Below are 112,821 nucleotides of genomic sequence, written 5' to 3' on the forward strand. Positions count from 1 at the left end.
ATCCGGCCGTAGTGATTCCAGCCGACCGCCATCAGCCGTTCGCCGACATTGGCGCCGGCAGACACGCCCATGCGCAGGCCCTGCGCCGGGTCCTGATGCACAAAGCCCCAGTCGGTGCGGAACAGGAAGCGCCGCTCCGCTTCGCCGAGCTCGGCGAGATCGCGCAGCACGCCGTCGCGCATCCGGTAGGACACCCGCCCCGCGCTCGGCGCGAGCTGCGCGGAGAGCAGTTGCAGCAGCGTCGACTTGCCCGAACCGGACTCGCCGACGATCGCCAGCACCTCACCGGGATAGAGCGCGAACGAGACATCGCGGCAGGCCGGCAGCCGGCCGTAATTCTTGGCAAGCCCCTCGGCCACCAGCAGCGGCTGATCGTTGTCGAGGCTCGAAAGCTCAGACATGCGCCTTCTCCTTGTGCGGCGCCGCGCTCTCGGTGCCGTGATGGCCGGCGGCCTGGCGCTGCTCGCAGAAGTCGGTGTCGGAGCAGACGAACATCCGCCCGCCCTTGTCGTCGGTGACGATCTCGTCGAGATAGGAATTATCGGCGCCGCACAGCGCGCAGGGCGCATCAAAGCGGTAGCGCGTGAACGGATGATCCTCGAAATCCAGCGACACCACCGTGGTGTAGGGCGGGATCGCGTAGATGCGCTTCTCGCGGCCGGCGCCGAACAGCTGCAGCGCCGCGCAATTGTCCATCTTCGGATTGTCGAATTTCGGCGTCGGCGATGGGTCCATCACGTAGCGCGCATTCACCTTCACCGGATAGGCGTAGGCGGTCGCGATGTGGCCGAAGCGTGCGATGTCCTCGTAGAGCTTGACGTGCATCAGCCCGTATTCGGCGAGCGCGTGCATCCGCCGCGTCTCGGTCTCTCGCGGCTCGAGGAAGCGCAGCGGCTCGGGGATCGGCACCTGATAGACCAGCACCTGCCCGGCGTGCAGCGACGCCTCGGGAATGCGGTGCCGGGTCTGGATCACGGTCGCGTCGGTCGTCGACGTCGTGGTCGCGACACCCGCGGTCTTGCCGAAGAACTTGCGGATCGAGATCGCGTTGGTGGTGTCGTCCGAGCCCTGGTCGATCACCTTCAGCACGTCGTCGGGACCGAGGATCGCCGCTGTCACCTGTACGCCGCCGGTGCCCCAGCCGTACGGCATCGGCATCTCGCGGCTGGCGAACGGCACCTGATAGCCGGGGATCGCGATCGCCTTCAGGATCGCGCGGCGGATCATCCGCTTGGTCTGCTCGTCGAGATAGGCGAAATTGTATGTCGGCGCGTTCATTCCGCGGCCTCCTGCATTTCAACCGCCTCGTTGGCCTCCGCGAACTCCTGCCGCAGCTTGCGCAGCAGGCCGAGCTCGGACTGGAAGTCGACGTAGTGCGGCAGCTTGAGATGCTCGACGAAGCCGGTCGACTGGACATTGTCGGAGTGCGACATCACGAACTCCTCGTCCTGCGCCGGCACTCCCGCCTCCTCGCCGAGCTCGCGTGCGCGCAGCGCGCGATCGACCAGCGCCATCGACATGGTCTTGCGCTCGCTCTGCCCGAAGGCGAGGCCATAGCCACGGGTGAAGCACGGCGCCTCGGTCGTCGAGCCCTTGAACTGGTTGACCATCTGGCACTCGGTGAGCTCGATCGAGCCGAGCGGCACCGCGAAGCCGACGTCCTCGGTCGAGAATTCGACCTCGACCTCGCCGAAGCGTATCTCGCCGGCGAAGGGATGGTTGCGGCCGTAGCCGCGCTGCGTCGAATAGCCGAGCGCGAGCAGGAAGCCTTCGTCGCCGCGCGCCAGGTTCTGCAGCCGCAGATCGCGATCGGCCGGGAAGCTCAGCGGCTCGCGCGTGAGGTCGCCGACCGCCGCGTCGCTATCTGCCTGCGGCGACGATTCGATCAGGCCGTCGCGACCGAGAATGTCGGTGACCCGTGGAGTTGCCGCCTGCGAGGCTTCCGCGGTCGCCGGCTGCTCCGGCACAAAGCCTTCCGCGAGTTGCGGATCGAGCAGACGATGCGTGTAGTCGAAGGTCGGCCCCAGGATCTGACCGCCCGGAACGTCCTTGAAGGTCGAGGAGATGCGCCGCCGCACCTGCATCTCGCCGGTGTTGACCGGCTCGGTGGCGCCGAAGCGCGGCAGCGTGGCGCGGAAGGCGCGAACCAGGAAGATCGCCTCGATCATGTCGCCGCGCGCCTGCTTGATCGCGAGCGCCGCGAGCTCGCGGTCGTAGAGCGAGCCTTCGGTCATCACGCGATCGACGCCGAGCGCGAGCTGCCCGGAGATCTGCGCCAGCGTCACCTCGGGCACATCGCGATCGCCGCGCCGCTCATGCGCGAGCAGCCGATGAGCGTTCTCGATGGCGCGCTCGCCTCCCTTGACGGCTACATACATCGCTCACACTCCGCTTGCGATCAGCCGCGTGGTGCGCGGGATCGCGACAATGTTTTCGTCATGGACCAGCACGACATCGATGCCGCGCGGGAACAGAACCTCATTGATCGACAGCCGCTGGAACAGGTCGCGCGGCTTGATCATCGCCTGCAACAGTGCGCTGCCGTCGATGCCGGGACCCTTCAGCTCGAAGGCCGGTCCTTGCGTCAGGCTGTCGACCTGCAGGATCAGCGTGGTCGACCGGTCAGGATATTCGCTGCTGCCGAACGCGAAACGCTCCAGCGCCGGCAGGTTCGCGGCATCGCCGATCAGCGCAAAGCTTGCGATCGAGGAATCCGTAACCACCGGCGCGCTGGCGTGAAACTTCAGCCAGCGGGCGACGTCCGGTGTCGCCGACATCGCGGCATCGAGCCAGATCGGCGTGTCGTGATCGAACAGCGTCAGCGCGATCGCGGCCGCGCCGCGCATCATGCCGGCGGGCGTTCCGACATCAGCGGCGACGCGCTGCACGCTGCCCGGGCGCGCCATCGCATCCATCACGGAGCGGAACGTTGACTGCGCCGACAGCACCTTGTCGGCGAACCCTGCGGGCATTTCGGCAATCGTCGTCATTGCATCATCCCTCACCGCGCACCATCGTGTAGAAATCGACCCGCGTCGCCGCGGTCTCGGCGGCCTTGCGGGCGCGTTCGGCATTCATGGCGACACGCAGCGGCGCAATCACCTTGGCCTCCACCTCGCCGGACAACTCCGGCGACTGCACCATGGCGTCGCATAGCGCGATCATCTGCGCTTTCCGCGCATCGCGGCCGAGCGTGTAGCCGAAGCCGACCTCGCCGGACGCGAGCCGCACCGCCGCGCGCGACACCGTCGCCTCGCCGAGATTGAATGGCGCACCGTCGCCGCCGATCCGCCCGCGCATCATCACGAGGCCGTTCTCCGGCTCGCGCAGATTCTCATGCGCGGGCAATGCGATCGCAGTCAGCCGGCCTGCGATGTCGGCCGCGGCGGAGTGCGCCAGCACGGTCATCGCGGCCTTGCGCTGGGCCTGTTTGCTGTCTGGTCCGGTCGAACTCATGAGCAACCTTGCCTGCATCAAGTTGTCTATGATAATAGACAACTTGATAGCCGAGCGCCATGACTGTTTCGTGACAAACCGAAGATTTCTGGTATCACCGCGCCATGAGCATGCAGGAAAGTTCCGGCGTCGCCTTGTGGCGGCAGGTCGCTGACGGCATCGAGCGCGGCATCGCCGATGGCCGCTTCGCCGCGGGCGAAAAGCTGCCGGGCGAGATGGAGATCGCCGAGACTTACCGGGTCAACCGCCACACCGTGCGGCGGGCGCTCGCCGCATTGGCGGAGCGCGGCCTGGTGCGGGCCGAGCGCGGCAGCGGCACCTATGTCGAAGCCCAGCGTCTTGCCTACCCGTTGCGCTCACGCACAAGGTTTTCCGAGATCGTCGGCGCCGGCGGCCACGAGCCGCGCGGCCAGCTGATCGATGCAGGCAGCGATGTTGCCAATCGCGAGATCGCGCGCGAGCTCAGCCTGAAGATCGGCGCGCCGCTGATCCGGATCGAAGCGGTGCGACTCGCCGACCGGACGCCGATCTGCGTTTCGACCACCTGGCTGTCGGCCGAGCGGTTTCCCGATGCCGGCAGTGTGTTCGCCGACGTTCGCTCGATGACGAAGCTGCTCGGGCATTACGGCGTCAGGGATTACCGCCGCGCGTCGACCCGGATCACCGCGGCGATCGCCGATGCGACCGACGCCGCACGGCTCGATCTGCCGCTGGGCCGGCCGGTGCTTGTGGTCGACGCAACCGACGTCGATATGCTGGACCGCCCGCTGGTGACCAAGCGCTCGCGCTTCGCCGCCGAGCGCGTCGAGTTCCTGGTCGAGAATAGCTGAGCGTGCCGCCACACTGACAGTGCACCTCTCCCCTTGTGGGAGAGGTCGGATCGCATCGCCAGATGCGATCCGGGTGAGGGGTATCTCACCGCGAGTCCAACTCTGTCATTTGAACTCGTGGAGAGAGACCCCTCATCCGGCGCTTCGCGCCACCTTCTCCCACAAGGGGAGAAGGATTAGCGCGCGGCGAGCTAAACCACCGCCCTTTGGCCGATAATTGCAAAGCGCAGCTTGGTCGAGATGAAATCGATCGCGGCGACCGCGATCAGGATCATCAGGATCAGGAACGACACCTTCTGCCACTCCAGCACGCGGATCTGCTCGGCGAGCTGGAGGCCGATGCCGCCGGCGCCGACGATGCCGATGATGGTGGCCGAACGGGTGTTCGACTCGATGAAGTAGAGCACCTGGCCTGCGATCACCGGCAGCACCTGCGGCAGCAGGCCGAAGCGGATCTCATGCAGCGCGTTGCCGCCGGAGGCGCGGATGCCCTCGACCTGCTTGCGATCCGCCGCCTCGATCGCCTCCGAGAACAGCTTTCCGAACGCGCCGAAGTCGGAGACCATGATCGCCAGCACGCCGGCGAACGGGCCGAGGCCGACGACGTTGATCCAGACCAGCGCCCAGATCAGCGTATCGACGCCGCGGATCGAATCCAGGAAGCGGCGCACCGGAAAGCGGATCAGGTTCGAGGGGATGATGTTACGCGCCGCCAGCAGGCTGACGGGCAGCGCCAGCACCGCCGCGAGCGTGGTGCCGAGCAGCGCGATCGACAGCGTCTCGCCGAGCGCCTGCATGTAGAGCGGGAACGACGAGCCGGGATTCGGCGGGATCATCATCATGGTGATCCAGCCGAGCTGGCTCATCCCCGAGATCAGCCTGGACGGCGAGAAGTCTAGATCGACCAGGCCGTATGCAAAGATCGCGAGCGCCGCCACGATCACGACCGGCGTCGCCAGCCGCGCCGACGCCGGACGTTCGAACAGGCCGGGGTACTTTGCACGCAATTCCGCGGGGTCCGGCCTCGGCATCTGGCTCATCGGCGGCTCTCCTTGCCGAACAGCCGGGCGCGCAGCCAGCCGGTCGAGATGTCGATGATGAAGACGGTGACGATGATGGTGACGAGGATCGCGCTGACGTCGGAATAGTAGAACTTGCGGATCGCGACCACGAGTTCCTGCCCGATGCCGCCGGCGCCGACGAAGCCCATCACCGACGCCTCGCGGACATTGATCTCGAAGCGCAGCAGCGCATAGCTGGCATAGCCCGCCGAGACCTGCGGCAGGATGGCAAAGCGCATGCAGGACAGCCAGCTCGCGCCGGTTGAGCGGATGCCCTCGACCGGCTTCATGTCGGCATTCTCGACGATCTCGGCAAACAGCTTGCCGAGCGCTCCGGTGGTGTGGATCGCGATCGCCAGCACGCCGGCCATCGGGCCGAGGCCAAACGCGATCACGAAGATCAGCGCGAACACGATGCCCGGCACCGTGCGGGCGAATTCGAGCAGGCGACGGACGATGAAGCGCACCCACGGTCCCGGCGAGGTGTTCTGGGCGGCGAAGAAATTCAGCGCAAAGGCGAACACGGCGCCGGTCAGTGTGCCGACATAGCTGATCAGGAGGGTCTCACCGAGCAGCCGCAGCCACTTCTTCAGGCCCCAGAACCATTCGACCGGATCGGTCCAGACCCGCGCACCGGAATCCAGCGTCAGAATACGGTCGAAATAGCTGACGAAGTTGCCGAAATAGGTGAAGAACGTGTGCAGGTTCACATCGGCGCCGAGCGCCGCGATAAACAGCGCCGCACAGAATACCGCGGCCGCCACCGTCGCCTTCAGCCGCTTGCGGGCGACCGCCTTGCGATAGGCATCGTTCAGCGTCGCCAGTTGCTGCGCTGGAAGGATGGAAATGGCGGTCGCCATCGATGCGGGCCAGTCTGCTCGAGAGATGAACGAAAAGGGCCGGGTTGTCGAAACCCGGCCCTTTTCAGCGGCGATATGCGATCAGGACGCCTTCTTGCGCAGGGCGTCGACGAACTTGATCAGTTCGATGGTCTTGTCGTAGTCGGCGTTGGTGACCGGCTGCCACGGCAGGTTCTTGCCGTCGGACAGCTTCTTGAAGGCTTCCGGATCCTTCTTCGGCATGTCGAGGAAGGCCTGCTTGATCTTCGCCTTCATGTCGTCGGGAAGGCTCTCGAGATAGGCGTAGGGCGAGTTGATGATCAGGTCGGACTTCACGATGATGCGGAAGTCTTCCTTCTTCAGCGGCGTGCCGTCGCTCGACTTCACCATGTTCTTGGCGAGCATACGGGTCAGGTTGGAATCGTCGTCGGCGTTCCACCAGTTGGCGGCGACATCGACGGTGCCCTGCGCGAGCGCCAGCACGGCGTTCTCGTGGCTGCCGGTGAAGACCACCTTGGAGAAATAAGTCTCCGGATCGATCCCCATCTGGTTCAGCTTGAAGCGCGGCATGTTGTTGCCGGAGGTCGAGTTGGGATCGACCAGGCCGATATTCTTGCCCTTGAGGTCTTCGACCTTCTGGTACGGGCTCTTGGCGAGCACGTAGAACACCGAATAATAGCCCTTCGAACCGTCGGCATTGACGTCGATCACGAACGCGTCGGTCTTGACGCCGGTGAGACGGGCGCGGGCGAACGACGCCGGGCCGTAGTAGCCGATCTGGATGTTGCCGGCGCGCTGGCCCTCGATGACGGCGGCATAGTCGTTGGCGACGCGCAGGTTCACCTTGATGCCGAGTTCCTTCGACAGATATTCGGTGAGCGGGCCGTAGCGTTCGGTGACGCCGGAGCCGTTTTCGGCGGGGATCACCGCGAAGGTGATCTCCGGATACTTGGCCTTCCAGTCCTCGGCCGAGGCCGAGCCAGCGAATGCCAGCGCGGCGGCGCCGGCCAGAATGATGCGACGAGTGATCATGTTACCCCTCTTTGGTAGTTACGCCTGTTGGCCGGACGAAATGCCCGGTTGCCCTGTTTTTCGAAAATGCGCCGCTCAGGCCGCGGCAGCGGTGCCGAGCGCCGGAGCAGTTGCGCCATCGGGCGCGGGCATCGGCGCCGCGCCCATGACGTCATTGGCCTCGAGGTCGTAGAGCTCGCGGGCAATATGGTCGGTCAGCGCAGCCGGGGCGCCGTCGAACACCACGCGCCCCGCCGCCATGCCGATCAGGCGGTCGCAATAGCTTCGCGCCAGGTCGAGCGAGTGCAGGTTGCAGAGCACCGTGATGCCGAAATGCTTGTTGATGCGCAGCAGCGCATCCATCACGATCTTGGTGTTGCGCGGATCAAGCGAGGCGATCGGCTCGTCGGCAAGAATGATGTCGGGCTCCTGCACCAGCGCGCGGGCAATCGCGACGCGCTGCTGCTGGCCGCCGGAGAGCTGGTCGGCGCGCTGCGCCGCGAGCTGGGCGATGTCGAACTGCTCCAGCGCCGACAGCGCGAGCGCCCTGTCCTGCTCCGGCCAGACCTGCGCCAGCGAGCGCCATGACGGGATCTGGGCGAGCCGGCCCATCAGCACATTGGTCAGCACGTCGAGACGGCCGACCAGATTGAATTGCTGGAAGATCATCGCCGAACGCGCCCGCCACTGCCGCAGCGCCTTGCCGCGCAGCGCGGTCACATCGGTGCCTTCAAACAGGATACGGCCGGAGGTCGGATCGGCGAGACGGTTGATCATCCGCAGCAAGGTCGACTTGCCGGCACCGGAGCGGCCGATCACGCCGACAAAACTGCCCGGCGCGATCGAAAAGGAAGCGTTGTCGACTGCGGCTTTTGTGCCGAACCGGCACGTCAAACCTTCCACCACCAGCATGTAATGCTCCAACCGCGTCGCGTTGAGCCATCGCTATCCCCGGTGTTTAACAGTTATGTGACGTGACGTTGCAGTGCGGCGATCGTCCACACTGTCCCTTGCCGTTCCCTTGCCGTCATCGCAGCGTCATGATGTTGTCATCAAGCGTCCCGATGACGAGCGCGCATCCCCCGGAAGCCAAAGATTTGCGGAGGCCCTGATGGCCGGAAAAACACTCTCGGTTGTGCCGACGATCGACCCGACTGCGTCGGTGCGCGAGAGCAGGCTCGGCAAATATACCGAGGTCGGCGCGCGTACGATCCTGCTTGAAGTCAGCATGGATGATTATTCCTACGTCGTGAACGACAGCCAGATCACCTACACCTCGATCGGCAAGTTCTGCTCGATCGCGGCGATGACCCGGATCAATCCCGGCAACCACCCGATGCATCGCGCGACGCAGGCGCATTTCACCTACCGCGCCAGCGCCTATTTTCCCGGCGAGAGCGACGACACCGACTTCTTCAACTGGCGACGTGCGCATCACGTGCATATCGGCCATGACGTCTGGATCGGCCATGGCGCGATCCTGCTGCCGGGCCGGAACATCGGAACCGGCGCCGTCGTCGCCGCCCGCGCGATCGTGACCAAGGATGTGCCCGCCTATACCATCGTTGCCGGAAATCCGGCGCGGCCGGTCAAGCGCCGTTTCTCCGAGACAGCAGCGGATCGCCTTGCCGCGCTCGCGTGGTGGGACTGGGATCACGAAACACTTCGTCGTGTCCTGCCCGACTTCCGTAAGCTCGCGGTCGAGGAATTCCTCGACAAGTATGAGGCCGAGGCCGTATCCCAATCACAGAACAAGCAACGGAGCGCGGCATCGTGACGGACATTTTCATCGAGGGCGGACGCGCACTGGTTGACGGTGCCCTGGTCGAGACCTCGCTGCGGACCTCAGGCCGCGACATCGGTGCAGTCGACGCCGAACAGGGCCGCGCCGCGCTCCACATCGATGCCGGCGGCCTGCTGGTGCTGCCCGGCATCATCGATCTGCACGGCGATGCGTTCGAGCGGCAGATGATGCCGCGCCCCGGCGTCGACTTCCCGACCGACGTGGCGCTGATCGACAGCGACCGGCAGGCGATCGCCAACGGCATCACCACCGTGTTCCATGGCACGACCTGGTCGTGGGAGCCCGGTCTGCGCAGCGCGGAGAATGCTCGCAAGCTGCTCGATGCGATCGAGGCGCTGCGGCCGCAGCTCGCCGCCGATACGCGCTTCCATCTGCGCCACGAGACCCACAATATCGAGGCCGAGGCCGAGATCATTCAATGGCTCACTGAAGGCCGCATCGACCTGTTCGCCTTCAACGACCACAGCAACGTCAAGCCGAAGAAGCGCAACCAGCTGGCCGAACGCACCGGGCTCTCCATCGAGGCCGTCAACGACATGCTCGATCGGGTCGTGGCGCGCCGTCCCGAGGTGCCCGCCTCGATCGCGCGACTGGCGGCCGCCGCGCGCGCGGCGAACATTCGGATGCTCTCGCATGACGACAACAGCCCGGCGATGCGCCAGGAGTTTCGTGGGCTCGGCGCCACGATTGCCGAATTCCCCGTGAATGAGGAGACCGCGCGCGATGCCGCCGCCGCCGGTGACTTCATCGTGTTCGGCGCGCCCAATGTGGTGCGCGGCGGCAGCCACACCGGCTGGACCAAGGCATCCGACATGATCGCACAGGGCCTCTGCTCGGTGCTGGCGTCGGACTACTATTATCCGGCGCAACTGCTCGCCGCGTTCCGCCTTGCCGCCGACGGGATCCTGCCACTCACCAAGGCCTGGGATCTGATCTCGTCGGCGCCGGCACGCGCGGCGGGGCTTGCCGATCGCGGCGTGCTCGCCGCGGGCCGCCGCGCCGACATCATCGTCGTCGACGACAAGGTGCCGCTGCGGCCGCGCATCGTCGCCGTGATATCGGCCGGACGGCTGGTGCATCTGGCGGATGCAAGCTGCCTCGTTCATTCGCTCGCACCGCGCAAGACGGTTGCGGCAGCATAGTCAGGACCTGTTCTGCTGCCATGGCCAACACTCCGCGCTACGCGATCTATTATGCGCCGTCACCCGACAGCGTCCTGCACCGCTTCGGTTCGACACTGCTCGGCTACGACGCCGTGTCGGGCGACGACCTGCCGTTTCCCGATGGCGTTGCGCCCGACTGGCGCGAGGTGACGGAGGACCCGCGCAAATACGGTTTTCACGCCACGCTGAAGGCACCGACGGCGCTCGCCGATGGCCGGAAAGAGTCCGATCTCCTCGACGCCTGTGCTGCCTTCGCCGGCCACGCCCGGCGCATTCCCGTGATCGAACCGGTTGTCGATGCCATCAGCGGCTTCATCGCCGTGATCCCGGCGCGCCGCTCGGATGATCTGCAACAGCTTGCCGCCGATTGCGTCACCGCGTTCGACACGTTCCGTGCGCCGCTCACGCCGCAAGATCGCGCGCGGCGCAAGCCCGAACGGCTCACCGAGCGGCAGCGCGACTATCTCGACCGCTGGGGCTATCCCTACGTCATGGACGAATTCCGCTTCCACATGACGCTGACCGGACGGCTGAGCGAGGAGCGGCGGGGCCCGATCATGGCGCGGCTGCGCGAGCGGTTCGCGGCGATCGAGCTGACGACGCTCGCGATCGACCGCATCGCGCTGTTCAAGCAGACCGACAGCGCATCCCGCTTCCGCATCATCGGCAGCTGGCCGTTGCGAGCGTAACGGCGGCGCTACTCGTCGACCCGGGTGCGGGCGATGATCCCGGCGGCGCCCTTCGCGAGCAGCTCCATGCCGACGGCGCGGCCGAGTTCGCGTGGCCGGTCCGCCGGTCCGCGCCGCGTCACCTCGATGAAGCCGGCCCCGGCCTCATCGAGCACCGAGGCGCGCAGCGTCATCTCGTTGCCAGCGAGCGTGGCATGGCCCGCGATCGGCGAGTTGCAATGGCCGTTGAGCACCCACAGCACCTCGCGCTCGGCCTCGGCGGCAAGCCGCGACTGCGTGTTGTCGATTCCGGCGAGGCGCGCCCGCGTCGACCAGTCGGTCTCGACGCATTCGACCGCGACGATGCCCTGGCCGACCGCCGGCAGCATCTCGTCGACGGAGAAATCATGCGCGACGCGCGCGGTCATGCCGATACGCTCGAGGCCGGAACGCGCCATCACCAGGGCATCCGCCGGCCCCACCTCGCCGCCATCGGGCAGCCGCTGCTTGGCGCCGCGATCGAGTTTTGCCACCCGCGTGTCCGCGGCGCCGCGATAATGGATCACGGTCGCTTCCGGAAACAGCCGGCGCAGATAGGCGGCACGGCGCACGGCATTGGTGCCGATCATGAAGCCCTTGCCGCGCGCGCCTCGAAGGGTCTCCAGCGACAAGCCCGGCCGCAACACAAGGCTGTCATTGGCGGCATCGCGCGCCAGCATCGCCGCGAGGACGAGACCCGGCGTCTCCTCATTGCCCGGCACGTCCTTCAGCGAATGCATCGCGGCCTGCAGCGCGCCCGATCGCATGGCTTCGCGGATCTCGGCGACGAAGGCGCCGCCCTTGCCGCCGTGACGCAACAGCTTGCTGGTCTGGTCCTGGTCGCCGCGGGTCTCGAACTTGACGATTTCGACGGCAAGGTCGCCCGCCGAGGCGCGCAGCAGCCGCGCGACCTCGTCCGTCTGCGCGAGCGCCATCGCGCTCTTGCGCGTCCCTATCCGCAAAACCTGTCCCGACACGAAAGCTCCACTGCGCGTGATCATCAACGGCTGGGGATTAGAACAAAAGGCCAGTTAAAACAATGGTTTTTGCCTCTGCCTGGCCGCGCTCAGGGGATCTGCTCGACGAGCGCGACGCCGGCCTCGCGCATCGCCACGGTGGCGGCAGCAAGCGAGCCGCCGAGATCGATGGCGCGGCAGCCCGGCAGCGCGACCGCGGTCTCGAAGCCGAGCCGCCGCGCATCGAGCGCCGAATATTGCACGCAGAAATCCGTCGCGAGCCCGGCCATCACGACACGCTTGAGGCCGCGCTCGCGCAGATAGCCGGCGAGCCCGGTCGGGGTTGTCCGGTCGTTCTCGAAGAACGCCGAATAGGAATCGATCGCGGCCCGGAAGCCCTTGCGGATCACGAGCTCGGCTCGGTCGGTTGCGAGGTCGGGGTGAAATTCGGCGCCGGCTGTGCCCTGGATGCAATGATCCGGCCACAGCGTCTGCGGTCCATAGGGCATGGTGACCGAGGAGAACGGTGCCGCGCCCGGATGCGAGGTCGCAAACGAGCTGTGGCCGGCCGGATGCCAGTCCTGGGTCAGCACGACATGATCGAAGCGCCCGGCGAGCCGGTTTATCACCGGCACGACGGCATCGCCGTCGGCCACCGCCAGCGCGCCGCCGGGACAGAAATCGTTCTGCAAGTCGATGATCAGCAAGAGGTCGTCGGGGTGGATGTGCATCACGTCCCGATCCGCAACGACGCGCGCAGCTTGCGCAGGCAGGCGATCACCGACAGCGCCGTGATGCGGCCGGTCTTCGGGTTCTCCGAGGGGATGTTCTCGATCATCATCGAGAACCGTGCCGAATCGGAATCGACCTCGATGCGGTGGGTGTTGCGCGTCACCGTCGGGTCGGCCCAGATCTCGACCCTTGTGCGATCGGGGCCGATGCCGGCGAGCGACAGCGCCACCGCGACGTTGAGATTGGCCGGAAAGCCCTTTGCAGCGGCGCGCGCGCTGCCCTCGAAGATGCGCAGCGGCTCGGTGATGCCCTCGATCCGGATGTTGTTCTCGACCAGATGCGGCGCGCCGACGAGGCCGGCAATCGGTTTCCGCGACACCAGCCTTGCCGAATGGATGGTACCGACCGCGGCCGCGGTCACCGCATCGAGCCCGATCAGCGCGCCGGTCGGCACGATGATCTGGCCGCCATGCGCCTTGGCGAGGTCGATCAGGTCCTCGTTCTGCAACAGCGCCCCGACGCTGAGCACGACCGCGGTCTTGCCGCGCTCGACCACCGGCGCCACGATCGAGCGCACCAGCTTGCTCGGCGCGCACTCGACCACGATATCGGCGACCTCCGCCAGCTCATCGATCGGCACCAGCTTCGGCGCAGACTTGAGACCTTCGACCCAGCCGCGGTGCTTGTCCGGGCTGTTCGCCGACACCGCGACCAGCGTCAGGCCCTCGATGCCCTGATCGAGCGCCTTGACGACGTCGGTGCCGATCGCGCCGAGGCCTGCGACCGCAACACGGGTCTTCGTCTTGCTGTCAGCCATCATTTCCCGCCGGCGAGCATCTTGACCAGGCGATAGAGGTATTCCTCGCCCTCATAGAACGACTTGACGAGCACGCGCTCGTCCTTGCCGTGAGCCCGGTTGTCATCGACATCGGATCCCAGTCCGGAATGGCCGTAGGTCGGAATCCCGGCATTGCGCAGATAGCTGCCGTCGGTGGCGCCGGTGCTCATGACCGGGACGATTTCCGCATTCGGCCAGAACTCCTTCGACAGCTTCTCGACCGATCCCATGATCTCCTCGTTCAGCGGCGATGGCGGGCTCAGCACGGCCTTGCCGGTCGGAGCAACCTCGATCTGCTTGTCGGCGAGCACGCGCTCGATCGTCGCCTGAACGCCTTCGACCGGCTCGCCGGGCAGGATCCGGCAATTCACCTTGGCGGTTGCCAGCTGCGGCAGCGCATTGATGGCGTGGCCGCCTTCCAGCATGGTCGCGACACAGGTGGTGCGGAGCTGCGCGTTGTAGCCGGGGTTCTCCGACAAGCGCGCCAGCGCCGCCGGGTCAGGCTGCGGCGCCAGGATCGCCTTGATGTCGTCGGCATGCGACTTGTCGACCTCGGCGGTCTTGGTGAAATAGATCCGCGTGGTTTCGTTGAGATTCATCGGGAAGTCGTATTTGGAGAGCCGCACCAGACCTTCGGCGAGCCGATAGATCGCATTGTCCTTGCGAGGCAGCGAGCTATGCCCGCCGCGATCCTTCACGGTGAGCTGGTAGCCGATCGAGACCTTCTCGCTGGTCTGCACGCTGTTGCGGATCGCCTTGCCGTTCTTCAGGCCGACGCCGCCGCCTTCGTTGAGCGCGAACTCGGCGTCGATCAGGTCGCGGTGATTCTTGATCAGCCATTGCATGCCGAGGGCGTTGGCATCGAGGATCTCCTCGTCGGTCTCGAGCGCGACGATGATGTCGCGGTCCGGCTTGTAGCCCTCTTTCTTGTAGCGGATCAGATTGGTGATGAAGGCGGACGCCATGTACTTGTCGTCGCTCGAGCCGCGGCCGTAGAAATAGCCGTCCTGCTCGGTGAGCTTGAACGGATCGACCGTCCAGTCCTCGCGGTTGGCGGGGACAACATCGATATGCGCGACCAAGAGGATCGGCTTGCGCGCGCCGGAGCCGTGCAGCCGCGCCACCAGATTGCCCTTGTGCGGTGCGGGCGAGAACACATGGACGTCGCCCTCGGGGAAGCCCGCGGCGCGCAGCCGCGCACCCATCGCCTCCGCGGCCTTCTGCGTATCGCCGGTCGCGGTGGTCGTGTTGATCTCGACCAGTTCCTGGTAGATGCCGCGGGCAAATTGCTGCTGCTCGGTCAGTCCTTGTGCGCCGGCGCCGGACGCGAGCAGGACCGGTGCGAACGCTGCCGCGAGTTGCAGCGATCGAACCATGTTTCGGGCCTTGTGCGACATCGTGCTCTCCCAGAATTCCACCACCTGTTTGGGGATGAATTCAGACAGGCGGCACGCGCTTTGGCAAGACGGCGAGCCCTTCAATTTCCGCGCGCATGCTCCGCGCTTTCGCGCCCGCTATTTGGAGCCCTTATTTGGCGTCCTTGACCGCAATCACCTCGATCTCGACCAGGAAGCCGGGATTGGCGAGTGCAGCGACGCCGACCACCGAGCGCGCCGGCAGGTTCGGCTGGCTGCCGCCGAAGAACTGGGTGTAGCCCTCCATGAAGGCTTTGAAGTCCATCGGCGCAGCCGTGTTGTGGACCAGGAACACCTGCATCTTGACGACGTCGCCCATGCCGAGCCCCTGGCCTTCCAGAATGGCCTTGATGCGGCCCAGCACGCCGACGGTCTGGGTCTTGGTGTCGCCATAGGCCTGCGGACTCGATGGATCGGCATCCTTGCTGACGACCGGCGGCACCTGGCCGCTGACATAGACCGTCGTGGTGTTGCCGGTGACGGTCACAGCCTGCGCGATCGGGAAGGTCGAGTTGGGAATCGGATGCCTGACCACGTCAGCCGAGGCAGCGGTCGCCATCGCCGACAGCGCGGCGGCCAGTGCGATACCGATGAACTTCATCAAACTCTCTCCAAAATGGTTAGCGGCGGGCGTCCTGGACGTCCTTGGCCGTCACCGCGTCCTGATAGGTGTTGCCGAAGTGCGTCCGCAGATAATTCACAACGGCGGCGACCTGACCATCGGTCATCATGTCGCCGAACGCCGGCATGCCGCGGCGGCCGTTGACGACGAGGTAGACCGGATAGCTGCCGGTTTCGAGGGTCTTGTTGCCGGCGAGCGAGGGATAAGTGCCGGCGCCGCTCGCGCCTGTCGCATCCGGCATGTGGCAGCCCTGGCAGACATTGCCGAACAGCTCTTCGCCGGTCATTTCCACGAAACGGTAGCCCGAAGAGAAAGTGCGCTTGGTCACCCCGCTGTCCTGGCCAACGGCCGCAGTCGCCGACAGCAGCGCCAGCGCAGCGATAACCGATGTTCCTGTCCGCACCATCATGTCTTCACCACGCGTTCGTGCAATCGGGTAATGGCATCGAGCGCGGACAGGATGGCGCCCTCCTGCCAGGCCGGCAGCTGCGAAGCGTGCTCGCCCGCCAGCGCGATGCGGCCGTCGATCTGGCAGAGATTGCGGTAATGCTGCGCCCGCCCGGCTTCGGTCCATTCGCCAGCGCAGCCGAGCGTGAACGGCACGCGATGCCACGCCACCGCGACACCGTTCTCGAACTCGCTCTTGTACTGCGGATGGATCTTGGCGCCGAACTCGACCGCGCTGGCGACCCGCTCGGCCGGCGTCATCGCCGTGAACTCGAAGGAATTGGCGCCCTCATACAAATAGGCGCCGAGCAGGACGCCGCGGCCGCCGCGGTTGAAGCCATAGTTCGGATAGCCGATATTCCGGATCGGCAGGTCGGTGTAGCTGATGCCGCCATAGATCGCCTCATCCTCCTCCCAGAACCGACGCTTGAACTGCAGCCCGACCTTCACCGAGGCGGCGTAAGGCAAGGAATCGATCGCATTCTTCATCGGCCCGCCGACGTCGACCGGCAGCTGGCTCAGGATCGGCAGCGGGATGGTGCAGATGCACCAATCGGCGGTCGCCTGCTGCACCGCGGACGGACTGGCGATGTCGACATAACTCACGGTGACGCCGGAGCCGTTCTGCTGGATCTGCGTCACCTTGGCATTGTAGCGGATGAGATCGCCGACCTCGCGCGCGAACGCCTTGCCGATCATGTCCATGCCGCCGACCGGCTGGAACATCGTGGTCTGGAAATCGTAGTGCGCGAAGCTCTGGACGTAGCGCCACATCCGCGACCGCAGCAATTCCTGCAGCGAGATCGGATCGCTGGGCAGCGGATCGCCCATCAAGCCGCCGCCGGGATCGCGCGCGTAACCGCGGACGTCGGCGGAGCGGAGATTGGCATTGTACTTGTAGTCGCGATCCAGTGCGCCCCAGTCCCGCAGCGCCTGCAGCAGTATCTCCTGGTCTTCCTTGCTGACGAACTCGTCGAGCCGGCCCTGCTGGCTGACTTTCGCGAGCAGCTCCGACACACCGCCCTGGAAATCCGCCTTGATGCTGCGAAAGCGTTGCGGCTTGCCATCGAACGCACGCGTCGCGTGCAGATAGGCATTGTGGTTGAGCTGGATGAAGGGTTCCAGCGTCACGTTGAGCCGGCGGCAATAATCGAGCAGCGCGCGATGATGATAGGGAATCCGCCACGGGCCAGGATTGAGATAGAGCCCCTGCTCGAACTGGCAGGTCTGCTTGAAGCCGCCGAGCTCGGTAAAACTGTCACCGCCGCGGATCGACCAATTGCGACCGCCGGCGCGGTTGTTGAATTCGAGGATCTGGACCTTGTAGCCGGCCTTGCGCAGTTCCAGCGCCGCCGTCATGCCGGCAAGCCCGGCGCCGAGAATCAGCACCGAAGCGCCCTTCACGTCGCCCGTGAGCTTGAGCGGCCCCTTGTAGGCGGACTCGGACGCGAAGCCGAGGCTCGTCATCGCCTGATACATCGCCGAACTGCCGGCGATGGTCCCGATCAGAGCCAGCAAATCCCGCCGCCTGATCACAGATTGGTTCTGCACCCGCGTTCACCCAGCCGCTGATTTCGATGGCGGAGGGAAACGGTTGACGCGACCCGTGTCAAGAAAGGGCACACGCTTCCACATGCACTCACACGCGCTTTTGATGCGTCACGCGACCGAACCATCACGCTACGCGCTCGAGTTGCACACGCCGGCAATCCATTTCATAGTCGAGTCCAACCACCGGCGGCCGGTCGAAATGCCAGGTCAGACCGTTGCGAAGCACGCCACGGCGGCCGAGTTCGCTTTCGAGCACCGGATAGGCGTCATGCACGGTGTAGAGTTGCACCGCGGTGGTGTCGCGCCAGGAGGCGCCGAACGCGCTCATCCGGCGTTCCATCTCGCCAAGCACGAATTTCGCCTTGGCCAGGATGCCGGCCGGGCTGGTGTCGCCAAGCGCGACAGTATGATCGCGATAATTGGCCTTGCCCTCGACCGACTCGCCGCTGCCGGCCACGACGAAGCTCGCCGGTGCATCCTTCGCCGCCGGCACCGTGTAGCAGAAGGCGTGGAACGACGGCTCGGCGGGCGGATCGAGCTTCGGGCAGACGTTGCTGCGCGCCACCGGATTGACGCCGTCGCGCATCACGCCCCAGGCGATCAACGTCTTGATGTAGATTTCGTTGAAGGCCTTGAACCCGTCCTCGGTAAACGGCGCCGGCGAGCGCAGCTCGCATGCAGCGAACGCGGTCAACGGACGGCCCGCGTCCCTGATGATTGCCGCAATCCGTTCAAAACCCGCGCTCAACGGTACCGGTTCAGAGAACCTGACGCGCTCGATGGCATAACCGGGCAGCGCACCGACGCCGCAGGAATACTGACTGACGCCTGGCATGAAGCGGTAGCCGCCGTCGGGAGCCTCGATGGTGTGGGTCATGGTGCCTCTTGATGTGGATACGGTGGTGCGGCCGTCGCGAGATTCGCGATGGAGGGTATGCGCGAACCGCTCGATTTCATCACAGCCGTCGTCCTGGCGAAAGCCAGGACCCATAGCCACCGAATGTGATTGTGAGAGGGATTGGGTCCGCAGCGTCGCGCAGCAATGACCATTGGGGGTAATGGGTCCTGGCTTTCGCCAGGACGACGATGAGGATGGTTCTCGCGCGATATTGCGCACCTCATCTCGGTGTCATCGCCCGGCTTGACCGGGCGATCCAGTATTCCAGAGACGCCGGTGCTTGAATCGAGAAGCCGCAGCGTACTGGATCGCCCGGTCAAGCCCGGGCATCAGCGCTGCCCCAACAATGCGTGCCCGAACGCCTGCTCCGGCCTCGACCGCCTCGCGCCCTTAATGCGCCTTGGCGAGGTAGGGGCAGCCGCCTTCATCGAGCGGACGGAAGGCCTGGTCGCCCGGCACCGTCGCGAGATATTCGTAGAGATCCCACTTGCTCTTGGACTCCTCCGGCTTCTTGATGCGCATCAGATACATGTCGTGCACCATGCGGCCGTCCTCGCGCACCACGCCATTCTGGGCAAAGAAATCATTCACCGGGGTCTTGCGCATCTGCGCGATCACGGTCTCCGAATCCACCGAGTTGGTGGCGGCGACCGCCTTGAAATAGTGCCGCAGCGCCGAGTTGACGCCGGCCTGGTAGGCCGTCGGCATCGCGCCATGCCGCTTGAAGAACTCCTGGGCGAAGACGCGGGTCTCAGGCGTGCGGTCCCAGTAAAAGGAATCGGTGAACAGCAGATCATGCGCATGCGCGAGGCCGAGCGCGGGCACGTCGGTGAGCGTCACCTGCAGCGCGACGAGCTGCATGCTGGCGCGAATGTTGAACTCGTCGGCCTGCGACACCGCGTTGCGGAAGTCGGAGCCGGCATTGGCGAGCGCCAGGATTTTTGCGCCGGACGACTGAGCCTGCAGCAGGAAGGACGAGAAATCGGCGGTGTCGAAGGGATGACGGACCGCGCCGAGCACCTTGCCGCCGGCCGATGTCACGGCCTTGCTCGCATCGCGCTCCAGCGCCTGGCCGAACGCGTAATCCGCCGTGAGGAAGAACCAGGGCGTGCCGCCGCGCGCGACCACGGCCTTCGCCGTTGCGTTCGAGGAGGCATAGGTGTCGTAGGTCCACTGCACGCTGGTGGGCGAGCATTGCTTGCCGGTGAGATCGGATGAGCCGGAGCCCGAGATCAGGAACAGCTTCTTGCGTTCGCGGGTCACCGTCTGGATCGCGAGCGCCACCGCGGAATTGACGCCTTCGGCGATCACGTCGACACCCTTGTTGTCGATCCAGTTGCGCACGATGCCGGTTGCGACGTCAGGCTTGTTCTGGTGATCGGCCGAGATGATCTCGATCTTGCGTCCCGCGACCGTGCCGCCGATTTCCTCCGCGGCCATCTGCGCCGCGATCACCGATCCCGGGCCATTGCCGTCGGAATATTGCCCGCTCATGTCGGTGATGATGCCGACCCGCAGGACACCATCCTCCGCGCGAGCAGCGCCGGCTGCAAAGCAGAGACACGCGGCGGCAATTGCGACCAGGACACGCGAGCGTTTTGTGATGGACATTTCGTTCCCAGGGGTTCGGATGGTTCGGACGAACTCCTGAAGCAATCAGGGATCGCCGACAACCCCATCGCTGGCATGGCGCTCTGCGATTCCGCGCAAGAATTCCGGGAGGAGGAACATGGCCGAAGTGCCGACACGCGCGCGTCCCCGATCATGCGAACGCCGCGACGAGATTTCGCCGCGGCGTGCCCTAAGCATGATGAGACTAGGTTGATCTGGCACGGCGGTGGAAGTTCACCTCTCCCTTGGGAGAGGTCGGCGCGCAGCGCCGGGTGAGGGGTTACGCTCTCTCGTTGGAGCCGCGGCCCCTCACCCGATTTGCTGCGCAAATCTGAGCAACCGGCAACATGGGTAACAGTTCAGACCGACGACATGGGTAACACAATTCTCGTTTCGTTCAGGTCTGTTGTTGTTGAGGCTGTGGACCCTGAGGGCAACGCGCAGCGTTGTCCTCAAGTCCACAGCCTCTTGCTTTGCGTCTCGGCCTGCGGAGTTGGTCACCGCGGCGAGCGATCGTGCCGAGCACGATCGGGCCATAGCTGACGGTCCAGCCGTCTTGGTCCTCGGCCAGGCCGACGGGCTCACCGATCAGCGCTTCGCTGATGTAGATCGTGTTGCCCAGCCACTTGATCTCTCCGTTCTGCCGGACCGAGCGGACCTCCTGATCGTCAGCGTATTCCGGCTCGCGCAAGACACCGTGGAAGCGGCGCGAGGAGGCTTGGTAACGGTCGGCTGGCGTGGCGTTGTCGAGCGATTGGTGCGGACGTTCTTGGTTGTAGAGATGCTGGAAGCTGTGCAAGCGCTTGAGCTGCTCGCGCATGGTGGGAGCCGGCGGACTGGCAACGTCTTGCAGCAGGGTCAGATGCATGCGTTCATGGCGGCCGTTCTGCTGAGGTTTGCCCGGTGCAATGCGCTCTGGCGTCACGCCGGCTTTGATCAGCTTGACCGACAGCCGCGACAATCCTCCGGCGCCGCGCGAGGCAAACGGCGAGCCGTTGTCCGAGCGCATGTAATGCGGCAACCCAAACTCGCGGAACGCCGCGTCCAGCACCGGCCAGACATGATCCGTGTCGGTGCGCGCCAGAACCTGGCAGCGCAGCAGGTAGCGGCTGTAGGCATCGGTGATCGTCAGCGGCTCGCAGCGCATGCCGTCCCCGGTCAGGAACCAGCCCTTGAAGTCGATGCACCAGGTATCGTTGGCTGCATCGCAACCGGCAAAGGGCGCGCTCGAGGGCGGGCTACGCCGGCGCAGCTTGCGCTTCACCGTCAGGCCCTCACGATCGAACAGCTCGCCGATCGTGCTTGCCGCAGGCCATGCCGTCCGAGGTGACTTCCGTTCAAGAAAGGCCAGCACCTTGATCGGCCCCCAGGTCGGATGCGCCCGACGCACCTCAAGGCAGCGCTCGGCGATCTCCTCCGCAACGCTTTGCGGACGATGCAGAGGAGCTCGCGGACGATCGAACAGTCCGGCCGCGCCTTCTTCCTCGAACCGTGCAAGCCATTTGTAGCCCACCCGACGGCTCACTCCGAACCGCCGACACACCGCCGCAAATGACTCCTCGTGCTTTTGCGCCGCAACCACAAACCGCATCCGCTCATCCACAGCACAGGTCTCCATCCACCCCATCGGCAAGCTCCTCCTTGCCGATCAGTTGACCTGTTACCCATGTCGCCGGTCTATTCTGTTACCTATGTAGCCGGTTAGGACCAAATCGACCTCTCCCCGTTGGGGAGAGGTAAACCCGGTCCGCGGATCCGCTTCAACCAAACTCATCCTGCTTTAGATCATGGGAATGGCGTCGCGTTCCCCTCAGCGCCGCTACCACAATTGTCTTGCCAGAACACCGACCTTGCGCTCGATCGCCTCGGCCGCATCGAGACACATGTCCTCGCGATAGCGCGAGCCGACGATCTGGACGCCGACCGGCAAGCCCTCATGCAGGCCGACCGGCACCACGGCCGCCGGCAGCCCCAGCACGTTCATCGACGAAATGAAGCGCAGGTCGTTCCAGAACAACTCCTTGACGCGCTGGTCGCCGCCGAGATCGGCATTGACCTCCGGCGTCTTGCGCACCGAGGTCGGCATCAGCACCAGCGGATACTGCTCGAGGAACGTCATCCAGTTCCTGATGTGACGCGAACGCTCCGCGATCGCCTTCATGTAGCCGGCCTGATCCAGCTGATTGGCCAGCGCCATGAAGCCGTGGAATGTCTTCTGGAAGTCGGCGCTGGAGGTCGCCAGCATCTGGTCCTGCTGAAGGATGCGGGTCTCGGTCATGATCAGGTCGCACCAGAGCTGCCAGACCTTGTTGAGATCGGGGACCTCGACCTCGCTGACCGCGTAGCCCGCATCGGCCAGATGATCGGCCGCCTTGCGCTGAAGCGCGATCACGCCGCGATCGGTCACCATGTCTTCAGGGATCTTGGCGAGCGCGACCTTGACCGGTGCGGCAGGCTTCGGCCCCGTCAGCGGCGCCGGCACGTACCAGGGATCGCGCGGGTCGCGCTGCGCCATCACTTCCAAGCCGAGGCGCACGTCGGCGACGTGGCGCGCCAGCGGTCCTTGCGACGACATGAACTGCGCCATCAGCGGCCGTTCTGCCGTGGCGCTGGGATTGAACGCCGGAATCCGGCCCTGGGTCGGCTTGATGGTGGCGATGCCGTTGCAATGGGCCGGCCAGCGCAAGGAGCCGCCGATGTCGTTGCCGTGCGCGATGGTGCCGATGCCGGCCGCGATCGACGCACCGGCGCCGCCGGAGGATCCACCGCAGGTCACGTCCGCATTCCAGGGATTGCGCGTCAGGCCGTGCAGCGGGTTGTCGGTGAAGCCGCGCAGCGAGAATTCCGGCGTATTGGTCAGGCCGATGATGATTGCGCCGGCCTTCTTGAGATTGGCCGTCACCGGCGAGTCGCCCGGCGCGATATTGTCCTTGAACGCGACCACGCCGTTCGAATTGGCCTGGCCTTCGACGTCGATGTTGATCTTGATCGTGACCGGCACGCCGTGCAGCGGTCCGACGGCGCCGCCCTTCCCCTTGCTCGCCGCCAGCGCTTCGTCGGCGGCCTTCGCGGCCTGCATCGCCGATGCGCCGAGGTCGACGACGACGGCGTTGAGCGCCGGGTTGGCCTCCTGCATGCGGTCGAGATGGGCGCGAACCACCTGCTCCGAGGTCACTTCGTTTTTCTTGATCGCCGCCGCCGTCTCCACGGCCGACCATTGCCAGATCGGTGCATTCGTCATGTTGTGCTCTCCCATGATGCTCAGTGCTTGTTGTTGATTTCGAAAACCGCGTGCCTTCAGTCGCGGGGGTCGATCGGCGTCAGCGTCGACGCACGCGCCTCGATCACCTCGGCGACCGCGAGACAGACATCTTCGCGGAAACGGCCGGCGATCACTTGCACGCCGACCGGCACGCCGCCGGCGGTCCCCGTCGGCACCACGACCGACGGAAAGCCGAGCGCGGGGACGGCGAGCAGCGGCCGCTGCGCATCGAGCAGCGCACGCACGACCGTTGCGTCCTCCTGATCCTGATCGAAACGGAACGGCAGTTGCGCCGAGACCGGCAGGATGATGACCGGGCAGCGCTCCTGGAACAGCTGCCAGGCCCGCACGATCGAAAGCCGCTGCTCGAAGCAGGCCAGCACCTGATCGCCGTCGAGCTCTGGCGCATATGCAATATGGCAGTCGAGATTGTAGCGGCTCCGATCGTCGCCGAACTTGCGGATCATCGGCGCCAGCACGCGCCGCTCCTCATTGATGACGAGGCGATGCCAGAGATCGGCGGCCTCCGCGAGCCGCGGCGGCGAGGTCTCTTCCACCGCAAAGCCGGCCTCCGCGAGCCAGCGTCCGGCGGCGCGCACCGCTGCGCTGACCTCCGGCGCCTCGTCGCCGAACGGCGCCGCCGCGATCGCAACGCCGACCGGACGCTTGAGCGGAGCTCCTTGCAGCGGCACCGGCATCCACGCGCCGTCGCGCGCGTCCGGCTGCGCCATCGCAGCGAGGCCGGTGCGGAGATCGGCGACCGAGCGCGCCAGCGGCCCCTGCACCGACATCATCTGCGCCGTGATCGGACGATCTGAAGTCGCCGACGGATTGAACGAGGGAATTCGTCCCGGCGTCGGACGCAAGCCGGCGACACCGCAGGCATAGGCGGGATAGCGGATCGAGCCGCCGAAATCATTGCCATGCGCGATCGCGCCCATCCCGGCGGCCACGGCCGACGCGGCGCCGCCGCTGGAGCCGCCCGGCGTCAGGTGCCGGCTCCACGGATTATAGGTCGCGCCGTGCAGATCGTTGTTGGTGAACCAGCGGTGGGAGAAGGCCGGCGTGTTGGTGCGGCCGACAATGACGGCGCCCGCCTTGCGAAAATTCGCGACCACCGGGCTGTCCTCGGTCGCGATCACGTCGCGGAAGGCGACGACCCCGTTGGTGGTGGCGTGGCCGCGCTGATCGACATTGACCTTGATCGTGACCGGCACGCCATGCAGCACGCCGAGCTCCGCGCCGGATTTCACAGCGGCGTCCGCCGCATCCGCCGCGGCCAACGCTTCATCGGCCAGCACCTCGACAATGGCGTTCAATGCCGGATTGACCTGCGCAATACGATAGAGGCTGGACTGCACGGCTTCCCGGCTCGAGATCGCGCGCGTCGCGATCGCGCGCGCCAGATCGACAGCCGGCCAGCTCCACAACTCATTCTCGCGCCGCTTGACCATTGTTGTTTCCTCCAACGCGTGATGCAGCAGTCAGCCGATGCGGTTCAGTCGAGCCGCAACGGCTGGTGAAAGACGGGCAGGTCCATGCGCCGGTCTTCCGCAGGAACCACCACCGCTTCGGCGCTCAGCACATGGTCGAGCATCACGCGCCGGGCGCGCGCCGCATTGCCGGAGCGGAACGCGGCCATCAGGCGCTTGTGAAACTCGATGTTCTCGCAGGTGAAGCTGGATGCGAATTCCTGCACGCCGAGCTTGCCGATCAGATGCCGGATCGCCTCGTTGACGAAGCGGGCGACCAGGCCGAGCAGCGGATTGGGGCAGGCCTCGATCAGGATGTCGTGGAAATCGATCTCGGCGTGGCGGTGATGCTCCCAGTCCGTGTCGCCGCCGGGGTGATGCTCCTGAACCGCGATCGCCTTGTCGAGCGCAGCGAAATGCGCCGCCGAGAGGTGGCCGACCACGCTGAAGGCGAGCTCCGGCTCGATCAGGCGGCGGATCTGGTAGATCTGCGCGGTGCTGATCGACTGGAAATAGAAGTAGTTGCTGAGCAAGCCGACGATCCGGTTGATCGACACCGGCGCCACCCGCGCGCCGCCGCCGGGACCGGTGCTGTTTTGCACCAGCCCCTGCACCTCGAGCGACTTGAGCGCCTCGCGGATGGTCGAGCGGCTGCATCCGAACATCTCGATCAGCTCAACTTCCTGCGGCAGCCGGTCGTTCGGCTGCAAGCCGGCCTGGAAGATGTGACTGCGGATCAGGTCGGCGACCGCGTCCGAGCGCTTGCGCTTGATCGAAGCGCGCCGCGACGGGTCCAGGGAGGGTAAAGCCGATTTATCCATTTTATGATCATAAATAGACCGGGACGGCTCTGCAAGCCCTCGGTGGCCTCGACCGAGGCGATCCTGCTCTCAAAGCGGGCTATTGGTTCACCTGCGGGCTATTGGTTCACCGTAAGGCGCATCTGGTGACAGAATTCTTCAATGAGGTGTGCAAGCGCCTCGAAATTGACGAGCAGTCTTTCGGCCTGCTCGCGATCGACCGATCCGGGGGCAAACGATTCCGTCAGACACCGTTGACGATCTGCCCAAGCTCGGCATGTCGCGGCCTTGTCTTCGGCAAACTCGAGTTGCTCGCTCCGGCGGCTGCGCCTGTTTTCTTCCTCAAGCGACCGCTTGTTGGGGATTGATCTCATATTGGTTGGAACGTCCCGGCGCTGGAACAGGTCCAGGTAGTGATCAACGTTTGCGCGCGCGATGGACTCGTTCATGTACGTGCCTCCCGCCAGTCGCAGTCCTGGTCGGCGCGGCTTGGCTTCAGGACTCAAGAACTGCTCGATCTCTGCCAGAAGGTCACGAAGCTCATCAGTCGAAAACCCCTGCAGGGCATCGTCGACCTGGCTTCGGGTGCTCTCCGGATAGACGGCGTTGTCTTCGGCCATTGGGGTGCAGCAAAATCGAAATAGCCTGTCAGGCAGGCACCATGCATTGCTATCAAAAAGGTAACAGCAGCCGTTGCGCGGCGCTCAGTCCAAATCGGGCGATGTCCACGCGGATAATGATTTTTGTCATCGCGCGCGTTCGCGAATCGAATGGCACTTAAAATAGGCTAGGGACGGAACAGCGCCTAGTGCACTCTGTGCCAGCCGCGCTCGGCGCCGACCATCGGCCAAATCTTGGTTGCCGCATCCTTAAGGCCAGAACGGGCCGTTGCAAAAATCAAAGCAGGACGCTGCGGATGCGGCTGGCATCGGAGACGCAGCATGTGCGCGAAGCAAGCGACGGCGAGTCAAGATCGCTCAGTTCGTTCCGCGCTGCGCCTCGAGGCTGCGGCTGTAGCGCGACATCGCAAAGCAGAACACGAAATAGATCACGCCGACGAACACATAGACCTCGACGCTGAACGACTGCCAGGCCGGATCGACGATCGCGGTTTTCGCGGTCGTCAGCAGATCGAAGATGCCGATGATCAGGACCAGGCTGGTGTCCTTGAAGAAGGCGATGAAGGTGTTGACCAGCGGCGGGATCACGTGGCGGATCGCCTGCGGCAGCACGATCAGCGCGTTCTTCTCCCAGTACGACAGCCCGAGCGCATCGGCGGCCTCATACTGTCCGCGCGGCACCGCCTGCAGGCCGCCGCGCACCACTTCCGCAAGATAGGCGCCGGCATAGAGGATGAAGGCGATCTGCGCGCGCAGCAGTTTGTCGATGTTGACGCCGTCGGGCATGAACAGCGGGAACATCACGCTCGCCATGAACAGCAAGCTGATCAACGGCACGCCGCGGATCAATTCGACATAGAGCACGCAGAGCGAGCGGATCGCCGGCAATTTCGAGCGGCGGCCGAGCGCAACCAGGATGCCGAGCGGGAAACCGAATGCCAGCCCGAAGGTCGCCAGGATCAAGGTCACCGGCAGCCCGCCCCAGCGGTCCTGCGTCACAAAGGAGAGGCCCAGGAAGCCGCCCCACATCAGGCAGCCGATCACGATCAGGGCCGCGGCCCACAGCAGGAACAGCTCCTTGCGCCAGAAGCTGCGGCGGCTCGAAACCACGAACAGCGCGATGAAGATCAGGACCGCGAGCGCCGGCCGCCACTGCTCGTCGAACGGATAGGTGCCGAACAGGATGAAGCGGTACTTCTCGGGGACCACCGCCCAGCAGGCGCCGGCGCCGCGCAACGCGCGGCAGGCGCTGGTGTCATTGCCGGAGACGGTCCAGATCGCGTTGGCAATGCCCCATTGCCAGAGAGCGATACAGGCCTTGCCGAGCACGAACAGCAGCAAGAGCGTCATGATGCTGGACGGGATCGACGCGAACAGATTGGCGCGCAGCCACGCGGTGAACTGACCGCCGAGCGCCCGTGGTGCGGGCCGCGGGCCGATCGGCAGCGGATCCTGCGGAAGGTGTGCGACCGAGCTCATGTCAGCGCTCCACCAGCGCGATCCGCGCATTGTACCAGTTCATGAACAGGCTGATGCCGAGGCTGATCGTGAGGAACACCATCATGATCAGCGCAATCGACTCGATCGCCTGCCCGGTCTGGTTCAGCGTGGTGTTGGCGATCGAGACGATGTCCTGGTAGCCGACCGCGACCGCGAGCGAGGAATTCTTGGTCAGGTTCAGGTACTGGCTGGTCATCGGCGGGATGATGACGCGCAGCGCCTGCGGCAGCACGATGTGCTGCAAGACGAAGCCGCGCTTCAGGCCGAGCGCCTTGGCGGCCTCCGACTGGCCGCGCGGCACCGCCTGGATGCCGCTGCGCACGATCTCGGCAATGAAGGCCGAGGTATAGGTGACGAGCGCGATCAGCAGCGCAAAATATTCCGGCGCCAAGGTCAGGCCGCCGACGAAGTTGAAGCCGCGCAGCTCCGGCAGCATGATGCTCCAGCTCGCGCCTGAGAGCCATGACACCAGCGCGGGCAGCGCGATGACGAGGCCGAACGCGTAGGGCCAGGCCGGCCGCGCCTTGCCGTCGAGCATTTGCTGCGCGATCAGGCGGCGCCTGACGAAGGTGAAGGCGATTACGCCAGCGACCAGCGCCAGGATCGTCCACCAATTCGCCTCATGCAACGGAACCGACGGCAATATGAGCCCGCGGTTGGAGAGGAACACGCCCTCGACCGGCTTCCACGCCTGGCGCGCCGCCGGCAGGCCCTGCATCAGCACGTACCAGAACAACAGCTGCAGCAGCAGCGGCAGGTCGCGCAGCACCTCGACATAGACGGCGGCGAGCCGCGCCAAGAGCCAGTTCGACGACAGCCGCGCGATGCCGACCAGCGTGCCGATCGCGGTCGCCAGCACGATGCCAATCACGGCGACGCGCAGCGTGTTGACAATGCCGACGATGAAGGCGCGCAAATAAGTGTTCTTCGGCGAGTAGTCGATCCAGGAATCCGCGATCGGCATGCCGGCTTCGCGGCCGAGGAAGGCGAACCCGGTCGAGATGCGCCGCACCGAGAGATTATGGACCGCGTTCGACCACAGCCATGCGACGATGGCGACCGCGATGGCGACCACCAGGACCTGCCAGAACAGGCCGGCGACGCGGGGATCGCTGAGCGAAAGCCGCCAGGGCCGGGCGGGAGGGCGTTTCGGCGTCGATGTCGTCACAGCACAGGATCCCAGTGAGAAGCGATCTTCTGCCATGCGCAAGCTGCGCACTTCATATGTTGCACCAATTTGATATTCGTGCAACATATGTTTCATGGCCCAGGCTCAGCCGAAACCATCGCCCCTGAACGAATTGTGCAGCGCATTGCCGTCGCTGCCGATGCGTTTGCAGGAGGTCGGGCGTTTTGTCGCGGCCAATGATTACGACGCCACCACCCGCTCGATGCGCGAGCTCGCCTCGGTCGCCGGCGCCGATCCTGCATCATTCACCCGTCTTGCCAAGGCGCTCGGCTATTCCGGCTGGGACGAATTGCGCGCCGCACTCACCGAGGCGCGACGGCCGGCGCAGGGCTCGCCGTTCTCCGGCCGCGCCAAGGGCCGCCGCGCCGGGCCGAACGCCGATGTCAAACTGGTGCACGACAAGCTCGAGGCGGAAGCCGCGGGGCTGGCGCGGATTTCCGCGAGCACGATCGCCGACGCCGCGCGTGCGCTGCATTCCGCAAACCGGATCTGGATCACCGGCTTTCGCAGCTGCCGCAGCGTTGCGGAACTCCTGACCTATCAGCTTCGCCTGTTCCGGCCCGACGCCGTGCAGCTGGTCGGCGGTTCCGGCCCGTTCGATCTCGACCATGGCGCCTTCCGCTCGGGCGACGCCGTGGTCGTGATCGGCTTTGCGCCCTACACGCTGGTCAGCGTCGAGACCGCGCGTGCGGCGCATCAGGCCCGCGCCACGCTGATCGCGATCGCCGACACGATCAGCGCGCCGATGGCCGAGGGCGCCGATCATCTCCTGCTGTTCGAGGCCGCCTCCTCGCCCGGCTTCTTCCCGAGCCTCACTGGCGCGATCGCAGTGGCCCAGTCGCTGGCCGCCGTCGCCTTCACGCTGGGCGGGGCGAGCGCCAAGCGCAAGCTGGAGGAGACCGAGGGCCGGCTTGCCGAGATGTCGCAATATTTTGTCGAGAAAGGATGAGTATCATGGCAGCCAACAAGAGCCGCGTGATGCATCGCAGCCTGCGCGAAACCCCGCCGAAGGCAATCGGCGGTGACGGCGTCTGGTTGATCGCGGAGGATGGCCACCGCATTCTCGATTCCTCCGGCGGCGCCGCCGTCTCCTGCCTCGGCCATCAGCATCCGCGCATCCTGGCCGCGATCGCCAGGCAGGCTTCAAAGATTGCCTATGCGCATACCGGCTTCTTCTCCTCGGAGCCTGCGGAAGAGCTCGCCGAGCGGCTGGTCGGCCACGAGCCCGGCGGCCTCGGCTATGTCTATTTCGTCAGCGGCGGATCGGAGGCGATCGAGGCCTCGATCAAGCTGGCGCGGCAATATTTCATCGAGCGTGGTGAGCCGAAGCGCGCCCGCTTCATCGCGCGCCGCCAGAGCTATCACGGCAACACGCTCGGCGCGCTGTCGGCCGGCGGCAATGCCTGGCGCCGCGAGCCCTACGCGCCGCTGCTGTCGCCCTCGTTCAGCCACGTCACGCCGGCCTTCGCCTATCACGAGATGCGCGACGATGAATCGGAGGCCACGTTCGTCGCGCGGCTCGCCGGCGAGCTCGAGGCGGAATTCCAGCGGCTCGGCCCCGAGAACGTTGCCGCCTTCATCGCCGAGCCCGTGGTCGGCGCCACCGCCGGCTGCGTGCCGGCGCCGGAGGGCTACTTCAAGGCGGTGCGCGAGATCTGCAACCGTCACGGCGCGCTCCTGATCCTCGACGAGGTGATGTGCGGCATGGGCCGCACCGGCACGCTGCATGCGTGGGAGCAGGAAGGCATCTCGCCCGACATCCAGGCGGTCGCCAAGGGCCTCGGCGGCGGCTACCAGCCGATCGGCGCGATGCTTGCGAGCGGTGCCATCGTCGACACCGTGCGCAACGGCTCCGGCGCGTTCCAGCACGGCCACACTTATCTCGCGCATCCGCTCGCCTGCGCCGCTGCGCTCGAAGTGCAGAAGGTGATCAGCGAGGAGAAGCTGCTCGACCAGGTCAAGGCGCGCGGCCGCCAGCTCGAGCAGCGGCTCACTGAGCGCTTCGGCAATCACCGCCATGTCGGCGACATCCGGGGCCGCGGCCTGTTCTGGGGCATCGAGCTGGTCGCCGACCGCGGCACGCGGCAGCCGTTCGATCCCAAGCTGAAGCTGCATCAGCGGATCAAGTCCACAGCCTTCGCCGGCGGCCTCGGCTGCTATCCCTCGGGCGGCACCGCCGACGGCCAGCGCGGCGACCATGTGTTGCTCGCTCCGCCCTATATCGCAACTTCCGGCGACATCGACATGATCGTCGAAAGACTAGGCGCTGCGGTAGACAGCGCGCTCAAGGATGTTGGTCACTGAGCATGATCCGGAAAAGTGGGCACCGGTTTTCCGAGAAGATCATGCTCAAACTCTAGGAGGTGTAGAATGTACAGGGGATTGATCACGACAGCTGTTCTCGTCGCAGGCATCGCGGGCGCAAGCGCGGCGACGCTCGACACGATCAAGCAGCGCGGCACACTGGTGTGCGGCGTCTCGACCGGGTTTGCCGGCTTCTCGGCGCCGGACTCGCAAGGCAATTTCAAGGGCCTCGATGTCGACTACTGCCGCGCGCTTGCCGCCGGCGTGCTCGGCGATGCCAATAAAGTGCGCTACGTCGCGCTGACCGCGCAGAACCGCTTCACCGCGCTGCAGTCCGGCGAGATCGACGTGCTCTACCGCAACTCGACGCAGACGTACTTGCGCGGCACCACGCTCGGCCTGCGCCAGGGCCCGGTCAATTTCTACGACGGCCAGGGCTTTGTGGTGAAGAAGGACCTCGGCGTGAAGGAGCTGAAGGATCTCAAGGGCGCCACCGTCTGCGTCGCGCAGGGCACCACGCATGAGGTGACGCTCGGCGACTACGGCCGCGCCAACGGCATCGATTGGAAGCCGCTGGTGTTCGATCGCCCCGACACCATGTACCAGACCTTCTTCGGCGGCCGCTGCGATGCCATGACCCAGGACGCCTCCGCGCTCGCCGGCGCGGTCGCGACTGCGGCGCCGAAGGCCGACGACTACGTCGTGCTGCCGCAGACCATCAGCAAGGAGCCGCTCGGCCCGTTCACCCGCAACGGCGACGAGGTCTGGAGCGACATCATCACCTGGCTGCATTACGGCCTGGTCGAAGCCGAAGAGCTCGGCGTCACGCAGGCCAATGTCGACGAGATGACGAAGTCGCAGGTCCCGGCGATCCAGCGCCTGCTGGGCGCGTCCGGCGATCTCGGCTCGCGGCTCGGCCTCGACAACAAATGGCTGGTCGCGGCGATCAAGGCCGGCGGCAATTACGGCGAGATCTTCGAGCGCAACGTCGGCAAGGCCAGCCCACTGAAGCTCGAGCGCGGCCTCAACGGCACCTGGAGCAAGGGTGGCTTGATGTACGCGATCCCGTTCAAGTAACGCTTCTTGCCTCGCCCCGCTCGCGGGGAGAGAGCCCCTCACCCCAACCCTCTCCCCGCGAAGAGCGGGGCGAGGGAGAACAAGAAACATCGATGCGCATCACCCTCATTCATGCCCTGAAGCACTCGATCGTCCCGATCGAGGCGTCATTCGCGCGCCATTGGCCGGAGGCGCGGCTGATGAACCTGCTCGACGACAGCCTGTCGGCCGATCTTGCGCGCGACGGCAAGCTCTCCGACCGCATGACCGAGCGCTTCCTCACCATGGGCCGCTATGCTGTCAGCACCGGTGCCGACGGCATTCTCTTCACCTGCTCGGCGTTCGGGCCCTGCATCGAGGCCGTGGCGCGCGCGCACGCACCGATGCCGGTGCTGAAGCCGAACGAGGCGATGATCGAGCAGGCCGTCGCGAAGGGAAAGCGCATCGGCCTGCTCTCGACCTTCCCGCCGACGCTGGTGTCGATGCCCCCGGAATTTCCCTCGCAGGTCTCGCTGGTGCCAAAACTCGCCGAGGGCGCGCTGGCGGCGCTGGACCGCGGCGACCGCGCCGAGCACGATCGCATCGTGGTCGAGGCGGCGAAGGATTTGCGCGACTGCGATCTGATCGCGCTCGCGCAATACAGCCTGGCGCCGGCCGCCGAGCGCGTCGCCGAGGTCACCGGCCGCGAGGTGCTGACGACGCCCGACAGCGCGGTCAAGAAGCTGAAGGCGATGCTGGGGATCAAGTAGGCGCGCCCATCATCACCGGGTTCCGGCGGTAGTGGCTTTCGGCCCGTAGCCGACAAACAATTCTATCGATAGTGTGCCGCGCGGCCTTGGCGGAGGCTCGTGATGTCACCTTCTGCCGTCACACAAACTTTCTAGGCTGAGGCAGCCAACTTCCGGCCGAGATGAGGGCAAACTCCCGATGCGAAATACCTCTTTGCTTGTGATTGCAGCCGTCGTTGCGCTTCTCGAACCGGCCGCCGCACAACAGGCGCCGCCCGCGCCATCGGCGAGCGCCTCCTCCGCGCAATTGACGCAAAAGGTGAACGCCTATGTCGGGTGCATCAACCGTCTCTCGGCGCGATCCTACGAATCCCGCGAACGCTACTTTTCCTGGGCCGCCAAGAGCGGTCCCACCGGCAAGGAGCGAATCATCTATGGCACCTACACCATCTACGACACGTCCGACTGCAAGACGAACGTCGCGACCGCCAATGCAATGGATCCGCACGATGCCGGGCTCGAAGCCGCTGCGAATGCATATGTTGCGGCCGTCACCACGCTCGAGCCGCTGTTGAAGGAGGCGGACGACTACTACACCCAGGAGAATTACAAGGACGACAAGATGGCCAAGGGCAAGGCGCTGCATCCGCGCCTGGTCGCGGCATGGGATGCGTTTGCCAGCGCCGACAAGGCGCTGCGTGCCGGCGTCGAGGCGATCAATGACAATCGCGCAGCCGAGCAGCTGGCCGCGATCGAGGCGAGCGAAGGCCGCAAGTCGCACTACTATGTCGCGGCCCTGATGATCCAGGCCAAACGCGTGCTCCGCGCGCAGCAGGCCGACAAACCCGACCTCGACGCGATAACCCAGGCGCTCAACGAATATGAGGCCACGGTGAAGGCAACCGAGGAGGCCTCGGGCAAGGACGGCGACGTCAAGCTCGGCTCGATGTTCATCGGCAGCGCCAAATCATTCCTCACCACGGCGAAGCAGCTCATGCGCCGCGTTCGCGACAAGGTGCCTTACAGCTCCGGCGAGAAGACGATGCTGAGCAACGCCGGCGCCGGCTGGATGGTGGAAGGATCGCCGGCCCGGCTGATGCGCGACTACAATCAGCTCGTCGACGGCTACAACCGCGGCGCCCGCATCTGAGTGGCGGCACCCGATGTTGCGGGCTGGGATGGCCGGCGATGCTCCTGGGGTGATCATCCCTGTCGTTGCGAGCGCAGCGAAGCAAGCCATCGCGCCGCATATGCGGATCAATGGATTGCTTCGTCGCTATCGCTCCTCGCAATGACGGATCCAGCTGGCAGTCCGCGCTGGAGTGCTCACGCCCCCGCGTCGTTCACGTTGAGATCGACGCCCTGCGGATCCTTGATCGTCGACACCGTGATCAGCGAGATCAGCGACAGCACCGCGATGTAGACGCCGACGCGCCAGGACTGCCCGTAGGTGCCGATGATCCATTGCGCGATCATCGGCGCGAAGGCGCCGCCGAGGATGGCGCCGAGCGCGTAGCCGATCGAGACGCCGGAATAGCGCACCTTGGCCGGAAACAGCTCGGCATAGAGCGCCGCCTGCGGGCCATAGGACAAACCAAGCGCGACCGTGAGGCCGACGGCGCTGACGAAGAACAGCAGCAGGTTCTTGCTGTCGATCAAGAACCACATCGGCACCGCCCACAGCACCATCAGGGTGTAGCCGATCTGGAAGCAGCGCACGCGGCCGATCTTGTCGCCGAGGATGCCGCCGAGCAGCGTGAAGATGAACCAGCTCACCGCCGCCAGCGTGCCGATCAGCAGCAGCTGCTCGGACGGCATCTTCAGCGTGTTGGTGCCGTAGCTGATGATGAACGCGATCAGGATGTAACCGGCCGCGTTGTTGGCCATGAAGATCAACGCGGTGCGCAGGATCTCCTTGTTGTGATTGCGCATCAATTCGCGCAGTGGCGCGGAGGATTCCTTGTGCCGCCGCTGCATCGCCAGGAACACCGGAGACTCTTCGACCGTGCGCCGGATCATGATGCCGACGGCGATCAGGACGATCGAGAGCAGGAACGGAATCCGCCAGCCCCATTCGATCATCGCCTGCTTGCCGAGCGTCGCGGTCAGCCCCCACAACACGCCGGTTGCCAGGATCATGCCGAGCGGCGTGCCGATCTGCGGGAACGAGCCGAAGAAGCTGCGCTTGTCGCGAGGCGCCGATTCCACCGACATCAGCGCCGCGCCGCCCCATTCGCCGCCGGCCGAGAAGCCCTGCAGGATGCGCAGGAGAATAAGGAGTGCCGGCGCCCAGGCGCCGATCTGCGCGTAGGTCGGCAGCAGGCCGACCAGCGCGGTCGCAGCGCCCATCAAGAGCAGCGTGACGACCAGCATGTTCTTGCGCCCGAAGCGGTCGCCGAGATGGCCGCAGACGATGGCCCCGAGCGGACGGAACAGGAAAGAGAGACCGAGCGTCGCAAACGAGATGATCTGCGCCAGCAGCGGATTGTTGGCGTTCATCGGCGCGAAGAACAGCGCGCCGAACACCAGGCCGGCCGCCTGGGCATAAACGAAGAAGTCGTACCACTCGATCGTGGTGCCGACGAGCGTTGCGGTGAGGACCTTGCGCTCCTCATCCGACAGCGTAGCGCCGCGCGAGCGCGCGGAGATCTCGATGGACATGTGGCCTCCCCAAAACCAATTTTTTGGCCGTGCGGGCGTGATCGGCCGCGATGCGCCTGCCCCGCACGGATGCTGGTACCGGGATAGCAGAGCTTCCCGCGCGGGACGAGCATAATAGTTGCAGAAGCAACGACATGGCACCAGCCGACGGCCTCGCGGCCGGTTCCATGACCCGGCTACCTCACCCTCCGCCGACGGTCTCCCATCCCGAAACGCCGATTGTGCAATGCAACAAGACCGCTATGCTGGGAGTCTCGAAGAGGTATTAAGTGTCTGACATCAATGCCGATGCCTGGGTGTCCTCAGGCCACCGCCCGATGGGCTTTCCGGAATTCGTCGTCGTCATCGCCTCCATCATGGCGCTGAACCCGCTGGCGATGGACATGATGCTGCCGGCGCTGCCGAACATCCGTTCCGCGTTCCAGATCGCCGACGCCAACCGTCCGCAGATGGTGCTGTCGATCTTCCTGGTCGGCTTCGGCGTCGGCCAGTTCGTGATGGGCCCGCTGTCGGACCGCTTCGGCCGCCGCCCGGTGCTGCTCGGCGGCATGACCGTCTACACCATCGCCGGCCTGCTCGCGATCATGGCGCCCTCGTTCGAGACGCTGCTGCTGGCGCGCGCGCTGCAAGGGCTCGGGACCGCGGCAACCCGCGTGATCGCGACCTCGATCGTACGCGACTGCTACGCCGGACGGCGGATGGCGAGCGTGATGTCGCTGGCGATGATGGTGTTCATCGCGGTGCCCGTGATCGCGCCGTCATTCGGCCAGGCGGTGATGCTGCTGACGCACTGGCGCGGCATCTTCGTGCTCTTGATGATCTACGGCGTGATCGCGCTCGCCTGGAGCGCGATGCGGATGCCGGAGACGCTGCCGCTCGAACTGCGCAAGTCGCTGGCGATCCCGGAGGTGCTCTCCGCGTTCCGCCAGACCGTCACCAACCGCCAGACGCTCGGCTACGCGCTCGCCGCCGGCGGCGTGCAGGGCTCGCTGTTTGCCTTCGTGTTCTCCTCGCAGCAGATCTTCACCGAGATCTTCAAGCTTGGACATTACTTCCCGGTCGCCTTTGCGGCGTGCGCGGTCGGCGTCGCGATCGCCGGCTTCCTCAATTCGCGCATCGTCGGCCGCATCGGCATGCGGGTGATCTCGCACGCCGCGCTGACCGGCTTTGCCGTCGTCGCAGGCGCGCTGTTCCTCGCGGTGAAGACCGACATGCTGTCGCTGCCGCTGTTCATGGTGCTGGCGGGCCTGATGATGTTCGCGTTCGGGCTGATGATGGCGAACTTCACGGCGCTCGCGATGGAGCCGCAGGGCAAGATCGCCGGCACCGCCTCCTCGCTCTACGGCACCATCACCACCCTGCTCGGGATCGGCGTCGGCACCACGATCGGCCAGGACTACGACGGCACCCTGCTGCCGTTCGCGACCGGATTCTTCCTCTGCACGCTGGCCGCGCTCGCCGTGGTGCTGGTGACGGAGAAGGGCCGCATGTTCCGGCCGCATCATCATCCGATTTGATGATCCGTAGCCCGGATGCAGCGAAGCGCAATCCGGGACAGTTTTGCCTGCGGCACGAACCCCGGATTACGCTTCGCTCCATCCGGGCTACGAAACTGCACGCTGGCCGCGCTCGCCGTGGTGCTGGTGACGGAGAAGGGCCGCATGTTCCGGCCCCATCATCATCCGATTTGATGATCCGTAGCCCGGATGCAGCGGAGCGCAATCCGGGGGGCGTCGTGCGGGCACAACTGCCCCGGATTACGCTTCGCTTCATCCAGGCTACACTTCCGTAGTTGGTTTCAGGCTTCGCGAGCTCGCCCGGCATTGCTCCGCGCCCGCACCGGCGCGGCCGCACGCCGCGTCGCCGCGAACCCCTCCATGCCCAGCTGCCATTGCAAGCCGACGATCGCGCCCTTGGTCGGCTGCAGCAGCCCGAGCGCGCTGAACAGCGTGAACGGCAGCCAGATCGCCAGCTGCAGCCAAGCCGGCGGCGCGTAGGTCATTTCCATCCAGAGCAGCGCCGGCACCACGACGTGTCCGACCACCACGATCACGAGATAGGCCGGGAAATCGTCCGCGCGCTGCGGCGTGAAATCCTCGCCGCACACCTCGCAATGATCCGCAACTTTAAGGAAGCGGCCGAACAAATGGCCGCGGCCGCAGTTCGGGCACTTCATGGTGAAGCCGCGCCACATCGCCTTTGGCAGGGAAACCGTCTCGGTCATTGTCGTTATCCTTGACCTGATCTGATGATCCATACAATATGAATTACGAAGCATACAATCAAAGACAAAGCGCCAGATTGCATGGATTGGATCCCTACAGTTTCGGAATGGCACGGCCCGATGTTCCTGCGCATCGTCGACGCGCTCGCCGCCGACATCGCAAGCGGCCGGCTGGTCCGCGGCCAGCGCCTGCCGACCCATCGCGCGCTGGCATCGGCGCTCGACATCGATCTCACCACGGTGACGCGCGCCTATGGCGAGGCGCGGCGCCGCGGGCTGCTCGACGCCCGCGTCGGCCAGGGCACCTTCGTCTCGGAGACCACCGCGCGCGCGGCGTCCGACCTGCCGGCACCGGTCAACATCGATCTGTCGATGAACCTGCCGCCGCAACCGGTGGAGGCCAATCTCGACCTGCGCATCGCGCAGGGGTTGGCGACCATTCGCTCCGAGGCCGGATTTTCCGCCTATCTCGGCTATACGCGTCCCGGCGGCACCGCTGACGAGCGCGACGCCGGCGCCGCGTGGCTCGCGCCGCGCGTGCCGCAGGCATCGGCCGACCGGATCGTGATCTATCCGGGATCGCAGGCGATCATCTTCAACGCGCTGCTGGCGCTGACCTCGCCGGGCGATGTCGTGCTGACCGAGGCATTGACGTTTCCCGGCATCAAGGCCGCGGCGGCGCGGCTCGATGTCCGCCTGGTCGGCGTTGCGATGGACGCGGAGGGCGCCCGTCCCGACGCGCTCGACGAGGCCTGCCGCAAGCACAAGCCGAAGGCGGTCTATCTGGTGCCGACGCAGCAGAATCCGACCACGGCGACGATGAGCGCGATCAGACGCAAGGCGATCGCCGATATCATCAGGAAGCGCGGCTGCGTCCTGATCGAGGACGACGTCTACGGCCCGCTCGAACCGCAGGTGGCGCCGATCGCCGCGCTGATTCCCGAACGCACCTACCTTGCCGCGAGCATCGCCAAATGCATCGCGCCGGCCTTGCGCGTCGCCTATCTGCTGGCGCCCGATGCGGCCGCCGAGCAGCGGATGCGCGCCGGCATGCAGGCCACCATGCAGATGCCGCCATCGCTGATGGTCGCGCTGGTCACGCAATGGCTGCGCTCCGGCGTCGCCGCCGACATCATCCGCGCGATTCGCAACGAGGCCGCCGCGCGCCAGCAGCTCGCGGCCCGCTTCCTCAAGGGCGCCAGCTACGCGGCGCGGCCGGCGAGCCACCATCTCTGGATGCCGCTGCCAAAACATTTCGACGGCACCGACCTGCTGTCGCATCTGATGCGCAACGGCCTTGCCGTCGTCGGTGAAGACGCCTTTGCGGTCGGAGATGCCGCGCCGCGCGGCCTGCGCGTTTCGCTCGGCGCGGCGCGCAATCGTGCCGAACTGAGCCAGGCGCTGCACGTGCTGTCGAATGCCGTGCGCACGCCGGTCGGCGCCACGCAGATTGTATGAATTTCAACCATCGCCAGGGAATAAACTCGCCCGAAAATGATTATGGTGCGGGGACGCTTGCGCTAAAACTGCGGCGTTCAGGGCATCAGGCAGGGGCGGCTTTCAATGTCATGCGGATACGGTCGAGCATTCCACACTGCCGTGCGGACGCTCCGTGAGGTAGTGACCGCGATCGTGTGTCTTGCACTTGTCACATCAAGTGCGGCACGCGCCACCGACGTCCCTGCCCCGTCGCCGGACAAGCTCGAACGCATCACCGCGTTCTTCGACAACGAGGTAACGACAGGAAAAATTCCAGGCGCCGTGATCCTGATCCAGCAGCACGGCAAGCCGGTCTATCTGAAAACCTTCGGCTATCGCGACGTCGCGACCAGGTCGCCGATGCGGCCGGAAACGATGTTCGCGCTGCATTCGATGACCAAGCCGATCACCAACACCGCCGCGATGATGCTGGTCGACGAAGGGAAGCTGTCGCCGCAGGACCCGCTGTCGAAATACATTCCGGCCTTCGCCGACGTGAAGGTCGCCATCGAACCGGACGGTGGCAACGATCCGGCCAAGGTTGAGCTGGTGCCGCCGATCCGGCCGGTGACCATTGAAGATATCATGCGGCACACTTCGGGCATCACCTACGAATATATCGGCGCCGACTGGATCCAGAAGATTTACCGCGCAGGACATCTGTTCGACGGCAAGTTCGACAACAAGGAATTCGCCGCGCGGCTGGCCAAGCTGCCGTTGTCACGCCAGCCCGGCACGCTGTGGCGCTACGGTCATTCCACCGACGTGCTCGGCCGGGTGATCGAGATTGTCTCCGGCAAGTCGCTCTATCAGTTCGAGAAGGAGCGCATCTTCGATCCGATGAAGATGAACGACACAAGATATGTGCTCGATGCCGAGACCGAGCGGACGCGGCTCGCCGAACCGCTGCCCTCCGACACGATCCTGATCGCGGGGGAGAACGACCGGCGCGCGCATCCGGAGTGGGAATCCGGCGGCGGCGGCCTGGTGTCGACCATCCTCGATTATGCGCGCTTCGCGCAGATGCTGCTCAACGGCGGCGAGCTCGACGGCAAGCGCTACCTCAGCCCCTTTGCCTTCAAGACCATGACGACGGACCATATCGGGCCGGGCTCCGGCGTCGGTCGCGACTACTGGTACTTCCCCGGCGACGGCTTCGGTTACGGCTACGGCATCGCCGTGCGCACCGATCCCGGCATTGCCAAGCCACCGCCGCCCGGCTCGATCGGCGAATTGAAATGGGACAGCGGCAGCGGCACCTATTTCGGCGTCGATCCGAAGCTCGACATGATCTACATCATGCTCGAGCAGACCCAGAACGAGCGCCAGCGCATCACGCCAGCGTTCCGGAAGCTGGTGTACGACGCGTTCAGCCCGGATTGAGATCACTCGCTGATTCCGTCATTGCGAGGACCGAAGCGACGAAGCAATCCCAGGCCTATGATGCGCACATCCGCGCCTGGGTGGCGAAGGTCAACCATCTGAAGTTATGATCTCCTGTGAGTTCGGGAACGCAAAGCCCGTCACACGCACTCCACTGTCGTCCCTGCGAAAGCAGGGACCCATACTCCGCAGCGGATGTTGTGAACGGGACTCGTCGTTCCAGCAACGCAAGATAATCAGCAACAGTGGTTATGGGTCCCTGCTTTCGCAGGGACGACCCAGAGATTGTTGCATCTATCCACGCATTCGCGGGCAGATGGATTGCTTCGTGCTCCTCGCAATGACGGGATTGAGAGCCCCCGCCCTACGACTTCCGCCGAACCGTCTCCTGCCTGCGCCGTGCTGCTGCCGCGATCAGGCTCGCGGTGCATTCGTTACAGACGAACGCACACGCATCCGTAAACAGGGCGATCCGCACATCGAAGCCGATCGCACCATCGTCGGCGAGCCCCTCGATGACACCACCGCAGCACACGCATTGGTGGCGTGACGCCAATTCCCGCTCCATGACGCGCTCTCCCGCGCTCGCGGCTTCCCTCTCGCTATATACTACCGTATATATCGAGACGACAAGGCAGGCGGGTGAGCAATCCGGTCGGGAACCCTGCAGACAACAACCATCGACCGGAGACGATCGCCAAAAAAATCCTGCCTGGTCCAACCAGGCTCATTGAGGAAACGCGATCATGATAAAGAAGAATGGCGACGCGGGACGTCCGCGCGCAACGGGAGACCTGCTCAAGATCCGCCGCGCATCGCTCGCAAGCGCTGCGGCCATCGTCCTCGCACTCGGCACGGCCGGCGTAGCCCGCGCCGAAACGGCTCCGGTCGGGGTTCCCGACAAGAGTTTCCCGGAGAGCGTGACCTCGACCTCCGACGGCACGCTTTACGTCGGCAGCTTCAACCATGGCGGCGTGACCAGGATCTCCGGCGGCAAGGCCGAGCAACTGGTCAAGCCGGGTGCTGCCGACAGCCGCTCGACGCTCGGCGTGCTCGCCGACGAGAAGAGCGGCACGCTCTATGTCTGCTCAAACGACATCAGCGCCATGGGCGTCGCGGGTCCGAGCGACGTCAAGGGCGCCTGGCTGAAGACCTTCGATCTGAAGAGCGGCGCGCCGAAGGGCAGCTTCGCCCTGAGCGATCCGAAATCGTTCTGCAACGACATCGTGGTCGGCGCCGACGGCACCGCCTATGTCAGCGATTCCTTCGCGCCGTTCGTCTACAGCTTGAAGCCCGGCGGCACGGCACTGGCGACGTTCGCGACCGATCCGCAGCTCGCGCCTGCCAAGGATGGCGTCGGGCTCGACGGCATCGCGATCGGCGCCGACGGCAACCTCTATGTCACGACCTTCATTCCGGCAAAGTTGTTCAAGATCGAGATGAAGGACGGCAAGGCCGGCGCCGTGACCGAGCTGAAGCCGTCGCGGCCGCTCGACCACGCCGATGCGCTGCGCGCCCATGGCGGCGGCTTCCTGCTGATCGAGGGCAACGGCAAGCTCGACAAGGTCACGGTGAAGGGCAACGAGGCCACGATCGACACCATCAAGGATGGGCTCGCCGAGCCGGTGTCGGTGACGCAGGTCGGCGACGTCGGCTGGGTCGCCGAAGGCAAGCTGTCCTACGTGATCGGCGACAACAAGGGCAAGGACCCCGGCCCGTTCAAGCTGACGCCGGTGGCGCTGCCGAAGTGAAGACCGAGAGTATCGCGATCTCGGTCCACTGACTCGCTCGACCTCTCCCGCTTGCGGGGGAGGTCGACGAACGACGCAAAGCGTCGTTCAGCGTGGCCGTTTATCCTCGTCCACCGCCGTCATCGCCCGGCCTGTGCGCAATTGCACACATGGACCGGGCGATCCAGTACGCCGCGGCCTCTCGGCTCAAGCACTGCCGTCTCTGGAATACTGGATCACCCGCATGCGCGGGTGATGACACTGCGCAAGCTGAGGGGCGTCTGCACGATTTCTGAATAATAGAACAATACCGCTGAGTTGCCCGACGAGTCAAGTTGCCGTGCGGCAGCCACCGGCTACTTTGCATGGGGTTGTTTTCGATATTTTGGCGGCGTGCCCAGCAACTCGGCACCGATGCGGTCGCACCGCCGTCACCATGTCATCCGCTAGATCACATAAAACCCATGCGTGCCGTCGCGGCGCAGCTGGTCGACCAGGCCGTACTCCCAATCGAGATAGGCCTGCATCGCCGGCTCCGCGACGCCGGTGCCTTCATAGGGGCGGCGGTAGCGGTGCGCGGGATCGGGTCGCGGCACAACGCGCGGCGCCCCCACTTCCAGCGGACCGTCATAGCCGCCCTCGAGCACATAGACCTCCCAGCCCATCTGCGCGAGCCAGGACGCCGTCATGTCGGCGCGGATGCTCCTGTCGTCGGTCAGCACGATGCGGGCGCCGCGCACCGGCGCGGCCATGTCGATTTCCTGCACCAGCTGGCCGCCGGCATAGTGGCGGAAGCCGGCCAGATGACCGGCGGCATATTCCTCGGCGTCGCGCACGTCGAAGCGGTACAGCGTGCGGTGCGCGTCCTTTTCCAGCGCGGCGAGTTCAGCCGCGCCGATGTGGCGGACGCCGGCGCGATAGGCGACGTCGCGCGCATTGTCGGCAGCGCCATCGAACGGCCCGACGCCGCCGCGCTTGCCGGCGCCATGCTCAAGCTCGTGTTTCGCAAGCGTCCAGCCGATCGTGCCGTTGCGCAGCGCCCGCACCTTGTTCGGCAGCCCGGCATTGATCAGCGACTGCGTGCCGATGATCGAGCGGGTGCGGCCGGCGCAATTGACGATGATGGTGGTGTCGGGATCGGGCGCCGCGTGTCCGGCGCGCAGCACCAGCTCGGCGCCGGGCACGCTGACCGAGCCCGGGATGTTCATGGTGGCATATTCGTCGAAGCGGCGAACATCGAGGATCGCGATGTTGGCCTTGTCCGATATCAGCGCGGCGACCTCGTCGGCGCTCAGCGACGGCGTGTGCCGGCGCGACTCGACCAGCTCGCCGAACGCCTTGGCGTAGGAATTGACGTCCTCGAACACCTCGTATCCGGCCGCCTTCCAGCCCTGCAAGCCACCGGCAAGCGCAGCGACGTTGCCATAGCCCAACGCCCGCAACTGGTCGGCCGCGGCAGCGACCAGTCCCTCGCCATTGTCATAGAGAACGATCGGCACGTCCTTGCGCGGCAATCGCAGCTCGGCTTCCAGCGCGATCCGGCCAGCCGCCATGTTGGCGGCAAACAGCGGATGGCCGGTGGCGAACTCCGCCTCATGCCTGACGTCGAGCAGCGCGATCTCCTGGCGCAGCAGCAGCGTTGCACGAATGTTCTGGGGCGTGACGGAAGAAGCTGTCATGGGATGCTGGCCTTGGGCGGGACATGCGCAGGCCTGCTCTAGGCCGAAATCGCGCGCCGTCAATAGCCTTAACCAACCCGCAACCCCGATCTTCACGAGCCGGGGTTGCGGGAACGAAAGTCGGTCATCCCGCTTTGCTGAACCGGGGCGCGCTTGCTACGTTCCAATCGGCCCCGTTGGCGCCCGATCAGGCCTTCCGGACAAGAGAAGGTAGCGGGGCCAGCCTGAAGTTTCTGGGAGGATGACCATGAGACCAGTCGGAAATGAACCCTTGTCGCGTCACGCCCTTGCCTATGTGCTGGCCGGCGGACGCGGCAGCAGACTTCAGGAGCTCACCGACAGGCGCGCCAAGCCGGCGGTCTATTTCGGCGGCAAGTCGCGCATCATCGATTTCGCGCTCTCCAATGCGGTGAATTCGGGTATCCGCCGCATCGCGGTGGCGACCCAGTACAAGGCGCACAGCCTGATCCGGCATCTGCAGGGCGGCTGGAACTTCTTCCGCCCGGAACGAAACGAGAGCTTCGACATCCTGCCCGCAAGCCAGCGCGTCTCCGAGACCAACTGGTATCTCGGCACGGCGGACGCGGTGTACCAGAATATCGACATCCTCGAGGCGCACGGCACCAAGTACATCCTGGTGCTCGCCGGCGACCATATCTACAAGATGGACTACGAGGTGATGCTGAAGCAGCATGTCGAGAGCGGCGCCGACGTCACGGTCGGCTGCCTCGAGATGCCGCGCACCGAATCCAGCGGCTTCGGCATCATGCATATCGACGAGAGCGGCCTGATCCAGTCGTTCCTGGAGAAGCCGGCCGATCCGCCGCCGATGCCCGGCAAGCCCGACAAGTCGCTCGCCAGCATGGGCATCTACGTATTCGACTCGCAATTCCTGTTCGATGAATTGCGCCGCGATGCCGCCGATCCGAATTCCAACCACGATTTCGGCAGGGACATCATCCCCTATATCGTCAAGCACGGCCGCGCCGTCGCGCATCAGTTCAATGATTCCTGCGTCCGCTCCGGCGACGATCCGCGTTCCTACTGGCGCGATGTCGGTACGGTCGACGCCTATTGGGGCGCCAACATCGATCTCACCGACGTCGTGCCGGAGCTCGATCTCTACGACCGCGCCTGGCCGATCTGGACCTATGCCGAGATCACCCCGCCCGCCAAGTTCGTCCACGACGAGGACGGACGCCGCGGCCAGGCGGTGACCTCGCTGGTCTCGGGCGCCTGCATCATCTCCGGCGCGGCGCTGCGCCGCTCGCTGCTGTTCACCGGCGTTCACGTCAATTCCTACGCCAATGTCGAGAACGCGGTGATCATGCCCTATGTGAATGTCGGCCGCGGCGCGCGGCTTAGAAACGTCGTGATTGATCGCGGCGTGCGGATTCCGGAAGGGCTCGTGGTCGGCGAGGATCCCGAGTTCGACGGCAAGCGATTCCGCACCACCGAGAACGGGATCACGCTGATCACCCAACCGATGATCGACAGGCTCCCGACATGACGCCCATCCGCGTCCTCGCGGTCGCCTCGGAAGTCTACCCGATCGTCAAGACCGGCGGCCTCGCCGACGTGGTCGGCGCGCTGCCGGCGGCGCTGAAGCAGCACGGTGTCACGACGCGGACGCTGGTGCCCGGCTATCCCGATGTGCTCAAGGCGCTGTCCTCCGCGGAAACACTGCTGCACTGGGGCGAATTCTACGGCGGGCCGATCCGCCTGCTCGGCGGCACCCATGACGGTCTCGATCTTGTTGCGCTCGACGCGCCGCACCTCTATGCGCGCCCCGGCAATCCCTATGTCGGCCCCGACGGACGCGACTGGCCCGACAACGGCATCCGCTTTGCGGCGCTGTCGCGGATGGCGGCCGAAATCGGCCGGGGTGCAATCGAGAGCTTCGTCCCCGACATCGTGCATGCGCATGACTGGCAGGCCGGGCTCGCGCCGGCCTATCTGCATTATGGCGGGCAGCCGCGGCCGGGGACAGTGATGACCGTGCACAACCTCGCCTATCAGGGGCAATTCTCTCCGGACATGCTGGCTACGTTCGGCCTGCCGGGCGAGGCCTACTCGCTTCACGGCGTCGAATATTACGGCACCATCAGCCTGCTCAAGGCCGGCCTGCAATTCGCCGACCGCATCACCACGGTGTCGCCGACCTATGCGCAGGAGATTCAGACCGACGACGGCGGCATGGGACTCGGCGGCCTGTTGCGCGAACGTTCTGACGTGCTGAGCGGCATCCTCAACGGCATCGACATCGATGTGTGGAATCCGGCCACCGATCCCGACATCGCCGCGCACTTCAGCGCCGGGCAGATGGCGGAGCGCGCGGCCAACAAGGCGGCGTTGCAGCAACGCTTCGGGCTCGAGCCGGCGCCGGATGCGATGCTGCTCGGCGTCATCAGCCGGCTGTCATGGCAGAAGGGCCTCGACCTGCTGCTCGAGAATATTCCGACATTGCTCGGCGAAGGCATTCAGCTCGCACTGCTCGGCAGCGGCGATCGCGACCTGCAGGAGCGCTACGCCGCGCTGGCGCGCGACAATCCCGGGCGGATCGCGGTCGTGATCGGCTACGACGAGGCGCTGGCGCATCTGATCCAGGCAGGCTCGGATGCGCTCGCGGTGCCGTCGCGGTTCGAGCCGTGCGGCCTCACCCAGCTGTGCGCGCTACGCTACGGCGCGGTCCCGATCGTTGCCAATGTCGGCGGCCTTGCCGACACCGTGCTGGGCTTCGACGAAGCCGCGATCACCGGCAGTGCCGCAACCGGCGTCAAGTTCGCGCCCGTGACCTCGGAAGCGCTCGCCCACGGCTTGCGCACGGCGAACCTGCTGTTCAACGACAAGGTGACCTGGCGCCGGCTGCAGCAGGCCGGCATGGCCACCGATGTCTCCTGGCACAACCGCGCCGGCCGCTACGCCGCGCTCTACCGCGAGCTCGCCGCCGCGCGAGGATGACGCGCGATCAGTTCAGCAGATCGCAGGACGCGATGCGGTTGATGTCGGCCAGGCGGCGGTCGGGATTGCCCTTGAGATCAAGGCTCGCGACGAGAGCGAGCAGGCGGCCATAGGCGCGGTCGGCGATAGCGACCGGCAGTGGCTCTTCATCGAAGGCTTCGATGTAATTGCCGACGAGACCGCTCAGCAGCCGGCACATCGCCCGTTGCTCGGGCTGATGCCTGCTCAAGGTCTCGAGTTTTTCCTGGAGGGTTCGGTAGGTTCGCAGGCCGTGGGGCTGCTGCGAAAGCCAAGTGTGCAGATCAGGAGTGTGCAGATCAGAATTTTGTAAATCAGTCATATCAGCCTCTTCAAGCAGGAGAAGAAGCTACCGGTTTATATAGCCGATCACGGTTCCGCGCCATGACGATTTTTGCATGCATCCCCTGCCCGGCCGCGCAGGCCGTGTCATCGGATTGGCACGCGGCCTCGCTAATGTATCTGGGTTTTGATGAGATTCGCGAGTGCCGGCAGAATCCTGTAGCGCGCGATCTCGTGCGGATAGTCGCCGCGATTGGCGAGCAGCACGATACCGAACCTGCGCGCCGGCACCAGGCCGATATAGGCCGAGGCATTGTTGAGGCCGCCGGGCTTGTCGATGACGGTGACGCCGTCGAGCCGCACATGCTCCCACGCCATCGCCTGGCCGAACTTCGCATCGACACGAAAACTCTCGCGCATGGTCATCTGCAATGCCGCACGCAATTGCGGATCGATCACCGCGCCGTCGAGACAGGCGCGCAGCAGCATGCCGAGATCGCGCGCCGACGAGAACATCTGGCCGGTGCCCGGAAAATCGTAATAGCTCTGCTGATTGCCGGGCGGACCGATCGCCGTGCCATCGTGGAAGTAGCCCTGGACCATGCGCTGCATGATCTCCGGCGCCAACGCCGCGCGATTGTCCTCGCCACGATCCGGAACGAAGGTCGAGGTCATGCCGAGCGGCTTGAGGATACGGCTCTCGAACAACGTCGCGATCGGCATGCGATAGCGCTGCTCCAGCACCAGTTGCAGCAAGACATAGCCGGCATGGCTGTAGATGCGCTGCTTGCCCGGCTGCTCTCCCTTCTGGGGCCTCCAGGCATTGAGCATCGCGATGAACTGATCGCGGTTGAAGGTCTCGTTCGGCCATGGCGGATGATCCGTCGGCAGCAGCAGCCCCGATGTATGATTGACGAGCTCGCCCACCGTGACGCGGCTGATATAGTCCCCGTGCAGCTCGGGCAGATATTGGCCGACGGCATCGTCCAGCCGCAATTCGCCGCGCTCGGTGCCGAGTGCGACCAGTGTCGCCTCGAACAGCTTGCGCAGCGAGGCGAGATTGAACATCGTGTCCGAGGTGACCGGCCGCTTGGCCGCAGCGTCGGCGAAGCCGTAGTTGAAGAAGGCGACCCGGCCCCCGGCATAGACCGCCGCGGCAACGCCACCCGGATCGGCCGCGGTCGGCGCCAGTTCCGTCGTGACGATGTCCCTGATCTGCGCATCCATGTCGGAATCAGCCCGCGCCGCCGTCAGCACGCTGGCGGCAACGGCGAGCAGGACGGCCGCGATCGGGACGAGGAGCCATTGTCTCATGTAGAACGAATTCAGGACGATGTTGCGATGTGACGCGCTGGTGGACCTGTTCAGCCATCGCGAGATGGCGACATCGCGATCCTAGCGGTGGAACCCAGGCGTTCGAATTCACGATCGCGCGTCTTGCACCGTTACCCGTTCCGGCTGGGGAACGGGCGGCCCGATCGCTGTTCCGGCGGTCACTCCCGGAACCCGCGATCGCGACCGCCCTCCCACTCCAGCCACGGCGCGGGAACTGCAATGGAACTAAAAAATGCGGGACGTTTGAAAATACGGAAAATGTGCTGCCACGGAGAGACAACACCGACGCTTGCCGGGCTCGCCGCCGATATGTCTGACTTCGTCACATTCCGCTCCCAACCGGGGACGGTTTCTTACTAGCAACAATTCGTCAATCAAGGGTTGCATAGGCCCATGAGATTCGATTGACAAGATACTATTGCCTGCGACGGATTGTCCTGTTCCCGATGCAGGACGCGCGCGATGCCGCGGTTAAGCATGGCTTAACCTATCGAGCGCGCGGCGCGCGCTTATCCGGTCTTCGACCGGACGATCGACCGCGGCAACGACGCCAGCAGCAGCATCAGGCAGACGCAGAGCAGCACGATGTCCTTGAACAGGAATTCGCCGGCCAGGTTCCAGGCCATCGGGTCGGTCGACAGGCTCCATTTCACCACACCGGGTGTCGTGAAGAAGAACGACCACGTCACCGCGAAGGTGATCACGCCCATCAATGCGCCGATCGCTGACAGGATCGGGCTGAACGCGCCGGCGGCAAGCAGCACAGCGATGCCGAACTCGGTGACGCCGAGCACATAGGCCTCGCCGCGAAGGCCGAACACCGACAGCCACGAGACGAACGGGCTGTTGCTGATGAATTGCGCGATGCCTTGCGCCGATTGCAGCGTGAACTTCTGCATGCCGAACGACACGAAGATCACCACCATGACCCAGCGCAGGATCGCGAGCAGACGATAAGACCCTTCGCCATGTTCGGCGATGTTGAACGACAGATTCATAAGGATGTTTCTTCCCTCGCTGCGATGCCACCGTCAGCCGCTGTTACGGCGTCCGTGGCTGGACTACGCAGCGCGCCTCGCGCGCGTTACGCACGGGAGGGCGTCACGTCCTTCACAAGGATGTGCGGACGAGGTGATCGGCAGGACCGGCGGGCGGCGGAAACCTCAAGCTGCGGTGAGCAACCCGCCGACCTTCTCGTAGGCTTCGCCCTTGAACCGCATCAGCTGAAACTGCTTGATCGGCACATAGTCGCTCGGGGTGGTGTTGAGGGTGATCCCGGGAATCAGCAGCGGCGCGGCGAAGTTCTTCAGGCTGGTCGCCTGGTGCAGGATATTGGCCCGCGTCAGCTGGTCGCCACATTGCCTGATGACGTGGGCGGCGGTTGCCGCGGCGGTGTAGCCGATGGCGTAGAGGTCGTCGGCGCGATCCGCGTTCGGGACGTAGCGGTCGAGGAACGCCATGTATTGCTTCATGTCCGGCGTGCCGGCCCAGAGCGGATTGCCGGGGTCCATCCGTGTCGCAAACGCGAGAATGCCTTGCGCGGTCTCGAAACCCGCGGGCTTCAGCGTCGCGCGCACCGAGGCATTGCCGGCACCGAGAAATACCTGGGGCCGCCATTCGAGCGCGGCCATCTTGCGCAGCGCCTGGCTCGCCATCTTCGGGATGGTGATCAGGAACACCACGTCGGCGCCGGACAGTCTCATCTGGACGATCTGGGAATCGATGGTCGGATCGCCAACCGAGTAATTCAGCTCCGACGTGATTTGCGCGGTCCTGGCGCCGAGACCGGTCTTCAGGCCTGCCAGCGTTGCCTTGCCGGCATCGTCGTTCTGATACAGCAGGCCGATCTTCGCATCGGGCATGGTGGCGGCGATGTAGCGGCCGACGACACCGCCCTCGATCTCGTAGGTCGATCCGCCGACCATGGTCCATGGATTGGCCGCCGGGTCCGACAGCTTGCTGGCGGCCGCCGCAAGGAACAGCTGCGGGACCTTTCGCGCGTTCATGTATTTCTGCACGGCGATGTTGCCCGGCGTTCCCATCGCGCCCGCGACAAACAGCACCTCGTCGCTTTCGACCAGGCGCCGCGCCGCTTCGACCGATTTCGGCGGACTATAGGCGTCGTCATAGTTGATGAACTTGATCTTGCGGCCGTTGATGCCGCCAGCGTCGTTCAGCATGCGGAAATAGGCATCCATGGCGTTGGCGAGCACGCCGAACGACGACACCGGGCCGCTGAGCGGGCCGAACTGCCCGATGCGGATTTCCTGATCGCTGGCACCGGGATCATAGGAGAACCTGGCAAATGCCTTGCCGCCAATGGATGCCGCGAGCCCAGAAGCTGCCGTCCCGAGCAGCGTTCGACGGCTGATCGTCTTCATCGGTTTCCTCCACTGGATTTGGACGCCTTATGCGGCGCCTCTTTCGAATGTCATGTGATATTGCGCAGCGATCTCATCGACGATGTCGGCCGCTCCCGTCACCGCATGCACGCCGGAGACCGAATGACCGGCACTCCAGACCTCGATCCAGCGCCGCGGGCCTTCCGCGTCGCTCTTTCCGCCGAACTTTTCGCGCGCGCGCGCCTCCGACACGGACTCGTCGAGATTTGCTGGATCGAGACCCGCGGCGACGATCGAGGGCCGCAGCATGCTGGCATCGAGGCCGGTGAAGGCCTTCGTCAGCATGATGTCGTCGAGCGTGCTGTCGACCAGCATTCGCCGATAGGCATCGCTCGCCATGCTCTCGCGCGCCACGATGAAGCGCGTTCCCATATAGGCGAGATCGCAGCCGAGCAGCCGCGCCGCGGCGAGCGCGGTGCCGTCAGTTACGCCGCCCGCGAGCACGACCGGACCGTCGAACATGGCGCGCACCGCGCGCACGAAGGCGAATGGATTGGCCCAGCCGGTCTGTCCGCCGGCCCCTGCCGTCAGCAGGATCAAGCCATCGGCGCCCGCCTCGATCGCCTTTTCGGCGTGACGGAGCGAGGCGATGTCGGCGAATACGAGACAGCCGACATCATGCAGCGGCGCGACGGCGGCCGCCGGTGACCCGACGCTGGTGATGACCATCTCGACCTTGTGCCGGACGAGGCAGGCGAGATCATCCTTGAAGCGCGGCTGGCGGATGATGAGGTTCGGACAATGCGGCGCCGCCGGCCGGCCGAGCTCGGCGACATTGCGCTCGATCTGATGCAGCCAAGCGTCGAGCTCCTCGACCGAGCGGGCGTTCGCGGTCGGAAATGCGCCGATCGCGCCGGAGCGGCAGACCGCGGTCACGAGATCGACGCCGGAGACGCGCAGCATGGGAGCTGCGATCAGCGGCAGGCGAAGCCGATCTGCGATCGCAGCGGGGAGCGCGCTCCGGCGGGCAGCAACTTGCATGATCAGCGTCCCTTCCAGACCGGCTTGCGCTTCTCGGCGAATGCCTTGAGGCCCTCGGTACGATCCTCGGATTTCAGCGCCCGCTCCGCGATCGGCCCCTGCGCGGTCCACCCTTCTTCATCGGTCCAGTTGGCGGCCTGGAAGATGATCTCCTTGGACGCGGCGAGCGCGGTCGGGCCGTTGACGAGGAGCTCGCTGGCGAAGGCAACCGCCGCCTCGAGCGCCTGTCCGGGTTCGACGAGCCGGTTCACGAGCCCGAGGCGTTCGAAGTACTCCGCGCCCTTGAACTGTCCGGTCAGCGCCAGCTCCATGGCGACGTGATAGGGAATCCGCTTCGGCAGCCGGAACAGGCCGCCACCGATGGCAACGACATTGTGCCTGACTTCCGGCAGGCCCATCTTGGCGTCCCGCGCGGCGACGATGAGATCGCAGGACAGGCAAAGCTCGAGCCCGCCGCCGACGGCATAGCCCTCGACGGCCGCGATCAGCGGCTTGCGCGGCGGCCGGCGAAACAATCCGAAGCCGCCGCGTTCTGTGACGCCGCGCTCGCCGCGTGCCACCGCCTTGAGATCGGCGCCGGCCGAGAAGTTGCCGCCCGCGCCGGTGATGACGCCTGCGAACAGCGCATCCTCCGCGTCGAGCAGATCCATCGCATCGGAGATGCCGCGCGCCAGCGCGACGTTGCACGCGTTGCGCGCCTCGGGACGGTTCAGCGTGACGACGAGGATGTTGCCGCGCCGTTCGGTCAGAACGACCTGTTCGTTCTCAGTGGTCATCGATGCGCCTCACAATGCGAAGGTAAAGCCGCCATTGACCGGATAGGTCTGGCCGGTGATCCACGCGCTCGCATCGGAGGCAAGGAACAGCACCATGTTGGCGACGTCGGACGGCAGACCCGGGCGGCGAATGACGTATTTCTCCATCATCTTCTTCTGCCGCTCGGGATCGGCCTTCAACCGCGCCTCGATTGCCGGCGTCAGGGTCGCGGCAATCGCCACGCAGTTCGCCGTGATGTTGTGGCGGCCGAGCGATCGCGCGACCGCGCGCGTGAAGCCCGCGGCGCCCGCCTTTGCGCCCGAATAGACCTCGAGGCCCGCCTCGCCGGCGCGGCCGGCATCCGAGATGATGGTGACGATGCGACCGCCCTTGCGCTCGATCATCTGCGGGATGCAGGCCGAGGCGCAGTTGATGACGCCGTAGAGGTTGACGCCGATGAAGCTGTTCCAGACCTCGGGGCCGGTTTCCCAGAACGGCTTGCGCGCATCGGGATCGGGGGTCGCGCCGGCGTTGCCGGCATTGTTGACGAGCACGTCGATCGGGCCGAAGGCCTGCTCGGCCTTGCCGACCATCGCCTTGACCGAGGCGAGATCGGTGACGTCGGCCTGCACCGCGACCGCCTTGCCGCCGGCGGCGGTGATCTCGCGCGCGACCTGCTCGGCGCGATCGAGGAAGTAGTCGTTGACGACGATGCCGGCCGCGTTGTGCGCGGCGAAATGCAGCGCGATCTGGCGCCCGACGCCCTGGCCCGCACCGGTGATCAGCGTCACCTTGCCGTTCAAATCAAGAATATCACTCATACGTTTCTCTCCCGTCCCTTCCAGTAGGGCTCGCGCAATTCGCGCTTGAGCAGCTTGCCCATGGTGTTGCGTGGCAGTTCATCGACGATCGACAGCGTCTTGGGCCGCTTGTAGGACGCGAGATGGTCGCGGCAGAACTCGAGGATCGCGGCTTCGTCGGTCATATGGCCCGGCTTCAGCTCGCAGAACGCCTTGACCTGCTCGCCGAACTCGTCGTCCGGGATGCCGATGACGGCGACGTCCTGTACATCGGGATGCCTGAGGATCGCGGCCTCGATCTCGGCCGGATAGATGTTGACGCCGCCGGCGATGATCATGTCCTTGGCGCGATCGGTGATGAACAGATAGCCGTCGTCGTCGAGCATCCCGACATCGCCGACGCGGAAATATCCGTCGTCGTCGCGCGTGTCCGTTCCGAGCGGCTTGCCGTTCAGATAGGAGCGGATCGTCACCGGCGTCCTGATCCAGATCTCGCCGGACTGGTTGCGCGGCAGCTCGCGCCCCTCGGCATCGCGAATCGAGATGTCGACATGCTTGTGTGGGCGGCCGCTGGAGCCGGGCTTGCGCTCCTGCATCTCAGGCGGCAGGAAGCTGATCATGCCGACCTCGGTGGCGCCGTAGCCTTCGCCAAGCACGCCCGAGCCGAAATAGCGGATGATCCAGCGCTTCAGCTCATAGGGCACCGGCGCGGCGCCGACCGACAGCGCGCGGATCGACGACACGTCGTAGGCGTCGAGCACGTCCTTCGGCAGCGCCGCGAGGCGCTTGTACATGGTGGGAACACCGGTCCAGTTGGTGACGCGATGCTTCGCGATCAGGCGAAGCGCGCCTTCCGGATCGAAGCGGCGCATCAGGATCACCGGATTGCCGAGTTGGATCGCGCCCCAGACCTGCGACGGGCCGGCGCCATGATGCAGCGGCAGCGTCAACAGCGAGACGCCGCCGGGCTGGCCGCGCCGGGTCTGCGCGACGTCGCCGAGATATTCGGCGGTGCGTTGATCCATCTGCACGCCGGGCTGCACCACCGAGACCACGCCCTTGGGTAGGCCCGTGGTGCCTGAGGTGTACAGGATCAGCGGCGGCCGGCCGGTGGAATGCAGCGGCGGCTCGGCGGGCGTGTCGAGCAGATCGGAGAATGCGACGAAGCCGGGCGACACTGTGCCGATCGAAACCGCGAGCTTGATCGGCAGACCCTCGAATGCGGGCTTCAGCGCAGCCGGATCCTCATCGTCGCAGACGATGACCTGGGCGCCGCTGTTGGACAGCACGTACTGCGTCTCCGGCGGCGTCAGCCGCCAGTTGAGCCCGAGCAGCGAGCAGCGCAGCTTGCCGATCGCCTCGCTCAGGATCGGCCACTCGATCCGGATCTGGGTCCGCAACACCACGATGTCGCCGGCAACCACACCGCGGGCCGCGAAGCCATGCGCAACGCGGTTCGCCGCATCGTTGAGCTGCGCCCACGTCATCCGGTGGTCGCCCTCGATGAAGGCGATATCGTCGGGGCGATTGGCGGCCCAGTGTTCGACGCTGTTCGGCAGGGTGCTCATTTCGTCAGCCTCCGTTCCAGCGTCGCGATGAAGTGCGCGCTGATCACCTCGAGATCCAGTCCCTCCGGATCGACCAGCCACTGCGCCACCGATCCGCGCAGCGTGGCGTGGATGAGCGCGCTTTCGATCTCCGGATCGAGATCCGCGCGCAAGCGGCCCTCGGCCATTCCCGCCCGCAGGGCGGCGGCGATCTCGCCTCGGGTTTCGCGATTGAGTTTTGCGACGGTGGCGGTGATCGGCGGCACGGTGAGCGCGCCGGCCAGCACGGCGTGAAAGGCGCGCGCCATGACAGGATTCCGCGCCGGCATGACGAAGTAATATCGGCATGACGCAAGCAGGCTGTCGTAGCCGGTCAGTCCCGGTGCGGAAGCGCGGCGCTCGGTGATGAAGGATTCGATGATGTAGGTGCCGAGCGCCGACAACAGATCGGCCTTGGTCTTGAAATAGTGGGACGGCAGACCGCGGCTGTAGCCGGCGCGTTCGCCGGCCTCCGCCAGCGTGATCGCCTCGAGCCCGTTTTCGGCGACGATCCGCGCAGCCGCTTCGAGGATCCGCCGCTCCGCCTCATCGCGCCGCTCGACCTGGGTCCGCCGTGACACCGACACGGGCGCATCATCTCGCTGCTCCTGCGCGCGTCGAACTGCTCGTGCCATTCAGCTTCGCTCCCTTTGCCGTGCGGCCACTTCTTGCTTGCATTCAAGCTAGAATAATGTTTGTTGGTTAGTCAACAAGTTTCTTTGGAGGAAACGCATGCTATCGAACAAGCTATTGAAACCAGGCCTGTATTCCGTGGGATCGAGCGATGGGGGCGGCTCGGTGGCCCGCCTCAAGGGCGGTCGCTGCCGCTGCGGATACGTCTTCTTCCCGATGCAGAGCTATGGCTGCGAGCGCTGCGGCAGTCACGGCGATGCGCTGACGCCTTGCGAACTTTCGGCCAATGGAACGCTGCTCGCTGAAGCGACCGTTCACCTGCACGCGGACAAGAATCGCCCGCCCCCCTTCACCATCGTCAAGGTCGCGCTCGACGACGGGCCTGTGATCCGAACCCTGTTGGCCGACGACAGCGCACCGGTTGCACCGGGACAGCGCGTGACCGGCAGGCTCGCCGCAATCGGACAGAACGAGAGCGGCGAGACCGTGCTCGATCTCCGCTTCAGCATCGCATCCTGATCGATCCGGAGGTTCGCCATGACACGATCACTCAACGAGCTGCGCCCGGTCTATGTCGTCGGCATCGGCTGGCACCGCTACCAGAACCCGAGCGAGACGCCCTATGTGGAGCTCGGCCTCACCGCGATCCGCGCCGCACTTGCGGATGCGCGCATCGAATGGCCCGTGGTGGAATCGACCTATGTCGCGACCGCGCTGCTCGGCATGGCGTCGGGGCGGCCGATGCTGCGTCATCTCGGCGCGACCGGCGCGCCGCTGATGCATGTCGAGAATGCGTCGGCCTCCGGATCGACCGCGTTCCGCCATGCCTGCATCGAGGTCGCAAGCGGTATCTCCGACGTTGCGCTGGCGGTCGGCGTCGACAAGCGCAATCCGGTGCGGCGCCCGGACACCGGCATCGGAAACCTCGCCGAGGACGCCATCGTCCCCTTCACGCATTTCGCGCTGCTGACAAATGAATACGCAGTCCGCCACAACGCCTCGACCGAGGACATCGCACGGGTCGCGGTGAAGAACCACCGCAACGGCGCCAAGAATCCCAATGCGCAGCGGCAGCAGGAACGCACGCTCGACGAGGTGCTCGGCGGCAAGCGGGTGTCGGGATCGCTGACGTCGCTGCAATGCACGCCGATCGGCGAAGGCGCCGCGGCCGTCATCGTCGCATCCGAGGACGGCATTCGCAGGCTGGGCATCGACGCCGGCCGCGTCATTCGCACCACGGCGTCGGTCGGCCGCAGCGAGCGGGTCTATCCGCCGGGCGCCGGCTTCGACGCGGCGCTCACCAAGGAGACCGCCGAGCTTGCTCTGGCGCAGGCCAAGCTAACGCCGAAGGATCTCGACATCATCGAACTGCACGACGCCTTCACGGTCGAGGAGCTGCACTACATCGAAAGCATCGGGCTCTGCCCCGAAGGACATGGCGTTCGCATGCTGAAGGACGGCGCGCTCGATATCGGCGGTCAATGCGCGATCAATCCCTCCGGCGGCCTGATCGCGATGGGACATCCGATCGGTCCCACTGGTATCGGCCAGATCGGCGAGATCGTAATGCAGCTGCGTGGCGAGGCCGGCCCGCGCCAGCATGGCGGCGCGCGCATTGGGCTGGCGCATATGGTCGGCGTCGGCGCGGTCTGTTACGTGCACATCCTGCAACGGTGACGCCGCCGCTCGAAGACGCGCCAGTTCACGCGCGCTGGCGCAGCGGCCGCGCGGCATCCTTTGCCGGCACCGGCATGGTGAAACCGTACAGGAACAGGTCCACCACCATGTCGGCGAACTCGCTGGGGTCGACGCCGCCCTTCGGGTCGTACCAGGTGTGGCTGAAATTCAGGATGCCGAACAGCATCATGCTGTAGATCTTCTTGGTCCGCTTGACGATCTTGCCTTCCTTGTCGAGCGTGACCAGAAGATCGGCGATCGTATCGACCAGCTGGCGCTCCAGCGCCTTGATCGCATCCTGCTCGGTCTCGCCGAGGAACGAGAGGTCGTTGAGGATCACGCGCTGCTCGTCGCTGGAGCGCGCATTCAGCGCGACGATAGCCTGGATCGCGGCGCGGAACTGCTCCAGCGTCGTCGCCTTGCCGGCCATCGCGGTCTCGACATCGGCGATCATCTCGCGGATATGGGCATCGAGGATCGCGAACAGGATCGCTTCCTTCGAGTCGAAATAATGATACAGCGCGCCGCGCGACAGCTTGCAGGCATCCGCAAGGTCGGCGATCGAGGCGCGCATGTAGCCCTGCCGCGCGAACAGGCCGCAGGCGGTGGTGAGGATGCCCCGCTGGATCTCGTCGTAATTTTCTGAGCGCGTCCGCGCCATTACATTCTCTCTCGTGCACCATCGGCGCCGCCGGAATCGGACGGCACCCGTCTCTCTATACTACCGCCGCTCCGCGCCCTCCTCCCCTTTGCGGGCACCATCCACCAGAACTCGTCGAGCAAGCGACGTCGGTTCATTGACCTGCGTCAAAAAATAATTTGAACGACCGGTCGGATTATATTAGAGTGCCTGCCATCAAGCAAGTGGATTGCGCATGCCGGGACCAACCCGGCGGCATCGAGGGAGGCTGCGCGTGGATGCTCATAAGGTCGATGCTGTCGTGATCGGAGCCGGCGCCGGCGGGCTGTGCGCCGCGGCGCGGCTTGCCCATGGCGGGCTGCATACGCTCGTCGTCGACGACAAGGCTCGGCTCGGCGGCCGCGCTTCGACCGAGGAGATCGACGGCTTCAAGGTCAATATCGGCGCGATCGCGATCGAGTTCGGCGGCGTGTTCGAGGAGACCTTCCACACCGTCGGCGCGCCGCTCGATATCCGCGCGCCGGAGCCTGCGAGTTCGTTCTTCATCGACGGCAAGGTGATCGATGTCGGCCGCGGCGGCTGGTCGCTGCTGCTCGGGCAACTGACCAAACAGGCCTCGCGCATCCTGGAGAAATTCGCCGATGCGCGCTCCGGCAACCTGCCCGACGGGCGGCAATCGACCGAGGATTGGCTGAAGGGCTACACCAGCAACGCCACGGTGCACGCGCTGTTCCGCAATCTCTGCGCGGCGATCTTCTCCTGCAACGCGGCCGAACTGCCGGCGCGCGCCTTCCTCACCTACTTCACCAGCAAAGGCGCCTTCAAGAAATTCGGGTTCTGCCCGCAGGGTACGATCGGCGTCTGGAACAGCCTCGGCAGCGCGATCAAGCGCAATGGCGACATCTGGCTCAGCACGCCGGCGACCACGATCCACACCGCCAACGGACGCGTCGAAGGCGTCACCGTGCTCAGGGATGGCGAGAAGGTTCGGATCGACACGGATCTCGTGATCAGCAATGCGGGACCGAAAGCGACAGTGGCGCTTGCCGGCAGCGACGCTTTCCCGGCGGATTACATCGCGAAGGTGAAGAATGACCTTCGCCCGGCCGCCAACATCGTCATCAATGTCGCGAGCCACGAGCCGCTGATCAATCATCCTGGCATCGTCACCTTCGGCAAGACCCGCCGGCTCTGCAACATGGCGAACCTCAGCGCCACCTGTCCGGAGCTGGCGCCGCCCGGCTGGCATCTCTACGTCGCCTACGCCGTGCCGGTGCCTGCGCTCGGCGATTTCGACGCGGATGCCGAGGTCGCGCTCGCGCTCGAGGATCTTCGCGAGCAGTTCGCCAATTTCGACCAGGCGAAAATCCTGTCGATCCGGGTGATGCGCGACGACTGGCCGGCGCAACGCAGCTGCGCCGGTTACGACCTGCCGCGCGAGACCGGCATCGAAGGCCTGTGGTGCGTCGGCGACGCGGTGAAGCAGTATGGCAATGGCGGCACCCAGGCTTGCGCCGAGACCGCCAAGATCGTGACCGATGCGATCTTCGCCGCGCGCCCGCGCCGATCGGCCGGCCGGATCTGAACAAGATGCCGACGACCCTCCCACATCCGACGCCGCAGGCAGCGCCCCAGGCCACGCCGGCGCGGGAGTGCCTGCTCGAATTCCGCAACATCCGGATCGTCTACGACAATGCGATCGAGGCGATCCGCGATGTCTCGATCGCGGTGCCCGAGGGCAACATCGTCGCCCTGCTCGGCTCCAACGGCGCCGGCAAGTCGACACTGCTCAAGGCGATGTCCGGCATCCTCTATACCGAGGAAGGCGTGATCGAGAACGGCAGCATCCGCTTCCGCAATGACGAGGTGCATCATCTTGCGCCGGACGAGCTGGTGCGACGCGGCATCGTGCAGGTGCCGGAGGGCCGCCGCGTGTTCGCGGCGCTGACCATCGACGAAAACCTGCAGATGGGCGGCTACACCAGGAGCGGCGCCGAGGCGCGCCAGCGCCGCGACAAGGTCTTCGCGCTGTTTCCGCGGCTCTATGAGCGGCGCGACCAGATCGCCGGCTACATGTCCGGCGGCGAGCAGCAGATGCTCGCGATCGGCCGGGCGCTGATGACCGATCCGGTGCTGCTGGCGCTCGACGAGCCGTCGCTCGGCCTCGCTCCCTTGATCATCGACTGCATCTATGAGGTGATCGTCCGCCTGCGCGACGAGCTGAAGATGACCGTGCTACTGGTCGAACAGAACGCGCAGCGCGCGCTCGATATCGCCGACTACGGCTACATCCTGGAGACCGGCCGCGTCGTGCTCGACGGCACGGCAAAAAAGCTCACCGCCAACGAGGATGTCCAGGAGTTCTATCTCGGCGTCTCATCCACCGGCCGCAAGAGCCTGCGCGACGTCAAGCATTACAAGCGCCGCAAGCGGTGGCTGTCGTGACCGCGCTGCTTGCGATCGAGAACCTGTCCAAGCGCTTCGGCGGCCTGCAGGCGGTCGCCGATGTCAGCCTGCAGGTCGCGCCTGGCGAGATCTGCAGCGTGATCGGCCCGAACGGCGCCGGCAAGACTACCTTGTTCAACATGATCTCGGGCGTGCTGCGGCCGAGCGGCGGCCGGATCACCTTCGACGGGATCGATCTTTCGACCATCTCGCCATGGAAGTTCGCAGCTGTCGGGATCGGCCGCACCTTCCAGAATCTGGCGCTGTTCAAGCACGGCACCGTGGTCGAGAACATCCTGACCGGCCGCCACACCCATCTGCGCTCGACCGTGCTCGATGCCGTGGTGTTCTTCGGCCGCACCCGCAAGGAAGAGATCGCGGCCCGGCAGCAGGTCGAGCACATCATCGAGTTCCTCGAGATCGAGCATATCCGGGACGCTGTCGTCGGCACACTGTCCTACGGCCAGCAGAAGCGCGTCGAGCTCGCCCGGGCGCTTGCCTGCGAACCAAAGCTATTGCTGCTCGACGAGATGGTTTCCGGCATGAACCAGGAGGAGACCGAAGATATCGCGCGCTTCGTGCTCGACATCCGCGACGAACTCGGCATCACCGTCGTGATGATCGAGCACGAGATGCGCATCGTGATGGACATCTCCGACCGCATCCATGTGCTGAATTTCGGCCGCAAGATCGCCGAAGGCACGCCCGACGAGATCAGGCGCGATCCGGCGGTTGCGGAGGCCTATCTGGGCGGCCAGCGCGCCGAAGCGATGAAGGCGGGCGCCTGATGTTGACGATGGACAGCCTGCGCACCGCTCATCCGCCGCTGCAAGCCAGCGCCGCGCGCAGCGCGCCTGCCGCTGGCGCCGACGTCCTGCAGGCGGCGCTTGCGGATGCCGCGATCACCATCCCGCAATTGCTGCGGCAGCGCGCCGCCATGCATGGCGATGCACTGGCGCTGCGGGAGAAGGACTACGGCATCTGGAATCCCTATTCCTGGCGGCACTATTACGAGACCGCGCGTGCGGTGGCATTCGGCCTGCTCTCGCTCGGCATCAAGCCGGGCGACCGGGTCGCCATCGCCGGCGAGAACACGCCGGAATGGTTCTACGCCGATCTCGGCGTCCAGATGATCGGCGCGGTCGCGGTCGGCATCTATCCGACCAATCCCTGGGTCGAGTTGCAGTATATCGTCAAGCATTCCGGCGCCCGCATCGTCGTCACCGGCGACCAGGAGCAGACCGACAAGGTGCTCGACGCGATGGCCAACAATGGCGGCCTGCCGAACCTGGAGGCCATCGTCTGCATCGACATGAAGGGGCTGCGGCACTACCGGCAATCGGAGCTGATGTCGTTCGCGGCACTGTGCGAACGCGGCAAGGCCTACGCCGAGGCGAACCCGGAGGCCGACGCCAGCCTCGACCGCCTGATCAGCCAGGGCGCGCCCGACGATGTCTGCATCCTCGTCTACACCTCGGGCACGACGGGCCCGCCCAAAGGCGCGATGCTGACCCATCGCAATCTCGTCTACGCCGCCTATGCCTACGCCGAAACCGTAGGGATCGCCGACAAGGCGTTCGAGGCGGTGAGCTATCTGCCGCTCTGCCACGTCGCCGAGCGCTGCTACGGGATGGTGACGCATCTCGTGCTCGGCGGCACCGTCTCCTTTGCCGAATCGATCGACACGGTCGCGATCAACATCCGCGAGATCGCGCCGACGTTCTTTGTCGGTGTGCCCCGCATCTACGAAAAACTGCAACAGGGCTTTCTGTTCAGGCTCGGCGAGAGCGGCCGGCTGCGGCAGACCTTTACCAAGGCCTGCCTCGCCTGGGGCCGCACGCTGTCGGATCGCCGGCAGGCCGGCAAGGACGGCTGGCTCGATCATGCCGCCTACGGGCTGCTTTACATCCTGATGTTCCGCAATCTGCAGCGCCATCTCGGCTTCGCTTACAGCCGGCACCGGCTGTGCGCCGGCGCCTCGATCTCGCCGGAGACACTGCGCTTCTTCGACATCATCGGCCGTCCGGTGTCGCAGGGTTACGGCCTCACCGAAAGCGGCGGCGTCGCCTTCATCCAGACCGCAAGCCATCACCGGATCGGCGGCTGCGGCGTGCCGTTGCCGCAGACCGAATGGAAACTCGACAGCGACGGCGAGATCCTGCTGCGCAACCCCGGCGTATTCAAGGGCTACTTCCTCGACGAGAAGGCCTCCACCGCTTCGCTCGAACAAGGCGGCTGGCTGCGCACCGGCGACATCATCGAGATAACAGACAATGGCGAGATCGCCGTGGTCGACCGCAAGAAGGCGATCATCATCACCGCCGGCGGCAAGAACATCGCGCCATCGGAGATCGAGAACGCGCTGAAGGACTCCGAGTTCATCAAGGAAGCGATCGTAGTCGGCGAGGCCAGGAAGTATCTCGGCGCCATCCTGCAGGTCGACTACGACAATGTCGGCCGTTGGGCGCGCGACCGGGCGCTGGCCTACACCAATTACAAGTCGCTGTCGCAGCTGCCGGAAGTGCACGAGCTGGTCGAGCGGATCGTCAACGAGACCAACAAGCGCTTCGCCCGGGTCGAGAACATCAGGCGCTTCGCGATCCTCGAGAAGGAGCTCGACCACGACGATGGCGAGCTCACCGCCACGCAGAAGGTGCGCCGCGCCATGATCGAGAAGAAGTTCGCGCGCGAGCTCGCCATCATCTACCAGGCGGAGGGCTGAATGCAGTATCTCATTCAGTTGCTGATCTCGGGGCTCGCGATCGGCGCGATCTACGGCCTGATCGCGATGGGCTTTGCGGTGATCTACAAATCCACCGGGCTGGTCAATTTCGCGCAGGGCGAGATGACCATGATCACGGCCTATATCGCCTGGACCATCTCGACCACGGTCAGCGGCAATGTGTTCGTCGTCGCAATCGGCGCCATCTTGGCGGCGGTCGTGCTCGGCCTCGTCATCGAGCGCCTGGTGATGCGGCCGATGCTGGGCGAGCCGGTGTTCGCGACCGTGATGGTCACGATCGGGCTCGCGGTGATCCTGCGCTCCGCCATCAACTTCATTTGGGACGCCTATCCGCACGGGCTCGATATCGGCATGGGCCGCGGCATCGTGCATCTCGGCGGCATCGGCGTGCGCACCGGGCAAATCGCCGTCATCGTCACGCTGCTGGCGCTACTTGCTGCGATCTGGGCGTTCTTCCGCTACAGCAAGGTCGGCGTCGCGATGCGCGCGGTCGCGGCCGACGATCGCACCGCGCTCTTGATGGGCATCAGCGCAACAAAAGTCCACGCGCTGGCCTGGGCCGCTTCTTCCGTGATTGCCGGCATCGGCGGCGTGTTCTTCGCGCTGTCCTACGACCTGTCACCGGCGATGTTCCAGCTCGGGCTGAAGGCGTTTCCGGCCACGATCCTGGGCGGGCTCGACGCCGTGCTCGGCTCCGGTCTCGGCGGCCTCCTGATCGGCATCACCGAAAACCTCGCCGGCGGCTATCTCGGCTCCGGCATGAAGGAGGTGGCGGGCTTTGCCATGATCATCGTGGTGCTGATGGTCCGCCCGTTCGGCATTTTCGGCGAACGCGACATCGAGAGGGTGTGATGCGCACCGGTGATTACAAGCAAACCTATGGCGAGCTGGTCGCGCTGATCGATTCCCCGCCGGTGTGGCTCTGGTCAGCCGTGCTGCTGCTGGCGCTGATCGCAGCGCCTTATCTGCTCAATTCGTACGCGTTGTCGTTCCTGATGATCATCCTGATCACGGTGACCGGCGCGCTCGGGCTCAACATCCTGACCGGCTACACCGGCCTGATCTCGCTCGGTCATGTCGGCTTCCTCGTCACCGGCGCCTATGCCTATGCGGTGCTGGTCTCGAAGTACCACATGCCGCCGCTGGTCGGCTTCCTCGGCGCCGGGGTGGTGCCGGCACTGGCGAGCCTGATCGTCGGAGCGCCGTCGCTGCGGCTCAAGGGGCTCTATCTCGCGATCACCACGCTTGCCTTCTCCTTCATCATCAACACCGTGATCCTGGAGATGCGCTGGCTCACCAACGGCGCGCGCGGCATCCAGGTACAGCGGCCGGACATATTCGGCGTCAGCTTCGACAGCGATGCGGCCTTCACCTATCTTTGCCTCGCCTTCGCGGCCTTGACGCTGTTCGCCACCCTCAACATCCGCCGCAGCCGGGTCGGCCGTGCCTTCGTCGCAATCAGGGACAACGACACCGCGGCGCGCGTCATGGGGATCAATCTGCACGCCTACAAGCTGTTCGCCTTCGTCACCTCGGCCTTCATCACCGGGATCGCCGGCGCGCTCTACGGCATCTATCTCTCCTTCGTCAGCGTCGAGGGCTTTCCGTTCCTGCTCTCGATCGAGGCGCTGGCGATCCTGATCGTCGGTGGGCTCGGCTCGGCGCTCGGCGCCGTGCTCGGCACGGTCCTGATCGTGCTGCTCCCGGAGGCGACAAGGCTCGTCTTCAGCCTGTTCAGCGCACAGATGGACGCGACCTTCACGACCGGCGCGCAGGAGCTGAAGAGCATGCTCTACGGCCTTGTCATCATCCTGTTCCTGCGCTTCCAGCCGAGGGGGCTGGTCGGCGCCTGGCACGACATCAAGCGGGCCTGGGTGCACTGGCCGCTGCGCTACTAACCAAGAACGAACTACACATGTGGAGGGAGACAATGATCAAACATCTGGCGGCGGCCTCGCTGCTACTCACCACGGCCTGTCTTGCCATCGGCCCCGCTGCCGCCGCCGATCCCGGTATCACCGACACCGAAATCCTGATCGGCGACGTCGAGCCCTTGACCGGCCCGCCGGCGCTGCTCGGCGTCGCGGCTTCGATCGGCCACAAGATCGCGATCGCGGAAGCCAACGCCGCCGGCGGCATCAACGGCCGCAAGATCAAGTATGTGCTGGAGGACGACGGCTACGTCACCGCGCGGACCATTCAGGGCGTCAAAAAGGTCATTGACGTCGACAAAGTGTTCGCGATGATCGGGATCTCCGGCTCGGGCCAATCGATCGCTGTCATGCCGGTGCTGGAGAAATCCGGCATCCCGACCGTGATCGACGTCGCGCCGGTGAAATTCCTCTGGGAGCCGCCGCGCAAGAACGTGTTCGTGGTCGGGCAATCCTACGAGGAAGGCATCATCCACCTCGTCAATTTCCTGGCCGACAAGAACCCCGGCAAGAAATGGGGCCTGATCACCCAGGACGACGACTACGGCATCACGGTGCGCGACGGCTTCGACTCCGTCGTCAAGGCCAAAAAGCTGAACGTCGTCTACAGCGGCAACTACAAGAAGGGCCAGCAGGACTTCTCGTCCGACATGCTGCAGCTGAAGGATTCCGGCGCCGAGGTGTTCCTGGCCGGCGGCATCATCGGCGAGAACATCGCGATGATGAAGGAGATCGAGAAGCTCGGCATCAAGCCGGTGACCGGTATCTTCTGGCCCGGCCGCATCGAACCGGTGCTGAAGCTGATGGGCCCGGCCGGTGACGGCATCTATGCGGTCGACTATGTCGAACCGTTCGCCGGCGCCGCCGGCAAGGCATTCCTCGAAAAGGCCAAGCCGCTGGTGTCGGAGGCCGAGTTCAAGGGCATCAACCGCTACACCATGACCGGCTATGCCGCCGCCAAGGTCCTGATCGCAGCGATCGAGCGCTGCGGCAAGCAACCGACCTGGGCCTGCACCATCTCCGAGCTGGAGAAGACCAGGAATGTCGAGACCGGCGTGATGGCTCCGATCAGCTTCGGCCCCGGCGTCCGTTTCTCCAACCAGAAGCTGCAGATCATGCAGGCTGATACGGCGACGCTCAGCTTCAAGCCGGTGAACTAGAGCGATGAAGGTCCTGATCGTCTTTGCCCATCAGGAGGCGCAGTCGTTCAACGCTGCGCTGCTGGCGCGGTCGGTGGCGGAGCTGACCGCGCTCGGGCATACGGTCAGGATCTCCGATCTCTACGCCATGCGCTTCAACCCGGTCGCGACCGCCGAAGACTTTGGCGAGCGGCGGTTTCCCGACCGGCTGCAATATGATCGAGAGCAGAAATACAATCTGCAACAGGAGTCGCTCAGCGGCGACATCGCCGCCGAGATCGAGAAGCTGCTGTGGTGCGACCTCCTGATCCTGCAGTTTCCGCTGTGGTGGTTCTCCGTTCCCGCCATCATGAAGGGCTGGATCGACCGCGTGTTCGTCAACGGCGCGGTCTATGGCGCCGGCCGGCGTTACGACACCGGCGGCCTCGCCGGCCGCCGCGCGATGGTCGTGACCTCGACGGCGGCGTATCCCGACATGTGCGCTTCCGACGGACTGGTCGGAGCGCTCGATGTCATCCTATGGCCGCTGCAGAACGGCGCGCTGGCCTATGCGGGCTGCAAGGTGTTGCCGCCGTTCGTCTCATGGTCGGTCAACTTCGTCGATGAAGCCACCCGCCTCCACTATCTTGACGACTATGCCGACCGGCTCCGGCAGATCGAGACGACCGAACCGCTGTTCTTCCATCCGCTGCGGGACTTCGGCCCGGACTGGCGCCTCAAGCCCGGCGTGACAGCGAGAACCGTCGGCCAGGGCAAGCCTTCCGGCTAAGCCTGTATTGATGAATTGGAAGGATCTACGACTTTAAGCGCAAGTGCTTCCGGGGCGGGTTGTTGTAGAATAGCGTTGGCTTTGTGGACGCTGAACGAGGGTTTATCATCTCGCGACGGCGGCCGCGCCGAGGGATCGTCTCCGTCGCTCCAACGAGCGATGGCAGGGACGTTGAGGAGAACGGCGCCGGCCGAACGCGACTGCCCAAATGACGCAGCGACCGATCATCCAGCGTCAGCCGCCATCGCGCTTCAGGGGCGAGGATCGTTCTTCCGCAGGCTTGCGGAAGTTGGCAATAGGCAACCCTGTTGGGTGAGCACATGACCCCACAAGACCGCACACACGCAGGATGGAGCTCGTGGTACCTGCTCTTTCTTGTTCAATTTGTCGCCGTTCTCTGGCCGCCATTCTTCAACAAGGTTGAACCTTCGTGGATCGGCATGCCCTTCTTCTATTGGTACCAGCTTCTCTGGATCATCCTTGGGGCTATCCTGACCGCAATCGTCTATTTTGCGACCGACGACTAGGTGCTGCAGGCACCGCCGCGCAAAAGGAGAAGATAACCAAGGAGGGCGATTCGGGAGGAATGTCGTGCAGAACGTCGACTGGACTGCCTTCATCATTTTCCTGGTGCTGTTTGCCTTCATAACCTGGCTGGGCTTTGCAGCCGCGCGGTGGCGCAGGGGCGACCTCGATCTGCTGCACGAATGGGGGCTTGGCGGACGTCGCTTCGGCACCCTCGTCACCTGGTTCCTGGTGGGTGGCGACCTCTATACGGCTTACACGTTCATTGCCGTTCCGGCGCTGGCTTTCGGGGCCGGGGCGGTTGCGTTTTTCGCGGTCCCCTACACGATTGTTGTCTATCCCATTCTGTTCCTGGCTTTTCCGCGCCTTTGGTACGTTTGCCACAGGCACAATTACATCACCGCCGCCGACTTCGTCCGTGGCCGTTTCGGCAACCGCTGGCTGGCATTGGCGGTGGCGATCACCGGCATCATCGCGACATTGCCGTATATCGCGCTGCAGCTCGTCGGGCTGCAGGTCGTGATCGGAGGCCTGGGCATTTCAGGTGAGGGCTATGCCGGCGACCTTCCCCTTGTCATCGCATTCATCATTCTCGCAGCTTTCACCTATTCGAGCGGGCTCCGGGCACCGGCCTCGATCGCGATCGTCAAGGACATCCTTATCTACGTGACAGCATTTGCCGTGGTTGTCGTCGTTCCGATACAGCTCGGTGGATTTGAAAAGATCTTCGCGGCGGTACCCGCTTCGAAATTGCTGCTGGCTGTTCCCGGCGACAACACGACCGGTGCGTATGGCGCCTATGCCACGCTGGCGCTAGGATCGGCCCTTGCGCTCTTCCTCTATCCACATTCCATCACCGGCATCCTCGCCGCCAGCAGCGGGGGCGCCGTTCGTCGGAACGCAGCGCTGTTGCCGAGCTATTCGTTCATGCTCGGTTTGCTTGCCCTGGTCGGCTTCTTCGCCATCGCCGCGGGCGTCAGCGGACGTCCCGAGTACGCTGACGGCTTCAAGCAATTCGGCAACAACTTCGCTGTGCCGGCGCTGTTCCTCCAAAGCTTCCCGTCATGGTTCGTGGGGATCGCCTTTGCGGCCATCGGGATCGGAGCGCTTGTACCCGCCGCGATCATGTCAATCGCCGCAGCGAACCTTTATACCCGCAACATTCACCGCGAGTTCATCAACAGCGAACCGACAGACCGACAGGAAGCCCAGATGGCGAAATGGGTATCCCTGATCGTAAAGTTCGGCGCGTTGGTCTTTATCGTCTTCATCCCCTCGAAATATGCAATCTACCTGCAGCTCCTCGGCGGCATCTGGATCATCCAGACCCTGCCTTCGGTCATGCTCGGCGTCTATACACGCTGGTTTAACGATTGGGCGCTGCTCTTCGGCTGGGCCGTAGGGATCGTCGCCGGGACCGCAATGTTCGTCGCCGCAAATCTCACGCCGACCTATACCCTTGCGGTGGGCAGCTTCACTTTCCCCGGCTATTCCGCGTTGTACGCGGTGGTCGTCAACCTCGTCCTGACAGTCGCTCTTACGCCGCTTTTTGACCTTGCAAGCGGACGTCATCGCGACGAAACCATCGCAGCCGAATATCGAGCATCGCAGCCGACGTGACGTGCAGCCTGGTTCCGTGACGTGGGTGGGTCGCCACTGATCCCCTCACATCCGCTTGGCGACTTCTTCCAGCATCACCTCGGTGGCGCCGCCGCCGATGGTCAGGACGCGCGCGTCGCGCGCCATGCGCTCGATCGGGGTGCCGCGCATGAAGCCTGAGCCGCCATGCAGCTGCAGGCAGCCATGCACAACCTCGTGCAGAACCTCCGGCGACAGCGCCTTAACCATCGACACTTCGCGCAAACACTCCTGTCCGGCCGCCGCGAGTTCGGCGGCCTGATAGGCCAGCGCCCGTGCCGCGGCCGCCTTCGCCGCGAGCTGGGCAAGCTTCAGCCGCACGCCCTGCTGGTTCCAGAGCGGGCCACCGAACGCCTGCCGCGTCTTCACATAGTTCGTCGTCAGCTCGATCGCCTTGGCGGATTCGCCGGCGCAGATGCCGCCGATGCAGATGCGCTCGTTCTGGAAGGTCTCCATGATGCCATAGAAACCCTTGTTCTCCTCGCCGAGCAGGTTTTCCGCCGGGACACGCACGTCCTGGAACGAAATCTCGGCAGTGTCCGAGCAGAGCCAGCCGTGCTTGTCGAGCTTGGTTGCCGTGATGCCCGGCGTGTTGCGCTCGACGATGAACAGCGAGATGCCGCGGCTGCCCTTGGCGTGCGGATCGGTCCGCGCGGCGACGATCAGGATGTCGCCATAGACCGCGTTGGTAATGAACATCTTCGCGCCGTTGATCACCCAGCTATCGCCGTCGCGCCGCGCCCGCGTCTTAAGGCCCGCGACGTCGGAGCCGGCATCGGGCTCGGTCACCGCGATCGAACAGACCGTCTCGCCGCGGATGATCGCGGGCAGGTATTTCTGCTTCTGCTCCGGCGTGCCGCGCAGGCTGATGTGCACCGCCGACATGTCGGTATGAACCAGGATCGACGAGGTGAAGCCGCCGAAGCTCGAGCGGCCGAGTTCCTCGGCGAACACCATCGAGGCCAGCGGCCCCATGTCGGTGCCGCCATATTCGGCCGCATGGCGCATGCCGAGGAAGCCGAGCGCGCCCATGCGGCGATAGATCTCGCGCGGTATCTTGCCGTCGTGCTCCCACGCCTCGGCATGCGGCACCACTTCCTTCTCGACGAAGCGGCGCACCTGCTCACGCAGCATGCGCAGCTCCTCGGGCAGATTGGGCTGCTCCGGGAAATGGAATTGGGTCTCAGAGAGCTGGCGCGGATCCGAGGTCATGACGTTCATTGTGGCGCCCTCTCATGGCCGATGTGAAGATGGTTGCGCAGAAAAACTGCGAGCGATGCGATCGCCTCTCGCGCCTGCGGAATCTCGGGGAACATCTGGAACACGTGGATCATGCCATCCCAGACCTGGAGTTCGACGTCGCCGCCGGCGGCTTTCGCCTTTGCGACCAGCTCCGTTGAGTCATCGCGCACGGTTTCGCGGTCGCCGACCTGCACCAGCAGCGGCGGCAGGCCGGCGAGATCGGCATAAAGCGGCGAGGCCAGCGGATTGCGGGGATCGCCGTCCTTGCCGAGATAGGTCTTCGCGAGCGCCAGTATCATCGCGCGCTGGTGAATCGGATCGGCCTCGGCCCTGCTCTCATAGCTCGCACCGCTCGCGGTGAGATCGGTCCATGGCGATATCAGCGCGCCGGCGGCGGGGAGCGGCAGGCCGCGGTCTCTCGCAGCCAGCATCGCAGCGAGCACGAGATTGCCGCCGGCCGAGTCCCCGGCGAAGGCGATATCGGCCGGACGCAGTCCCAGATCGCGCAGATGCCGATAGGCGATAAGCGCATCATCGAGCGCGGCGGGAAACCGATGCTCCGGCGCGAGCCGGTAATTGATCGAAAGCATACGGCAGCCAGATGCATCCGCGATCCGCGCGGCCAGGTCGCGATGCGAGGCGACCGAGCCGATGCGGAAGCCGCCGCCGTGAAAATAGAGGACCGCCTTGTCGCGCGGCGCGCCTGACGGCACGAGCCATTCGCCGTCGACGCCGCCAGCCGAGACCGGCTCACACGTCACCGGCACTGAACCGTCGGCAAAGGCCGCATCCCAATCGCTGCGCATCTGCGCTACAGTCGTATCGCGGCCCCAGCCGCGATAGATCGTACGCAGCCGCTCGATCGCGCGATCGACCGGCGTGGTGGCGATATCGTCGCCTGTGGTACCCATCAGCCCCCGATGCCCATGCCGCCGGACACGCCGAGCGTCTCGCCGGTGATGTAGGCGGCCGGGTCGGAGGCCAGGAACAGCGCGGCGGCCGCAACTTCCTCCGGCTCGCCGAGCCGGCCGAGCAGCGTCGCGCCGGTCATCGCCTGCAGGATCTTGTCGCCGCCCTTTGCCACGGCCTGTTCCAGCATCGGCGTGCGGATCGGTCCCGGCGCGATCGCGTTCGCGGTGATGCGAAAGCGCGCGTTCTCCCGCGCGATGCTCCTGGTGAAGGAGATCACGCCGCCCTTGGCCGCGGAATAGACCGCCCCGCCCTTGGAGCCGAGCCGCGCCGCCTCCGAGGTGACATTGATGATCCGGCCGAAGCGCGCCGCCTGCATCGCCGGCAACGCGGCGTGGGTACATGCCAGCACCGAGGTGAGATTGACCGCGATCAGGCGGGCCCAATCGTCCGCGGACGTGTCGGTGAAGAAAGCGTGCTGATCGACGCCGGCATTGTTGACGACAATGTCGAACGGGCCGTCCTGCGCCATCACCGCCTGCACGGCGGTGGCATCGCTGACGTCGAGCCCGGCGACGCCGGCGCCGGTCTGGCGCGCCAGTTCGGAGGCTGCAGCAACGTCGAGATCGGCGATCACGACCCTGGCGCCTGCTCCGGCAAAGCTGCGGACGATCGCGGCACCAATGCCGCGCGCGCCGCCGGAGACGAAGGCGCGGCGGCCATCGAGACGCCCGAATGGCAAGGTGCCGGCCACGTCTCAGCGCCCCTTGAAGACAGGCTTGCGCCGCTCGATCACGGCGGCGAGCCCTTCGCGGGCATCGGCCATGCCCGAGAGCTCGGCGACAGTGCGCGCCTCTTCCGACAGGCACTGCTCGATGCTGGTGCCGGTGCCGGCCCAGACCAGCCGCTTGGTCGCCGCCAGCGCCTTCGGCGCGCCATCCGCGAGCTCGCGCGCCAGCGCGAGCGATGCATCGGCGAGCTCGGCATCGGGCACGACCTTGGTGACGATGCCCATCTGCAGGGCTTCGGCTGCCGGGATCACCGGATTGGTCAGCAGGATCGACATCGCCCGTCGCAGACCGACCAGCCGCGACAATGTCACGGAGACGCCGGCATCCGGCGCCATCGCCACCCGCGTCGCGCCGGCCAGAAACTTTGCTGATTCCGCCGCGATCACGATATCGGAGGCGCAGACCAGGCCGAAGCCGCCGCCGCCCGCCGCAAAGCCCTGCACCGAGGCGATCACAGGCGCCTCCAGCCGCAGCAATCCGGTCACCGCATTCTGCAGGTACGCGGTGGCCTGCCGGATATAGTCCGGCAGCTTCTCGCCCTTGGAGGCAAAGGCGCGGACATCGCCGCCGGCGCAAAAGTTTGTGCCCTCGCCGCTCAGCAACACGACGCGCAGATCCGGATGGCCGTGGCAGACCATGATGGCGTCGCACAGCGCGCTCAAGAGTTCGGCGCTCATGCCGTTCGCCGCATCGGGCCGGTTGAGCCGCAGCCGCGCGATGCCGTCGGTGATGTCGAGCAGGACGGGGCCCTTGTCGATCATGGCGAAACCTTCCCTAAAGCATGATCCGGAAAAGTGTGAAGCGGTTTTCCGAACAGATCATGCGCAAACAATATTCTAAAGCGTGATGAAGTCATCGCGCTTTAGACCAGGAACGAGAGCGTGTAGATCGCCTTGTCGTTGTTGACGAGGATGACCTTCTTGCTGGCCATCCGCAATTCGCCATCGACATGACGCAACCGGTATTCATTGCGCGCCGCCCACAGCGTGTCGTCGCGCAGGCTCGACTCGAAGATCAGGCTGTTGCTGGCGACCGCGATATCGCCATTGTCCGGCTGCTCGTCCATCAGTTCGATGTTGGAGATCAGCCGGCGCAGGTTCGACTGCGGCGTCTGGGTGAAATGCTTGCCGGTCATCAGCTGGCGGACGCGCAGCGCGATCCGCGAGCGGTTGTCGTAGATGATCGACATCTGCCGCTCCGGATCGATGTCGGCGCCGTTCGCCGGCACCCAATAGACGCCGTCGTCGGTCCAGAGCTTTTCCCAGGCCTCGTATTGATGCTCGTCCTGCAACCGCGCCTCGCGATAGAGGAAGGCGGTGATGGCGCTCATCAACGTGGCGCTGCTCTCGCGCGACAGCATCAGTTAGGCTCCATCAGCTTGCGATAGTGGGTCCAGATGCCGCGCGACGGCACCTCGTCGGTGACGTGGCCGACCGTGAAGCCGAGCTCATCCTGCCGCTGGCGCTTCTCGCCGCGGCCGAGGAATATCCATTCCGGATTGCGCGCCAGCACGCCGCGGTGGCAGCGCTCATACATCTCGGAATCATCCGCCAGCAGGAAGCCAGCCGGGCCGACCGAACCCATGGTCTGCTGGCGCAGCCTCCGGTTCAGATCGGGCGCGCCCTTGAATTGCAGCGCGGTGACGTGCTGCACGCTGTCGTCGACGCCGAGCGGCTGGATCACGAACATCTGGATCTCGGCAATGAACAGGTTCGGGAAGATCATCACATGCGGCGTGCCGTCGATCATGATCTCGCGCGCCGCGGTGTCGCCATAGGCGGTCTTCATGCGCGCGGTATAGTCGGGCAGCCGCTCCTCGCTGGTGCCGAACCAGCTCATCGGCACATCGCGCTTGCGGAACTCGGGCCGCAGGTCGATCTCGGTATGGCCGTTGCCGTAATCGCGGGTCAGCGCGGTCGAGGCGCCGCCATAGAGCTTGCCGATCATGCTGTCGGCAACGCCGAAGATCGAGGTGTGCACGAAGGCCGGGTGATAGCCGTCGCACTCGTTCTCCAGGATGAACTTCCAGTTCGCCTTGACGCGATGCTTGAGGAAACCCGCGGTGATCTCGACCTCGCCTTCCGGCGAAGTGCGCACCAGCCGATCGATGGTCTCGGCGGCGCCGCCGAGATGTTCCTTCAGGGTCGGGCCATCTGCCGCGAACGAGCCGAACACGAAGCCGCGATAGGACTCGACGCGTGTTACCCGCCCGAGCGCGAGCTGCGACTTGTCCTGTCCCTCGTAACCGTCAGGGAAGGCATAGCCGACCAGCCGGCCGTCATTGGCGAAAGTCCAGGAGTGGAACGGACAGGTGAACGAGCGCGCATTGCCGCGCTCAAAGGAACAGACCTGATTGCCGCGATGCGAGCAGCGGTTGAGCAGCAGGTTGACCTTGCCCTGCTCGTCGCGCGTCATGATCACGGATTGCGGGCCGATCGACTTGACGACGTAGTCGTTAGCGTTCGGCACCTCGCTCTCGTGCCCGACATAGACCCAGGTGCGGTACCAGATGTTTTTGAGCTCGGCCTCGAATATCTCAGGATCGGTGTACAGCGATCCGTGCACCCGGTCGGGCCGGATCAGCCGCTCCCATGGCGAGACGCCGGTCATCATGTTCATCGCTCCGTCTCCCTCGCCGGCCGCTTGCCGCGGATGCTCTTACCGGTCGCCAATAATAATCCGAACGACCGTTCGGTCAATGAATAACACGTGGGCGGCAAGCGAGCAAGCTTCTTTACGAAGCCCAACGCTGATCCGCGGAACAGCACGCAAGGATGCAATCACCGGTGGTTGGCGACGCAACCGTCTCAGCCCTGTGCCGCGCCACCGTCGCGCTCGCCACCTGCGATTTGCTGCAGCATCGATTTCGGCGTCGTTGCCAGCTCGATCTTGAGCTGGTCGCAGATCGCCCGCCGCAGCAGGCGCTCGATCTCGTTCGCGGCATCACGATTGGCCGCACGCGCGTCCGCGCTGCTGGCCCAGAGCAGAAGCTGTCCGAGCCGCCGATCGCCATCGTCGCGCAATGCCTCGATTGCGGCAGGTTCGGACATATCACCCGAGATGCGGGGCGTCGCCGGAATCTCCGGATGCGCCATGCCGCCGGCCAATCGCTTGACCGTGGCAAAGGTATCGTCCTGTAGACGCACCTGTTCCAGCAGCGGCCCGGCCTTCCAGTCGGCCGCGAGCTTCAGCCCGTTCAGCGCGTAGATCGCGGAGAACACCTGGCCGCGGACGAAATCGTCGTTGCTGTTCGGCACGACATGGCTTTGCAGGGCATCGATGATGCCGTCGATCAGGCGCTCGAAGGATGCACTCATGCTGCGGCCTCCAATGCGCGCTCGAAGGCCCGCACGATCGAGGGCATCTGGCTTGCCATCACCGCAAGGCGCATGTCGTTGAAGCGATCGACCTCGAAGGCGCGCACCGCGCACATCTGGATCGCCGCCGCCTGATACAGCGCATAGGCCTCATAGAAGGCGAGGCTCTTGTCCGAGACCGCAATGCCGGAGGCGCGCTGATAGAGATCGATCACCTCCGCCCGCTCAAGCACGCCATAGAGCTTGCGGCTCCTGGCATTGAAGGTCGGCATCATCGCCCAGGCCAGATCCTCATGGGGATCGCCCAGGTGAGTGAGCTCCCAATCAAGGATGGCAACGATCCGCCCGCTGTGCTCGATGAAGTTCCCGATCCGGTAGTCGCCATGCACGATGGTGCGGCATGGCGGCTGCGGGCAGTTGTCTTCGAGCCAGCGTCCGCCCCAATCAAGCAGCGGATAGTAGCGCGCGGTCGGACGCGCCAGCGAGGCGCGCCAGCCGGCGATCGCGCGGACTTCGGCGCGTTGCTCACCCTGTTGTAGCGATGCGAATGGCGTTCTGTCCGGGTCGGTCCGGTGCAGCGACGCGAGGATCTCGACGAACTGCCGGGCGATCGCACGCTTGTGGTCCGGATCGATCTCGCTCGCCGCCCATGGTGCGGGAACGTCGCCCTCGACGTGCTCGCAGATAAAGAAAGGGAAGCCGATCTCGGCGCCATCCTGTTCTGATGACACCAGCGCCGGAACCGGCACGCCGCTGCCGGCCAGCGACTGCAGCGCATGGACCTGCGGCAGCACCGAGTAAGGCGCAAACAGCCCGTTCGGCGGACCGACGCGCAGGATCAGCTTGCGATCCCCTTCAGCCGCCGAGCGCGCCACGAAAGCATAGGTGATCCACGAGAAGCCCGACGATTTACGGCCGAAGCTCGTGATCTCCGTTCGGCTCCCCGATATCCGCGACAGATGCTGCGCGAGCGCCGCCTGCACCGCATCGTCGTTCACCGCGGCCGGACGAACAGGCTCCGGCGTGGCATCCGACCTATCATCGGATCGTTTCGCGGCGTCCTGCATCAATTGACCGACCTCGTATAGCCCTGCCACTTCTCCTCGCGCAGCGCCGACTTCATGATCTTGCCGGAGCCGGTCAGCGGCAGCGGCTCGAGGCGGATGTCGACCGAGCGTGGACATTTGTAGCCCGCGATCAGGGTACGGCAATGCGCGATCACCATGTCGGAATCGAGCCGCGCGCCGTCCTTCGGCACGACGATCGCGTGCACCGCTTCGCCCCATTGCGGATCGGGCACCGCGATGACGGCGCATTCCTTGACCTGCTCGTGCTGGAAGATCGCATTCTCCACCTCGCCGGAATAGACATTCTCGCCGCCGGAGACGATCATGTCCTTCAGACGGTCGACGATGTAGACGAAACCGTCCTCGTCCATCCAGGCGCCGTCCCCGGTGTGCAGCCAGCCGTTGCGCAGCACCCGCGCGCTCTCTTCGGGCTTGCGCCAGTATCCGAGCATCACGCCGGCGCCGCGGATCGCGATCTCGCCGACCGTACCGCGCGGCACTTCCGCGCCAGCCGCATCGACGATGCGGATTTCGACACCGGGCGCCGCACGGCCGGCTGATTTGCGCTTTGCCGCCAGCGGTCCCTCCAGCGCGTGGTATTCCCAGGGCAGGATGGTCGCCAGCGCTGCGCTCTCCGTCATGCCGTAGCCCTGGTGAAAACGCCAGCTCGGCAGCACGCGCATCAGCTTGACCAGCAGCGCATCCGGCATCGGCGAGGCGCCATACTCGCAATCCCTCACGCTGCTCAGATCATAGGTGCCGAAGGACGGATGATTGAGCATCATGTTCAGCATGGTCGGCACGAACAGGCAGTAATCCACTTTGTGCTCGGCGATGGTCCGCATCGCGAGCTCGGGCTCGAATTTCGGGATCGTGACGTGGGTGCCGCCGACTAACGTCAGCGCGATCATTGGCGATGTACCGGCGAGATGAAACATGCCGGCCGAGTGCAGATACCGCGTGTCCTCGCGGAACCGGAGCGCATAGATCCAGACCAGCGATTCATAGATGATGTTGGCATGCGACAGCATTACGCCCTTGGGGAAACCGGTGGTGCCGCCGGTGTAGAAGATGCCTGCGAGATCATTATAGGCGCCGGATGCATCCTCGATCGGCGCATGCGCGACGAGCTCGTCATAGCCCTGCATGCGGTCGGGGACCTGTCCCTCGTCCAGATAGACCATCGCGGTGAGTGATTTCGCGCCGCACAGGCCTGATGCGATCTCGGCGAAGGCCTTGTCGACCAGCAACAATTTTGGCGTGGAATCGTCGATCGCATAGGCGTTCTCGGCGACCGCCCAGCGGGTGTTGAGCGGCACCGCCACCGCGCCGGCCCAGGCGATGGCATAGAGCGCCTCGATATAGAGGTCGCTGTTGTGCGCAAGGATCGCAACGCGATCGCCGGCCTCGACGCCGAGCCGCCGCAGCCCGCCCGCGGCGCAGGCGACGCGATGGCCGATCTCTTTCCAGCTTCGCGACCGTCCCGCATGGATGGTGCCGGGCGCATCCTTGCGCAACTGCACTGCCGAGATGAGCGCCTGCGTCAGCTTCATGTTTCCTCCTCACCGCCATGCGGCCGCGTACGCCTGCGGATGTTTCCGTCACGCGTGAAGCCGATACGCCGCCCGGAGATTTCAGTTGATAATCCGGACAGACGGTCTATTATTACACAGCCAACGCGACCGGTAAAGCCCTTGAAGGCACCGCCGCAGGGATCAACGAGCCCCGCAAAAGAGGGCGTCATGGGAGGGGAAGATGCGGAAGCCAATCGTCACGCTTGCAGTGTGGGCGCTCGCGCTCACCGGCGCGCTCGGAACAGCGAACGCCCAGAAGGCCTATGGCCCCGGGGTCAGCGACACCGAGATCCTGCTCGGCGCCAATGCGCCCTACAGCGGACCGGCGTCGATCTATGCGAGCTTCCCGAAGACCATGCTCGCCTATTTCACGATGCTGAACGAGAAAGGCGGCATCAACGGCCGCCACATCAACTTCGTGACCCGCGACGACGCCTATAGCCCGCCAAAGACCGTCGAGGTGACGCGCGCGCTGGTCGAGAACGACAAGGTGCTCGCGATCATGGCGCCGTTCGGCACGCCGACCAATGCCGCGATCCAGAAATACCTCAACAGCAACGGCGTCCCGCAGCTCCTGGTGCAGAGCGGCGGCACCCGCTGGAACGATCCCAAGCAGTTCCCCTGGACGACGCCCTACTCGCCGACCTACGTCAACGAGTCCCGGATCATCGCCCGCTACGTGCTGCGCGAGAAGCCGGATGCCAAGATCGGCGTGCTGCTGCAGGCCGACGACATCGGCAAGGATTTTGTCCTTGGCCTGAAGGAAGGGCTGGGCGCGAAAGCCGACACGATGATCGTCAAGGAGGCAATGTATCAGTCGACCGAGCCCACGATCGACTCGCAGATCGTGAATTTGAAGGCGTCCGGCGCCGACACTATTCTGATCGCCGCGCAGAACAAATTCGCCTCGATGGCGATCCGCAAGATCCACGAGCTCGGCTGGAAGCCGCTGATCTTCCTCGGCTCGACCGCGAATTCGATCGCGGGCGTGCTGGTGCCGGCGGGGATCGAGGCCTCGACCGGCATCCTGACCACGACCTCCTACAAGACGCCGAATGATCCGGCCTGGGCCAATGACAAGGGCATGGCCGACTATCTCGCCTTCGCCGCGAAATACATGCCGGGGATGGACCCGAACGACGTGATCGCCGTCACCGGCTACACCACGGCCCAGCTCGGCGCGATCATCCTGCAGCGTTGCGGCGACAATCTCACGCGGGAGAACGTGCTGAAGCAGGCCACCAACCTCAGCGGCATTGAGCTGCCGATGCTGCTTCCGGGCATCACGATCCAGACCACGCCGCAGGATTACGCGGCGATCACCGAACGCCGCTTCGCCCGCTTCGACGGCAAGACCTGGGTGCTGTTCGGCGACATCGTGGGCGCGGGCCCGGCCAAGGACTGATCCCGCGCCACCCATCCGCCTGACCGAACCGGCTCGAACATAAGGACAAGAACAATGCTGACAGCCCAGGACGATCTCATCGGCCACCAGACGCCGCAGCCGTTTGCCAAGGCAGGCGGCGGCGATATCAGGTTTACCGAGCGTTATTGGTACACCGCGCATCCGATCGATGGCCGCGAGCTACTGATCGACATCGGGCTCGGCTACTACCCGAACCGCAACGTGATGGATGGATTTGCCGGCATCACCATCGGCCGCCGCCAGCACAATTTCCGTGCCTCGCGCCGGCTCGGGATGCGCCCGCTGGAGACGGAGGTCGGCGGGCTCAGGATCGAGATCGTCGAGGGCACGGGCCTGCACCGGCTGTCACTCGCCGACAATCCGTCCGGAATAAGCTTTCAGCTCGAGTTCAAGGCGAGCTTTCCGGCGGCGCAGGAGAAGCAGAATTTTCGCGAGCGCAACGGGGTCGTCGAGGAGGACCTCGCGCGCGTCTCGCAATTCGGCCGCTGGCGCGGCTGGATCGTCGCCGACGGCAAGCGCTACGATATCGAACCGGAATTATGGTGGGGACAGCGCGACCGCTCCTGGGGCCTGCGCTCGGAGATGCGCACCGACGAGACCAGGCCGCCGGTCGCGACCCATCGCAATTTCTTCTGGACCTGGTCGATGTTCCAGTTTCCGCAGTCGGCGCTGTCGGTCTTCATCAAGGAGCGCACGCCCGGCAAGCCGCACTACCTCTCGGGCACCGAGTTCCGCCGCGAAGCCGACGGATCGGTTTCGCATCGCGAGGTGACCTCGGTCGAGCACAAGATCGAATGGGCCGACGATCCGCTCGGCCAGACCATCGCGGTGGCCGATTTCACCTTCGTCTTCGAGCGCGGCGAACCGCGCCATGTCAGAATGCACGGGTTGCCGATCCGGTTTTATCTCAAGGCCGGCATGTATGGCGGGCTGCAAGGCTGGACCCATGGCGATGACCGCGGCGAGAACCATGCCACGCACGACATCTGGAACCTTGACGACGCGGCGACACGCGCCATCGCACGCACGCTGTCGGACCATGTCGTCCGGCTCGAGAGCGGCAACGAGACCGGCTTCGGCATCAGCGAATATGGCGTTGCCGCCGGCTATCCGCTCTATCCGGGACCGCAGAAATTCCCGGCGATGTGATGGACGGGCAAGGCAAGCGCGTCGCGGAGGGCAGCGATACCGCATGCGATCCGTGGGACGACAAGGTAGCCGAGGCGCTGGTCTCACTCGAGACCATCGCGCCGCTGCGCTATCGCAGCCGCTTCGGCGACGGCAACCTCAACGGTCGTTCCTATGGCGGCCAGATCCTTGGCCAGGCCATGATGGCCGCAACGCTCAGCGCGCCCGAAGATCGGCCGGCGGCGATGCTGCAACTGTTGTTCCTGCGCGGCGCCGATCCCACCCGGCGCATCACGTTTGACGCCCAAGTGCTGCAGGATGGCAAGCGGTTCTCCTCCCGCCATGTCGTCGGCAGCCAGGGTGACGGCCGCATCGTGCTGAGCGCGCAGGCTACGTTCTGCGCAGCCCAGCCGGGTCCGCAGCACGCAGCGCCGTTCGCACCATCGGAGGATCCCGAAAGCCTGCCCGATCTAAGCATGATCCCCGACGGGCTGATGGCGCAGTTGCGGCCGCTCGGTCCTTATTCGCCGCAGATCAAGCCGAGCATGGATTTCCGTATCCCCGAGATCGAACGTCAGCTCTCGGCCGCGACGGCAGGGCCGCGACTGCGCTTCTGGATCAGGTGCAGGCAGCCACTCGCCGCCGGTTCCCGCGCCCAGGCCGCGGTGTTCGCCTATCTCTCGGATTGGTGGCTCAACTTCTCCAGCGTCGGCGGCCATCTCCGCGACCTGCAGGCGCGCGCGCCGCTCTATCTATCGAGCCTCAACCATTGCATCTGGTTTCATCGTGCATTCTCGCCCGACGCCTGGATGCATGTCGAAACCGAGAGCCCCTGCGCCGATGGCGGCCGCGGGCTGTCGATCGCCCGCGTCCATGACCGCGATGGGTCGATGCTCGCGACCTCGATCCAGGAAACCCTGATGGTGCATCCGGATGGCGATGCGTAAGCCTCTTCGCGACAGTTGAGCGCGCATCGGGATCGCGGCTGACTTGCAGCCACCCGCCGTTACCGGTTCCATGACCTGTTGAATCCCGGCAACACCGCCAGACAAAATGCATAATCGTGCAGATTGCGCGTTTTGAACCACGACTGTGCCGCATCTCGGTCCAATCCTGCCTGCGGGTGGCGCAACAAAAACACGATTGGGGAAAACCTACATGCAGCAGGCACCGTCGGGCGCACGGAGCGCGGAATCGTCTGGCTATGTTCTCTACTTCCAGCTTGCCAGCAACGGCGCGAGACGCGCGTGCAGTCTGACGATCCAGGCGGAAAGTGCCAACGAGGCGGCGCGAATCTTCCGCGAGAACTGGACCGCAATCGAATCGATGGCACGCGACGGGGTCAGCACAGGAATGGTCGGCTCTGCGCCCGTCAGCCTGGCGATGTCGTGAGGCGCAGAGCGCCACATGAGTCATCCTACGCTTGAGGCGTGACAGGACAACGACCGCTCACTTCAGGCTAGTGTGCTGAATGCGAAGTTCGTGCGATTTCGCGGCAGTCGCTTTCACGAATTTCGCGTTCATAACGCACACTAGAATCATAAGTTTGCTAGTGTCCTTATCGAATCCGAAGTTCGCACCGAAGGTACGGCGAATGATACGAACTTCGGATTCGGGACACTAGGATCGCGCGACCATTTGACGCGCTAATTTGAAATCAAGTCATGAGATGCGGGGCTCGCGCACACGCGCGAGCCCATTGCGTCTTAGAACGATTCAAATCCAATCCGGTTAGAGGGATTCAAGTCTGCTCCGGTTCTTTTCGCGCGCGCCGACTGCTAGAGGCGCGGCGTGAATAGGTTTGCGTGAATCGGAAGTGCAAGAGTGCCTGTGAATGCTGATGGCCGGAATGTCGGCGACCGTCGAAATGCCGCCGACAAGGGCCGGACCCATCTGCTGATCGGCGCAGCATTCCTGCTCGCCGATGTCTCCTCGGCGGTGATGCCGGCAAGCGCCCAATCGAGTGTTCCCTTGCCGCCGGTCACGGTCGACCAACCGACGCAGAAGCGCAAGCCTGCAGCCAGTTCGGCGCGGTCGGCGCAGCGAACGCAGGCAGCCGCCGCGGCACGGCAGCGCATCCGGAATACCCAGCCGGCGTCACCGACACCATCGGAGCGCGCGGCAGCTGCCGCCGCCATGCTGAACGAGGCCAAGCTGCATTATCGCGCGATGCCGAGTTCGACCACCTTGCGCAGCGGCGCCTCGCCGCTCGACACCTCGCAGACGGTCAACGTCGTGCCGGAGCAGGTGCTGAAGGATCAGCTGCCCCGCAATCTCGACGACGCGCTCGCCAATGTCAGCGGCGTCACCCAGGCCAACACGCTGGCCGGCACCCAGGATGCGGTGATGCGCCGCGGCTTCGGCGACAACCGCGACGGCTCGATCATGCGCAACGGCATGCCGCTGGTGCAGGGCCGCAGCCTCGATGCTGCGGTGGAAAGCGTCGAAGTGCTGAAAGGCCCGGCGTCGCTGCTCTACGGCATCATGGATCCCGGCGGCATCGTCAACACGATCAGCAAGCGCCCCGAGCTCTACCAGCACGGATCGGTGACCTTGCTCGGCTCGACCTTCGCCAACAACAAGAGCGGCGCCGACGGCACCATCGACATCACCGGCCCGATTGGCAATGGCGGCCTCGCCTACCGCTTCATCGGCTATGGCGTGAGCGAGGACTATTGGCGCAATTTCGGGCGTCATCGCGAAATGCTGGTGGCGCCGTCGCTGGCCTGGTACGGCGACAACACCACCGTGCAGCTCAACTACGAGCACCGCGAGTTCATCACGCCGTTCGACCGCGGCACCGCGTTCGATTCCGTGACCAAGGCGCCGCTGGCGATCCCGGCGACGCGCCGGCTCGACGAGCCCTTCAACAATTTGTGGGGCACCTCCGACCTGATGCAGGCCTCGGTCGAGCACCGGTTGAACCAGGACTGGAAACTGTTCGCGGCCTACAGCTACAACACCGAGACGTTCAGCGCCAACCAGCTCCGCATCACCGGCATCAACAGCAAGACCGGCGTCGAAACCCGCAGCAATGACGGCACGCAGGGTTCGTTCAGCAATGCGAGCTACGGCACCTCCTATCTGCAGGGCAATGTCTGGCTCGGCGGTTTCCGCAACGAAGTCCTGTTCGGCGGCGACGGCCAGTACCGCACGATCTACCGCGACAATCTGATCCGGCAGGCGACGCCGACCTTCAACTTCTATAGTCCGGCCTATGGTCTGATCACGCCGGGTACTACGGTGTCCGCCACCGACAGCGCCCAGACCGACAAGCTCGGCCAGTGGTCGCTGTTCTTCCAGGACACGCTGCATCTGACCGATCGCTTCGCGCTGGTCGGCGGTGTGCGCTACATGGAATACGACCAGCTCGCGGGCAGGGGGCGGCCCTTCATCACCAACACCAACGTCTCGCAGGACAAGGCGCTGCCGCTCGGCGGCGCGATCCTCAAGCTCACCGACGAGGTCTCGCTCTATGCGAGCTACACCCAGTCGCTGAAACCGACCTCGACCATCGCGCCGCTCACCGGCGGCGTCGTGATCGGCTCCAACATCGCCCCCGAAGAGGGCACCCAGTGGGAGACCGGCGTCAAGTTCGACTTCAACAAGCGGATCTCCGGCACGCTTGCGCTCTACGACATCGACAAGAAGAACGTGCTGGTCTCGCAGCTCAACCCCGCGACTGCCATCGTCGAGTACCGCACCGCGGGCAAGGTTCGCTCGCGCGGCGTCGAGCTCGACGTCACCGGCCGGCTGACCGACAATTGGAGCATGATCGGCAGCTATGGCTATACCGATGCACGCGTAACCGAGGATCCGACACTCGCCGGCAAGGCGCTGCAGAACGTCGCGCTCAACACCGCCTCGCTCTATCTGGTCTACGATTTCGGCACCACCCTGCCCGGCCAGCTGCGTCTCGGCGGCGGCGCGCGCTATGTCGGCGGCCGGCCCGGCGATGCCACGAACAGCTTCGTGCTGCCGGCCTACACCGTCGCGGATGTCTTTGCGACCTACGAGACCAAGGTCCAGACGTTCCCGGTGGTCTACCAGTTCAACGTCAAGAACCTGTTCGACACCGTCTACTATCCTTCGGCCGTTAGCAATCTGGCCGTGGCTATGGGCGACGCGCGGCGCTTCTCGCTCTCGGCGACGGTGAAATTCTAGCATGGTCACGGCACGGACAGCGATCGGACTGCTGGCCGCTCTGGCCGCGCTCACGTACGCCTGTACCACGGTTCGCGCCGACGAACTCACGCTCTACTCGACCCGCGAAGCCAATCTGGTCGAGCCTGTCGTCGCGGCCTTCACGGCAGCGACCGGCACCAAGGTCAAAACCGTGTTTGTCGAGGACAGCCTGGTCAAGCGCCTGACATCCGAGGGCGACAATTCACCGGCGGATGTCCTGCTCACCATCGGCCTCGACAAGACGACCCAGCTTGCCGCGCGCGAGCTGACGCAGGCGATTGCATCTCCTGTCCTCGACCGGGCGGTTCCGGCGAACCTGCGCGGCGACAACGGCCAGTGGATCGCGCTCGCCATCCGTCCGCGTGTGGTATTCGCACGCAAGGACAGCCCCCTCGCCGCGATCACCTATGAAGAGCTCGCCGATCCCAAATGGCGCGGCAAATTGTGCATGCGCCCAGCCGCGCACCAGAACAATGTCGCGCTGATCGCAGCCTATCTTGCGCATCACGGCACAGATGCGACAGAGAACTGGCTCGCGGGGCTGAAGGCCAATCTCGCCCACAAGCCTGCCGGCAAGGACAACGACGTGGTCCGCGAGATCGCGGAAGGCCGCTGCGACATCGGGATCGGCAACGCGGTCGCGCTCGCACAGCTCCGCGACGGCCGCGAAGGCAATGACTGGCGCGCCTCGGCGGACGCCGTGAAGGCAGTACCGACCGCGTTTGCGAGCGGCGGCAGCCACGTCAACTTGAGCGGCGCCGCGATCGCCCGGCACGCACCGCACCTGGCCGCGGCGCGCGCTTTCCTCGAATTCCTCGTCACGCCCGAGGCCCAGACGATCTTCTCCACCGCCGAGCTGGAGTACCCGGTGCTTGCCACCGCAAAGCGGGCGCCGATCGCGGAGGAAATCGGATCGTTCGCTACCGATGCTCTCCCCATCGACGAGATCGCCGCGCGGCAAGCGGCCGCAATCGCACTGATCCGAAAGGCCGGGTTCGATGAGTGATGTCCGACGCCCGATCAAGGCCGCGCTGCTGCAGGTCCATTCCCTCGCCGGCCTCGCGCTGGCGCTGCTATGGGCCGTGGTCGGCATCACCGGCGCGACGATGGCGTTCGAGGACGAGATCGAGGCCAGCCTGAACAGCCACATCATGCGCGTCGACGCCAGTGCGACGCGGCGGCTCACGCCCGACGAATTGGTGGCGCGGCTTCAGGCTGACAGTGGCCCGGGCAAGGTCTCGGCCGTGACGATGTCGAGCGACCCGTCAGCCGCGGCACGCATCCGCTTCGCCCGCAGCGAAGGCGGCACGCGGCCGTCCTCGGTCTACGTCGATCCCTATAACGGACATGTGCTCGGCTCGCCGCGCGGCGAGGACTTCTTCGCCACCGTCCGCAAGCTGCATCGCTGGCTGCTGTTGCCGGGAGACGGCAATGGCATGGGACGCAAGATCACCGGGTCAGCCGCGATCTGCCTGATCGTGATGCTGATCACCGGCCTCGTGCTGCGCTGGCCGCATCGCGCGCGCAGCGTGAAGATGTGGCTGAAGCCAAACCTGGGCCTGCGCGGGCGCGGCCTGCACCGCTCGCTGCACGCCGTGATCGGCACCTGGGTGCTGCCAGTCTACCTGGTGATGACGCTGACCGGCCTGTGGTACTCGTTCGAGTGGTACAAGGCCGGCGCCAATTGGCTCCTGGCGCGGCCTCAGGCCACGGCGACCGCGATGCAGCCCAAGCCGCCACGCGGCGCGGCTGCCGCAGCGGACAAGGGCGAAGCCGGGAGCGAAGCGAAGACCGAAGCAAAGCCGCTCGCCTTTGATCGGGTCTGGACCACGTTCCTGCAGCAGGAGAATAACGATTACGGAAGGGCCCTGCTGACCCTGCCGGCCGGCGCGGGCACGGCCGTGCGCGTGCGGTCATGGTCGCGGGATTCCTCACTCGAGAGCGTGCGTGACGAATTCCGTATCGATGCCGTCACCGGACGCGTCATCTCGTCGGATCGCTACGCCAACAAGACGTTCGGCGAGCGCGTCCTCGCCGGCGTGCTCGACATCCACCGCGGCGCCATCCTGGGGTGGCCCGGCAAGCTCGCCTTCATGCTGGCCGCCGCCATGATGCCGCTGTTCGCCGTGACCGGCCTGCTGCTCTATCTGTCCCGCCGCAGGCACCGGCGCCTCGCGCGCCCGCCGATGGGCCACCTCGTTCCGGGTGAATGAACCTCACGATCAGCCGAGGCCGCACGCCACAAGCCGGGCGCGCAACTCCGCGTCCGTTTCGGCCGCGAGCGCGAGCAACCCAAGATAGGGATCGCCGTGTATCCCGAGCGCGGCGGCGAACGCAGGCTCGGTCTTGAGGCCATCGGCCCTCAGCTCGCCGACGGCTCGCCGCAGCCGTCCGTCATCAAGCGCGAGCAGCCGCCGCTCCACCTCGAAATGGATCCAGCCCCGCTGCTGGCGCACGGGAAGCTGATCGCCGAACAGTTCGAATGGCCAGCCATCCCACACAAAGCGAGCAATCGCCGGCCGCGTTCCGGCGGTCCATCGGTAGAGCACGAAATCATCGGCCGATTGGTAGTGATTCCAAACGATGTCCGCGAAAGCATCCGGATCGGGCGTGTGGCAGACGATATCGATGTCGCTGCCCGGCACGGCAAGCCCGAGCGGCAGCGTTCCGACGATGCGGGGATCGAACGGCTCGAGCCACTCCATTACGGCGGAGTTGGTGACGGCGGATGCATAGTGCCCGATAGTCATCGCGTCGCGTGCCCTTGAGATCGCAGCGGTGCCATACCACGCTGGCGTGGAATGAGGGAATCTCGACAAGCCGGACGAAGCCTGACGGGAACGGTCCTGCAAACGCTGCGGGGCGATTTCGACCGCGTCACCGTGGTCGAAATCGCCCCGCCAGACAAGCAGACAGGCGGGACTGCCTCGCAATCCCGCCTGTCCAGCCGATGGTCGCTATGACCCGTTCGATAAATTAGCCGAACTGGTTCATCGTGTTGTGGGCGCCGCCCGCCTTGAGGGCAGCCTCACCGGCGAAGTACTCCTTGTGATCGTCGCCGATGTCGGAGCCCGCCATGTTCTGATGCTTGGCGCAGGCGATGCCCTGACGGATTTCCGCGCGCTGCACATTCTTGACGTAGCCAAGCATGCCCTGCTCGCCGAAATACTCCTTCGCGAGATTGTCGGTCGACAGCGCAGCCGTGTGATAGGTCGGCAGCGTGATCAGATGGTGGAAGATGCCGGCGCGCTTGGCCGAATCCGCCTGGAAGGTACGGATACGCTCGTCGGCTTCGATCGCCAGCGGCGTGCCGTCGTATTCCACCTTCATCAGCTCGGCGCGGTTGTACTTGCTGACATCCTTGCCGGCTTCCTTCATCGCGTCGTAGACCTGCCAACGGAAGTTGAGGGTCCAGTTGAACGACGGCGAGTTGTTGTAGGCCAGCTTCGCGTTCGGAATGACCTTGCGGATGCGATCGACCATCGAGGCGATCTGCTCGATATGCGGCTTCTCGGTCTCGATCCACAGCAGGTCAGCGCCGTTCTGCAGCGAGGTGATGCAGTCGAGCACGCAGCGATCCGCACCGGTGCCGGGACGGAACTGGTAGAGATTGCTGGGCAGACGCTTCGGACGCATCATCTTGCCGTTCTGGTTGATGATGACGTCGCCGTTGCGCGCATTGGCCGCCGTCACTTCCTCGCAATCGAGGAAGCTGTTGTACTGATCGCCGAGGTCGCCGGGCTTGTGGCTCACGGCGATCTGCTGGGTCAGGCCGGCACCGAGCGAGTCGGTACGGGTCACGATGATGCCGTCTTCGACGCCGAGCTCGAGGAACGCGTGGCGGCAGGCGCGGATCTTCGCGATGAACACCTCGTGCGGCACGGTGACCTTGCCGTCCTGGTGGCCGCACTGCTTCTCGTCGGAGACCTGGTTCTCGATCTGCAGGGCGCAGGCACCCGCCTCGATCATCTTCTTGGCGAGCAGATAGGTCGCCTCGGCATTGCCGAAGCCGGCGTCGATGTCGGCGATCACGGGCACGACATGGGTCTGGAAGTTGTCGATCTTCTCGATCAGCGCCTTTTCCTTGGCCTTGTCGCCTTCCTTGCGCGCGGCATCGAGCGCGCGGAAGATGTCGTTGAGTTCGCGCGAGTCTGCCTGGCGGAGGAAGGTGTAGAGCTCTTCGATCAGCGCCGGCACCGAGGTCTTCTCGTGCATCGACTGGTCGGGCAGCGGGCCGAACTCGGAACGCAGCGCCGCAATCATCCAGCCGGACAGGTACAGGTAACGGCGATCGGTATTGCCGAAGTGCTTCTTGACCGAGATCAGCTTCTGCTGCGCGATGAAGCCGTGCCAGCAACCCAGCGACTGGGTGTACTTGGTGCTGTCGGCATCATAGGCGGCCATGTCGGCGCGCATCAGCGCAGCCGTGTAACGGGCGACATCCAGACCGGTCTTGAAGCGGTTCTGCAGGCGCATGCGCGCCACGGCCTCGGCGGTGACGCCGTTCCAGGTGTCCTTGGTCTTGAGCAGCGCTTCGGCCGCCTCAAGCTCGCTCTGATACGAAGCCGGTCCCTGGATAGCCCGGTCGCTGATCCCGCGCGGTTGGAAGTTCATGTCCGTGATCCCTTCGGTGACGAAATAACTGGTCTCTTTGTAAGCCCAGCCTCACGGGGAGCTAGACCTGGCGCGGAAAACTTGTCATAACTTACAAGAAACCGATGTATTGTTGTAAGAATCTTACAAACCTTGGATGAGGCGATGGTAACCTCAAGCGCCCGTTCCGTTTTCATGGGCCCGCGCCTGCGGCGGCTGCGGCGCGACCTCGGGCTGACCCAGGCCGACATGGCGGCCGACCTCGAAATCTCCGCCCCCTATGTCGCCCTGCTGGAACGCAATCAGCGGCCGGTGACGGCGGACATGCTGCTTCGGCTGGCGCGCACCTACAAGATCGATCTGGCCGATCTCGCCGGGGACGGCGGCGCCGATCACACTGCGCGCATGCAGTCGGTTTTGAAGGAACCGATGTTCGCCGACATCGACATCCCCGCGCTCGAAGTCAGCGACCTTGCGGTCAGCTATCCCGGAATGACCGAAGCGTTCCTGCGTCTCTACACCGCCTATCGCGAGGAACAGCTGGCCCTTGCGGAGCGGCGGGCGCCGGACCTCGTTGGCGGCGGGTCGCACCCGGGTCAGGAGAACTTTGACGCCAACGATCCCGTCGCGGAAGTCAGGCGATTTCTCGCCGCCCGCCGCAACAATTTCGCCAATCTCGACGATGCCGCCGAGCGTCTCGTCCATGAACCTGCGGGCCCCGCTGGGTTTATCGAGCGGCTTCGCGAACGCCACAAGCTCCAGGTCCGCTATCTGCCGCCGAACGTCATGCTCGGCTCGGTCCGGCGACTGGATCTGCATCGCAGGCAATTGCTGCTCGAGGATTCGCTCGATACAGCAGGCCTCAATTTCCAGCTGGCCAAGCAACTCGCTTATCTGGAACTGGAAGGCGAGATCAGCGCGGCGGTGGAAGACGGCAAGTTCACCAGCAAGAGCGCCGAGTTGCTGGCTCGCCGCGCACTCGCGGCCTATGCCGCGGCCGCACTCATCATGCCTTACTCCGTGTTTGCCAAAGCGGTCGAGACGCGTCGTTACGATCTGGAGGCGCTGGCACGCCAGTTCGGCACCAGCTTCGAGCAGATCGCGCACCGCGTCACGACCCTGCAGCGGCCGGGCCTCGAGAAGGTGCCGTTCTTCCTGATCCGTGTCGATCCGGCCGGCAACATCTCCAAGCTGCTCGACGGCGCCGGATTTCCGTTTGCGAAGCATGGCGGCGCCTGTCCGCTATGGTCGGTCCACGACATCTTCAAGACGCCACGCCAGATCGTCACGCAATGGCTGGAATTGCCCGACGGTCAGCGGTTCTTCTCGATCGCCCGCACCGTGACCGCCGGCGGCGGCGCGTTCGGCGCCATCCGCGTTGAGCGGGCGATCGCGATCGGCTGCGCCGCCGAGCATGCGGGCCAACTGATCTACACGCGCGACGGACAGGGGCCGAACGCGGATGAGCCGACGCCGATCGGCGTCGCCTGCCGGGTCTGCCATCGCCCGCGATGCGCAGCGCGGTCGGCACCGCCGATCGGACGCGAGATTCTTCCCGACGATTTCAGAACTTCGAGCGTCCCGTTCGGCTTCTCGGCGGACTGACGCGGTCGATCACCTCTGCGGCCGGTTCGCGTCATACAGCACCCGCACCCGGATCGTGCCGTCGATATCTTTCAAATCGGCCAGCAGCCCCTCGCCCTCGCCGCCGACCACGTCGGTCTCGAGCACGACATAGCCGACTTCCGGATCGGTTTGGAGATATTGCGCCAGGATGTTGATCCCGTGCCGGGACACCGCATCGTTGACCTGACGCATGACGCCCGGAACGTTGCGGTGAACATGGATGAAACGAGTGCCGGTCGGTCGCGCCGGCAATTGCACCTGCGGAAAATTGACCGCCCCGAAGGTCGACCCGACATCGGAATAATCGATCAGCTTGCGCGCAACCTCGCCGCCGATCCGATCCTGCGCTTCTTCCGTCGAACCACCGACATGCGGCGTGAGGATAACGTTGGGGAGGCCCTGCAGCGGTGAGACGAAGCGCGCCTCGTTCGACACCGGCTCAATCGGAAACACGTCGACTGCGGCACCCGCGAGCCGGCCCTCACGCAGGGCGCCCGCCAACGCATCGAGATCGACTACGGTGCCACGCGAGTTGTTGATCAGATAGGCCTCGGGCTTCATCAGCTGGAGCTGGGCTGCGCCAATCATATTGGCGGTGGTCGGCGTCTCCGGCACATGCAGCGAGACGACGTCGCTCGCTGCGAGCAACGCGTCAAGCGATTCAGCGGGCTCGGTATTGCCGTGGCGGAGCTTGTCGGTCTGATCGAAATAGATCACGCGCATGCCCATGGCTTCGGCAAGGTTCGACAGCTGCGAGCCGATGTTGCCGTAGCCGACGATGCCCAGTGTCTTGCCACGCACCTCACGGCTGCCTTCGGCGGACTTGTCCCAGCCGCCGGCATGTGCAGAGACCGAACGCGGAAAGATCCGGCGGAACAGCATAACGATCTCGGCGATCGTCAGCTCCGCCACACTACGGGTGTTGGAGTATGGCGCGTTGAACACGGGGATTCCGAGCTTACGCGCGGCGTCGAGATCCACCTGATTGGTGCCGACCGAAAAGCAGCCGACAACGAGCAATCGGTCGGCGGCCTCGAGGATTTCCGCGGTCAGCTGGGTCCGCGATCGAATTCCCAGCATATGGATGCCCGACAGCGCCTGCTTGAGCTCCTTGGGCCCCAGCGCCTTGGGCAGACGTTGCAACTCGGTATAGCCGTTCGCCTCGAACATCCGGACTGCGGAATCATTCACGCCCTCCAGCAGCAGCACGCGTATTTTTGTTTTGGGCAGTGACAGCATCATCAGGATCCGGGCTCGTGGGTTCGGGCAGGTCATGCACGAACGCAGTTTCGACGGATCAGGTGATAACATGGAAAACAATCGCGTCAGAAGCCGCCGTGGGCGGTACATCCTGCGATTTCCGATGAAGTCCCCTCGATCCGCGCCTCCTAGACACCGAGCGGGAACCGATTCGGCCAAATGTCCTGTCAATTCGCCGGTAAAGCCCCTGTTGCGGCTCCCAAGGGGTTGAACGCCAGCTCCGGCTCACCGGCTGGAGGTCAATCCCAGTCGCCTCAACCCGGCGCCGAGGGTTGTGTCCGGAGCGCTGGCCTCCGCAAGCCCACTGCCGTCGCCGGAGCAGATCAGCAAACAGCCATCCCTGACGCCTTGTCGAACAAATGCGTTCGCTCGAGATCGAGCGCGACGTCGATGACATGATCCGGCTCCGCGGCGACGCCGACCGGCATTTGCGCGGTGAACGCAGAGCCGGCGACCGTCCCGATCACCAGCGTGTGCGGCCCCAACGGCTCCACGTCTTTCACAAGCAACCGGACGGAAGAACCGGCCGGCGCGCCTTGCTGCAACACATGATCGGGCCGCACGCCGAGCACCACGGGCTTGCCGACGCTTGCTGCGTAGGTCGCCTCGCGGGATTTCGATATGCGCAACGCCGTGCCCGATGGCGCGGTGAAGGTGAGCACGCCGTCGCGGGCGATGATCTCGCCATCGATGAAGTTCATGCTGGGCGCGCCCATGAAACCCGCGACGAACAGATTGGAGGGCTTCTCGTAGATCGTGATCGGATCGGCGGCCTGCTCGATCCGGCCTTTGTTCATCACCACGACGCGATCGGCCATCGTCATGGCTTCAACCTGGTCGTGCGTGACATAGACGATCGTTTTGGCGAGACGGCGATGCAGCGCCTTGATCTCGGTCCGCATCTCGATGCGGAGCTTGGCGTCGAGATTGGACAGCGGCTCGTCGAACAGAAACACGTCCGGGCTGCGCACGATGGCACGGCCGATCGCCACCCGCTGGCGCTGCCCGCCGGACAGCTGCTTGGGCCGCCGTTGCAGATATTGCTCGAGGTCGAGGACGCGTGCCACGTCATTGACGGCCTTCTCGATGCTGGCGCGCGATTCGCCGCGCACCTTCATACCGTAGCCGATGTTCTCGCCGACCGTCATGTGCGGATAGAGCGCGTAGTTCTGGAACACCATCGCGCAATTGCGGAGGCCAGGGCGCAACTGCGTCACAATTCCATTTTCCTCCCATCGCCGCGCGGAAACGCTGATGCGATGATGACATCTTGTTATTTTTGCAACTTATTGTGTTATAATTCTATCACATCGGTCGACCTGTCGATGGGAGATCACGCCGTCAGGCGCTCGAATCGGGGGCGGCCGGTCGCGATCGGGTCCGGCACCGCCCGGTACGCACCGCCGGCCTCCCCGTGCACAATGGAAGCGGCAGGTTGTGCTACGCTTCGGTCGCTCATCTCATCAAAGCCAATGCCGGTGAACCACGATGAAACTGAGTGCCGCGATTGCCGTCGTCCTGATCTGGTCGTGCCTTCCTGCGACAGCGCAGCAAGGCGGAGCCGGCCTCTACGCGCAACGCTGCGCGCAGTGTCACGACAGCAGCAACACCGATATTCGCGCCCCGAGCCGCACCGCGCTGCAATCGAAGTCGTTCGATGAGGTTCTGGTTGCGATCACCACAGGCGCGATGTCATCCTTCGCGCAGGGGCTGAGCAATGACGAGCGGGCGGCCATCGCCTCGCTCGTCACCGGCAAGGCTGCCTCGCATGCCGCGGCCGAGAGTGCCGGCCAATGCGCGCAGAGCGAGACCGGTTTCCCGCAACCGATCGATGGGCCGCGGTGGAACGGCTGGGGCGCGGATCTCAACAACAGCCGGTTTCAGCCGGCGGCGATGGCCGGCCTCACGCCAGAGCAGGTCTCCCGGTTGCGTCTGAAATGGGCGTTCGGATTTGCTGACACATCCAACGCCAACGCTCAACCGACTGTGGTCGGTGGCTTGCTGTTCGTGGGTGGCGGCGATCGCAAGGTCCACGCGCTCGACGCCAAGAGTGGATGCACCCGCTGGGTGTTTCCGACCGAGGCGCCGGTCCGGGCGGCTATCAGCGTTGCCCCGCTGGATAATGGCCGGTCCGCCATTTTCTTTGGCGATGTGCGCGCCAACGTCTACGCCGTGAACGCTGCGACCGGCGCGCTGATCTGGAAGAGCAAGGTCGACGATCATCTGGCCGCCCGGATCACCGGTGCCGCAACCTTCCATGCCGGCGTCGTCTATGTCGGCGTCTCATCGATCGAAGAGGCCATCGGGTCCCGCCCCACCTACCAGTGCTGCACGTTTCGCGGCAGCGTCGTTGCGCTGAAGGCCGAAACCGGCGCGCAGATATGGAAGGCCTACACCATCCCTGAAGCGCCGCAGGCCACGAGGACGAACGCCATCGGGACCCAGCTGTTCGGTCCGGCCGGCGCGTCGGTCTGGTCCGCGCCGACGATCGATGTTCAGCGCCAGGCGCTCTACGTCGCGACGTCGAACAGCTATGCCGATCCGGCAACCGACACCAGCGATGCCATCCTCGCGTTCGATCTCGCGACCGGGCGAATGCTTTGGCATCAGCAGGCAACGCCGAAGGACAGCTTCGTCGTGGCGTGCTTCGGCACCGACCAGAGCAACTGTCCGCAGGACCGCGGCCCCGACCACGACTTCGGACAATCGCCCATCCTGGTGACCTTGCATGACGGACAACGCGTGCTGGTGATCGGCCAGAAATCCGGCGTGGTGCATGCACTCGATCCCGACCATGAGGGCAAGATCCTGTGGCAGACGCGGATCGGCCAGGGTGGTCCATTGGGAGGAACCGAGTGGGGCTCCGCCGCGGACCAGGACCGGATCTATGTCGCCAATTCGGACGTGCGGTTCCTGAGGGACGGCTCCAGGCGTCTCAACTCAAGCGAAGGCGGCGGCCTGTTCGCGCTGGATCTTGCGACCGGGAAAATCGCGATGCAGGTGGCGCCGGTTGCCTGCGGCGATCGCCCCCAGTGCAGTCCTGCGCTGTCCGCAGCGGTCACCCTCATTCCGGGCGTCGTCTTCTCGGGCGGCGTGAGCGGCTTCTTGCGCGCCTACGCCACCGACGATGCGCGGCTGCTTTGGGAGATCGACACCGCGCGCGACTACACCACGGTGAATGGCGTTCCGGCCCGTGGCGGCGCCATGGACGGCCCCGGCGCAGTCGTCGTCGACGGCATGCTGTATGTCAATTCCGGCTACGCGCAATGGGGCGGCCTGCCCGGCAACGTGCTGCTGGCCTTCGAGGTCGGTAACCCCTGACAAGCGCAATGTCAGCAGTTGCGACGGCAAGTTGAGCACCACTCGCCACAGGCTATTCGTGCTTTGATGTCGACCAGGATCGTCTGATAGATCCGATGGGGGCCTTCGGGTGCTTGGTGACGTGCTACGCAACATCACGTCAGGGGCCGTTTCCCTCGCGGCCAGCAATCGTCACGCGTCAGGTTCCGAGCGGTGTCGAATCGAGTCGACGGACATGGCCGCCGCGCCCGAAATCGATACGCATTTCGTTGCGCACAAAAACACAGAAAACAGCGTGAACAGCGTGCCGATCTATAAGTGCTTGGAAAGATGGTCGGAGTGGCAGGATTCGAACCTGCGACCCCTGCGTCCCGAACGTAAGCCAACAAAAACAACGAAGACCGATCCTAGTTGACCACCTTTATCGCCGTTTGTTCACGGGGTTTCGGTGGTCAATCGGTGGTTGGCTAGGTAAGCAGATGCATAAGGAGGCGGCCTGCCGAAAACCGCCGCTTGTACGAAATCCAAGGCTTTCCCCAAACCGTCGGCTGGCGAGGTTCAGATTGCCGGCCGCGATGGATCGTGGAACTCAGTCCCAGTTTGTATGTGGACGCAGATCGACCCATGCCCTCCGAAGGCAAAGGTCACACGTTCGAATCGTGTCGGGCGCGCCATTCTACGCCAGAGCACGCGATGACGATCTGGAGCAGCCCTTTGCCCGATCTTGTGTGCCGATGCGCGTAGTGACGTCGTGACCCACCGACCCGTCACCGACTTGAATTAGCGCGAACGCTTGGAACTGCCGCGCTTGCGTTCCGATGCATCTTTAAGTCCCGGAGCGACGGTTGTCTCTGCGACTTCCAGAAAGGCGTGAACCAGTCCAGCACGCAGCGACGCTCTGGTCCAAAGCAGGCCTATGTACCGGGTGAACGAGTTGTCGGGAACAGGCAATTTCCGCAGCGACAAACCTTCCGGCCAAGGCGGGGACCAATCGGGTACGAGCGACACTCCCAAGCCCCGATCGACCATGATGGCGATCGCCTCGAGTCCATCGAGTTCAAATCGCTCCTTGGGCCGAAGGTGGGCGTGACGGAGATAGCCGTCAACAAGGCGCCCAGCCCAGCCCGTGCGGTCCAGTCGAATGAAGGGCTCCGAGGTCAGGGCAACATGAGGATCGCGGACCGATGCCGATGCGGAGGTTAATACAATTAAAGGCTCTTTCCGCAACACGCGCCAATCGCAAGTCTTTGGGATTGGAAACGGTGGCTTGACGATTATCGCCGCGTCCAGCTCACCGCTCAACACCTTGGTGTAAAGCGGCGCCGGCATGTCACCCACAATATGAATTTCGATTTGCGGATACTTCTTCGCCATCCCGGACAGGATGTTTGGTAACAACCCCGCCTTCGCGCTCTGTACTGCGCCCAGCCGCAGTTCTCCCGAGGGCGTATCGTTGGCCGCGATCGATTTGAGATCGCGTACATGTCCCAGAAAATCCCGTGCGTGAACGAGGATCGCCGCTCCCGATTGTGTTGGCCGCACGGTTCGACCGGAGCGGAACAGAAGGCGGACCCCGATCTCATTTTCAAGAGCACGGATCCGCTGGGCGACCGCGGCCGACGTCAAGTTAAGCCGACGCGCAGCCTCGGCGAGCGAGCCTTGCTCGACCACAGCAACGAAGCTTTCGAGAAAGCGTGTATCCATGGCAAACAAAAACTATCGTCTGAAGCAACTATTATCAATATTCTATTTTGCATTAGACGGCGCATCATGGGCCCACATCCGCGCCATGAGGGCCGCCACATGATCAAGGAGCAGATTGAAACCATTGTCATCGGCGGAGGCCAGGCCGGCTTGGCCATGAGCTATCACCTTCGCCAGCTCGGACGCGAACATCTTGTTCTCGAACGGCGGCGTATCGCGGAGCGGTGGCGCAGCGAGCGCTGGGACTCCCTGATGTTTCAGAGCCCCAACTGGAACATCCGCCTGCCGGGACTCGCCTTTCAAACCAACGACCGCGATGCGTTCGCGTCCCGCGACGATATCGTGGGCTTCCTCGATCACTATGCGGCCGTCATTCGTGCGCCGGTGCGCACCGGAATATCCGCCACCAGCCTTCGCCGGAAGGCGGGATCGACGCGTCTGATCGTCGAGACACCGGCCGGGCTCATCGAAGCGAAAGACGTGGTCATAGCGACGGGACCCTATCATGCGCCGGTGGACCCTCTGCCGATCGCCGGCACCACGCTGCAACTACACTCCAGCCGCTATCGCAACCCGGGGGCACTTCCTCCGGGCGCGGTGCTGGTAATCGGATCGGGCAATTCGGGCTGTCAAATCGCAGAGGAGCTCTGCCACGCCGGCCGCCAGGTATATTTGTCGGTGAGCCGTCATCGACGCGCGCCGCGCCGTTATCGCGGACGGGACCTTATCTGGTGGCAACAGGCATTGGGTGAGGCCGACGCGACCGTCGAACGGCGCCCAGATCAACCAACCTCAAGACTGTTGACGGGCGTTGGCGGCGGACACGACGTGGACTTGCGCCAGCTCGCTGCGGATGGCGTGGTCCTGCTTGGCCGCGTGATCGGCGGCAATGACAACGAACTAGCCATAGCGGCTGATCTGCGAAGAAATCTGGAGAGCGGCGACGCGTCATGGGCTGATTTCCTGCAGCAGGCCGATGAATACGCCGCCCGCAACCGTCTCGAACTATCTCCCTCGGACGAGCGCCCCCGGGTCCTGCCCGACCCGAAAGAAGTGGCCAATCCCGTCCTCTCTCTCGAGACCCGCGCGGCTGAAATCTCCACCATCATTTGGGCCAACGGGTTTCGGTACGACTTCGATTGGATTGATCTTCCGATCTTTGACAACGAGACAGGGGCCGCGCGACTACCCATGCACAAGCGCGGAATCACGAGCTTGCCTGGCGTATATTTCCTGGGGCTGCCGTGGCTCCATAAGTACAAATCCGCGCATTTGCACGGAGTCGGCGAAGACGCGGAATATCTTGCCGAGCAGATGAAAAGCAGATCAGGTTCGCTCAGTCAGGCATTTCCGAGCCTGGCCCATCACGACAATCCGGGATTGATCGAGAGGGCCGCTATCGAAGGATAGCCAGACCACACCGCAAATCGGGAGAACAGCCGTCTGTGAAGCATAGCGCGGGATCGCAGGGCGTCGCAGATTGGCCGATTGGAGCGTTTAGTCGGCCGCAGCCTCATAGCGCCACGGCGAAGCAATAGTGCCCATCTTCATCGGCCGCGGCGCGCCAGTTTTTCCTTGTTTTGCAGCGCGATATGCGCGATCCGATAAAGACTTCCGCGCCCGCGCATTCGCACGAGTCAGCAATCCGAAGAAATTCGACGCTAAAGGCAAGGGTTACGCGTTCGGATCGAGTCGGGGCTCCGCATCGCATGGTGGCTTTAGATTCTCTCGGCCCCCTCATCCGGCTGCGGCGGCGGTCATCAGCGCCAGGATCAACGGAAACACGATCCGCGGAACCGCCAGCAGCAAACGTCGGCCGCTGACTTTGATCCCGCTCTGCTCGCGAAGCGTCGTTCCCTCCGGGTTCTCACCCGGAGGTTCAGCGCATCTGTCATGGACGTACGATGTCATCGCTCAAACTTCCCGATATCAGAAGGGACTCGCCGTCGGACGAACGACCAATTCGGTGACGTCAACATCATTGGGCTGCTCGATGGCGTAGGCGACGGCGCGGGCGATGGCATCCGCCGGAATTGCGATCTTGCGAAACGTCTTCATTTCGTTGCGGCCCACTTCGTCGGAGATACTTTCGGCGAGCTCGGACTCGGTGACACCCGGACACACGACCGTCACACGGATCTTGTCGGTTTCTTGCCGTAGCCCATCCGAAATGGCTCGGACCGCAAATTTGGTCGCGCAATAGACCGCCGCTGTCGGCGTCACGCGGAGGCCGCCGATCGACGAGATGTTGATGATCTGCCCAAACCCCTGGGCTTGCATCCCCGGCAGGACGGCAGCGATGCCGTGCAGGACGCCGCGAATGTTGACGTCGATCATCCGGTCCCACTCGTCGACCTTGAGCGAAGCGAGCGGCGAGAGCGGCATGACGCCGGCGTTGTTTACCATCACGTCGACACGCCCGAACTGCTCCTTGGCGTAATCGACGAAGGCTTGCGTGTCCTGGCGGCTGACGACGTCGAGGGCACGCATCCGAACGGATCCGCCGGCGGCGGCGATGGTCTCGGCCAGCGCCTTGAGACGATCCGTCCGGCGGGCGCCGATCACCACATGGGCGCCGTTCGCAGCGAGCAGCGTCGCCGTCGCCTCGCCGATGCCGCTCGAGGCACCCGTGATGGCGACAACTTTTCCTTCGATGTTGGACATGACTAGGTTCTCATTCTTCCTTGCTTGATGGTTACGCGTCTTGCGATGCCGGCAGCGAGACCATCGAAAAGCGCCGCAGATCGAGTTCGCCTTCGACGAGGGTCGGAATCAGCGCGATGAATGCCTGCATATGCGGGAGCGTGAAGTGCGTCGTGAGGTCGTCGGCAGAGCGCCAGTTCTCGTACACGCACCAGATGTCCGGGTCGGTATCGGAACGATGGAGGTCATAGTTGATGCAGCCGGCCTCCTGGCGAGATGGCGCGACCAGCGCCAGCAACTGGCGGCCCAGCTCTTCGGATTGGCCGGCTTTCGCGCGAATGAAGGCAATATTTGTCACTTTGGTCATCGGGTGGCTCCAGTTTGGGTGGTGAAATCGGTACTAAGCGTGAGGCTTTCCCAGCGAATGAGGTCTTCCTCGAAGCGGTCGAGACGTCCCCTGGCGCGATCAAGCGCATCGCTGCCAAGCACGAGGTTCAGCGGCGGCTCGTCGGACTCGACGGCCTCCATGAGTGCAGTGGCGCCGCGATCGGGGTCGCCGAGCTGCCGCCCATCCTTGGTCAGGAGTCCATCGACGGCGCGCCCGCTCGTGCCGGCGTAGTCGTCGATGCTGCGGGATGTGCGAAGCACGGAACGGTTCGACAGAAACTCGGTCCGGAACGCTCCGGGATTGACCACGGTCACCCAGATGCCGAACGGCGCGACTTCCTGCGCCAAACTGTATGACATGCCGTCCAGAGCTGATTTCGTGGCGGCGTAGAGGCCGGCTCCGGGCGTGGGCGCGACGCCGGCGATCGAGGAGATGTTGACGATGTGCCCGCACCGCTGCGCGCGCAGCCGCGGCAGCGCCGCGCGAATGAGCGCGAGAGGGCCGAAGAAATTGACCGCGAAGACCCGATCCACTTCGGCCGGCGTCGAGGCTTCGATGGACCCGAGCAGGCCGTATCCGGCGTTGTTGACGATCACGTCGAGCCGACCATGACGAGCAAATGCCCCGGCCGCGGTATGCGCGATCTGATCGCGGTCGGTCATCTCCAACGGCAGAATGGTGAGCTCGTCGGCGGCGAGGCCAGTGGGCTGTTCCCCGCGTCGGGTGGTACCAATCACCAGGTCGCCCCGGGCGAGGGCGGCCTTGGCGAGCGCGCGGCCGAGCCCCCGCCCGATACCGGTGATGAGCCAGACTTTCTGAGCCATGGGAATTTCCCTTTTCAGCTGCGAACGGCCGACTTGCCGGTCGGTGCTGAGGGGAAACTAGTCGGGTGCAATCGATCCGATAATCGCAGGAATTCCGGACGGGCCTTTCAGCTCAGCCGCATAATCAGCCGAGCCAGCATCAGCGCCCCGCTGCGTTGGCCTTGACGAAGTCGATGAAGGCACGAAGAGCGGGCGCCATCTGACGCTGCTGCGGGTAGCAGACGTAGAATCCCGGAAAAGGGGCGGAGTAGCCCTCGAGCAGCGCGACGAGCTTGCCCTGCTCAATCAGGGGCTTGAGCTCCTGCTCGATCCAGAAGGCAATTCCCATCCCCTGAACCGCCGCGTCAATGGTCATGGTCTGTTCGCTAAGGATGAGTGGACCGTCAACCTCGACCTCGAACCACGCATCGTCCTTGAAGAACTCCCAATTGTAGGGGGTCATCCGACCCGACCAGCGCCAGCGTATGCATTGGTGGGAATGTAGATCCTTCGGCGTTTCGGGGCGACCGTGGCGGGCGATGTATTCAGGTGATGCGACGGCAATCTGTCGCATGTCGCCGCCGAGCTTCACGCCGACCATATCCTTTTCCAGAACCTCGCCGAGGGTAAATCCAACGTCGAAGCCGCCCGCAACCAGGTCGACGATAGCGTCGTCCACCAGGATATCGAGTTTGATGTCGGGATAGGCCGTGTGGAAAGCGGAAAGGATCGGCGCAACGTAGATCCGGAACGCGTGCCGCAAGCAACGGACGCGCACGATCCCGGCGGGCCGATCCCGGAAATGCCCCACATCGGAAAGCGCCGCGTCGAGTTCGGCAAGAGCAGGCCTGATACGCAGCAACAGCCGCTCCCCAGCTTCGGTCAGTGAGACGCTGCGGGTCGTGCGATGGATCAGACGAACGCCCAGCCGCTCTTCGAAGGTCCGGATGATCTGGCTGAGCGAGGACGGGGAGAGTCCCAACTGTTCGGCAGCTTTGGAGAAGTTCCCCTGCTCGGCGACGGCAACGAAGGCACGAAGGTCGGTGTTTCCGGTAGCCCGCATTCGAAAATCCAAGGGAACTGAATCGTTTATGTATCTGAACCTAAACAACCCATGCGGTCCAGAACGGATTATCTCTCGGCTGTTCACCTCCTAGCTTCCGATCATTCGGCGCCGAAGCACTTGTCGCTATGTCAAGCGTGCCGAAAAACCGCAAGTCCAGGAGACTATTATGACTGCCATCTCAACGGCCACAAATGAAGTCGAAGGCAAGGTCGCCATCGTGACTGGAGCCGCCAGCGGCATCGGCCGCTCGATCGCAGAATTGCTGCATGCCCGCGGAGCCAAGGTGATCGCCGAGGACATCAACCCCGACGTCGAGCGTCTGAGGCAACCCGGCCTTGTGCCGCTCGTGGCGGATGTTTCGCGGGAGGATGCCGCCAGCAAGGCCGTCGCGCTGGCCATCCAGCACTTCGGCAAGCTCGACATTCTCGTGAACAACGCCGCACGGATCATGAGCAAGCTCGTGGTCGACATGACGCTCGAGGATTGGAATGCAATCATGTCGGTGAATGTCACCGGCGCCTTCCTGCACTCGCGCGAGGCCATGAAGGCGATGATCCCCAACAAGAGCGGCGCGATCGTCAACATTGCCTCCTATGCCGCTTATTTCGCCTTCCCGCAGATCTCGGCCTACACCTCGTCCAAGGGGGCACTGGTGCAGCTGACGCGGACGCTGGCACTCGAAGCCATCGAACACGGCATTCGCGTCAACGCCGTCGGCTCGGGCGATGTGGTGACGAACATCTGGGCCGACAAAATGGAGAACGGACAGGGCTTCCTGGCCGATCACGGCGGCAAGGCCCCGATCGGGCGCGCCGCCGAGGCAAGCGAAATCGCCGAGGTCGTGGCCTTCCTGGCCTCCGACAGAGCGAGCTTCCTGGTCGGTTCAGTGGTCATGGCCGATGGCGGCATGAGCGTGAAGATCGGCTAGTCCGGCTATCGGGTGGGGCCACGCGCTCCACCCGATACCGTCCAGGCATTGCCAACGTCCTGGTTTCCAATCGATTCGGTTTGCGCCGCGGCTAGATCACCGACAGCAGTCCACCATCGACAAGCAACGCAGTACCGGTCACGTAGCTCGACAGATCAGAGCCAAGATAGGCAACGGTATCGGCGACTTCCGACGGCTTGCCGAGACGGCGAAGCGGCGTACGTCGGCGAAAACCTTCAGACGCTTCTGCGATATCCGGTGTCGTCCGGAGCAGGTGTGTATCGATTGTCCCGGGAGCCACGGCGTTCACGCGAATCCCGTCCGGCCCGAGAGCATCGGCTAATGCTTTCGCCATCAGCACGACACCGCCTTTGCTGGTCGAATATGCGACAGTGATTCCCGCACCGGCAATTCCACCCATGCTCGCCATCAGCACGATGCTGCCGGCCTTCTTGAGCGCTTTCATCTGCCGGGCCGCGGCTTGTGCGCCAAACAGAACCCCGTCGAGATTGACGGACATGAGCCGTCGATAATCTTCCTCCGGAACGTTCGCGCCATCCGATCGCAATGTGATACCTGCGTTAGCGACGAACACGTCGACGCCGCCGAACTCACCCGCCGCATCCACGAGCGCATCGTTTTCAGACTGTTTGCTGACGTCGGTGCGATGAAACCGGGCAGCTACGCCGAGTTTTTCGATTTCCGCCACCGTCGGTTCACCTCCTTCTCGCGGCGCTTCGATCACATCGGAAACGATAACAGCCCTTGCTCCGTGTTGCGCTGCGCCGATCGCGATGGCGCGTCCGATCCCGCTCGAGGCGCCGGTAACGACGACGACCTTGCCCCTCAGAATGTCGCTCACTGTCTCTCCTCAATAGGCTCCGGATGATTCCGTGGGCCTTCGAATACCCAGCTAAGTTCGGATACACTCGTGGCTCAGCCGGATGGAACGCCGCTCTCCTTTTGACCGAGGCCGCATCGTGCAGCCTCAGGGCACGAGAATGGGATTCGTGCCGATCTTGCGTGCGATGTAGTCCGCATGCGCTTGTGCCGCATCAGCGAGGCGGTAGCGCTGAAGTTCTATCTCGCCGAAGATACCGTCTCTCCACTGATCGAAGACCGCAGTCGCCGCCTGGGCGAGCATGGCGCCTGTCACGGTCGCGGCCGCGCTGGCGTGGCTGACTTTCAGGCCGCGCGCGGCGAGTACTTTCTGATCGATCTCGGGCGAGCCCGAGGCGGCGCCAATGGTGAAGATCGCCCCGCGATCTTGCACGTTTTGAACAGAGGCCGCAAAGGTTGCCTTTCCGACGAACTCGTAGACGACATCTACGCCCTGTGGGACGACGGCGCGTATCCGGTCAGCAAGGTTGGCCTCGTCGGAAGCAAGAACGTGATCCGCATCAGCCGAAATGCGCGCAAGTTTGGACCGTGAGCCCACTGCAACCACCGTTGCGCCCAGAGCCTTCGCCCAGCGTGTGACCAACGTACCGACGCCGCCCGTCGCCCCCTGAACCAGAACCCTGTCGCCGGCTTTGACCTCGTGCAGCTTCTTGACTGCCAGCCATGCCGTCACGCCTTTGGTCATCAGTCCGGCCGCAATCTCGGAAGGCACGTCGGCTGGCAAATGCACAAGGGGAGCGATGTCGATGAGCCGCTCGGCCGCATAGGCGCCGGGTGCGAAGAAATAGGCGACACGATCGCCGACCGCAAAGCCGTCAGTCTCTGGACCGACTTCGGTGATCACGCCGGCGGCCTCGACACCGGTCACAAACGGAAGATCGGTGCTGAACGCTCCTGAGCGGAACATCGTGTCGATGAAGTTTACACCGATCGCTTCCTGGCGGAGCTTGACCTGACCGCGACCGGGGACGCCAACAACATCTTCCTCGGAAACAAGGACCGATGGATCGCCGGTGCGCCGCATGCGGATGACGACAGACATGATATTTCTCCTGATGATCTCGATGGCTTGACGAGCGAAGTGACCCTCAACCTCAGGCCTGCGGCAGAGGCGCGATCGCACCCACCTGCTGCATGGCCGAATAGAGATTCGCTACGCCCCAGTGCTCGGTGATCTTGCCGTTGACGACGCGCATTGCATCGACGGTCTCGAAGCTGATCTTGGTGCCCGTGCCGGGGACGCCGAGAAAATTTCCCCGATGTGTGCCATGATAGGTCTTGAAGGTGGTGACCACGTCGCCATCGACGCGCTGCCAATGAATCTCCGGCGTGAAATCCGGAAAGGCTTCGCGCAACCGCTTGTAGAGGACGAGCACGCCCGCCTTGTCGCGGGTGCCACCTGGCTGCGGCGTGTGATCGAAGAAGTCGTCGGCAAAAAGCTCGTTGAACAAGGTCCAGTTTCCTTTACCCTGCACCTCTTCGGTGTTGCGGCGAACCACGGCCTTTGCCGCTTCACCGGTGACGTTGGTCATGATGATCTCCTGTCAGCCTGAATTTCGCTTTGCGTATGCGCTCTGGTCGCGCGCCGCAGTGATTGTTGTCGATCAGCCGAACAGCTTGGCTGCGGTCCTGGCGACCAGTTCGCCCTGATGGCGTGCACCGGCCAGATCGGTCTCGGTCGGCTGCCGCGAACCGTCACCGCCGGCAATCGTGGTGGCACCGTAGGGCGCACCGCCGACGATCTCGTCGACCCTCATCTGCCCTTGATGGCTGTAGGGAAGTCCCACGATCGTCATGCCGAAGTGCAGCAGATTGGTGAGGATCGAGAACAGCGTCGTTTCCTGGCCGCCGTGTTGCGTGGCGCTCGAAGCGAAGGCGGCGCCGACCTTGCCGTGCAGCGCACCCTTCGCCCACAGGCCGCCGGCCTGATCGAGGAAGGCCGCCATCTGAGACGACATCCGCCCAAAGCGCGTGCCGGTCCCGACGATGATCGCATCGTAGTTTTCCAGATCGGCCACGGTTGCGATCGGCGCAACCTGATCGAGCTTGAAATGCGCGCCCTTGGCAATCGCTTCCGGAACAGTCTCCGGTACGCGCTTGACGTCGGCCTGGGCGCCGGCGTTGCGCGCGCCTTCCGCGACGGCTTCGGCCATTTTTTCGATATGGCCGTAGGACGAGTAATAGAGAACGAGAACTTTTGTCATCGGGATGCTCCTGAATTTTGAGACACCCCGATCTAAAGCGATTTTCCTTATCGAGATAACTGGTATAATCTGGATCGAAATGTTCGAGAAAGTCGATATGAACACCGACCCCGGCACGCCGACCCTTGATCAGCTGAAGGTGTTTCTGACCGTCGTCGATGTCGGGAGCTTTGCGGGAGCAGCCCGCAAGCTAAACCGCGCGACGTCCGTGATCAGCTATTCGATCGCCAATCTTGAAGCACAACTCGGCATCACCTTGTTCGATCGCGAGTCGACCGGAAAACCCCAACTGACCGAACCGGGCCGCACCGTGCTCGCCGAGGCTCGGACGATATCCAATGGCATCGACGAGCTTCGCGCGAAGGTGAAGGGCCTCCTCCAGGGACTTGAGCCCGAGGTGCACCTCGCGCTCGATGTCATGCTGCCGACGGCGCGCATTGTCGATGCATTGAAGGCGTTCCGCACGGAGTTTCCGACGGTTCAACTGCACCTGCATATGGAAGCGCTGGGCGCGGTAACCCAACTGGTCCTCGATCGGACCGCGACGGTTGGCATCAACGGACCGCTTCCCGGCGACGCCGCCGTGGCGAGCATCGAACGTATCGGCGTCGGCAATGTCCTTCTGATTCCCGTCGCGTCTCCCGGTCACCCGCGCGTACGCGCCGACAAGAAGAAACCCGGTTTGTCGCGCGATCACGTCCAGCTGGTGTTGACGGATTTGCCCTTCCGTGCCGCAGCATGACTCGCGATCCTGCCGAGGTTGGAGCGAGGGTCGAATCCTTTCGTCCTCGCCGTTCAGAATAAAAAAGCTATTCTGCGCTACTGACGAGCAAGTCGAGGAGCTGAAGAGCCGCCTTCGGGTCCAATGATTGGACGATCTCTTCCCAGTAGTGACGGGCACATCGCGGGTGACCGCAAGGAGGATCAAGACAATAGCAGAACCGGGTAATACTCATGCTCGGCTCGCGCGCTAGACAGGTCTGGACAGGCAAGGATGGAGCAGCCCTCGGCTGGTCACTCGCGGAACAATGACAATGAAACTGTTGATCTCGGCGACAATCGCGGGCTGCCTCGCCGCCCTCGCCTCCTCAGCGCAGGCCCGATCGCCGTTTGACGGCTCTTGGGACCTTCTTTTCGTGACGCAACGAGGCGCGTGCGATGCGACATACGATTTTTCCGTCAACATCAATGATGGAATAGTGACGCACCCGAACCTGGTAAGATTTCGGGGCTGTGTCGCGCGCTCGGCAGCGGTGCGCGCGTCGGTAACCGTCCATGACAAGTACGCTGCCGGTTCGGGCAGGCTGTCGATCAATTCGGGACGTGGGACCTGGCGTGGCCACTCGGGCAGTGACCGCTGCTCGGGATACTGGACTGCGCAGCGCAACTAACTCTGATCCAGTTGTCCACGCCTCAAGGGTGCTGTGGCTACCTCAGGCGGCTTCCACAAGGACAATTTCAGCGTCTTCTTCCGCCGTGATAGTCAGTTCGGGTTCATCGATGACGGCGATGCCGTCGCCGACTGCAACCCTCTGCCCGTTGACCCGGACCGCTCCTCGGGCGGGTACCAGGTAGGCGTGCTTGAAACCTTCAGGCGCATGCGTGAGCGTGGTGCCGGCCAGAAGCGTTGCGCCGAGGACCCTCGCATCGGCTCCGATTGGCAGCGCGTCAGCGCTCCGGGGAGCACCACTTGCGAGTTCGATCAAGCGTCCGGCACGATCGACCTTGGGAAACTTGCGGCTGTCCCAGCGCGGCTTACCTCCCTGCTCGCGAGGAAGCAGCCAGATCTGGAACAGCTTGAGCGGGTCTCTGTCGCGGTTCTGCTCGGAGTGGCTGATCCCGGTTCCGGCGCTCATCACCTGAACATCGCCCGCGACGGTCCGGCCGATGTTACCCACGCTGTCCTCGTGCGTCACGGCCCCCTCGCGGACATAGGTGATGATCTCCATGTTGGCGTGGGAATGACGGCCGAAGCCGGTACCCGGCGCGATCTCATCGTCGTTCCAGACAACCAGAGGGCCGAGGCGGCTATTGGCTGGATTGCCGTCAGTCGAAACGATGAAGTGGTGGCGTGCCTTGAGCCAGCCACGGTTACCCTGATCGAGCGTTTCCTTGGACCGAAGTTGCAGCATGTTCATTCCCGCGATTTTGAAGAGAAGGTCGCTCTCTTGCGTCGGGTCTGGTTATGGCGCTGCCACGATTGGATGATTAGCCGGCAATTCCGCAACGCGTCGTTCTACCTCGTGAACAACCACAAGTCAGCCGGCGCACTGGCTAGCCTTCGCCCAGCGGGCGATGGTCGATCCAGTCCACCATCAACTTGCGCTGCTGAAAGTACCAGCGCTGATCCCGCTTCACGAAATCGTCGAGGTAGCGAATAGAAGCGATCATCAGGCTACGGCGCTCCCCCTCAGCCTTTACGTGATGGGCGAGGCAATAGGAGACCCCCGTGGCTGAATCGCCTTTCAGGACAATCGTGCTCTGTCCATTAAAGTGCGTTGTCGCCTGGTAAGTACTAAGATTTTCAAACACAGGACGCAGTCCCTCGCGCCCGCGGATCGCCTGCGTGGGTTCGGGGTGACGGCTGTCCATATAGACCAGGAAGGTGGTGTCTTCTGTGAAGAGCGACATCACGGCCGGCTGTCGACGGAGGTGTTTTCCGACTATGTGCCGGGGCCCAAGGTCGTCAAGGCATTCAACCATCTGCCCGCGTCGCTCTTGGCCGAGGATCCCCGCACCGCTGGCGGCCGGCGTGTTCTGTTCTTCGCGGGCTCGGACGTGCCCGCTAAGGCCAAGGTCGCCGAGCTAATCGACCGGTTGGGCTTCTTTGGCGTCGACCTTGGCCTGTTGAAGGAAGGTGGTCGGGCAATCAACATCCCGGGCGGGACTTTGCCGATCTTGAACCTGGTCCGCCTTGACTGACCTGTATTCGCGATGGCCAGGCATGACATCCTCAAAACGAACTAGATGAGGAACGCTACGCCGTCTTGGCGGAAAGAGTTGCGTGAGGCTTGAACCCGAAGCGCCTTGGCGGTCGGCGCCCATGAAAATGAGCGCGCCGTCCAGGAAGTCGGTGTTGGGGGACAAGCAATTCGTGATGGGGGAGAACTTTCCGTGATCGATCATATTCTTAGATTTATGACTCTTGGGACCGTTATCATTGGATGCATCGCCATCTTGACGGCGCTGTACACCAACAATCGGCGTCTGGGAGCTGATATCTTCCTTAAATATTCAGACCGAATTTCCGACCTGCGGCGTCGCCTGCCAATGACTGCCCTTGTGGAAGGGGTTGTTTACAGCAATACGGCAATGGCTCCTGAAGAACGCCGCGTGATGCACGAGATCATCTACTCGATCTTTGAGCTGTTCGAGTTGAGAGTGCACGGCTTCCTTCCGCCGGCAATCTGGAAGATTAGAGAGTCCGACGTGGAGGCGCTGCTCATCCTGCCAGCCTTCCGACAGGAACTGGAGGCCTTGCAAGGTACGTTTGCAAGACATCCACGCTTCGTGGCATGGATCGAGCGAGTCATGCGCAGCAAGGAAGCGGTTCGAACGCGAAGCTGACCGGCGCGTGCACCCATTGCCGCGCGGCCGAGGCGGCCTCATCTCGAATCGGTCGGAAAATCTCTGTTAGCGGGCGCATACTTACTTTCCGGAGAGATCTATATGAGCTTCCCACACTGCGCTTGCCAAGACTTGAGATGAATTGGTCGCGCATTCCTTCAGGACCGCGGCGATCACCTCCCTCTCATTGGATGTGGCCTGAACTTGCTCACTTGCCGCAGCGACATAATTGAGTCCGGACCAGAATCCAAAGATCCAGACAGTCCCTTCCGCCCGAGAAGCAGCTGTTGAGCGCCAATGAGCGCAAGTCAGCGCGCCGACGCCATTCAACTGAACTGCAACTTTGGCTTCTTCGGCATCAGCATGCGAAGACAACAAGCTCAGTGCCAGAACGCAGAACCCAATCCGTCGCAACATCGGACATCCCCGTAAGTTTGGTACTGCGCGATCTTGGTTGTGTGGCGCAGTTCCAGATCGATGGCTGATTACCCCCACCTGGACGATCTCGTTCGTCACCTAAAGTCGACCTCGGGGAACTGCAAGCCTTTCCACGCGTGACGATTCGAAATCCCCTTGCGCGATGTTGATCTCGGCATCGTTCGGCTATCGGCTCGTTCAGACCGACAACAATCCCATCCGACTTGCCATGTTGAGAGCTGGCTCGGATTGTGACGTGCGGCCACACGAACCGATCGATGTCCTCTCGGCGATCTGCGCGCGACACGCCGTAATAGGCGCTGAGTATTGATCGGCCGCGCATCGGCCTTTGGTTTGGCCGGAGTGCTCACAACCGCTTGATGACTCGTTTCATCGGGAAGCTCGATGGAGGGGCGGACTGGCTCTGCCTCGACCGTCGGCGGCCGGACGGCCGGCTGATCGACGTCCAGACAACCTTGTCTGGCCATTTTCGCGTGGATCTAACTCGAATGATCGGTCCATCAGAGAAATTCGTCTGATCAGGAGACCTCGCCGGATTTTCCGGCAACAGCCAGCCAACCATCAGGAGGAGGACGGTAAGCCCCCCTCCAACAACGACGAAATACGCCGCTAGTGGCAAAGTTGACGGCTCCTGTGGCTTAAGCAGTTTTCGCCTGCCCATGGAAGCGACGCTTGATCACCATTCAACAATCGGCTCACCTATCCAGTTGTCTCTTGATCGGGGTTGTTGTCGCGCGACGCGCGAAGATCAACCTGCAATCATCGCTGAGATCCGGCATTCTTTGTCTGAGACAGCCTTCAACCTTGATGGGGTCGGGGATGTAGGCGCTACAGAGCCGAAATGCATCGGGTGTGCATGCAGCTCGCTGCGTCGGCGTTCCGAGATCTTCTTGAGCGAGAGCAACCGCGTTGAGGCTCAGAGCGGCGACCAGGACGGCCACCATGAGACGGTGGTTCGGCATATTCTCATCTTTCCTTGGCGCACGCATTCCTTCCCAAGGACAGGTAGACTCGCGCGATAGGCGCAGCCTCGCTGCATCCTCGTTCGGGGCGATCCGTTGCCTTTTGCTACCTCAGGAGGATGGACGCGAAAGTTTGGATCTACAAAGATGGCATCGGGATGCTGCAACGTCTTTCCCCTGCCTGCGGTCATTTTTACCGTTCTTGCTTGACCGCAGACTCTTGTAGCCATGATGATTGCGTCGCGCCGGATCGGCGCCATTGCCGCGCCGGTCACGCCGTTGACGTGGACAAGCGAGGCGCCGCTCAGCGGGGCCATGCAGCACGCCCTCAAGGTCTTGTTGCAGCGTCGAAACTTGCAGCGCCCGACATTCGCCGGAGACAAGGTCCGAGAAACGCCAACTAGCGACAGCTACTTCAAGAGTCGGTGCCCGCTGCACCATGACTGCCCTCTTTTCAGCGCCGCTGATGGCTGAAAGACGAGACACCCCTGCCAGTTGTGCTGGCAGGAACGTCTCCCATGGACCGTCGGGCCGGAACAGACCCGTTTCTTGACGCGCGCCTGTTCAGAACATTCCGTTCGGGTTGGCCCGGGGGATGTTCGGCGCGATCATTGGTGCCGAGTTTGTCGCGTCGCCAACAAACTGCAAGGTGTCCCAGTGTTCGACGGCCTTGCCGTCGGCGTCCATCCTGTAGATATCGACGCCGGCGATTCCCGTATCATTCGGATCGTCATTGAAGAGATTCAGGAAATTCACGTGCGCCCAAACGTAGTCGCCGACGGCGATGATGCGGTGGACCACGACGCGAGCCCGGGCGCGTTCTCCGGTGATCTGGGCGAAGAACTTCCCCAGCGCGACCGAACCATCTGCGATCAGCGGGTTGTGCTGGATGTAGGCGGGGCTCACGTATTTGGCCGTACCCTCTTCCGATTTCTTCGTATTGATCATCAGATCGTAGAGCGCAAGAACGTTGTTCTTGTTGCGAACGGCGCGGCTATCGTTGGTGTCAATGATCTCGATCATGGTTAGCTCCTGTTGTCAGATGGGTGATTGTGGGTGGACTCAACTCAGGCCGACGAGCTGAAGGCGCAGCGCATCCTGCTCGGCGTCTGATTTCTCTCGAGCGACCCGGAGCATCTCTCCGGCGTCCACTCCCACCGGCGCACGGCTCGGTGCGGGGAGTTGCTCGGCCAGTTCGATCACTCGCCGTGCAGCAGCGGCCGAATCGAGGCCGCTGTTCTGCATGACGTTGAGAGCGGCCGCGAACGATCCGAAGGTTTTTCCATAGAGCTCGCGTTGTTCGGGCGTCATTCCGTCAGCCACCCGCTTGAGGGCTGCGGCTGTTTTCGCCGGGCCGCCGGTCTTCATGTTGCCCGCCGCCGCGATCACGACGTCAATTCCGAACTGCTTCAGTTCAGCGCGGTAGACCGTCGCGAAGACTTCCATCGCGGCCTTCGATGCGCCCGATGGTCCATTGAACGGCAGCGGCACGCTGGCGGTCCACGTGCTGA

General features: G+C 64.4%; 105 protein-coding genes, 1 tRNA gene and 2 pseudogenes (2 of these 108 cut by a window edge). 43 read left to right on the forward strand and 65 right to left on the reverse strand.

What is annotated here, in order from left to right; all coding sequences use genetic code 11:
• The 5 genes in view from phnK to phnG are tightly spaced (at most 4 nt apart) and all read right to left on the reverse strand, a layout consistent with a single transcriptional unit that may run on beyond the window.
• Positions 1-401: the 5' portion of a phosphonate C-P lyase system protein PhnK gene (gene phnK / locus ACE10Z_RS33035; protein WP_050423104.1), read on the reverse strand. 397 nt of this gene lie to the left of the window's left edge; 401 of the gene's 798 nt are visible here — the first part of the coding sequence; its start codon is at positions 399-401; its stop codon lies off the left edge, out of view.
• A complete protein-coding gene (locus tag ACE10Z_RS33040; protein WP_342712666.1) occupies positions 394-1,278 on the reverse strand; it encodes an alpha-D-ribose 1-methylphosphonate 5-phosphate C-P-lyase PhnJ in 885 nt (294 codons plus the stop codon). Before ACE10Z_RS33040 ends, phnK begins: the two co-directional genes overlap by 8 nt.
• Positions 1,275-2,378 carry a carbon-phosphorus lyase complex subunit PhnI gene (locus ACE10Z_RS33045; protein ID WP_375784528.1) on the reverse strand — a complete coding sequence of 368 codons (1,104 nt, stop codon included), beginning with the start codon at positions 2,376-2,378 and terminating at the stop codon, positions 1,275-1,277. Before ACE10Z_RS33045 ends, ACE10Z_RS33040 begins: the two co-directional genes overlap by 4 nt.
• Positions 2,379-2,381: 3 nt before the next feature.
• Positions 2,382-2,990: a phosphonate C-P lyase system protein PhnH gene (gene phnH / locus ACE10Z_RS33050; protein ID WP_375784529.1), complete on the reverse strand. Its 609-nt coding sequence runs from the start codon at positions 2,988-2,990 to the stop codon at positions 2,382-2,384.
• Between the two features lie 4 nt (positions 2,991-2,994).
• Entirely contained in the window at positions 2,995-3,456 is a 462-nt protein-coding gene (gene phnG / locus ACE10Z_RS33055; RefSeq protein WP_375784530.1) for a phosphonate C-P lyase system protein PhnG, read from the reverse strand.
• A gap of 104 nt (positions 3,457-3,560) precedes the next feature.
• Here phnG and phnF point away from each other — a divergent pair, with 104 nt between their 5' ends.
• Positions 3,561-4,286 carry a phosphonate metabolism transcriptional regulator PhnF gene (gene phnF / locus ACE10Z_RS33060; protein WP_375784531.1) on the forward strand — a complete coding sequence of 242 codons (726 nt, stop codon included), beginning with the start codon at positions 3,561-3,563 and terminating at the stop codon, positions 4,284-4,286.
• Positions 4,287-4,477: 191 nt separating this feature from the next.
• Here phnF and phnE (ACE10Z_RS33065) read toward each other — a convergent pair whose 3' ends face one another.
• The 4 genes from phnE (ACE10Z_RS33065) to phnC all read right to left on the reverse strand — a co-directional run bounded on the left by phnE (ACE10Z_RS33065) (position 4,478) and on the right by phnC (position 8,109).
• Positions 4,478-5,326, reverse strand: coding sequence for a phosphonate ABC transporter, permease protein PhnE (gene phnE, locus ACE10Z_RS33065; RefSeq protein WP_375784532.1), 849 nt, complete (start codon positions 5,324-5,326; stop codon positions 4,478-4,480).
• Positions 5,323-6,207 (reverse strand): phosphonate ABC transporter, permease protein PhnE, encoded by an 885-nt coding sequence (gene phnE, locus ACE10Z_RS33070; protein ID WP_375784533.1) that lies wholly within the window; start codon positions 6,205-6,207, stop codon positions 5,323-5,325. The genes phnE (ACE10Z_RS33065) and phnE (ACE10Z_RS33070) overlap by 4 nt, the downstream gene beginning before the upstream one ends.
• Before the next feature lie 81 nt (positions 6,208-6,288).
• A complete protein-coding gene (gene phnD / locus ACE10Z_RS33075; protein WP_375784534.1) occupies positions 6,289-7,218 on the reverse strand; it encodes a phosphonate ABC transporter substrate-binding protein in 930 nt (309 codons plus the stop codon).
• A 75-nt stretch (positions 7,219-7,293) separates the two neighbouring features.
• Positions 7,294-8,109 carry a phosphonate ABC transporter ATP-binding protein gene (phnC, locus tag ACE10Z_RS33080; RefSeq protein ID WP_212311529.1) on the reverse strand — a complete coding sequence of 272 codons (816 nt, stop codon included), beginning with the start codon at positions 8,107-8,109 and terminating at the stop codon, positions 7,294-7,296.
• 199 nt (positions 8,110-8,308) lie between these two features.
• Between phnC and ACE10Z_RS33085 the strand changes: the two genes are divergently transcribed.
• The 3 genes from ACE10Z_RS33085 to ACE10Z_RS33095 are packed head-to-tail and all read left to right on the forward strand — an operon-like array spanning position 8,309 to position 10,853.
• A complete protein-coding gene (locus ACE10Z_RS33085; protein WP_375784535.1) occupies positions 8,309-8,974 on the forward strand; it encodes a chloramphenicol acetyltransferase in 666 nt (221 codons plus the stop codon).
• Positions 8,971-10,143: an alpha-D-ribose 1-methylphosphonate 5-triphosphate diphosphatase gene (locus tag ACE10Z_RS33090; RefSeq protein WP_375784536.1), complete on the forward strand. Its 1,173-nt coding sequence runs from the start codon at positions 8,971-8,973 to the stop codon at positions 10,141-10,143. The genes ACE10Z_RS33085 and ACE10Z_RS33090 overlap by 4 nt, the downstream gene beginning before the upstream one ends.
• A gap of 20 nt (positions 10,144-10,163) precedes the next feature.
• Positions 10,164-10,853: a DUF1045 domain-containing protein gene (locus ACE10Z_RS33095; RefSeq protein ID WP_375784537.1), complete on the forward strand. Its 690-nt coding sequence runs from the start codon at positions 10,164-10,166 to the stop codon at positions 10,851-10,853.
• Positions 10,854-10,861: 8 nt separating this feature from the next.
• On the opposite strand, the gene hemC is transcribed toward ACE10Z_RS33095, so the two are convergent.
• The 16 genes and pseudogenes from hemC to ACE10Z_RS33175 form a co-directional block, all read right to left on the reverse strand.
• Entirely contained in the window at positions 10,862-11,872 is a 1,011-nt protein-coding gene (gene hemC, locus ACE10Z_RS33100) for a hydroxymethylbilane synthase (protein ID WP_375784538.1), read from the reverse strand.
• Between the two features lie 65 nt (positions 11,873-11,937).
• Positions 11,938-12,558, reverse strand: coding sequence for a bifunctional nicotinamidase/pyrazinamidase (gene pncA, locus ACE10Z_RS33105; protein WP_375789975.1), 621 nt, complete (start codon positions 12,556-12,558; stop codon positions 11,938-11,940).
• On the reverse strand, positions 12,558-13,376 hold the full coding sequence (locus ACE10Z_RS33110) for an aspartate dehydrogenase (protein WP_375784539.1): 819 nt from the start codon (positions 13,374-13,376) through the stop codon (positions 12,558-12,560). Before ACE10Z_RS33110 ends, pncA begins: the two co-directional genes overlap by 1 nt.
• Positions 13,376-14,794, reverse strand: a complete 1,419-nt coding sequence (locus ACE10Z_RS33115; RefSeq protein ID WP_375784540.1) for a M20/M25/M40 family metallo-hydrolase — start codon at positions 14,792-14,794, stop codon at positions 13,376-13,378. The genes ACE10Z_RS33110 and ACE10Z_RS33115 overlap by 1 nt, the downstream gene beginning before the upstream one ends.
• A gap of 130 nt (positions 14,795-14,924) precedes the next feature.
• Positions 14,925-15,413, reverse strand: a complete 489-nt coding sequence (locus ACE10Z_RS33120) for a Rid family hydrolase (RefSeq protein ID WP_375784541.1) — start codon at positions 15,411-15,413, stop codon at positions 14,925-14,927.
• 19 nt (positions 15,414-15,432) lie between these two features.
• Positions 15,433-15,843 carry a c-type cytochrome gene (locus ACE10Z_RS33125; protein ID WP_375784542.1) on the reverse strand — a complete coding sequence of 137 codons (411 nt, stop codon included), beginning with the start codon at positions 15,841-15,843 and terminating at the stop codon, positions 15,433-15,435.
• Entirely contained in the window at positions 15,840-17,432 is a 1,593-nt protein-coding gene (locus ACE10Z_RS33130; RefSeq protein ID WP_375784543.1) for a flavin monoamine oxidase family protein, read from the reverse strand. The genes ACE10Z_RS33125 and ACE10Z_RS33130 overlap by 4 nt, the downstream gene beginning before the upstream one ends.
• A 124-nt stretch (positions 17,433-17,556) precedes the next feature.
• Positions 17,557-18,309 carry a hypothetical protein gene (locus ACE10Z_RS33135; RefSeq protein WP_375784544.1) on the reverse strand — a complete coding sequence of 251 codons (753 nt, stop codon included), beginning with the start codon at positions 18,307-18,309 and terminating at the stop codon, positions 17,557-17,559.
• 411 nt (positions 18,310-18,720) lie between these two features.
• Positions 18,721-19,941 carry an ABC transporter substrate-binding protein gene (locus ACE10Z_RS33140; protein ID WP_375784545.1) on the reverse strand — a complete coding sequence of 407 codons (1,221 nt, stop codon included), beginning with the start codon at positions 19,939-19,941 and terminating at the stop codon, positions 18,721-18,723.
• Positions 19,942-20,452: 511 nt separating this feature from the next.
• Positions 20,453-21,568, reverse strand: a pseudogene (locus ACE10Z_RS33145) (integrase core domain-containing protein); the annotation flags it as partial.
• 192 nt (positions 21,569-21,760) lie between these two features.
• Positions 21,761-23,182: an amidase family protein gene (locus ACE10Z_RS33150; protein ID WP_375784546.1), complete on the reverse strand. Its 1,422-nt coding sequence runs from the start codon at positions 23,180-23,182 to the stop codon at positions 21,761-21,763.
• A gap of 56 nt (positions 23,183-23,238) precedes the next feature.
• Positions 23,239-24,657 (reverse strand): amidase family protein, encoded by a 1,419-nt coding sequence (locus tag ACE10Z_RS33155; RefSeq protein WP_375784547.1) that lies wholly within the window; start codon positions 24,655-24,657, stop codon positions 23,239-23,241.
• A 44-nt stretch (positions 24,658-24,701) separates the two neighbouring features.
• Positions 24,702-25,496 carry a FadR/GntR family transcriptional regulator gene (locus ACE10Z_RS33160; protein WP_375784548.1) on the reverse strand — a complete coding sequence of 265 codons (795 nt, stop codon included), beginning with the start codon at positions 25,494-25,496 and terminating at the stop codon, positions 24,702-24,704.
• 98 nt (positions 25,497-25,594) lie between these two features.
• Positions 25,595-26,095, reverse strand: coding sequence for a hypothetical protein (locus ACE10Z_RS33165; protein ID WP_375784549.1), 501 nt, complete (start codon positions 26,093-26,095; stop codon positions 25,595-25,597).
• A gap of 357 nt (positions 26,096-26,452) precedes the next feature.
• Positions 26,453-27,574, reverse strand: coding sequence for an amino acid ABC transporter permease (locus tag ACE10Z_RS33170; RefSeq protein WP_375784550.1), 1,122 nt, complete (start codon positions 27,572-27,574; stop codon positions 26,453-26,455).
• A gap of 1 nt (position 27,575) precedes the next feature.
• Complete coding sequence (locus ACE10Z_RS33175; protein ID WP_375784551.1) at positions 27,576-28,763, reverse strand: amino acid ABC transporter permease; 1,188 nt, start codon at positions 28,761-28,763, stop codon at positions 27,576-27,578.
• A gap of 94 nt (positions 28,764-28,857) precedes the next feature.
• Here ACE10Z_RS33175 and ACE10Z_RS33180 point away from each other — a divergent pair, with 94 nt between their 5' ends.
• The 5 genes from ACE10Z_RS33180 (at position 28,858) to ACE10Z_RS33200 (ending at position 34,022) form a co-directional block, all read left to right on the forward strand.
• Complete coding sequence (locus ACE10Z_RS33180) at positions 28,858-29,733, forward strand: MurR/RpiR family transcriptional regulator (protein ID WP_375784552.1); 876 nt, start codon at positions 28,858-28,860, stop codon at positions 29,731-29,733.
• Between the two features lie 5 nt (positions 29,734-29,738).
• Positions 29,739-31,088: an aspartate aminotransferase family protein gene (locus ACE10Z_RS33185; protein WP_375784553.1), complete on the forward strand. Its 1,350-nt coding sequence runs from the start codon at positions 29,739-29,741 to the stop codon at positions 31,086-31,088.
• A gap of 66 nt (positions 31,089-31,154) precedes the next feature.
• On the forward strand, positions 31,155-32,165 hold the full coding sequence (locus tag ACE10Z_RS33190) for an amino acid ABC transporter substrate-binding protein (protein WP_375784554.1): 1,011 nt from the start codon (positions 31,155-31,157) through the stop codon (positions 32,163-32,165).
• 92 nt (positions 32,166-32,257) lie between these two features.
• The gene (locus ACE10Z_RS33195) at positions 32,258-32,893 is read left to right on the forward strand and encodes an aspartate/glutamate racemase family protein (RefSeq protein WP_375784555.1); all 636 of its coding nucleotides are present in this window, start codon (positions 32,258-32,260) and stop codon (positions 32,891-32,893) included.
• A 178-nt stretch (positions 32,894-33,071) separates the two neighbouring features.
• Complete coding sequence (locus ACE10Z_RS33200) at positions 33,072-34,022, forward strand: YiiG family protein (protein WP_375784556.1); 951 nt, start codon at positions 33,072-33,074, stop codon at positions 34,020-34,022.
• Between the two features lie 176 nt (positions 34,023-34,198).
• On the opposite strand, the gene ACE10Z_RS33205 is transcribed toward ACE10Z_RS33200, so the two are convergent.
• Positions 34,199-35,533 (reverse strand): MFS transporter, encoded by a 1,335-nt coding sequence (locus ACE10Z_RS33205; protein WP_375784557.1) that lies wholly within the window; start codon positions 35,531-35,533, stop codon positions 34,199-34,201.
• Positions 35,534-35,850: 317 nt separating this feature from the next.
• Here ACE10Z_RS33205 and ACE10Z_RS33210 point away from each other — a divergent pair, with 317 nt between their 5' ends.
• Complete coding sequence (locus ACE10Z_RS33210) at positions 35,851-37,050, forward strand: multidrug effflux MFS transporter (protein WP_375789976.1); 1,200 nt, start codon at positions 35,851-35,853, stop codon at positions 37,048-37,050.
• Positions 37,051-37,331: 281 nt separating this feature from the next.
• Here ACE10Z_RS33210 and ACE10Z_RS33215 read toward each other — a convergent pair whose 3' ends face one another.
• Positions 37,332-37,757: a DUF983 domain-containing protein gene (locus ACE10Z_RS33215; RefSeq protein WP_375784558.1), complete on the reverse strand. Its 426-nt coding sequence runs from the start codon at positions 37,755-37,757 to the stop codon at positions 37,332-37,334.
• An 81-nt stretch (positions 37,758-37,838) separates the two neighbouring features.
• Between ACE10Z_RS33215 and ACE10Z_RS33220 the strand changes: the two genes are divergently transcribed.
• Positions 37,839-39,215 (forward strand): PLP-dependent aminotransferase family protein, encoded by a 1,377-nt coding sequence (locus ACE10Z_RS33220; RefSeq protein ID WP_375784559.1) that lies wholly within the window; start codon positions 37,839-37,841, stop codon positions 39,213-39,215.
• Positions 39,216-39,320: 105 nt separating this feature from the next.
• Complete coding sequence (locus tag ACE10Z_RS33225) at positions 39,321-40,619, forward strand: serine hydrolase domain-containing protein (RefSeq protein WP_375784560.1); 1,299 nt, start codon at positions 39,321-39,323, stop codon at positions 40,617-40,619.
• Between the two features lie 364 nt (positions 40,620-40,983).
• On the opposite strand, the gene ACE10Z_RS33230 is transcribed toward ACE10Z_RS33225, so the two are convergent.
• Positions 40,984-41,187, reverse strand: coding sequence for a hypothetical protein (locus ACE10Z_RS33230; RefSeq protein WP_375784561.1), 204 nt, complete (start codon positions 41,185-41,187; stop codon positions 40,984-40,986).
• 178 nt (positions 41,188-41,365) lie between these two features.
• On the opposite strand from ACE10Z_RS33230, the gene ACE10Z_RS33235 reads away from it, so the two are divergent.
• Positions 41,366-42,370 (forward strand): hypothetical protein, encoded by a 1,005-nt coding sequence (locus ACE10Z_RS33235; protein WP_375784562.1) that lies wholly within the window; start codon positions 41,366-41,368, stop codon positions 42,368-42,370.
• Positions 42,371-42,795: 425 nt separating this feature from the next.
• On the opposite strand, the gene ACE10Z_RS33240 is transcribed toward ACE10Z_RS33235, so the two are convergent.
• A complete protein-coding gene (locus ACE10Z_RS33240) occupies positions 42,796-44,028 on the reverse strand; it encodes a rhodanese-like domain-containing protein (RefSeq protein WP_375784563.1) in 1,233 nt (410 codons plus the stop codon).
• A gap of 247 nt (positions 44,029-44,275) precedes the next feature.
• Here ACE10Z_RS33240 and glgC point away from each other — a divergent pair, with 247 nt between their 5' ends.
• Positions 44,276-45,538 (forward strand): glucose-1-phosphate adenylyltransferase, encoded by a 1,263-nt coding sequence (gene glgC / locus ACE10Z_RS33245; RefSeq protein WP_375784564.1) that lies wholly within the window; start codon positions 44,276-44,278, stop codon positions 45,536-45,538.
• Positions 45,535-46,989 (forward strand): glycogen synthase GlgA, encoded by a 1,455-nt coding sequence (gene glgA / locus ACE10Z_RS33250; protein WP_375784565.1) that lies wholly within the window; start codon positions 45,535-45,537, stop codon positions 46,987-46,989. The genes glgC and glgA overlap by 4 nt, the downstream gene beginning before the upstream one ends.
• A 7-nt stretch (positions 46,990-46,996) precedes the next feature.
• Here the strand turns inward: glgA and ACE10Z_RS33255 are convergent, their stop codons facing one another.
• The 9 genes from ACE10Z_RS33255 to ACE10Z_RS33295 all read right to left on the reverse strand — a co-directional run bounded on the left by ACE10Z_RS33255 (position 46,997) and on the right by ACE10Z_RS33295 (position 55,784).
• On the reverse strand, positions 46,997-47,329 hold the full coding sequence (locus ACE10Z_RS33255) for a hypothetical protein (protein ID WP_375784566.1): 333 nt from the start codon (positions 47,327-47,329) through the stop codon (positions 46,997-46,999).
• Positions 47,330-47,460: 131 nt separating this feature from the next.
• Positions 47,461-48,603 carry a serine hydrolase gene (locus ACE10Z_RS33260; protein ID WP_375784567.1) on the reverse strand — a complete coding sequence of 381 codons (1,143 nt, stop codon included), beginning with the start codon at positions 48,601-48,603 and terminating at the stop codon, positions 47,461-47,463.
• Positions 48,604-49,133: 530 nt separating this feature from the next.
• Complete coding sequence (locus ACE10Z_RS33265; RefSeq protein ID WP_375784568.1) at positions 49,134-49,622, reverse strand: DUF417 family protein; 489 nt, start codon at positions 49,620-49,622, stop codon at positions 49,134-49,136.
• A 165-nt stretch (positions 49,623-49,787) separates the two neighbouring features.
• Positions 49,788-51,005: an ABC transporter substrate-binding protein gene (locus tag ACE10Z_RS33270; RefSeq protein WP_375784569.1), complete on the reverse strand. Its 1,218-nt coding sequence runs from the start codon at positions 51,003-51,005 to the stop codon at positions 49,788-49,790.
• Positions 51,006-51,032: 27 nt separating this feature from the next.
• Complete coding sequence (locus ACE10Z_RS33275) at positions 51,033-52,007, reverse strand: NAD(P)H-dependent flavin oxidoreductase (RefSeq protein WP_375784570.1); 975 nt, start codon at positions 52,005-52,007, stop codon at positions 51,033-51,035.
• 2 nt (positions 52,008-52,009) lie between these two features.
• Positions 52,010-52,783 carry a crotonase/enoyl-CoA hydratase family protein gene (locus ACE10Z_RS33280; protein ID WP_375784571.1) on the reverse strand — a complete coding sequence of 258 codons (774 nt, stop codon included), beginning with the start codon at positions 52,781-52,783 and terminating at the stop codon, positions 52,010-52,012.
• A 9-nt stretch (positions 52,784-52,792) separates the two neighbouring features.
• Positions 52,793-53,584 carry an SDR family NAD(P)-dependent oxidoreductase gene (locus ACE10Z_RS33285; RefSeq protein WP_375784572.1) on the reverse strand — a complete coding sequence of 264 codons (792 nt, stop codon included), beginning with the start codon at positions 53,582-53,584 and terminating at the stop codon, positions 52,793-52,795.
• Positions 53,581-55,131 (reverse strand): class I adenylate-forming enzyme family protein, encoded by a 1,551-nt coding sequence (locus ACE10Z_RS33290; RefSeq protein ID WP_375784573.1) that lies wholly within the window; start codon positions 55,129-55,131, stop codon positions 53,581-53,583. The genes ACE10Z_RS33285 and ACE10Z_RS33290 overlap by 4 nt, the downstream gene beginning before the upstream one ends.
• Positions 55,128-55,784, reverse strand: coding sequence for a TetR/AcrR family transcriptional regulator (locus ACE10Z_RS33295; RefSeq protein WP_375784574.1), 657 nt, complete (start codon positions 55,782-55,784; stop codon positions 55,128-55,130). The genes ACE10Z_RS33290 and ACE10Z_RS33295 overlap by 4 nt, the downstream gene beginning before the upstream one ends.
• Positions 55,785-55,881: 97 nt before the next feature.
• Between ACE10Z_RS33295 and ACE10Z_RS33300 the strand changes: the two genes are divergently transcribed.
• Both ACE10Z_RS33300 and ACE10Z_RS33305 read left to right on the forward strand, forming a co-directional pair.
• Positions 55,882-56,301, forward strand: coding sequence for a Zn-ribbon domain-containing OB-fold protein (locus ACE10Z_RS33300; RefSeq protein ID WP_375784575.1), 420 nt, complete (start codon positions 55,882-55,884; stop codon positions 56,299-56,301).
• A gap of 18 nt (positions 56,302-56,319) precedes the next feature.
• The gene (locus ACE10Z_RS33305) at positions 56,320-57,459 is read left to right on the forward strand and encodes a thiolase family protein (RefSeq protein ID WP_375784576.1); all 1,140 of its coding nucleotides are present in this window, start codon (positions 56,320-56,322) and stop codon (positions 57,457-57,459) included.
• Positions 57,460-57,484: 25 nt separating this feature from the next.
• Here the strand turns inward: ACE10Z_RS33305 and ACE10Z_RS33310 are convergent, their stop codons facing one another.
• Positions 57,485-58,120 (reverse strand): TetR/AcrR family transcriptional regulator, encoded by a 636-nt coding sequence (locus tag ACE10Z_RS33310; protein WP_375784577.1) that lies wholly within the window; start codon positions 58,118-58,120, stop codon positions 57,485-57,487.
• Positions 58,121-58,373: 253 nt separating this feature from the next.
• Between ACE10Z_RS33310 and ACE10Z_RS33315 the strand changes: the two genes are divergently transcribed.
• The 10 genes from ACE10Z_RS33315 (at position 58,374) to mctP (ending at position 69,271) form a co-directional block, all read left to right on the forward strand.
• Positions 58,374-59,684, forward strand: a complete 1,311-nt coding sequence (locus ACE10Z_RS33315) for a phytoene desaturase family protein (protein ID WP_375784578.1) — start codon at positions 58,374-58,376, stop codon at positions 59,682-59,684.
• A gap of 5 nt (positions 59,685-59,689) precedes the next feature.
• On the forward strand, positions 59,690-60,544 hold the full coding sequence (locus ACE10Z_RS33320) for an ABC transporter ATP-binding protein (RefSeq protein ID WP_375784579.1): 855 nt from the start codon (positions 59,690-59,692) through the stop codon (positions 60,542-60,544).
• Positions 60,541-61,332 carry an ABC transporter ATP-binding protein gene (locus ACE10Z_RS33325; protein WP_375784580.1) on the forward strand — a complete coding sequence of 264 codons (792 nt, stop codon included), beginning with the start codon at positions 60,541-60,543 and terminating at the stop codon, positions 61,330-61,332. Before ACE10Z_RS33320 ends, ACE10Z_RS33325 begins: the two co-directional genes overlap by 4 nt.
• Positions 61,332-63,266 carry an AMP-dependent synthetase/ligase gene (locus ACE10Z_RS33330; protein ID WP_375784581.1) on the forward strand — a complete coding sequence of 645 codons (1,935 nt, stop codon included), beginning with the start codon at positions 61,332-61,334 and terminating at the stop codon, positions 63,264-63,266. Before ACE10Z_RS33325 ends, ACE10Z_RS33330 begins: the two co-directional genes overlap by 1 nt.
• Positions 63,267-64,139 carry a branched-chain amino acid ABC transporter permease gene (locus tag ACE10Z_RS33335; RefSeq protein WP_375784582.1) on the forward strand — a complete coding sequence of 291 codons (873 nt, stop codon included), beginning with the start codon at positions 63,267-63,269 and terminating at the stop codon, positions 64,137-64,139.
• Positions 64,139-65,185 carry a branched-chain amino acid ABC transporter permease gene (locus ACE10Z_RS33340; protein WP_375784583.1) on the forward strand — a complete coding sequence of 349 codons (1,047 nt, stop codon included), beginning with the start codon at positions 64,139-64,141 and terminating at the stop codon, positions 65,183-65,185. Before ACE10Z_RS33335 ends, ACE10Z_RS33340 begins: the two co-directional genes overlap by 1 nt.
• A 32-nt stretch (positions 65,186-65,217) precedes the next feature.
• Positions 65,218-66,378 carry an ABC transporter substrate-binding protein gene (locus ACE10Z_RS33345; RefSeq protein WP_375784584.1) on the forward strand — a complete coding sequence of 387 codons (1,161 nt, stop codon included), beginning with the start codon at positions 65,218-65,220 and terminating at the stop codon, positions 66,376-66,378.
• Between the two features lie 4 nt (positions 66,379-66,382).
• Positions 66,383-67,126: an NAD(P)H-dependent oxidoreductase gene (locus ACE10Z_RS33350; RefSeq protein ID WP_375784585.1), complete on the forward strand. Its 744-nt coding sequence runs from the start codon at positions 66,383-66,385 to the stop codon at positions 67,124-67,126.
• Positions 67,127-67,446: 320 nt separating this feature from the next.
• Positions 67,447-67,653 carry a DUF3311 domain-containing protein gene (locus tag ACE10Z_RS33355; RefSeq protein WP_298365437.1) on the forward strand — a complete coding sequence of 69 codons (207 nt, stop codon included), beginning with the start codon at positions 67,447-67,449 and terminating at the stop codon, positions 67,651-67,653.
• A 64-nt stretch (positions 67,654-67,717) separates the two neighbouring features.
• Positions 67,718-69,271, forward strand: a complete 1,554-nt coding sequence (gene mctP, locus ACE10Z_RS33360; protein WP_375784586.1) for a monocarboxylate uptake permease MctP — start codon at positions 67,718-67,720, stop codon at positions 69,269-69,271.
• A gap of 45 nt (positions 69,272-69,316) precedes the next feature.
• Here mctP and ACE10Z_RS33365 read toward each other — a convergent pair whose 3' ends face one another.
• The 9 genes from ACE10Z_RS33365 to ACE10Z_RS33405 form a co-directional block, all read right to left on the reverse strand.
• On the reverse strand, positions 69,317-70,510 hold the full coding sequence (locus ACE10Z_RS33365) for an acyl-CoA dehydrogenase family protein (protein ID WP_375784587.1): 1,194 nt from the start codon (positions 70,508-70,510) through the stop codon (positions 69,317-69,319).
• Complete coding sequence (locus tag ACE10Z_RS33370) at positions 70,507-71,442, reverse strand: alpha/beta hydrolase (RefSeq protein WP_375784588.1); 936 nt, start codon at positions 71,440-71,442, stop codon at positions 70,507-70,509. The genes ACE10Z_RS33365 and ACE10Z_RS33370 overlap by 4 nt, the downstream gene beginning before the upstream one ends.
• Positions 71,442-72,194, reverse strand: a complete 753-nt coding sequence (locus ACE10Z_RS33375) for an SDR family NAD(P)-dependent oxidoreductase (protein WP_375784589.1) — start codon at positions 72,192-72,194, stop codon at positions 71,442-71,444. The genes ACE10Z_RS33370 and ACE10Z_RS33375 overlap by 1 nt, the downstream gene beginning before the upstream one ends.
• A 3-nt stretch (positions 72,195-72,197) precedes the next feature.
• Positions 72,198-72,992, reverse strand: coding sequence for an enoyl-CoA hydratase/isomerase family protein (locus ACE10Z_RS33380; protein ID WP_375784590.1), 795 nt, complete (start codon positions 72,990-72,992; stop codon positions 72,198-72,200).
• A 101-nt stretch (positions 72,993-73,093) separates the two neighbouring features.
• Positions 73,094-73,591 carry an aromatic-ring-hydroxylating dioxygenase subunit beta gene (locus tag ACE10Z_RS33385; RefSeq protein ID WP_050425761.1) on the reverse strand — a complete coding sequence of 166 codons (498 nt, stop codon included), beginning with the start codon at positions 73,589-73,591 and terminating at the stop codon, positions 73,094-73,096.
• On the reverse strand, positions 73,591-74,850 hold the full coding sequence (locus ACE10Z_RS33390; protein WP_375784591.1) for a Rieske 2Fe-2S domain-containing protein: 1,260 nt from the start codon (positions 74,848-74,850) through the stop codon (positions 73,591-73,593). Before ACE10Z_RS33390 ends, ACE10Z_RS33385 begins: the two co-directional genes overlap by 1 nt.
• A 188-nt stretch (positions 74,851-75,038) precedes the next feature.
• A complete protein-coding gene (locus tag ACE10Z_RS33395; protein ID WP_375784592.1) occupies positions 75,039-75,548 on the reverse strand; it encodes a hypothetical protein in 510 nt (169 codons plus the stop codon).
• Entirely contained in the window at positions 75,545-76,645 is a 1,101-nt protein-coding gene (locus ACE10Z_RS33400; protein ID WP_375784593.1) for a phosphotransferase family protein, read from the reverse strand. The genes ACE10Z_RS33395 and ACE10Z_RS33400 overlap by 4 nt, the downstream gene beginning before the upstream one ends.
• The gene (locus tag ACE10Z_RS33405) at positions 76,615-78,168 is read right to left on the reverse strand and encodes a long-chain fatty acid--CoA ligase (protein ID WP_375784594.1); all 1,554 of its coding nucleotides are present in this window, start codon (positions 78,166-78,168) and stop codon (positions 76,615-76,617) included. The genes ACE10Z_RS33400 and ACE10Z_RS33405 overlap by 31 nt, the downstream gene beginning before the upstream one ends.
• A 202-nt stretch (positions 78,169-78,370) precedes the next feature.
• On the opposite strand from ACE10Z_RS33405, the gene ACE10Z_RS33410 reads away from it, so the two are divergent.
• From ACE10Z_RS33410 to ACE10Z_RS33440, 7 genes are all read left to right on the forward strand, one after another.
• A complete protein-coding gene (locus tag ACE10Z_RS33410) occupies positions 78,371-79,594 on the forward strand; it encodes an ABC transporter substrate-binding protein (protein ID WP_375784595.1) in 1,224 nt (407 codons plus the stop codon).
• Between the two features lie 54 nt (positions 79,595-79,648).
• On the forward strand, positions 79,649-80,764 hold the full coding sequence (locus tag ACE10Z_RS33415; protein ID WP_375784596.1) for a hypothetical protein: 1,116 nt from the start codon (positions 79,649-79,651) through the stop codon (positions 80,762-80,764).
• Entirely contained in the window at positions 80,764-81,690 is a 927-nt protein-coding gene (locus ACE10Z_RS33420; RefSeq protein ID WP_375784597.1) for an acyl-CoA thioesterase, read from the forward strand. Before ACE10Z_RS33415 ends, ACE10Z_RS33420 begins: the two co-directional genes overlap by 1 nt.
• 211 nt (positions 81,691-81,901) lie before the next feature.
• Entirely contained in the window at positions 81,902-82,135 is a 234-nt protein-coding gene (locus ACE10Z_RS33425) for a hypothetical protein (protein ID WP_375784598.1), read from the forward strand.
• Between the two features lie 549 nt (positions 82,136-82,684).
• Entirely contained in the window at positions 82,685-84,907 is a 2,223-nt protein-coding gene (locus tag ACE10Z_RS33430) for a TonB-dependent siderophore receptor (RefSeq protein WP_375789977.1), read from the forward strand.
• Between the two features lies 1 nt (position 84,908).
• Entirely contained in the window at positions 84,909-85,934 is a 1,026-nt protein-coding gene (locus tag ACE10Z_RS33435; protein ID WP_375784599.1) for an extracellular solute-binding protein, read from the forward strand.
• Entirely contained in the window at positions 85,927-87,141 is a 1,215-nt protein-coding gene (locus ACE10Z_RS33440; protein ID WP_375784600.1) for a PepSY-associated TM helix domain-containing protein, read from the forward strand. Before ACE10Z_RS33435 ends, ACE10Z_RS33440 begins: the two co-directional genes overlap by 8 nt.
• Before the next feature lie 9 nt (positions 87,142-87,150).
• Here ACE10Z_RS33440 and ACE10Z_RS33445 read toward each other — a convergent pair whose 3' ends face one another.
• On the reverse strand, positions 87,151-87,678 hold the full coding sequence (locus ACE10Z_RS33445; RefSeq protein WP_375784601.1) for a DUF4269 domain-containing protein: 528 nt from the start codon (positions 87,676-87,678) through the stop codon (positions 87,151-87,153).
• 226 nt (positions 87,679-87,904) lie between these two features.
• Positions 87,905-89,542 carry an isocitrate lyase gene (locus ACE10Z_RS33450; protein ID WP_375784602.1) on the reverse strand — a complete coding sequence of 546 codons (1,638 nt, stop codon included), beginning with the start codon at positions 89,540-89,542 and terminating at the stop codon, positions 87,905-87,907.
• A 144-nt stretch (positions 89,543-89,686) separates the two neighbouring features.
• Between ACE10Z_RS33450 and ACE10Z_RS33455 the strand changes: the two genes are divergently transcribed.
• Complete coding sequence (locus ACE10Z_RS33455; protein WP_342727198.1) at positions 89,687-91,126, forward strand: short-chain fatty acyl-CoA regulator family protein; 1,440 nt, start codon at positions 89,687-89,689, stop codon at positions 91,124-91,126.
• A 9-nt stretch (positions 91,127-91,135) separates the two neighbouring features.
• Here the strand turns inward: ACE10Z_RS33455 and serA are convergent, their stop codons facing one another.
• Complete coding sequence (serA, locus tag ACE10Z_RS33460) at positions 91,136-92,389, reverse strand: phosphoglycerate dehydrogenase (RefSeq protein WP_375784603.1); 1,254 nt, start codon at positions 92,387-92,389, stop codon at positions 91,136-91,138.
• A 341-nt stretch (positions 92,390-92,730) separates the two neighbouring features.
• Positions 92,731-93,588: an ABC transporter ATP-binding protein gene (locus ACE10Z_RS33465; RefSeq protein ID WP_375789978.1), complete on the reverse strand. Its 858-nt coding sequence runs from the start codon at positions 93,586-93,588 to the stop codon at positions 92,731-92,733.
• 307 nt (positions 93,589-93,895) lie between these two features.
• Here ACE10Z_RS33465 and ACE10Z_RS33470 point away from each other — a divergent pair, with 307 nt between their 5' ends.
• Both ACE10Z_RS33470 and ACE10Z_RS33475 read left to right on the forward strand, forming a co-directional pair.
• On the forward strand, positions 93,896-95,728 hold the full coding sequence (locus tag ACE10Z_RS33470; protein WP_375784604.1) for a PQQ-binding-like beta-propeller repeat protein: 1,833 nt from the start codon (positions 93,896-93,898) through the stop codon (positions 95,726-95,728).
• Positions 95,729-96,279: 551 nt separating this feature from the next.
• Positions 96,280-96,381, forward strand: a tRNA-Arg gene (locus ACE10Z_RS33475).
• Positions 96,382-96,487: 106 nt separating this feature from the next.
• Here the strand turns inward: ACE10Z_RS33475 and ACE10Z_RS33480 are convergent.
• Positions 96,488-97,411 carry a LysR substrate-binding domain-containing protein gene (locus ACE10Z_RS33480; RefSeq protein ID WP_375784605.1) on the reverse strand — a complete coding sequence of 308 codons (924 nt, stop codon included), beginning with the start codon at positions 97,409-97,411 and terminating at the stop codon, positions 96,488-96,490.
• A gap of 99 nt (positions 97,412-97,510) precedes the next feature.
• Between ACE10Z_RS33480 and ACE10Z_RS33485 the strand changes: the two genes are divergently transcribed.
• Positions 97,511-98,821 carry an NAD(P)-binding domain-containing protein gene (locus tag ACE10Z_RS33485; protein WP_375784606.1) on the forward strand — a complete coding sequence of 437 codons (1,311 nt, stop codon included), beginning with the start codon at positions 97,511-97,513 and terminating at the stop codon, positions 98,819-98,821.
• A 519-nt stretch (positions 98,822-99,340) separates the two neighbouring features.
• Here ACE10Z_RS33485 and ACE10Z_RS33490 read toward each other — a convergent pair.
• From ACE10Z_RS33490 to ACE10Z_RS33505, 4 genes are all read right to left on the reverse strand, one after another.
• On the reverse strand, positions 99,341-100,075 hold the full coding sequence (locus ACE10Z_RS33490) for an SDR family oxidoreductase (protein WP_375784607.1): 735 nt from the start codon (positions 100,073-100,075) through the stop codon (positions 99,341-99,343).
• A gap of 31 nt (positions 100,076-100,106) precedes the next feature.
• Positions 100,107-100,421, reverse strand: a complete 315-nt coding sequence (locus ACE10Z_RS33495; protein ID WP_375784608.1) for a putative quinol monooxygenase — start codon at positions 100,419-100,421, stop codon at positions 100,107-100,109.
• A complete protein-coding gene (locus tag ACE10Z_RS33500) occupies positions 100,418-101,266 on the reverse strand; it encodes an oxidoreductase (protein ID WP_375784609.1) in 849 nt (282 codons plus the stop codon). Before ACE10Z_RS33500 ends, ACE10Z_RS33495 begins: the two co-directional genes overlap by 4 nt.
• 139 nt (positions 101,267-101,405) lie before the next feature.
• Positions 101,406-102,308, reverse strand: a complete 903-nt coding sequence (locus tag ACE10Z_RS33505) for a LysR family transcriptional regulator (RefSeq protein ID WP_375784610.1) — start codon at positions 102,306-102,308, stop codon at positions 101,406-101,408.
• 169 nt (positions 102,309-102,477) lie between these two features.
• Between ACE10Z_RS33505 and ACE10Z_RS33510 the strand changes: the two genes are divergently transcribed.
• Positions 102,478-103,239: an SDR family NAD(P)-dependent oxidoreductase gene (locus ACE10Z_RS33510; RefSeq protein ID WP_375784611.1), complete on the forward strand. Its 762-nt coding sequence runs from the start codon at positions 102,478-102,480 to the stop codon at positions 103,237-103,239.
• Positions 103,240-103,330: 91 nt separating this feature from the next.
• On the opposite strand, the gene ACE10Z_RS33515 is transcribed toward ACE10Z_RS33510, so the two are convergent.
• From ACE10Z_RS33515 to wrbA, 4 genes are all read right to left on the reverse strand, one after another.
• Positions 103,331-104,101 (reverse strand): SDR family NAD(P)-dependent oxidoreductase, encoded by a 771-nt coding sequence (locus ACE10Z_RS33515; protein WP_375784612.1) that lies wholly within the window; start codon positions 104,099-104,101, stop codon positions 103,331-103,333.
• A gap of 126 nt (positions 104,102-104,227) precedes the next feature.
• Positions 104,228-105,181, reverse strand: a complete 954-nt coding sequence (locus ACE10Z_RS33520) for a zinc-binding dehydrogenase (RefSeq protein WP_375784613.1) — start codon at positions 105,179-105,181, stop codon at positions 104,228-104,230.
• A gap of 52 nt (positions 105,182-105,233) precedes the next feature.
• Complete coding sequence (locus ACE10Z_RS33525; RefSeq protein WP_375784614.1) at positions 105,234-105,671, reverse strand: ester cyclase; 438 nt, start codon at positions 105,669-105,671, stop codon at positions 105,234-105,236.
• A gap of 72 nt (positions 105,672-105,743) precedes the next feature.
• Positions 105,744-106,343 carry an NAD(P)H:quinone oxidoreductase gene (wrbA, locus tag ACE10Z_RS33530; protein WP_375784615.1) on the reverse strand — a complete coding sequence of 200 codons (600 nt, stop codon included), beginning with the start codon at positions 106,341-106,343 and terminating at the stop codon, positions 105,744-105,746.
• A gap of 97 nt (positions 106,344-106,440) precedes the next feature.
• Between wrbA and ACE10Z_RS33535 the strand changes: the two are divergent.
• Together ACE10Z_RS33535 and ACE10Z_RS33540 are read left to right on the forward strand one after the other, a co-directional pair.
• A pseudogene (locus ACE10Z_RS33535) lies at positions 106,441-107,061 on the forward strand (LysR family transcriptional regulator); the annotation flags it as partial.
• 316 nt (positions 107,062-107,377) lie between these two features.
• Positions 107,378-107,734, forward strand: coding sequence for a hypothetical protein (locus tag ACE10Z_RS33540; protein ID WP_375784616.1), 357 nt, complete (start codon positions 107,378-107,380; stop codon positions 107,732-107,734).
• A 42-nt stretch (positions 107,735-107,776) separates the two neighbouring features.
• Here the strand turns inward: ACE10Z_RS33540 and ACE10Z_RS33545 are convergent, their stop codons facing one another.
• Positions 107,777-108,475 (reverse strand): pirin family protein, encoded by a 699-nt coding sequence (locus tag ACE10Z_RS33545; protein ID WP_375789979.1) that lies wholly within the window; start codon positions 108,473-108,475, stop codon positions 107,777-107,779.
• A 142-nt stretch (positions 108,476-108,617) separates the two neighbouring features.
• Positions 108,618-108,974: a nuclear transport factor 2 family protein gene (locus ACE10Z_RS33550; protein ID WP_375784617.1), complete on the reverse strand. Its 357-nt coding sequence runs from the start codon at positions 108,972-108,974 to the stop codon at positions 108,618-108,620.
• A 21-nt stretch (positions 108,975-108,995) separates the two neighbouring features.
• Here ACE10Z_RS33550 and ACE10Z_RS33555 point away from each other — a divergent pair, with 21 nt between their 5' ends.
• Together ACE10Z_RS33555 and ACE10Z_RS33560 are read left to right on the forward strand one after the other, a co-directional pair.
• Complete coding sequence (locus ACE10Z_RS33555; protein ID WP_375784618.1) at positions 108,996-109,265, forward strand: hypothetical protein; 270 nt, start codon at positions 108,996-108,998, stop codon at positions 109,263-109,265.
• A 105-nt stretch (positions 109,266-109,370) separates the two neighbouring features.
• Complete coding sequence (locus ACE10Z_RS33560; RefSeq protein WP_375784619.1) at positions 109,371-109,910, forward strand: hypothetical protein; 540 nt, start codon at positions 109,371-109,373, stop codon at positions 109,908-109,910.
• Positions 109,911-111,874: 1,964 nt separating this feature from the next.
• Here ACE10Z_RS33560 and ACE10Z_RS33565 read toward each other — a convergent pair.
• Both ACE10Z_RS33565 and ACE10Z_RS33570 read right to left on the reverse strand, forming a co-directional pair.
• Complete coding sequence (locus ACE10Z_RS33565) at positions 111,875-112,333, reverse strand: nuclear transport factor 2 family protein (protein WP_375784620.1); 459 nt, start codon at positions 112,331-112,333, stop codon at positions 111,875-111,877.
• A gap of 39 nt (positions 112,334-112,372) precedes the next feature.
• On the reverse strand, positions 112,373-112,821 hold the 3' portion of the coding sequence (locus ACE10Z_RS33570; RefSeq protein WP_375784621.1) for an SDR family NAD(P)-dependent oxidoreductase. Its footprint extends 421 nt past the window's final position; 449 of the gene's 870 nt are visible here — the last part of the coding sequence; its start codon lies off the right edge, out of view — the gene reads right to left on this strand; its stop codon occupies positions 112,373-112,375.

It is taken from the genome of Bradyrhizobium sp. Pha-3 (genome assembly GCF_042258615.1).
Classification (GTDB): domain Bacteria; phylum Pseudomonadota; class Alphaproteobacteria; order Rhizobiales; family Xanthobacteraceae; genus Bradyrhizobium.

Coding starts and splice junctions, on each gene's coding strand:
- serA (WP_375784603.1), bottom strand. CDS start 92,389: ATGATGCTGTCACTGCCCAAAACAAAAATACGCGTGCTGCTGCTGGAG.
- ACE10Z_RS33430 (WP_375789977.1), top strand. CDS start 82,685: ATGCCGGCAAGCGCCCAATCGAGTGTTCCCTTGCCGCCGGTCACGGTC.
- ACE10Z_RS33045 (WP_375784528.1), bottom strand. CDS start 2,378: ATGTATGTAGCCGTCAAGGGAGGCGAGCGCGCCATCGAGAACGCTCAT.
- ACE10Z_RS33115 (WP_375784540.1), bottom strand. CDS start 14,794: ATGTCGCACAAGGCCCGAAACATGGTTCGATCGCTGCAACTCGCGGCA.
- ACE10Z_RS33180 (WP_375784552.1), top strand. CDS start 28,858: ATGGCCCAGGCTCAGCCGAAACCATCGCCCCTGAACGAATTGTGCAGC.
- ACE10Z_RS33405 (WP_375784594.1), bottom strand. CDS start 78,168: ATGAAGCTGACGCAGGCGCTCATCTCGGCAGTGCAGTTGCGCAAGGAT.
- ACE10Z_RS33335 (WP_375784582.1), top strand. CDS start 63,267: ATGCAGTATCTCATTCAGTTGCTGATCTCGGGGCTCGCGATCGGCGCG.
- hemC (WP_375784538.1), bottom strand. CDS start 11,872: ATGATCACGCGCAGTGGAGCTTTCGTGTCGGGACAGGTTTTGCGGATA.
- ACE10Z_RS33420 (WP_375784597.1), top strand. CDS start 80,764: ATGGACGGGCAAGGCAAGCGCGTCGCGGAGGGCAGCGATACCGCATGC.
- ACE10Z_RS33310 (WP_375784577.1), bottom strand. CDS start 58,120: ATGGCGCGGACGCGCTCAGAAAATTACGACGAGATCCAGCGGGGCATC.
- ACE10Z_RS33170 (WP_375784550.1), bottom strand. CDS start 27,574: ATGAGCTCGGTCGCACACCTTCCGCAGGATCCGCTGCCGATCGGCCCG.
- ACE10Z_RS33455 (WP_342727198.1), top strand. CDS start 89,687: ATGGTAACCTCAAGCGCCCGTTCCGTTTTCATGGGCCCGCGCCTGCGG.
- ACE10Z_RS33300 (WP_375784575.1), top strand. CDS start 55,882: ATGCTATCGAACAAGCTATTGAAACCAGGCCTGTATTCCGTGGGATCG.
- ACE10Z_RS33110 (WP_375784539.1), bottom strand. CDS start 13,376: ATGGCTGACAGCAAGACGAAGACCCGTGTTGCGGTCGCAGGCCTCGGC.
- ACE10Z_RS33435 (WP_375784599.1), top strand. CDS start 84,909: ATGGTCACGGCACGGACAGCGATCGGACTGCTGGCCGCTCTGGCCGCG.
- ACE10Z_RS33040 (WP_342712666.1), bottom strand. CDS start 1,278: ATGAACGCGCCGACATACAATTTCGCCTATCTCGACGAGCAGACCAAG.
- ACE10Z_RS33305 (WP_375784576.1), top strand. CDS start 56,320: ATGACACGATCACTCAACGAGCTGCGCCCGGTCTATGTCGTCGGCATC.
- ACE10Z_RS33380 (WP_375784590.1), bottom strand. CDS start 72,992: ATGATCGACAAGGGCCCCGTCCTGCTCGACATCACCGACGGCATCGCG.
- phnH (WP_375784529.1), bottom strand. CDS start 2,990: ATGACGACGATTGCCGAAATGCCCGCAGGGTTCGCCGACAAGGTGCTG.
- ACE10Z_RS33345 (WP_375784584.1), top strand. CDS start 65,218: ATGATCAAACATCTGGCGGCGGCCTCGCTGCTACTCACCACGGCCTGT.
- phnE (WP_375784533.1), bottom strand. CDS start 6,207: ATGGCGACCGCCATTTCCATCCTTCCAGCGCAGCAACTGGCGACGCTG.
- ACE10Z_RS33410 (WP_375784595.1), top strand. CDS start 78,371: ATGCGGAAGCCAATCGTCACGCTTGCAGTGTGGGCGCTCGCGCTCACC.
- ACE10Z_RS33355 (WP_298365437.1), top strand. CDS start 67,447: ATGACCCCACAAGACCGCACACACGCAGGATGGAGCTCGTGGTACCTG.
- wrbA (WP_375784615.1), bottom strand. CDS start 106,343: ATGACAAAAGTTCTCGTTCTCTATTACTCGTCCTACGGCCATATCGAA.
- ACE10Z_RS33365 (WP_375784587.1), bottom strand. CDS start 70,510: ATGAACGTCATGACCTCGGATCCGCGCCAGCTCTCTGAGACCCAATTC.
- ACE10Z_RS33200 (WP_375784556.1), top strand. CDS start 33,072: ATGCGAAATACCTCTTTGCTTGTGATTGCAGCCGTCGTTGCGCTTCTC.
- glgC (WP_375784564.1), top strand. CDS start 44,276: ATGAGACCAGTCGGAAATGAACCCTTGTCGCGTCACGCCCTTGCCTAT.
- phnE (WP_375784532.1), bottom strand. CDS start 5,326: ATGAGCCAGATGCCGAGGCCGGACCCCGCGGAATTGCGTGCAAAGTAC.
- ACE10Z_RS33545 (WP_375789979.1), bottom strand. CDS start 108,475: ATGCTGCAACTTCGGTCCAAGGAAACGCTCGATCAGGGTAACCGTGGC.
- ACE10Z_RS33260 (WP_375784567.1), bottom strand. CDS start 48,603: ATGAGACAATGGCTCCTCGTCCCGATCGCGGCCGTCCTGCTCGCCGTT.
- ACE10Z_RS33215 (WP_375784558.1), bottom strand. CDS start 37,757: ATGACCGAGACGGTTTCCCTGCCAAAGGCGATGTGGCGCGGCTTCACC.
- ACE10Z_RS33270 (WP_375784569.1), bottom strand. CDS start 51,005: ATGAAGACGATCAGCCGTCGAACGCTGCTCGGGACGGCAGCTTCTGGG.
- ACE10Z_RS33385 (WP_050425761.1), bottom strand. CDS start 73,591: ATGCTGTCGCGCGAGAGCAGCGCCACGTTGATGAGCGCCATCACCGCC.
- phnG (WP_375784530.1), bottom strand. CDS start 3,456: ATGAGTTCGACCGGACCAGACAGCAAACAGGCCCAGCGCAAGGCCGCG.
- pncA (WP_375789975.1), bottom strand. CDS start 12,558: ATGCACATCCACCCCGACGACCTCTTGCTGATCATCGACTTGCAGAAC.
- ACE10Z_RS33125 (WP_375784542.1), bottom strand. CDS start 15,843: ATGATGGTGCGGACAGGAACATCGGTTATCGCTGCGCTGGCGCTGCTG.
- ACE10Z_RS33495 (WP_375784608.1), bottom strand. CDS start 100,421: ATGACCAAAGTGACAAATATTGCCTTCATTCGCGCGAAAGCCGGCCAA.
- ACE10Z_RS33205 (WP_375784557.1), bottom strand. CDS start 35,533: ATGTCCATCGAGATCTCCGCGCGCTCGCGCGGCGCTACGCTGTCGGAT.
- ACE10Z_RS33290 (WP_375784573.1), bottom strand. CDS start 55,131: ATGAGCACCCTGCCGAACAGCGTCGAACACTGGGCCGCCAATCGCCCC.
- ACE10Z_RS33470 (WP_375784604.1), top strand. CDS start 93,896: ATGAAACTGAGTGCCGCGATTGCCGTCGTCCTGATCTGGTCGTGCCTT.
- ACE10Z_RS33500 (WP_375784609.1), bottom strand. CDS start 101,266: ATGGCTCAGAAAGTCTGGCTCATCACCGGTATCGGGCGGGGGCTCGGC.
- ACE10Z_RS33415 (WP_375784596.1), top strand. CDS start 79,649: ATGCTGACAGCCCAGGACGATCTCATCGGCCACCAGACGCCGCAGCCG.
- ACE10Z_RS33550 (WP_375784617.1), bottom strand. CDS start 108,974: ATGTCGCTCTTCACAGAAGACACCACCTTCCTGGTCTATATGGACAGC.
- ACE10Z_RS33285 (WP_375784572.1), bottom strand. CDS start 53,584: ATGAGTGATATTCTTGATTTGAACGGCAAGGTGACGCTGATCACCGGT.
- ACE10Z_RS33085 (WP_375784535.1), top strand. CDS start 8,309: ATGGCCGGAAAAACACTCTCGGTTGTGCCGACGATCGACCCGACTGCG.
- ACE10Z_RS33275 (WP_375784570.1), bottom strand. CDS start 52,007: ATGCAAGTTGCTGCCCGCCGGAGCGCGCTCCCCGCTGCGATCGCAGAT.
- ACE10Z_RS33540 (WP_375784616.1), top strand. CDS start 107,378: ATGAAACTGTTGATCTCGGCGACAATCGCGGGCTGCCTCGCCGCCCTC.
- ACE10Z_RS33190 (WP_375784554.1), top strand. CDS start 31,155: ATGTACAGGGGATTGATCACGACAGCTGTTCTCGTCGCAGGCATCGCG.
- ACE10Z_RS33425 (WP_375784598.1), top strand. CDS start 81,902: ATGCAGCAGGCACCGTCGGGCGCACGGAGCGCGGAATCGTCTGGCTAT.
- ACE10Z_RS33210 (WP_375789976.1), top strand. CDS start 35,851: ATGGGCTTTCCGGAATTCGTCGTCGTCATCGCCTCCATCATGGCGCTG.
- ACE10Z_RS33510 (WP_375784611.1), top strand. CDS start 102,478: ATGACTGCCATCTCAACGGCCACAAATGAAGTCGAAGGCAAGGTCGCC.
- ACE10Z_RS33220 (WP_375784559.1), top strand. CDS start 37,839: ATGGATTGGATCCCTACAGTTTCGGAATGGCACGGCCCGATGTTCCTG.
- ACE10Z_RS33095 (WP_375784537.1), top strand. CDS start 10,164: ATGGCCAACACTCCGCGCTACGCGATCTATTATGCGCCGTCACCCGAC.
- ACE10Z_RS33155 (WP_375784547.1), bottom strand. CDS start 24,657: ATGGTCAAGCGGCGCGAGAATGAGTTGTGGAGCTGGCCGGCTGTCGAT.
- ACE10Z_RS33480 (WP_375784605.1), bottom strand. CDS start 97,411: ATGGATACACGCTTTCTCGAAAGCTTCGTTGCTGTGGTCGAGCAAGGC.
- ACE10Z_RS33235 (WP_375784562.1), top strand. CDS start 41,366: ATGATAAAGAAGAATGGCGACGCGGGACGTCCGCGCGCAACGGGAGAC.
- ACE10Z_RS33490 (WP_375784607.1), bottom strand. CDS start 100,075: ATGTCCAACATCGAAGGAAAAGTTGTCGCCATCACGGGTGCCTCGAGC.
- ACE10Z_RS33320 (WP_375784579.1), top strand. CDS start 59,690: ATGCCGACGACCCTCCCACATCCGACGCCGCAGGCAGCGCCCCAGGCC.
- ACE10Z_RS33255 (WP_375784566.1), bottom strand. CDS start 47,329: ATGACTGATTTACAAAATTCTGATCTGCACACTCCTGATCTGCACACT.
- ACE10Z_RS33240 (WP_375784563.1), bottom strand. CDS start 44,028: ATGACAGCTTCTTCCGTCACGCCCCAGAACATTCGTGCAACGCTGCTG.
- ACE10Z_RS33225 (WP_375784560.1), top strand. CDS start 39,321: ATGTCATGCGGATACGGTCGAGCATTCCACACTGCCGTGCGGACGCTC.
- ACE10Z_RS33340 (WP_375784583.1), top strand. CDS start 64,139: ATGCGCACCGGTGATTACAAGCAAACCTATGGCGAGCTGGTCGCGCTG.
- ACE10Z_RS33350 (WP_375784585.1), top strand. CDS start 66,383: ATGAAGGTCCTGATCGTCTTTGCCCATCAGGAGGCGCAGTCGTTCAAC.
- ACE10Z_RS33565 (WP_375784620.1), bottom strand. CDS start 112,333: ATGATCGAGATCATTGACACCAACGATAGCCGCGCCGTTCGCAACAAG.
- ACE10Z_RS33140 (WP_375784545.1), bottom strand. CDS start 19,941: ATGTCCATCACAAAACGCTCGCGTGTCCTGGTCGCAATTGCCGCCGCG.
- ACE10Z_RS33195 (WP_375784555.1), top strand. CDS start 32,258: ATGCGCATCACCCTCATTCATGCCCTGAAGCACTCGATCGTCCCGATC.
- ACE10Z_RS33120 (WP_375784541.1), bottom strand. CDS start 15,413: ATGAAGTTCATCGGTATCGCACTGGCCGCCGCGCTGTCGGCGATGGCG.
- ACE10Z_RS33525 (WP_375784614.1), bottom strand. CDS start 105,671: ATGACCAACGTCACCGGTGAAGCGGCAAAGGCCGTGGTTCGCCGCAAC.
- ACE10Z_RS33330 (WP_375784581.1), top strand. CDS start 61,332: ATGTTGACGATGGACAGCCTGCGCACCGCTCATCCGCCGCTGCAAGCC.
- ACE10Z_RS33185 (WP_375784553.1), top strand. CDS start 29,739: ATGGCAGCCAACAAGAGCCGCGTGATGCATCGCAGCCTGCGCGAAACC.
- ACE10Z_RS33265 (WP_375784568.1), bottom strand. CDS start 49,622: ATGAATCTGTCGTTCAACATCGCCGAACATGGCGAAGGGTCTTATCGT.
- ACE10Z_RS33445 (WP_375784601.1), bottom strand. CDS start 87,678: ATGACTATCGGGCACTATGCATCCGCCGTCACCAACTCCGCCGTAATG.
- ACE10Z_RS33440 (WP_375784600.1), top strand. CDS start 85,927: ATGAGTGATGTCCGACGCCCGATCAAGGCCGCGCTGCTGCAGGTCCAT.
- ACE10Z_RS33165 (WP_375784549.1), bottom strand. CDS start 26,095: ATGGCCGAAGACAACGCCGTCTATCCGGAGAGCACCCGAAGCCAGGTC.
- phnF (WP_375784531.1), top strand. CDS start 3,561: ATGAGCATGCAGGAAAGTTCCGGCGTCGCCTTGTGGCGGCAGGTCGCT.
- glgA (WP_375784565.1), top strand. CDS start 45,535: ATGACGCCCATCCGCGTCCTCGCGGTCGCCTCGGAAGTCTACCCGATC.
- phnC (WP_212311529.1), bottom strand. CDS start 8,109: ATGCTGGTGGTGGAAGGTTTGACGTGCCGGTTCGGCACAAAAGCCGCA.
- ACE10Z_RS33150 (WP_375784546.1), bottom strand. CDS start 23,182: ATGACGAATGCACCGATCTGGCAATGGTCGGCCGTGGAGACGGCGGCG.
- ACE10Z_RS33505 (WP_375784610.1), bottom strand. CDS start 102,308: ATGCGGGCTACCGGAAACACCGACCTTCGTGCCTTCGTTGCCGTCGCC.
- ACE10Z_RS33370 (WP_375784588.1), bottom strand. CDS start 71,442: ATGGGTACCACAGGCGACGATATCGCCACCACGCCGGTCGATCGCGCG.
- ACE10Z_RS33160 (WP_375784548.1), bottom strand. CDS start 25,496: ATGGATAAATCGGCTTTACCCTCCCTGGACCCGTCGCGGCGCGCTTCG.
- ACE10Z_RS33450 (WP_375784602.1), bottom strand. CDS start 89,542: ATGAACTTCCAACCGCGCGGGATCAGCGACCGGGCTATCCAGGGACCG.
- ACE10Z_RS33520 (WP_375784613.1), bottom strand. CDS start 105,181: ATGTCTGTCGTCATCCGCATGCGGCGCACCGGCGATCCATCGGTCCTT.
- ACE10Z_RS33465 (WP_375789978.1), bottom strand. CDS start 93,588: ATGGTGTTCCAGAACTACGCGCTCTATCCGCACATGACGGTCGGCGAG.
- ACE10Z_RS33135 (WP_375784544.1), bottom strand. CDS start 18,309: ATGACCCACACCATCGAGGCTCCCGACGGCGGCTACCGCTTCATGCCA.
- ACE10Z_RS33395 (WP_375784592.1), bottom strand. CDS start 75,548: ATGAGTGCATCCTTCGAGCGCCTGATCGACGGCATCATCGATGCCCTG.
- ACE10Z_RS33280 (WP_375784571.1), bottom strand. CDS start 52,783: ATGACCACTGAGAACGAACAGGTCGTTCTGACCGAACGGCGCGGCAAC.
- ACE10Z_RS33230 (WP_375784561.1), bottom strand. CDS start 41,187: ATGGAGCGGGAATTGGCGTCACGCCACCAATGCGTGTGCTGCGGTGGT.
- phnD (WP_375784534.1), bottom strand. CDS start 7,218: ATGATCACTCGTCGCATCATTCTGGCCGGCGCCGCCGCGCTGGCATTC.
- ACE10Z_RS33390 (WP_375784591.1), bottom strand. CDS start 74,850: ATGAACATGATGACCGGCGTCTCGCCATGGGAGCGGCTGATCCGGCCC.
- ACE10Z_RS33485 (WP_375784606.1), top strand. CDS start 97,511: ATGATCAAGGAGCAGATTGAAACCATTGTCATCGGCGGAGGCCAGGCC.
- ACE10Z_RS33295 (WP_375784574.1), bottom strand. CDS start 55,784: ATGGCACGAGCAGTTCGACGCGCGCAGGAGCAGCGAGATGATGCGCCC.